Below are 114,697 nucleotides of genomic sequence, written 5' to 3' on the forward strand. Positions count from 1 at the left end.
ATCCTCTTCTGCCATCACTGCCTCGGACAAGTGGATCTGAAGGCCATGAAGTAAGCTGATCAACCTGTTACCCATGTTCCCGTACACCTGTTACCTATGTCCCCGGTCCGTACACTGCGCCGCCTTGGGGCGGCCCGGCGGCGGCGCGGCTATTCTTGCGTGAGCGTCCACGCTGCGCGCATTGTGTGCGTTCGCTGCTCCCTGAGGGGGGCGCGCTGCTTTGGGGCGGTTTGGCGGCGGGCCCGTTATTTTTGTGGAGGGCGGCGCTAGCTTTCCGCGCTGCGCGTTTGCCGATCACGCAAAAAATAAATGGGGACGAGCTTTGCGGAAGGAAACTTTGACGCGCCGCAATAGTCGAATTAGCACTCCCTTTACTAGAGTGCTAACATCGAATCCATGTCGTTACCCCTTCGCCTTCCGGAGACTCCCGCTATGAAGCAACCCAGTACCTCGTTGGCCACTTCCGGCAACGCCCTGGCGTTGGCCATTGCCAATCCGGGCGCACTTGGCACGATCGACGCATACATTTCCGCGGTGAACCGCCTGCCGGTCCTGTCGGCCGAACGCGAAACCGAGCTTGGCCGCCGTCTGCGCGATCAGGAAGACCTGGGCGCCGCGCGCGAACTGATCCTGTCGCACCTGCGGCTGGTGGTGTCGGTGGCCCGTCAGTACCTGGGTTATGGCTTGCCCCATGCCGACCTCATCCAGGAAGGCAACGTCGGCCTGATGAAGGCCGTGAAGCGCTTCGACCCGGAGCGCGGCGTGCGCCTGGTGTCGTTTGCCGTGCATTGGATCAAGGCCGAAATCCACGAATACATCATCCGCAACTGGCGCCTGGTGAAGGTCGCAACCACCAAGGCCCAACGCAAGCTGTTCTTCAACCTGCGCAGCATGCGCCCCGACGGCCAGACGCTGGATCCCGACCAGGTCGACCACATCGCGCGCGAGCTGAACGTGCGCCGCGAAGACGTGAGCGAAATGGAAGTCCGCCTGTCCGGCCGCGACATGTCGCTGGAAAACCAGGATGACGACGATGACAGCTACGCGCCCATCGCCTATCTGTCCGACGAAGGCCGCCAGGAACCCACGCGGGTGCTGGAACGCGCCGCGCGCGACCAACTGCAAGGCAGCGGTCTGAGCGATGCGCTGGAAGCGCTGGATCCGCGTTCGCGCCGCATCGTCGAAGCGCGCTGGCTGCAGGACGACGGCGGCGCCACGCTGCACGAACTGGCGCAGGAATTCGGCGTGTCGGCCGAGCGCATCCGCCAGATCGAGGCTGCTGCCCTGAAGAAGATGCGGGGCAACCTCGCGGCTTAAACCGCCGCTTCAAGCATACAAAAGGGCCGCTTTCGCGGCCCTTTGCCTGTCTACCGTGTCTTGGTGCGCGTCGCGCATAATTTGATACAAATTCGCCCGAAATTTTTGCACCGCGCCAGAAACTTAATGCGGATCGCGTCGCCTAACTTCATGTAGACCGCGAACTTCGGTTGGCCGTCTTGTCGTCCGTCTCGGCTTCTCCTCTTTCCCCTCCCCTATGAGACGGATGTTTGCGGGGCACCATGCATATCGGTGCCCCGTTTTTTATGCCCCCACGTTTTATGCCCCCACGCTGCGCGCACGGGTGCGCTTGCTGCCCCCCAAGGGGGCTGCGCCGCCTTGGGGCGGCCCTGCCGTATTCGTTGTCTGTGGCGCGCCCTGCGCTTTTCCCTTATGCGGCCCGCGCTTTGTCGGCGGCGGCCAAGGTTGGCTGCCACAGCGCGTCCTGCACGCGCCGCACGCCGGTCGCCATCGATCCGTCCTGGTACAGCTTGAGCCAGCGGTAGCCGGGCGCCATGTTGTCCACCACATGCTTGCCGTCCCGGATGCTGAACTGGAAGCAGGTCGACGGTGTGGCCAGCATGCGCAGGTTGTGGCGGCGGCGGTCGAATTCGTGATGGACGTGGCCCCATAGCAGCACGCGGGCCTGCGGCCAGTGGGCCAGCAGCTTGAACAGCGCCTGGGGATTGTCGATCATCATCGTGTCGTGCCAGTGGCTGTCGATCTGCATGGGATTGTGATGCATCGCCACCAGCGTATGGCGGCCAGGCGCTTCGGCCAGCGCCGCCTCCAGCATATCGAGCTGGCTGGCGGGCAAATGGCCCGCGTTGGAGCCGGGCACCGTGGTGTCGAGCGTGACGACACGCCAGGCGCCCACGTCGGTGACCGGCGCCGACCATTGCGCCAGTTCCTGGCGCATCACGGCCGGCAGATCATGGTTGCCCGGCAGGCAGCGCACGCAGGCGCGGTCCAGCGCCGGCGCTTCGGACAGGATAGAGGCAAAGCGCTGGTAGGACGCCGCCTCGCCGTCCTGCGACAGATCGCCCGTGGCCAGCAGCAGGTCGGGATGGCGGCCGTCGGCCTCGATCTGGCGCAGCACGGCGCGCAGGCTGGCGTCGGTATCGACGCCCAGCATCGCGGTGCCGGCTTCGCCGAACAGATGGCTGTCGGTCACCTGGACCAGCATGGCGGGCGCGTCGTCGCGCCGGGTCAGGGAATGGATGCGGGCCAAATGCCGCTCCTGAAAAGTTGGTGCGATTCCACATTACCCAAAAAACATGGCGCGACGCGTATCGCATGCCTGTATTGGGGTAACGAAACGTGCATTCTCTACGATTCTCTACAGTTGCCGGCCCGGGCGGGAGGAAAAAAGCCGCTATTCTTGTGAAACTTCACTCAAGCTTCAAGATCGGACGCAGCGCTACCCATGGATGTCGGTTTTCTCGTATTCGGCCTGGCCGGCTTGCTCACGCTGGTCTGTTTTATGCCGCCCCTGGCCGGCCGCCTCAAGCTGCCCTATTCGGTGCTGCTGGCCATCGTCGGCTGCCTGCTCGGCATCATCGTGCACGTCCATGGCTGGGCGCCCAGCTGGATCGGCGACTTCCTCGACTCCCTGGAACGCTTCGAAATTTCGTCCGAGACCTTCCTGATGGTGTTCCTGCCGGTATTGCTGTTCGAAACCGCGCTGTCCATGAACGTGCGGCGCCTGATGGACGATATCGGCCCCATTCTCATGATGGCCATCGTGGCCGTGGTGGTCTGCACCGTCGTGGTCGGCGTCACTCTGGACGCCATCTCGCCCTACGGCCTGGTGGTCTGCCTGCTGCTGGGCGCCATCGTGGCGACGACTGACCCGGTGGCCGTGGTGGGCATCTTCCGCGAAGTGGGCGCGCCCAAGCGCCTGACCACCCTGGTCGAAGGCGAAAGCCTGTTCAACGACGCTGCGTCCATCGCCTTGTATTCGGTGCTGCTGGCCGTGCTGGGCGGCCACGGCGAATTGACCGCAAGCGGCATCTTCAACGACTTCATCGTGCACTTCATCGGCGGCGGCGTGGCCGGCTTCGCGATGGGGCGCCTGGCCTGCTTCCTGTTCGCCTGGCTGCGCGGCTTCCCCACGGCGGAAATCACGCTGACGCTGACGCTGGCCTATCTGTCCTTCTTCATTTCCGAGCACTACCTGAGTGTTTCCGGCGTCGTTGCCACCGTGATCGCCGGTCTGGTGGTCGGGTCCACCGGCCGCACGCGCATGTCGCCCACCACCTTCGAATACCTGTCCAGCGCCTGGGAGCAGTTCGGGTTCTGGGCCAATTCGCTGATCTTCCTGTTCGCGGCCATGCTGATCCCGAAGCTGATGGCGGCGGCCGACTGGCAGGAACTGGCGCTGGTAGCGGTGGTGTTCGTCGCCACGCTGGTGGCGCGAGCCATCGTGGTTTTCGGCCTGCTGCCCTTGCTGGGGCTGACCCGGCTGGGGACCAAGGTCAGCAACCCCTACAAAGTGGTGATGCTGTGGGGTGGCCTGCGCGGCGCCGTGTCGCTGGCGCTGGCGCTGGCCGTGACGGAGCAGACCGGCGTGGCCGAAGAGGCGCGCCAGTTCATCGCGGTGGCCACCACCAGCTATGTGCTGCTGACCTTGTTCATCAACGGTATCAGCCTGCGGCCGCTGATCCGCATGCTGGGCCTGAACCAGCTGTCGCCGGTGGAGCGTACCATCCGCAACCAGGCCCTGGCCGTGGCGCTGGAAGACCTGCAAGGCAAGACCGAAGAGGTCGCCAAGACCGAGCATATCGGCACCGAAGTCCGCGACCGCATCCGCGCCGTGTTCGACGCCAGCCTGACCAGCGTGCACGACGGCCAGGTCGGCCAGATGACCGACGATCAGCGCGTAGCGGTGGGGCTGGCCATCGTGGCGCAGCGCGAAGAGGAAATGTTCTTCGACATTCTCAAGGCGCAGATCGTGGACTGGCGTATGGCGGAAGCCCTGCTGGCGCGCGCGGAACGGCTGGAGGACGCGATCCGGCTGGGCGGCATCCCGGGCTTCGAGCGCGCCATCGCCGCCGACGTGCGCTATTCCACCGGCTTTCGCCTCGCCCTGCGGCTGCACTACCTGTTCGGATTCCAGGGCTGGCTGGCGCGCGAGCTGGGCCAGCGCTTCGCCAACCTGATGAGCAAGCGGTCGGTCGCGCAGCGCCTGATCGTATTCGCGCGCGAACAGATCACGCCCCTGCTGGGCGAAGAGGCGACGCAGCGCATCGTGTCGCTGCATCAGCGCCGCCTGGACCTGATCGAGAACGCCATGCAGGCCCTCAACCTGCAATACCCGTCCTACGCGCAGTGGCTTCAGGAAAGCTATCTGGGCCGGGTGGCGCGCGAGATGGAGCGCATCCGCTACCGCGATATGCTCGAACAATTCCTGATCAGCGGCGAGGTGTACGCGGACCTGATGGCGCAATTGAAAAGCCGTTGGGCCCACATCGACACGCACCCGCCGCTGGACATCGAAATGAGCGCGGCGGAGCTGATCAAGCGCGTGCCCTTGTTCGAAGGCCTGTCGGCCGATTCGCTGCGCGCCATCAGCAAACTGCTCAAGCCGCGGCTGTCGCTGCCGGACCAGCGCGTGCTCACCAAGGGCCGGCACGGCGAAGAGATGTGTTTCGTGGCGTCCGGGGCCGTGGCCGTGCATCTGCCCGACAACACGATGATCGAACTGGGCAGCGGCGAATTCTTCGGCGAACTCGGGCTGCTGGGCGAACAGCAGATTGCGCCGGACGTCACCTCGCTGGGCTACAGCAAGCTTTTGATGTTGTCTTCGCGCGATTTCCACGCCCTGCTGGCACGCGACGAGCATTTGCGCGAACGCATCCAGCTGGTGGCCAAGCAGCGCCTGCGCGCGATCGAGGTGTGGAAACAGTTCTCGCAGGCCAATGCCGCGTCTGCTGCGGCGCCTGCCCCGGCGCCCAGCCCGGCCCAGGCGGCCGAAGCCGCAGAAGCCGCGAGCGAAAATCCGCCTTCCACCGCCGGCGGGAACGGTATGCCTGCCGCCCTCCAGGATTCCGCCGCGGACTCGCCAAACGAAGGCGCGGAAGGCGCGCCGCCGCCGGGCGAAGTGCTGGGCGAGCCGGGGATCGTACCCCGCTAGGCTGGAATTTCGCCCAAGCGGCGGCGCTGCATGATGTCTTCGACGATCACCAGCGCGGCTTCCAGCGTGAATTCGCCGTCCGTGATCCGGCGCACGGCCGTGGCCACGTCCAGGGTGGCGATCTCCATGACTTCGCCGTCCCGGTTGGCGGGGCGGGCGTCGGGCGCCAGGATGCAGGTGCTGGTCAGGACGTCTTCGACCTGATAGCCCTCGGGCAGGCGGCGGTGGATGCGCAGGATCGTGCGCAGCGGCGAGCGCCGCGCCAGGTCGGGTTCGTCCAGCCCGGCTTCTTCGCCGCATTCGCGCACCAGCGCCAATTCCAGGTCTTCGCGGCTGCCGGCCAGGCCGCCCACCAGTGTGTCCCACATACCGGGATCGGTGGATTTGCTGAGCGCGCGCCGCGCGACCCACAAGCGGCCGTCCGGCGTCCATGCGTTCAAGTGCACGGCCTTGGTGAGCAGGCCCAGGGGGCGGACCGCCGCGCGTTCGATCACGCCCAAGGGCTCGTCGCCGTCCATGACGTCCAGCAATTCGTCGCGCCAGCCGCGCAGGCAGTTGGCTTGGCGCAACAGTTCCGCGACCTGTTCGAGCACGCCGTCCAGGCCCGGGCCCGGTTCCATGCCCGTGCCGATGCGCAAGGTTTCACCGTCCGCATCGATGCCCGCGGCGCCGCGCAGGGCGTCGCAAGCTGCATGCGTAGCCCAGCCACAGCGACGCCCCGCTATATATAAAGCGCGCGCGCCGTCGGGAGCGGGCTCCTGGGCACGTGTGCAAAGGGCGGCATACAAGTCGGACAACTGCTGTGGCATCGTGGGATCGAGGTAGTGATGTTGCCGACGATTTTATGCCAGCTGGTTTACGGCGCGCGGTCAAGAGGGCGCGGGCAGATGGGGGCGCCGCCGATGAATTCAAGGGCACTAACTTACATCTGTTTGCGCGTCCGCTATAATCCGCCAGTTTCTTTGTGATTTCGAGTGGGAACGACAGGGGCCGCTCTATCTCCCTGCCTCGCCCTGCCATCTAATAATTGCGCGTTGCCCGTTTCCGGTGACTTCCGCCACTAGAGAACGGACCTACGCGCCGTGTTTCGAGGTAAGCATGAAGAAGTGGAGAGGGATACTGGGGGCTTGTGCGATGCTGATTGGCAGCGTGGCGGGTGCTCAGGTGCAAGACATGCCCGGCGGCCCGAAGGTCAATCAGCTCAACCTGCATGAGGGCGTGACGGCAATTTCGCGCGACATCATGTGGTTGCATTGGATGCTGCTCACGATCTGTATCGTGATCTTCATCGGCGTCTTCGGGGTGATGTTCTACTCCATCTGGGCGCATCGCAAATCCCGTGGCCACAAGGCCGCGACCTTCCACGAACACCTGGGTGTCGAAGTCGCATGGACGGTCATTCCGTTCATCATCGTCATTGCCATGGCGCTGCCGGCCACCAAGACCGTGGTCGCCATGAAAGACACTTCCAGCGCCGACGTCACCGTGAAGGTCACGGGCTACCAATGGAAGTGGGGCTACGAGTACCTCGACGGCTCGGCCGCCGGCATCAAGTTCCTTTCCACGCTGTCGACCCCGCGCGCGCAGATCGAGAATCGCGAGCCCAAGGGCGAGTTCTACCTGATGGAAGTGGACAACCACCTGGTCGTCCCCGTGAACAAGAAGGTCCGCGTCGTCCTGACCGCCGCCGACGTCATCCACTCCTGGATGATTCCGGATTTCGGCGTGAAACAGGACGCCATCCCCGGATTCCTGCGCGACGCCTGGTTCAATGCCGACAAACCCGGCATCTACCGTGGCCAGTGCGCGGAACTTTGCGGCAAGGATCACGCATTCATGCCCATCGTCGTGGAAGTTCTGGCGCAAGCCGACTACGATAAGTGGGTTGAAGACCAAAAGAAGAAGATGGCGGCGAATGCCGACGATCCCAATAAAGAGTGGACGGAAGCCGAACTGGTTGCCCGCGGCGAGAAGGTTTTCGCGGCGAATTGCGTTGCCTGTCACCAGGCTAACGGCAAGGGCATCCCGGGCAGCTTCCCACCGCTTGACGGAGACAAGGTTGTTCTGGGCCCCAAGGCCGAACAGATCAACACCGTGCTGAAGGGCAAGCCCGGCACCGCGATGGCGGCATTCGGCGGGCAGCTCAACGATGTCGAAATCGCAGCGGTCATCAGCTATACGCGCCATGCCTGGAGCAATGCAGGCAAGGGGCAGGACCCGACGGTTCTACCGAAGGACGTGGTGGCCGGGCGCTGATCGCGCGCGCGCCCAGTTCCTCCACCGTTAGAACCGGTTCCGTTTAGTTAGAGATACCCTGCCGGCCCCGTGGATCGGGGGCGGCACTCAGCAGGAAGGAGTCCATCATGAGCAGCGTCACTGTAGACCACGTGTCGCCGGGCCACGGCCACGGTCACGATGACCACCACCACGCCATCCCCACCGGCTGGCGCCGCTGGCTTTTCGCCACGAACCACAAAGACATCGGGACGATGTATCTCATCTTCTCGTTCGTCATGCTGCTGGAAGGCGGCACCCTGGCCTTGCTGCTGCGCACCGAGCTGTTCGAGCCGGGCCTGCAGTTCTTCCGCCCCGAGCTTTTCAACCAGTTCACCACCATGCACGGCCTGGTGATGGTGTTCGGCGCGGTCATGCCGGCCTTCGTCGGCTTCGCGAACTGGATGATCCCGATGCAGATCGGCGCATCCGACATGGCGTTCGCCCGCATGAACAACTTCAGCTTCTGGCTGCTGCCCGTGGCCGCCATCATGCTGACGGTGTCGTTCTTCGTGCCCGGCGGCGCCACCGCGGCCGGCTGGACCCTGTACGCGCCGCTGTCGCTGCAGATGGGCCCCGGCATGGACCTGGCGATCTTCGCGCTGCACATCATGGGCGCATCGTCCATCATGGGCGCGATCAACATCATCGTGACCGTGCTGAACATGCGCGCGCCCGGCCTGACGCTGATGAAGATGCCGCTGTTCTGCTGGACCTGGCTGATCACCGCCTTCCTGCTGCTGGCCGTGATGCCGGTGCTGGCCGCCGCCATCACCATGGTGCTGACCGACCGTCATTTCGGCACGGGCTTCTTCAACGCCGCCGCCGGCGGGGATCCGGTCCTGTACCAGCACGTGTTCTGGTTCTTCGGGCACCCCGAGGTCTACATCATGATCTTGCCGGCGTTCGGCATCGTGTCGGCCATCGTGCCCGCGTTCGCCCGCAAGAAGCTGTTCGGCTACGCCTCGATGGTCTACGCCACCGCCTCCATCGCGGTGCTGTCGTTCATTGTGTGGGCGCACCACATGTTCACGACGGGCATGCCGGTGACCGGCCAGCTCTACTTCATGTACGCCACCATGCTCATCTCCATCCCCACCGGGGTGAAGGTGTTCAACTGGGTCGCCACCATGTGGCGCGGCTCCATGACGTTCGAGACGCCGATGCTGTTCTCGATCGGCTTCATCTTCGTGTTCACCATGGGCGGCTTTACCGGGCTGATCCTGTCGGTGGCGCCGATCGACATCCAGGTGCACGACACGTACTACGTGGTCGCCCACTTCCACTACGTGTTGGTGGCGGGTTCCCTGTTCGCCCTGTTCGCCGGCGCTTATTACTGGGTGCCCAAGTGGACGGGCCGCATGTACAGCGAAAAGCTGGGCAAGCTGCACTTCTGGTCCACGCTGATTTCGTTCAACGTGACCTTCTTCCCGATGCACTTCCTGGGCCTGGCCGGCATGCCGCGCCGCTATGCCGACTACGCCGGGCAGTTCACGACCTTCCATCAGATGGCCACCATCGGCGCCTTCTGGTTCGGCCTGTCGCAGTTGATCTTCCTGTGGGCGATGCTGCGCTGCTATGCCGGCAAGGGCGAGCCTGCCTCGGCCAAACCGTGGGAAGGTGCGGAAGGCCTGGAATGGACGGTGCCTTCGCCCGCGCCCTTCCATACCTTCGAAACCCCGCCCGAAGTGAAGTAAACACGCTTTCATGATCCAGGTAGCACAGCAATGACACCCGAGCAGCGCCGTCGCAACAAGATCGCAGGACTGGTCCTGCTGGCATTCGTCATTGCCGTGTTCGCCTGGACCGTGCTGCGCGGGTCGTCCATGCTGGCCGGCTCCGCCATCAACTAGGCCGCGGCCATGAGCGATGACCTGCGCCAGACTTCCCAGCGCAAGCTGAGTTTTCTTCAGACGATGAAGGCGGTCGCGTGGGGGTTTTTCGGCGTCCGTAAAGGGGCGGGCCACCGGGAAGACATCGCCAGGCTCAATCCGGTCCACGTGATCGTGGCCGGGCTGCTGGCAGCGGCGCTCTTCGTTACTGTGCTGGTATTAATTGTGCGTTGGGCCGTTTCCAGCCTGACTTGAATCACTTAATCTATAAATCTGTACCAGGGAGAAAGCCATGAGTGCAAGCCACTCGGTTCAAGGTAAAGAGGCACCGTACTACTTTGTGCCCGCCGACTCGGGTCATCCCGTGCGTACGGCTGTGGCGCTGCTGTTCATGGGCCTGAGCGCCGCGGGCTGGATCAACGGCGTCAGCTGGGCCAAGTGGTCCCTGCTGGCGGGTTTCATCGGCTTGATCGTGGTGCTGTATTTCTGGTTCGGCGACGCCATCCAGGAATCCGAGGCCGGCCTGAACAGCAAGCGCATCGACGGTTCCTACCGCTGGGGCATGAGCTGGTTCATCTTCTCGGAGGTCATGTTCTTCGCGGCGTTCTTCGGCGCCCTCTGGTACACGCGCACCATCACCACGCCGTGGCTGGGCGACATGGACCACCGCCTGATGCTGTGGCCCGACTTCCAGGCTGTGTGGCCGAACTTCGGCCCCGCCGGCGTGGTCGAGCACTTTCAGACCGTCGGCCCCTTCTGGCTGCCCACCATCAACACCGCGCTGCTGCTGAGCTCCGGCGTCACGCTCACCATCGCCCACCATGCGCTGCGTGAAAACCATCGTGGCAAGACCATTTTCTGGCTGCTGGCCACCGTGGTCCTGGGCTTTGTCTTCGTGGCCTGCCAGGCCTACGAATACCACCACGCCTATACCGAACTGAACCTGAAGTTCAATTCGGGCGCCTACGGCTCGCTGTTCTACATGCTGACCGGCTTCCACGGCTTCCACGTGCTGCTGGGCGCCACCATGCTGACTGTCATCCTGGTCCGCCTGATTCGCGGGCATTTCACGGCCGACCATCATTTCGGCTTTGAAGGCGCCGCCTGGTACTGGCACTTCGTGGACGTGGTGTGGCTGGGCCTGTATCTGTTCGTCTACTGGTTCTGAGGTAACGCCAGCCCAAGGGGGCGCCGGCGGACCGGCAAAGCCGGATCCGCGGTGCCCTGGTTTTGGGAAGAACCTGCTGTGCGCGGGGAACGCCATGCCTCGCGGCGGGCAAAGCGCGATCGGACGCCCGGAGAGAAGTCCGGCGTCCATCGCGCTTTCACATTCTTGCCTGGCGTAGCGGGAACCCGCGCCCCGGATGCCTATCTAAGGCCTGTGCTCTCGATCCAGCCCATGTGGTGAGCGAACAGCACGAACAGGAACAAGGCGACCGATAGTCCGATGCGTACCGTCAGCGCGTTGACTGTGCGGCTGGTGGTGCCCTTGTCCCGCATCAGGTAGACCAGGGCGGATGCCAGGCTGGCCAGAATACCGATAAAGGCCAGGACGACAAAAACGCGCATGGTGGTCTCCGGACAAATCAGAATTATTGAAGAAAGATGGCCCGACCGCATTCAACCCGCTACACGGTAGCCGCCCTGCTGCTGCTTGGTGCCGCCGTGATCATCCTGGCGTCGCTGGGGCAGTGGCAATTGCGCCGCGGCGACGAGCGACGCGCCATTCTGGCGGCTATCGAGGCGGGCCGCAAGCAAGCGCCGCTGAAATTGACGCCGGATACCGACCTCGCCGGCATGACGGCATGGCGTGCCGCCCAGGCCACAGGCGTGTGGCAGCCGCAATTCAGTGTACTGCTGGATAACCGCAACCAGGATGGCAAGCCTGGCTACTGGCTGGCTACGCCGCTGGTGCTGGACGCCGATGCGAAGCGCGCAGTGCTGGTGCTGCGCGGCTGGCTGCCGCGCGCCCTGCCGGCGCCGGGGCAGGCGCCCGGCCCGGGGGGCGCGCAGCCTGTGTTGCCCGGCGCGCCCGGGGGCACGCAGACCGTGACGGGAGAGCTCTCCCTGCGGGTGCCGCGGCTATTTGAGATCTGGTCGCTGGGCGGGTCGGAGCAGTCTGCGCTGCCGGCGGCGTTGCCGGCACCCGGCGGCGTGCCGCAGGTGCAGAACCTGCCGCTGGACGCCTATGCCAAGGCTACCGGGCTGACCCTGCTGCCCACGGTGCTGATGCAGTCCGATGGCGGCGCGAACGACGGTCTGGTGCGGGATTGGCCGCAGCCGTCCGTGGACTTCCAGCAGAACACGTCTTATGCCGTACAGTGGTTCGCTTTCGCCTCGATTGCCGCCGCGGCATGGCTGGTGGTGCTGGGGGGCGCCGTCCGGCGCATGCGGCGCCGCGCGTCCGACGGGCCCCAGGCCTGATCCGGCGCCCACCCCCAACCCGTAAAACGACAGGATACAAAGTGGCTCGCGACATCTCTTCTACCCGGCCCAAAGGCAAGCGCTCCCTGACGCCCATGCTGCTGGTGTTCCTGTGCACCCTGGCGCCGATCGTCGGCGCCTTCGTGGTCTACATGAATCCGCAATGGTGGCCTGACGAATCCAGCAATTACGGCGCGCTGGTGAGCCCGCAGCGGCCCATGCCGGCGGCCGGCGACCTGCGCCTGACCACGCTCGACGGCAAGCCTTTCGACCTGCAGAGCCTGAAGGGCAAGTGGCTGCTGGTGGCCGCCGATGGCGGGGCCTGCCCGGAAAGCTGCGCCCGCAAGCTCTTCATCGCCCGCAATAGCCACGCCAGCCAGGGCAAGAACGTGGACCGGCTGGCCCGCGTCTGGTTCATCACCGACGACGCGCCGGTGCCGGACAAGGTGCTGGAGGCCTACAAGGGCACGATCATGGTGCGTGTGAACCCGGACCAGCTGGCGCATTTCCTGCTGGCGCGCGACACTGCCGCTGGCCAGCCCGGCCTCCAGGATCCGATCTGGGTGATCGATCCGCTGGGCAATCTCATGATGCAGTACCCTGCCGAAGCCGACGGGGTGAAGGTGCGCAAGGACATCAGCAAGCTGGTCTATAACTCAAGGATTGGGTGAGCCCCCCCGGAGCGCCTGCGGCGCTTCCCCCCAGGGGGGCGCCGCAGCAGACCGGCGGAGCCGGATCTGCGCGGCCCTGATTGTGGACGACGTTTGCATGCGGGGGGCATGTTGCGAAGGAAATAGCGGGATGGCTTGTCAGCGGAGGCGGCGGGGGGGCTGCCGGTTTTACGTGTCGCGGGGGAGTGCGCGGCGCGGCACAGTAATGGTTTATGGAAATGGAACGCATCAAAGCGCGGTATCGCAAACTGGTTTTCTTCACTTGGTTCCTCACGCTGGACCTGATCATGTTCGGCGCATTCGTGCGCTTGACGGACTCCGGCCTGGGCTGTCCCGACTGGCCGGGCTGCTACGGCAGTGTGACGCCGCTGGGCGCCATGGGCGATATCCACGAAGCGTCCCAGGCCATGCCCTTCGGGCCCGTCACGCTCTCCAAGGCCTGGATCGAGATGATCCACCGCTATGTCGGCTCCATCCTGGGCATGCTGATCATCGGCATCGTGTACATGGCATGGCGCTACCGCCGCGAACTGGGCCGCTCGCCGGCCCTGGCCGTGGCCACCCTGGTGGCCGTCTGCGTGCAGGGCGCGTTCGGCGCCTGGACCGTGACGCACAGGCTCATGCCCGCCGTCGTGACCGCGCACCTGGTGTTCGGCCTGTCGGTGCTGGCCCTGATGACCTGGCTGTCCGCGCGCGAACGCCCGCACCTGCCCGTGCCCGACTCGGCCGCGCGCTGGAAACCGTGGGTGGCCGTGGGCTTCGGCCTGTTGTTGGTGCAAGTGACGCTAGGCGGCTGGGTCAGCACCAACTACGCCGCGCTGGCCTGCATGGATTTCCCGATGTGCCACGGCCAGTGGGTGCCTGAAATGGACTTCCACGGCGGGTATTCCGTCATCCGCGGGCTGGGCGAGCTGCCATCGGGCGAGATGATTTCCCAGCCGGCGCTGACGGCGATTCATTGGGTCCACCGCAATTTCGCTTTCGTGGTGTTCCTGTACCTGGGCACGCTGGCCTGGCGCTTGCGGGCCGAGCCCGGGCTGCGCGGCCCAGCCACCCTGATGCTGGCGTTGCTGGCGGCGCAGCTCGTGACCGGCCTGACCACGATCTTCTTCCAGTGGCCGCTGCTGATCGCGGTGCTGCACAATGGGGGCGCCGCCGGCCTGACGCTGGCCGCGGTGGTCTTGATGGTGCGTTTGTCCACCGCGCGGCGCTTGCCCGCGCGCGACTACGGCCCCAATTCGGTGCGCGTTTAAAATAGGGCTCATTATGACCAGTATTGCCGCTCCCCAAACCGGATTGTTCCGCCAGTATTTCGTTCTCACCAAGCCGCGCGTGACGCAATTGGCGGTGTTTTGCGCCGTGATCGGCATGTTCCTGGCCGCACCCGGCATTCCGGACATGCGGCGGGTGGTGTTCGGCACCATCGGCATCTGGCTGCTGGCCGCAGCGGCCTTCGCTATCAACTGCCTGATCGAACAGGAAGTCGACGCCCGCATGCTGCGCACCGCGCGCCGGGCCACGGCGCGCGGCACCATCTCGGCCTTCCAGGTGCTGACCCTGTCGGGCCTGCTGGGCGGCGCGGGCATGTTCGTGCTCTATCACCTGGTCAATCCGCTGACCATGTGGCTGACCTTCGCCACCTTCGTGGGCTACGCGGTCATCTACACCGTCATCCTCAAGCCGCGCACCCCGCAGAACATCGTCATCGGCGGCCTGTCGGGCGCCATGCCGCCGGCCCTGGGCTGGGCCACTGTGGCGGACTCGGTGCCGGCCGAAGCCTGGATCCTGGTCCTGATCATCTTCATCTGGACGCCGCCGCACTTCTGGGCGCTGGCGCTCTACCGCAATCACGATTACGCCAAGGCCGGGCTGCCCATGCTGCCGGTGACGCACGGCAACCAGTTCACGCGCCTGCACATCCTGCTCTACAGCGTGGCGCTGGTCGCCACGACGTTGCTGCCCTACGCCATCCGCATGAGCGGCGAGCTCTACCTGGCGTCCGCGCTGGTGCTGGGTGGCATGTTCGTCTCGTACGCGTGGCGGCTGTACCGCGCCTACAGCGACGAGCTCGCGCGCAGCATGTTCCGGTTTTCCATTCTTTATCTGGCGCTGCTCTTCGGCGCCCTGCTGGCGGACCACTGGGTCGGCCTATTGCGCTGATTTCCTGGAGGTTGTAGATGTCCGTGTTTTCCACCAGCCGCCGGTTGGCCTTGCGCCTGGGCGCAGCCGCCACTATCGCCGTCGCCCTGGCGGCGTGCGGCGAGAGCGCGCCCGTGTTCAAGGGCAGCGACATCAGCGGAACCCAGCTGGGCCGCGGCCTGGAATTGTCCGACTACAACGGCAAGATGCGGCAGCTGTCCGACTTCGCCGGCAAGGTGGTCGTGGTGTTCTTCGGTTTCACGCAGTGCCCGGACGTGTGCCCCACGTCGCTGGCCGAATTGACCGAGGTCATGAAGAAGCTGGGGCCGGACGCCGACCGCGTCCAGGTGCTTCTGATTACGGTGGATCCCGAACGCGATACGCCTGAGGTTCTCAAACAATACGTTACGGCGTTCGACCCGCGTTTCCTGGGCTTGACGGGCACGCCGGACCAGGTCAAGAAGGCCGCCGCGTCGTTCAAGGCCTACTACGCCAAGTCGCCCACCAAGGACGGCAGCTACACCATGGACCATACGGCCGCCTTCTACCTGCTGGACGGCAAGGGCGAATCGCGCGTGCTGGCCAACAACAATATCGGCGTCGATGCGCTGACGCACGACATCCAGGCCCTGCTCAAGCAATAGGGGCGGCGCTATCTGCCCGCTGCGGCGGCCCAGCCGTCCAGCGCGGCGCGCGCCTTGTCGCCGAGTTCGGCGGCGGGGATTTCCCGCCGGTGGGCCATGATCATGAGCGCGTACGGGGTCGCCAGCGCGGCCGCCTCGGGGCACAGGCGGCATTCGTCGCCGACGGAAGGCGAGACGTTGCGCCAGTAATTGATTGCCTGTTCGAGCAGGGGCAGGGTGACGGAATCCATGCCCTATTGTCCACGATTGGCCATCGCTGTCCACCGGCCCCCCAGCAAAGAAGCGTCACCATCGCAACATGCCGAAACCGCGGGCGGGTGCTATACCACTGCCGGTTAGTTACGATGGAGCATCGTTATGAGTACCCCTACCCGAATCGAAGCCTCGCGCCGCGGGCTGCATCCGCTGGTTGCGGCCGCGGCGGTGGCCGTCATCGTCATGTGTTCGGTCGGCGTGGCCGCCGTCCTGGGATGGCTGCCCACGCCTTCGGCCAATCCGCACGCAGACGAACCCGTGGCCGAGGCCGGCCCGGAAGGCGCCAACCTGGCGCCCATGCCTGCCCCGTCCGCCCAGGGCGTGCCGGCCCAGCAGGGCGGCCAGGCATCCGCGCAGACGGTGCATCCCGCGCCGGCGCCCGCCCCGGCCAAGCAGCAGGCTTGCGTCAGCTGCGGCGTCGTGGAATCCATCCGCCAGGTCCAGGTGCCGGTGAAAGACAATAGCGACCACCTGGTCGGCACCATCGCCGGCGGCGTGGCGGGCGGCGTCGTGGGCAACCAGTTCGGCGGCGGCAGCGGCAAGACCGCGCTGACGGTGCTGGGCGCGGTCGGCGGCGCTTTGGCAGGCCGTGAAGTTGAGCGTAATATCAGACAGCAACAAACGGTGACGCACTATGAGCTCACCGTGCGCATGAGCGACGGCAGCGCGCGCCAGTTCCGCAGCGCCCAGCCGTTCGCGTTTGCGTCCGGCGACCATGTGCGCGTGGAAAACAACCAGCTGCTGCCGGGGTGAGCCCGGCGCGGATGGCAACAATCTGTCTTTGGGGAGACCAGGAATGAGCGACCAACAATCGAACCCGTTCGTCCTACCCGGCATGGGCCAGCATTCCGACTTGTCGGGCAACCCGCTTCTGGCCAGCATGGAAATGATGCGTCAGGCCTGGGCCGGCCTGACCGGGCCGGGCGGCCTGGCCAGCAGCCTGCCGATGGCTCCCCCGATGAACCTGGAAGACCTGGACCGCCGCATCGCGGAACTGCGGTCGGTGGAGAACTGGCTGCGCATGAACCTGAGCATGCTGTCCAGCACGATCCAGGGCATGGAAGTGCAGCGTTCCACCATCAGCACGCTGCGCGCGTTCGTGGACAGCGCGGCCAATATGGACATGGCCGCCGTGCGCGAAAGCGGCGCGGCGTCGCCGCTGGAAGTCGTGCTGGGGCTGAAGCCCGCGCCGAAATCCGCGGCCCCCAGGGCCGCCGAGAACGGCAATGCCAAGGGCCAGGAGGGGGCAGGCGCGGCGGGCGAACCGCCTTCCGCCCCGCCGGGCATGAGCGAACAAATGGGCGCCGCGGCGCAATCCGCTTCCAAGGCGTGGTGGGACCTGCTGCAGCAACAGTTCAACCAGATCGCCGCAGCGACGGCGGCTTCCATGCCGGCCGCGCCCGGCGCCGACACATCGGCCAAGGCGAAGCCCGACGATGCCAAGGCCGCGCCCGAGGCCCGGGCGTCCAAGCCGGCGGCCCGCAAGCCTGCCGCTTCCCGAAGCGCCGCCAAGGCCGGCAAGAAAACGGGGCCGGCCGCGAGCTAGCCCTCCTATTCAATCGATGCCCAGGATGGCCGCAAGGCCGCCGGGCTGTCTTCAACATTGTGGAACTTATGCTTAATGTAGTGATTCTTGCCGCCGGACTGGGTAAACGCATGCAGTCCGATCTTCCCAAAGTGCTGCACACGCTGGCGGGCAAACCCATGCTGTCCCATGTGCTCGACAGCGCGCGCCAGCTCGAGCCGGCGCGCATCATCGTCGTAGTGGGCCATGGCGCCGATCGCGTCAAGCAGGCTTTCGAAGGCCAGGCCGACCTGCACTTCGCGCTGCAGCAGCCCCAGCATGGCACCGGCCATGCGGTGCAGCAGGCCGTGCCGCTGCTGCTCGAAGGCGACGGCAAGGACGACGTGACGCTGGTGCTGTATGGCGACGTGCCGCTGGTGCAGCCCGAAACCCTGCGGCGCCTGCTGGAGGCCCGCGGCGCCGGCGCCGCCGTGCTGACCGAAGTGCTGGCGGATTCCTCCGGCTATGGCCGCATCGTGCGCGACGAGCGCGGCAACGTGTGCCGCATCGTCGAACACAAGGACGCCACCGACGCCGAGCGTGAAATCAAGGAAGTGAACACCGGCATCCTCAGCGCGCCCACCGCGAAGCTGAAGGACTGGCTCTCCCGTATCGACAACAACAACGCCCAGGGCGAGTACTACCTGACCGATACCGTCGGCCTCGCCGTGGCCGACGGCGTGCCGGTGGGCGCGGCGCAGCCCGGCGCCAACTGGGAAACGCTGGGCGTGAACAGCCGAGTGCAGCAGGCCGAACTGGAACGCCGCTGGCAGAGCGAGCAGGCCCGCCGCCAGCTGGAAGCCGGCGTGACGCTGGCCGACCCGGCGCGCTTCGACGTGCGCGGCTCGCTCACCTGCGGGCGCGACGTCTTCATCGACGTGGGCTGCGTGTTCGAAGGCCAGGTGACGCTGGCCGACGGGGTGCGCGTGGGCCCGCATTGCGTGCTGCGCGACGTCAGCGTCGGCCCGGGCACGCAGATCGAGGCCTTCAGCCATCTGCAGCAGGCCCAGGTCGGGCGCGACGCGCGCGTCGGTCCGTATGCGCGCCTGCGTCCGGGCGCCGAACTGGGCGACCGCAGCCATGTGGGCAACTTCGTCGAGATCAAGAAGAGCGTGCTGGGCGAGGACAGCAAGGCCAACCACCTGGCCTACATCGGCGACGCCGACATCGGCGCCCGCGTGAACGTGGGCGCGGGCACCATCACCTGCAACTACGACGGCGTGAACAAGCACCGCACCGTCATCGAGGACGACGCCTTCATCGGCTCCGACACGCAGCTGGTGGCACCGGTGCGCGTGGGCCGCGGCGCCACGCTGGGCGCCGGCACCACGCTGACCCGGGACGCGCCGGCCGACAAGCTGACCGTCTCGCGTCCCAAGCAACTCACCATCGACGGTTGGCAGCGCCCGGTCAAGAAATCGTGACGGGCGAGAAAGACCCCGCGCAAGGCGGGAGGGGCAAGCCCGCCCCGCCCGATGGACTGCCCACACCCCGTCGGTATTGGGCGGCGGCAACCGTGATGACGGGCATCAGCCTGTCGGTGCTGGACACCACGATCGCCAACGTCGCGCTGCCCACCATCGCGGTCGACCTCAACGCTTCGCCGGCCCAGGCGGTCTGGATCGTCAACGCCTACAACCTGGCGGTGGTGACGATGCTGCTGCCGCTGTCGGCGCTGGCCGAACGCATCGGCTTTCGCCGCATGTTCTCCTTCGGCCTGGTGCTGTTCACGCTGGCGTCGCTGGGATGCGCCCTGGCGGGCTCGCTCTGGCAGCTGACGGCGGCGCGGGTGTTCCAGGGCATAGGCGCGGCCACGCTGATGTGCATGTTCGGCGGGCTGGTGCGCAACATCTATCCGCTGAAGCTGCTGGGCCGCGGGATCAGCATCAACGCCACCACTGTGGCGGTCATGTCGGTGCTGGGGCCGACCATCGGTTCGGCCATCCTGTCGGTGGCGCCCTGGCCGTGGATCTTCGCGGTCAACCTGCCGATCTGCGTGCTGGCGATGCTGGGCCTGCGCCATCTGCCGGAAGTGCCCCGCAACAACGTCAAGCTTGATTGGATCAGCGCCCTGCTGTGTATGCTTACGCTGGGCGTGTTCATCTCCGGCGTGGACATGATGGGCATGGACCTGTTGCGCGGGATCGGCCTGGCGGCGATCGCCACGGTGGCCGGCCTGGTGCTGGTGCGCCGGGCCAGCCGGCAGCCGATGCCGCTGGTGCCCGTGGACCTGCTGCGCATCCGTCCGCTGGCCTTCGCCGTGGCAGCGTCGGCCTGTACGTTCGCGGCGCAGATGGCGTCCTACGTGTCCCTGCCGTTCTATTTCCAGCAGGTCCTGGGCCGGCCCTACCTCGAGGTGGGCATGCTGATGGGCGCATGGCCCGTGGGCACTGCGATCATCGCCCCGCTGGCGGGGCGGCTGTCCGACCGCTACTCGGCCGCCACCCTGAGCGGGGCCGGAGCGGCCACGATGGTTGCCGGCATGCTGTGGCTGGCGGCGCTGCCTGCCACGGTGTCCAACTGGCCGATCATCGCGGGCATGTTCGTGGCGGGCACGGGGTTCGGGTTCTTCCAGACGCCGAACAACCGGGCCATGCTTTCGGCCGCGCCCCGTTCGCGCAGCGGCGCGGCGGGCGGCCTGCAGGCCACGACCCGGGTGTTCGGCCAGAGCTTCGGCACGGCGCTGGTCGCGATCGCGTTCAGCATCAGCCTGGCCCATGGCCCGGGCCTGGCCCTGGTGCTGGGGACGGTCTGTGCCGCGCTCGCCGTGGTGGTCAACACCGTTCGCTTCACCAAGCTGAAACCCTAGCGGCCCAGTGTCTGACACCCTTACGACCCGGGCTTGGCGTTGAAGCAGGGCTTCCCGGGTGTCAGACACCCGCGGGGCGTTGCAGCAGGCCGAAGGTCATCCCATAAGGGTGTCAGACACTTCGCGCTGCCTGCGTCCTGGCCACCAGTGTCTGACACCCTTACGACCCGGGCTTGGCGTTGAAGCAGCGCTTCCCGGGTGTCAGACACCCGTGGAGCACCGCCGCAGGCCGAAGGTCATCCCATAGGGGTGTCAGACACTTCGCGCTGCCTGCGTCCTGGCCACCAGTGTCTGACCCTTACGACCCGGGCTTGGCGTTGAGGCAGCGCTTCCCGGGTGTCAGACACCCGCGGGGCGTCGCAGCAGGCCGAAGGTCATCCCATAAGGGTGTCAGACACTTGCTGGTGTCAGGCACCTGGTACCGGAGGCCTGTCCGGCAGGTGCTTGCCCCGGCTGCCGCCTCCGCCTTCGGCGGCTTCTATAATGGCGGCCAGCGCCCGGTTATGGATACCGGGCGCGAGGCTTACCAATTTTTAAGGCGTTCAGGCATGAAGATCACGGTCGTGGGTACCGGTTACGTGGGGTTGGTGTCGGGGGCGTGCCTGGCCGACATGGGCAACGACGTCATGTGCCTGGACGTGGACGCGGCGAAGATCGCCCTGCTGCGCCAGGGCGGCATTCCCATCTACGAGCCGGGCCTGGAAGACCTGGTGCGGCGCAACGTGCAGGCCGGCCGCCTGCATTTCACCGACGATATCGCGCAGAGCGTCGCCTTTGGCGACGTGCAGTTCATCGCCGTGGGTACCCCGCCCGGTGAAGATGGCTCCGCCGACCTGAAGTATGTGCTGGCTGCCGCGCAGAACATCGCGCGCCACATGACGGCGCGCAAGCTGATCGTGGACAAGTCCACCGTGCCGGTGGGCACGGCCGACAAGGTGCGCGACGTCGTCGCCCGCGAACTGGCCGCGCGCGGCGTGGAGATCCCTTTCAGCGTGGCGTCCAACCCCGAATTCCTGAAGGAAGGGGCCGCCATCAACGATTTCATGAGCCCGGACCGGGTCGTGGTCGGCGCGGACGACGAATACACCGTCGGCGTCATGCGCCGCATTTACGAGCCCTTCCAGCGCACGCACGACCGCCTGATGGTGATGGACGTGCGTTCGGCCGAACTGACCAAGTACGCCGCCAACGCCATGCTGGCCACCCGCATTTCGTTCATGAACGAAATGGCGAACCTGGCCGAGGCGCTCGGCGCCGACATCGAGCAGGTGCGCCGCGGCATCGGCGCCGATCCGCGCATCGGCTACCACTTCCTATATCCCGGCGCGGGCTACGGTGGCTCCTGCTTTCCCAAGGACGTGCAGGCGCTGGTCAATACCGCCGCGGAGAATTCCCTGCCGATGCGGGTCATTGAAGCCGCGGAAGCCGCCAACCACGCCCAGAAATTCCGCTTGTCCGAAAAGCTGGTCGAACGCTTCGGCGAAGACCTGAGCGGCCGCAAGATCGCGCTGTGGGGCCTGTCTTTCAAGCCCAATACGGACGATATGCGCGAAGCGCCCAGCCTGACGGCCATCGCCGAGCTGACGCGCCGCGGCGCCGAGGTGCGCGCCTACGATCCCGTGGCCATGCACGAGGCCGGCCGCGTGCTGGCCGGCAAGCCCGGCATCAGCTTCGCCGCCGATATGTACGACGCGCTGGATGGCGCGGATGCGCTGCTGATCGCCACCGAGTGGAAAGTGTTCCGCGCGCCGGACTTCGACCGCGTCAAGGCCTTGCTCAAGACGCCCCTGATCATCGACGGCCGCAACCTTTACACGCCGGCCGATGTGCGAGCCCTGGGTTTCGAATACTCGGGCATCGGGCGCGCATGAAAATCCTGCAGCTGAACTTCGAGAAAGGCTGGCGCGGCGGCGAACGGCAGACTCTGTACTGCATGCGCGCCTTCCGCAAGGCCGGCCACGACGTCGAAGTGATGTGCCGCGAGGGCGCGCCGCTGGCCGAGCGCGCCCGCCAGGAGGGTTTCGTGGCCCACACCTGCCGCAACGTGCCCGGGCAACTGGCCTTCCTGGCTGGCGCCGGCCGTTACGACATCATCCACGCCCAGACCGCCAACACCATCACCTGGGCGGTCCTGACCAAATGGCTGCACCGCCGGCCGGTGGCCTTCTCCCGCCGTACCTCCTTCGTGGTGAAGCCCGGCGACGAATGGAAAACCGGCTTCAAGTGGCGCCACGCGGACCTGTTCGTGGCGATCAGCGAGATGGCTGCCGGCGAACCGCGCCGCTTGGGGCTGGAGCCCGTCATCATCCGCAGCGCGGTCGAGCCGCACGAGATCAATGCGGAGAACGTCGCCAACCTGGTGCGCGAATTCGGCCTCGCCGGCAAGAAGGTCATGGCTACGTCCGCCGCGCTGATCCGCGACAAGGACCCGGTGACGCTGGTGCGCGCCATCGGCGAACTGGCCGGGACGCGCCGCGATTTCGTGTTCCTGCACTTCGGCGCAGGAGGCGACCGCGAGGAACAGGCCAAGGACGAGGCGCGCAAGCTCGGCATCGAGGACGTCTACCGCTTTGCCGGTTTTCGCAAGGGCGTGGAAGACTTCTACAGCATCCTCGACGTGTTCGTCATGAGCTCCGAGGAAGAGGCCCTGGGCAGCAGCGTGCTGGACGCCTTCCTGCAGCGGGTGCCGGTGGTGTCCACCGACGCCGGGGGGCTCAAGGAAAGCCTGGCCGATGGGCGGGGCGTGCTGTGCGCCGTGGGCGATTCCCACGCCATGGCGCAAGGCATGGCGCGTTGCCTGGACGACGCGGCGTTTCGCCAGGAAATCACCGAGCGCGCCTACGAATACGTCCGCAACGAGCACGACGTGCAGAAAATGGGCAACCGCTACCTGGCGCAGTTCGAGCGCCTGCTCGCCCGTCGCTGACGCGGCGGCATGGCGGTTTCAGGCCCGGACGTCGATCCGGGTTTCGAACTTGGCGCGATGCACCGAAAAGAACGTGCGCACGTTGCGCACGTTGGCCTGGGCCGTGAACGCCCGATGCACCAGCGCGTGATAGGCCGGCATGTCCTTCACCTGCGCGATCACCACGAAATCGGGCCCCGGCGACACCCGGTAGCATTGCAGCACCGCGCGCTCGGCCAGCAGGCTGCGTTCGAATTCGTCCAGGCGTTCCGCCGCCTGCACGTCCAGCGTGATTTCCACGATCGCGGTCAGCGTGCTGCCCAGTTTCTCGGCCGATAGGATCGCCACCTGCCGATCGATCACACCTTCGTCCACTAGCCGGCGGACCCGCCGCAGGCAGGTGGGGGGCGATGCATGCACGCGCTGGGCGAGGTCCTGATTGGTCAGCGAGCTGTCTTCTTGTAACTGTTCAAGAATGCGCCGGTCCAGATCATCCAATTCTGGCAAGTGAATCGGTGGATTCTGCATGGTTAATTTCAAAAAAACGTATTTGAAGAAAGATTATTTAATCACATTTATGTAAGGGAATTAATTTACATAATTGACCAGATAAAGAAATCAAATTTCTTCGCTGCGCGAGCACAATGCGTCGGTACACGAACTTCCCGGAGCACTTCCTATGTGCGGCATTGTTGGCGCCGTCGCCCAGCGCGACATCACCCCCATTCTTGTTGAAGGCCTCAAGCGCCTGGAATACCGCGGCTATGATTCCTGCGGCGTCGCCGTCTATGCCGACGGCCATCTGCGCCGTACGCGCAGCACGCAGCGAGTGGCCGAACTGGCCGAACAGGTTGCCCAGGACAAGGTCAGCGGCTTCACCGGCATCGCCCACACCCGCTGGGCCACCCACGGCGTGCCGGCCACGCACAATGCCCACCCGCATTTCTCGCACCTGGGCAACGACGAGCCGCGCATCGCCCTGGTCCACAACGGCATCATCGAAAACCACGACGAACTGCGCGCCGAGCTCCAGGCCGTGGGTTACGTCTTCGAAAGCCAGACCGATACCGAAGTCATCGCGCACCTGGTCAACCATCTGTATGCCGGCGATCTGTTCGAAGCCGTGCAGAACGCCGTGCGCCGCCTGCATGGCGCCTATGCCATCGCCGTCTTCTGCCGCGACGAGCCGCACCGCGTCGTGGGCGCCCGCCAGGGTTCGCCGCTGGTCGTGGGCGTAGGCCAGAACGAGAACTTCCTGGCGTCGGACGCGCTGGCCCTGGCCGGCACGACCGACCAGATTATCTACCTGGAAGACGGCGACGTCGTCGACCTGCAGCTGTCGCGCGTCTGGATCGTGGACGCCAGCGGCAAGAACGTGGACCGCGAAGTGCACACCGTGCACGTGCACACCGGCGCGGCCGAGCTCGGCCCCTACCGCCACTACATGCAGAAGGAAATCTTCGAACAGCCGCGCGCTGTCGGCGACACGCTGCAGGACATCGAATCCATCACGCCCGAACTGTTCGGCGACGATGCCTACAAGATCTTCAAGGACATTGATTCCCTGCTGATCCTGGCCTGCGGCACCAGCTACTACGCGGGCCTGACCGCCAAGTACTGGATCGAGTCGATCGCCAAGATCCCGGTGGCGGTGGAAATCGCCAGCGAATACCGCTATCGCGACAGCGTGCCCAATCCGCGTTCGCTGGTGGTCACCATCTCGCAGTCCGGTGAAACCGCCGACACGCTGGCCGCGCTGAAGCATGCCCGTTCGCTCGGCATGGAAAACACGCTGACCATCTGCAACGTGTCCACCAGCGCCATGGTCCGCGAGTGCAAGCTGTCGTACATCACGCGCGCCGGTGTCGAGATCGGCGTGGCGTCCACCAAGGCCTTCACCACGCAGTTGACGGCCTTGTTCCTGCTGACGCTGACGCTGGCGCAGGTGCGCGGCTGCCTGAGCGACGAGCAGGAAGCCGAGCACTTGAAGGCGCTGCGCCATCTGCCCGTGGCCATCGGCTCGGTACTGGCCCTGGAGCCCCAGATCATGGCGTGGGCCGATCGCTTCGCCTCCAAGGAAAATGCCCTGTTCCTGGGCCGCGGTATGCATTACCCGATCGCCCTGGAAGGCGCGCTCAAGCTCAAGGAAATCAGCTACATCCACGCCGAAGCCTATCCGGCGGGCGAACTCAAGCACGGCCCGCTGGCCCTGGTGACGGAACATATGCCCGTCGTCACCATCGCGCCCAAGGACGAATTGCTGGAGAAGCTGAAGTCCAACATGCAGGAAGTCCGCGCCCGCGGCGGCGAGCTCTATGTGTTCGCCGACGCCGACAGCAAGATCCAGAGCGCCGAAGGCATGCACGTCATCCGCATGCCCGAGAACTACGGCAAGCTGTCGCCCATCCTGCACACGGTGCCGCTGCAGCTGCTGTCTTATCACACGGCCTGCGCCCGCGGCACGGACGTGGACAAGCCGCGCAACCTCGCCAAGAGCGTGACGGTGGAATAAGGCCCGCTTCCGCTCCGGATTGCAGGCGGGGCATGGCGTCGGCTTGATGCTTGGCGCGGATGTCCCCGGATAAGCCGCCATTGGCGGCTTATTTGCATTCTGCGAATCCCATATTCAGGGATTTTGACTTTCAAATGGAAGGGCGCCGATCCGCATGCCAGGGGGGTGCGGCGATTCTCGGCTTCTCAAAATCCCAGGCAGTATCGGATATCGGCCCACCGCATGCGGTGGGCTTTTTCCTGTTTATCCGTTGCCGCGAGCCGAACCCCTAGCACGATATCCCTTCCGAATTATGGCTGCATTCATGACTTGGATTTTTAAACAGTGACATTTTCCCTGGATATTAATAAATAACCCTGGGATTGGTATTATGTTTTTTCAGTTTCGTGAAGCCGGACCAAGAAAAACTCTTTTTAATATTTATTAACAACCTCGCAGGCGAGTTTTGTTGCGGTTTGTGTAATGAATGTAATTATTTGAGGGATTTCCCGGGGTTATTACGACCGCTCTGACGTATTTCCACAGCAACAAAAATTTTTAGAAAAATAATTGCTGTCTGGTCCATCTACGATTCGTTGGCTCGTCGCTGAACACGTTTTAGCGCGTATCGAGCTGTAATCAATCTTTAGCAATACGTCCGCCCAGATAGGACAAGCGTATTCGATTTCACGTCGATTACTTGTCTCTGGGCGTCGATTTCTAGTGTTCCCAACACGACGAAAACAGTGAGGTCCCCCGTGGTAAAGAGAATCGCAGTGTGTGGCCTTGGATATGTCGGCCTGCCCGTAGCCGTCGCATTTTCCAAGCGCTTTGATGTCATCGGCTTTGATGTGGACAAGCGGAGAATCGCACGGCTGAAAGAGGGAGATGACTGGACAGGCGAAATCGAACGCGATGTATTGCTTGCCTCTCCCATGCAGTTTACCGACCAGGTGACGGAGCTGGAAGGCTGCGACTTTTTCGTCGTTGCCGTTCCGACGCCCGTCGATGAGAAGAACAATCCCGATTTTTCCCTGCTGGTCCGGGCTTGCCGCTCGATCGGCCCCGTCCTGCGCCCCGGCTGCATCGTCGTTTTCGAGTCCACCGTGCATCCCGGCGCAACCGAGGAAATCTGCGGACCGGAGCTGGAAAAGGCGTCGGGCCTGCGTTGCGGTGTCGATTTCAAGCTGGGCTACAGCCCCGAACGTATTAATCCGGGCGATCGCGAGCATCCGCTCGAGAAAATCGTCAAAATCGTGTCCGGCCAGGACGAGGCATCGCTGGAAATCATCGCGGGCGTCTACGAGAAAATCATCGACGCGGGCGTGCATCGCGCCTCCTCGATCAAAGTCGCCGAGGCCGCCAAGGTGCTCGAAAATACGCAGCGCGACATCAATATCGCGCTGATGAACGAAATGTCGAAGATCTGCGATCTGGTCGGCATTCGCACCTCGGACGTCCTGAATGCCGCGGGAACCAAGTGGAACTTCCTTAAGTTCTCGCCCGGCCTGGTCGGCGGCCACTGCATCGGGGTCGATCCGTACTACCTGACGTCCAAAGCCCAGGAACTGGGCTATCACCCCGAGGTCATCCTGTCGGGCCGCCGGATCAACGATGGCATGGCCACGCACGTTGCCTCGCGCGTGGTCCAGACCCTGGCCCGCAACGGCCGGCTCAATGCCTCGACCCGCGTCGGCATCCTGGGGATGACGTTCAAGGAGAACGTCCCCGATATCCGCAATTCGAAGGTGGTCGATCTCTACAACGCCCTGGGCGCCTATGGCATCACGCCGGTCGCGTGCGACCCGATGGTCGACCCGGAGCAGATGGAACACGAGTACGGCATCAAGCTCGTGGAGCGCGACGAGTTCCGCGACATGGACGTGCTGATTCTCGCGGTTCCGCACCGTGAAACCATGGAAACCATCTGGGACGACATGCCGAGCCTCGTGAAGAGCGGGGGCATGGTGTGCGATCTGAAATCCGTGCTCGACAGCAACCGGCTTCAATCCGGTCTTTTGTACTGGACCCTTTAAGTTCGGGCTCGCTGTCCATCACTACAGGAGAGACCCTGAATGACCGCTTTTACTATCGCTCCCATTGGAACCTGCCGCATCCATACGCCGCTGCGCGATGCCGTGGGCCGCTACCCGATCAAGCTGCAACTCGGGCGCAACTACGGCTTCGTGCACACCAGCGGCGAGGCGGTGCAGCAGGCCCGGTTCATGTTCGGCGAGGGTGACATCCCCGCCGACGTCCAGCGCGTGGTCTTCCGACCGTCGAACGGCGAGCAGGCCCGCCGCGGGACGCATAAGCCGGCCGACCTGTACATGGTCGAACTGTCGTCGCGCAAGCTGCTGACCATCGACGGCTATCCCATCCAGTCCAACTATCTGGTGCGCTACTTCAGTGAATTTTTCGCCGATCGCACGCGTACCCGGATGTTCTGGTCCCTGGCCAGCACTGAACGGCTTGCCGAGCGGCGCGCGCTGCTGGAGCAGGACCCGGTCTTCAATAGTCTCTCCGCGGATGACCGCGCGCTGCTCTCCCGTATCGTCAAGCGCGACCTGTCGGACGAAGAGATCGAGCAGGAAATGCGCCTGCTCGTCGACCTGCTCGGCAGGGACAAGGTGGTGTTCGTCACGCACGTCAACGCCTTCACCCCGGACAATGCGCCGATCGAACAGCGCGAGCAGTTGATCGCCGCGGTGACCGCGAGCGCGCTGCGCATCGGCGTGCCTTGCTACGACCCGACGCCGCTGATGAACAAGATCGGTCAAGCCGATGCGATGGAAAATGGCGGGCTCGACCTGACCCACTACACGCCGGCCTTTGCGGAGCGCCTGTGCTCCGACTGGTTCAAGAATTTCATGCGTCCCAGAATGGGCGCGTCCACGCCGCAGGCCGCTGTGCCCAAGCTGGGCGCCGACGAAAGCGCCGACCGCATTGAAAAGGCCTGGGATTCGGGTGACTTGCGCGAAGCGTCGCGGCGCGTGCGCGACGTGCTGCGCCGCTATCCCGGGCTGCCCGACCACGTGCTGCTGTTCGCGAAGATCCAGGAAGAGTTGGGCGATTACGAAGGATCGCTTGCGCTGCTGAGCAATGCGGATGGCACGCTGGCAGCCGGCAGTAAGGCCGAGCAGATCCTGATGCGCAATCAGTTCAAGCTGGGGCGCCATGACGTGGCGTACTCGCTTGCGGCGGGCCTGCTGGGCGATGAAAAGGAAACCCCCGAAATCGTGCGGATCGCGGCGGTGTCCGCCGGTCAGCTGGGCTACGTGGACGAAGCCCTGGGCAACTGGAAGCAGCTGTTCCGCATTTCGTCTCCGGACGACGCGGTGGCGGTGGAAGCGGCCGACACGGTGCTCTCGCTGCTGCAGGCAAGCGGCGACATGGAAGCCGCCATCCGGTGGGTCCACGAGGTCCGCGCGACAATGCCCGCGTATGGCCGCGGCTTTGCGGTGCTGTGGCGCGACCGGCTGATCGCCGGGGATCGCGCGGGGCTGCGCGCGCTGGCGTCGGAGTCGCCCGCGCTTGCTGATGCCGATGCCCTGGAACTCGTCAAGGAAGCCTCGTGGCGGGGCAGCATCATGGCCGCGGCGGCGCTGGCGGTGTCTTGCGGCCTGGCGAAAAGCGAACAAGAGGATATTTCCGCGTGGCTGCTGTCGCAGTCGTCGGCGTGGGCCGAGGAAGGCTCCCGTGCGTTGGAAGAGGGACGCCTGCGCGACGCGGCCGAACGAATCTGCGCACACCGCCTGCTCAATCCCGACGCCCTGGCCGGCGTGCGCGCGCAGCGCGCGTTCGAGCGCGCGATGCGCCTTGGCGTGCGGGCCGCGCTCCTGGCGGGCAACCACAAGGAAGTGATCGACCTGACGGATATCGCGCTGGATACCCAGGTCGATTTTCCCGAACTGGACGCAATGCGCGGCCGGGCGGCCGATGCGCTCGGCGACAAGCAGACCGCCATGCGGCATCTGGAGCGGGCCGCCGCCGGCGAATCCGCCCCGTTCAGCACGCAGCTGTACTTCGCGCGGGTAGCGTTCAACGGCGGCTGGTTCGGCGAAGCCATCGACGCCTACAAGGCGGTCCTGGCCCATTCGTCGGCCGACGAGAGCGCTAAGGAAGAAGCGGAGCGCCAGCTCGGCAGGCTTGGCCCTCGCGCGATCCGCGGCGCCCGCGAAATCCTGGCCGCGGGCGATCACCGCGGGGCGTGGAACCTGCTGGAGCGCGTGGCGCAGTCGTGGCCGCAGATGACGGAAGTCGACCACGAAAAGCGGCGCATCATCGCCGTCCTGTATGCCGAGGCCCGTGCGCTGGAGCCGTCGAGCACCACCGAGCGCCTGGCGCTCGGCGAGAGGATCCTGCAACTCGTTCCCCACGATCCCATCGGCCTGCGCTTGGCCGCGGTCGGCGCCATGCGCCTGCACCGCTTCGAGCAGGCCTTGCCCTATTGGCGGGCGCTCAAGGAACGTTCCGAGAATCCGGCGCAGTTCGATCACTACATCCAGCGTTGCCTGGTCTGGATCGAAAAGGCCAATCGTAGGAAGGCAGCATGAACCCACCTTTAAGCGCCGAGCAGGAGGACGTTACGTCCGATCTTCAGTGGGTCCATGCCCAGCTGGAAGAGATTGTCACGGAGTCGAGCCGGGTTCAGGTCGCACAGGAAAACCTGGCGCGCGCGGAAGCGCTGGCGCGCGACCATATGGCCGATTCGAAAGTCCGCTTTCTTCTCCTGCGTCTGCAGGAGTCGGCGGGCCTGAACGAGGGCCTGGCCGAGCAGTGGTCGACGCTCCTGGAAGAATGCCCTGACGATCTCCAGATCGTCCGCTATTGCGCGACCCGTCTCGTGAAGGAGCGGCATGTCGACGAGGCCTTGTCCCTGGTCGAACGCCATCTGCCCGAGTCGATGGAAAGTCCGGACCGCTTGTTCGCCCGGGCAAAACTGCTTAGCGACATCCGTGCGCACGAGCAGTCCGACGAGCTCTTCCGCCGGCTGATCTCGCAGAATACGGATCGCAATATGCGCGTCGAGTTCGCCAAGCGCTTGCGCAAGCGCGGCTTGCTGGCCGAAGCGTTCGAGGCGATCGCGCCCGTTATGAAACACCTTGCGCCGGGCAGCAAGGCGGCGGAACTCGCCAACGGCCTCGCGAGCGACTATGCCTTTTATCAGCGTTTCGAGCCCGAAGGGCTAGCCGGCAAGGACGTCCGGATCGTGTCGATGAAACATGCGATCCTGCACTTCCGCGACCGGCCCATCGCGGAGCCGTCGCCGGGCAAGTCCGTCTCGGTGGCGCTCGTGACGGGCAGCCTTGGGCCCGGCGGCGCTGAGCGGCAGCTGACGCGTCTTGCGGGGGAACTGACCCGCATGGCGGAATCTCCCGATTGCCGGCAGGCCGACGTGCCCATGAAGCCGAAAAAGGTCGAAGTGCTGGTGAAGCAGCACACCGAACCGTCGGGCTCGACCAAGAAGCAAGGCCTGGATTTCTTCCTGCCCGTTCTGGCCAAGGCGCAGATCCCGGTCACGGAAATCAACCGGTTGCCTGCCGTCTCCGTGTCCCATCAGCCGGTTCCCGAGGGCAGCCTGGGCCGTCTGCTGGAACAACTGCCGCCGCCCGTCCACTACGGCGTGACGCGGCTTACGCCAGTCCTGCGGGCGAACCCGTTCGACGTGGTGAGCCTGTGGCAGGACGGAACCTGCCTGTTCGGCGCGCTGGCGGCGTTGCTGGCCGGCGCTCGTACCATACATCTCGTGTTCCGCGGACTGCCGCCGAATATCCGCAAGGACCGCTTCCGCGAAGAGTATCCCGAGCTGTACCAGGCCCTGGCCCAGGTGCCCGGGGTGTACTTCGTCAGCAACAGCTGCAAGGCGGCGGAGGCCTATTCCGAGTGGCTGGGCATCCCGATCACGCGCTTTCACATCCTGTACAACGGCGTGCCGGACCTGGCGACCGACGCGGCGGCCGTGGACGAGGAAAAGTGGAAGGCCTTCCAGGAAAGCACGACCGATGCCACGGAGACGATCGGCGGCGTGTTCCGCCTGGAGCCGGACAAGCGGCCGCAACTCTGGATCAAGCTCGCGGCGCTATACCTGAAGGAGCGTCCGCAAGCGCGCTTTGTCATCGTGGGCGACGGCCGCCTGCACGAGAACATCGTGGCGCTTGCGCAAGAGCTTCGCGTGACGGACCGGCTGTTGCTTGTCGGCCTGTCGAACCACGTCGGCTATTGGTATTCCCAGATGGACGCCAGTGTTTTGCTGTCGCGCTACGAGGGCCTGCCGAACGTGCTGATCGAAGCGCAGCTCCTGGGTGTGCCGGTGATCTCCACTCCCGCCGGTGGCGCGGGGGAATGCTTTGTGGAGAACGAGACCGGCCACCTGCTCAGCGATGTCGATCACCCGGACCTGCACGAGGCGTGCGAGAAAGTCGCCTCGATGGTGGACCAGGTGCGCGGCAATGAGCAGTTGAGAGCGCATAGCCGTCACCGCGCGCAGAAGCTGTTTTCGCTCGATGCGATGCTGGCGAAGTTCCTGGCCCTGTGCGTGCCCGCCATGCCCGTGTCCGAGAACGACGAACGCATGGACATTCCGCCTATGCGTCTGATGCAAGCCTGATTGGCCGCTTGTCTTTTTGAGCTGCTGAAGCTAAAGGAACTTATGCAAATGAATGTCCCGGTTTCGGGTCCGCGGCGCAATGCGGCCCTGGCCATGGTGCTGTTTGCCGCACTTTCACTGACGGGATGCCAGCTTCCGCGTTCCGGTCCGATGTTGAGCGAGATGACGGGCGCGCACGATGACAAGGATGTCATCGTGATGCCCGTGTCGCGCGAACTCGTGCAGGAGAGCCGCGTGCCCGAGGTCGCCGATTTTCCCGTGCACTATCGCGACCTTACGCAGGCGGGATTCGACCGGCTGGTGCCGGGCGACGGCATTAACGTGAAGGTATGGGAGCGCGATGGGCTGGGTGTTTTCGCGGTGGACCCGTCCGGTGTCAGCGACCTGGGAAACCAGGAGATAGACCGGATGGGGAATGTCCATTTCCCCATTCTTGGAAAATTCCAGGCCGCGGGCCTGACGCTGGCGCAGCTGCATGACGCCGTCGTGGCGCGCTTGAGCCAGCTGGTCGTCGCTTCCGACGTCAGCGTGACGCGCGCCGCCGATGCGCGCGGCCAGATGGTGACCGTGCAGGGCAATCTGACCAAGCCCGGCATGTATCCCATCACGCAGACGTCTCAGCGGCTGAGCAGCGCGCTGGCGCAGGCCGCGCCGGTACAGACGAATCCCGAACAGCTCGTCATCAGCCTGCGCCGCGACAATCAGGTGGCGTCGGTGCGGCTGTCGGATATCTATCGCAATCAGAACAACGACATTCTGCTGCGGGCGGGCGACGTCATTACCGCCTATGACTCGCGTGAGTACCTGACCGTGCTGGGCGCGGCCGGGAACCAGGGGCGCGTGGCCATCAGCAAGCGCAACTACAGCGTACTGGACGCCCTGGCGGATTCCAGAGGTCTCGATGACAAGCTGGCGGATCCGCGTTCCGTGTTCCTGTTCACGCCCGCCAAGGCCGGCGTCGACGGCAAGCCCGACATGCTGCCGGTGGTCTATCAGTTCGACCTTACCCGTCCGGAACAGGTGGCACTGGCCCGCGAGTTCACCGTGCACGAAGGCCAGGCCATTTACATCTCCGATGCGCCGTTCACCCAGGTGCAGAAGGTTCTCTCGGCATTCCGCGTCACCATGAGCGCAGGCTTCAGCGCCACGCGGGCAATCGATAGCGATTCGGGCTCCAGTTCGTCCGGCGTCAATCAATAGCGTGTCGATGAGCAACGAGGATCGGATCAAGGGTTGGCGCTCGCGCCGAAAGGACAGCAACTACGCAGTAGGGTCCGGGGTGGCGGCCTGGCGCCTGGACCCCGCCGCATTGTTTGAAGCAAAGGCCACGCCGGCCGTCTTGCTCAAGCCATTACTCGCGCGCCTTCAGGGCGAGCCGCACGATTCCGTGGCCGCCCGGCGGGCGGTGTACGAAGCCGTGCAGGCCGAGCTGGATGCGGAGATCGCGCGCAGCGGGGTCGACGAGACGCTGGCCGATTTTTCGCGGCGGCGCCTGCGGGTCATCGTGCGCCTGCTCGAGCTGGACATCCGCGCGGGCGCCGAAGTGTTCGCGCCGGGATACATGCCGGCCAAGCTGGTGGCGGAGGATGAGCGCCTGGCCGCGGCGCACGAACGGCGCGTGCAGCGGCGCAAGCAGGACGAGGCGCGCGACGCCCGCCGGCATGCTTCCCGCAACGATATCGCGCTGGAGATCGAGCTGTCCCAGGACGAGGCCGGCGACATCGCGATTCTGCGGGAGCGCTTGCGCGCCCTGCATGAAGGGCATGACCCGGGCAACGCCGTCAAAGGCCGGTCGGTCGGACGCACGCTGTTGGCGATGTTCATCTACCAATTGCGGGTGATGCATGGCGAGAGCCGGATTGCGCTGGTGTGGGCCTTGGTAGGCCCCGTCGTGCTGCTTACGTTGATTTCGTCGCTGTACATCCTGATGGGCACGCATTACATCCTGGGCATGGATGTGCAGACCTTCTCGCTGCTGGGGGCGACCACCTGGATCATGTTCCGGCAGATCGTCTTCAGAAGCAGTACGGCGTACATATCGGCCCGGGGCCTGTTGAATTTCCAGGGCGTTACGCCATTGATGTGCGCGCTGGTGCAGGCGCTGATCTATGTATCGGTGTATCTCGTGGTGTTCCTTGTCCTGATCAGCGCCGGCCATGCCTTGGGCCTCATCACGCTGCCGCAAAGCTGGGCGGGGTTCCTGTTGTACGTGGTGCTGATGGGCGTCGGCGGCGTCGCGATGGGGGTGCTGTTCGGCTCGATCGCGACTTTCTGGCATTTCTTTCTCAGGCTGGCGCCGATCATCGAGCGGTTTCTCCAGATTTTCGCGGCCGTCTTCTTCGTATCGGAGCAGCTGCCGGAGACCCTGCGCCCCTGGATGCTCTGGTTGCCGTTCGCGCACGGCATGCAGCTTTTGCGCTCTGCCTACTTCGAGGCCTATGAATCGCAGGATGCGAGTGTGGGGTATTTCCTGACGGCGTTGGTTTTCCTGATGGTGGCAGCCCTGGCGGCCGAGCGCCTTGCCCGTCCCAATGTCCAGCCGATGTGAGGGAAGAAGATGATCCATCTCAATGGCGTCACTGACGAGCCTTATGCATTCGGAAGCCGGCAACCGCTGCTCTCCAACGTCGATCTCGACATTCCGGTCGGGCGCTATGCCTTGCTGTCGCCGACGCCGGAACTGCATCGCCAGATCGTCGATGTGTTGTGCAACCTGCGTCCGCCCCGCCAAGGCTTCGTCAAGCATGACGGAAATGTGTCGTGGGCCATCGGCCGGCAAGGCTTCATCCGCGGCAAGGCAAATGGCCTGAGCATGATCGACTTCGTCAGCGAGATGTACGAAATCGACGCGGATGCCGCGCATGAACTGGTCGCGGACCTGATCAGCGACCCCAACATCCTGGCCAAGCCCATGGAACATTGGCCGCTCTACGCACGGCAGGAGTTTTCGTTCGCACTGGCGCTGGCGCCCGCGTTCGATGTCTACGTGATCGAAGGGGCCATCCCTTTCGAGCCTTGCCGTTTCACCCGTCTCTGGCTGGCGCTTTTCGAAGAGCGGCTGGTTGGCCGGACACTAATTCTCTCCAGTTATCGCCAGAATCAGTTGGCGGACTATTGCTTCAAGGGTTTGATTTATGAACGAAGCGCACTCAGCATCGAAGACGACCTCGACCAGTGCATCAGCAGGTTCCCCCCGAGACGATCAAGGAGTGAATCCGGCAGCGCAGGCGACGACGTCTTCGGAGGCGGCTTCGACGAAGGCCAGCTCGGCCTCTGAGGTCCGGTCTGAAATCGAACGCCGCCGCCGCGAGCGGCAGTCGGCGCTGAGCGAACGGCGCCGCCACCGCTGGATCAATACGCTCATCGTGCTGGCGCCGGTAGCGATTGCCCTGCTCTATGCGCTCGTCGTCGCCACGCCGCGCTATGAAGCGGAGTCGCGGTTTTTCGTGCAGTCGGCCTCCGGCCAGCAAGGCGGGGCGGGCGCGGCGGCGAGCCTGCTGACCACGGGAAACTCGGGCGGCATGCTGGGCGGCTTCGTGGACGGATGGGCGGTGGCCGACTTCCTCAAGTCGCGCGACGCCATGCAGCAGCTCGACAAGAAAGTCGGCCTGCGCCAGTACCTGATTCGCGGAGGCCTGGACCCGGTGAACCATCTTGCCGAGGATTCCAGCGAGGACGACCTCTTTCGCGCCTACCAGGCTTCGGTCAAGGTCTCCTTCAACGCGCTGGAGCAGATCGACGTGCTGCGCGTGAGCGCGTTCTCTTCGGAGGACGCGGGGATCCTCTCCAAGGCGCTCATCGACCTGGCGGAGGAATTCGTGAGCACCATGAACGAGAAGGGCGTCGCCGACAAACTGAAGGTGAGCGAGGAGGCGGTCAAGCTCGCGGAGCAGAAGGCGCTTGCCGCCAGAGAGACCCTGACTGCCTGGCGGACCACCCACGGCAACATCGACCCCACGGCTACGGTGACCATGCTGCTTAACCTTTCCAGCCAGCTCGAAGGAGAGCTCAACACGGCGCAGATCAATCTCGACAAGATCCGGGCGCTGGGCAACAAGGACCATTTCATGCTGCGGCCCGCCGAGCAGCAGGTGGCGTCCCTGAAGAAGCGGATCGCGGCCGTGCGCCAACGCTTGAGCGGCGCGGGCAATACGGAAGCGAAACAGCTCAAATCCTACGAGGCGCTGCGCAACGCCCAGGCGTTCGCGGATTCGAACTTGACCCTGGCGCAGCAGACCTACCAGCAGGCCATGACGGATACCCTGCGCCTGCAGCGCTACCTGTCCATCATTGCCCAGCCGGTTCCCACGGACCGTCCAAGCAGCCCGCGCACCGGCATCCTGTTGCTGCAGGCATTGGCGCTGGGTTTCGTGCTGATGTTCATCGCTCGCGTGGCGATGGCTTTGTTGAGGGGGTTGCGCCATGGTTGATACGGCAACTGCGAATCGTCTCGCCGGGGCCGACGCCACGGCCCGGCTGCGCGAAGTGATCAAGCAAATCCACGCTTCGGCCGATCCCCTGCGCGAGATGCCAATGCTGGAGCCGGTGCTGCGGCAGGCCGCCGACGGCTGGCGCGATGCGCGCCGCCTGCTGGTGTCTCCGTTCGTGCGGGAAGGCAAGACCGGGCCGGCGATCGCCGCGCTGGAGATAATGGTCGCCGTTTATCCTGCACGCGCCGATGAGCGCCGCCTGCTTGCCAGCCTCTTCGGGCGCATTGAGCAGTGGGAACGCGCCATCGCCGAGGCGGATGCGGCCGCCGGTATTGAACCCGGCGCCGCGGCGCTGCATGCCGCGCGCATCCAGTTGCGCGTGCAGGCCGGGCGGGTGGGCGAAGCCGCCGAAGTCGCTCGCGCGACCCGTAGCATGGCGGAAAGCGAATCCGGCGAAGCTTATGCCTGGCTAATGGCCTTCGTGCGCAACGGCGACGCGGCCGAAGCCGCGGGCGTTGCGGCGGCCCTCGATCCGCTCGAACTTCCGAACGAGCGAGTGGCGACGATGGCGGTGCGGGCTTTGCTGGAAGATGCGAGGGTGGAGGCGGCCATTCGGTTTGGCGCTGCGGCGTTGAGCGCGGGCCACGACTGCGCCGCCTTGCGCTCGTCCCTGGGCCTCGCACATCTGCGGCGCGGCACCGAGGAGGACCGCAAGACGCATGCCGTGGCGCATTTCGAGGCTGGCTTGAACGCGGCGCCGGCGGACGTCAGGCTGTTGACGCTGCATGGTGAGACCCTGCTGCGCGCCGGGCGGTACAAGGAGGCCTTGGCGCCTCTGGCGCAGGCCATCGAATTGGCGCCGGACCTGGAGCAGACGCGGGCGTTCTATGCGCGCGCGCTGCGTTACACGCTGCAGTACGATGCCGCGGCCGACCAGATGATGCATCTGTTGGAAAAGTCCCCGGAGAAGCCGCTCTGGCAGCGCGGGGCCATCAGCGCGCTCTCCCAGGCAGGGCGCAAGCAGGAAGCCGAAGCGCTGTTCGGGCAATACGTCGCGCAGCGCGGCCAGCGGCTGCCAGCGACCTTCAAGGAGGCCATGGCGCAGCTGGAGGAACGGCTGGATACCGCCCCGATTCCGCAGGCGCGCATGGACTGGGCCTGGTCTATGCGCGGCGACACAGGCATCGACCGCGCGCAATGGGAACGCCGCGCGCGCTGGGGGCATCTGGTGGACCATCTGCTGTTCGATTGGCTCGAATGCCGCGAAGAGAGCGTCGAAGAGGCCATGCAAGTGCTGGGCGAGCTTGACACCGGCGAGCGCTTTTTTGCGCCGTTGCTGGCGGCCGGCAAGGGTGTCGTGGTCGCCACGGCGCATGTCGGCCCCATGTATGCCGGGCTCATGGCGCTGGAACTGGTCGGCATTCCATCGCGCTGGCTCGCCACGGCGCCCAACATCGCCCAGAGCAGCTACGCCGCGGCCTTGATTTCCACCGCGGACCAGACGGAGGCGCAGGTCGCCAAGGCCTGCATGCGCGCGCTGGGATCGGGCTACGTGCTGTGCCTGGCCATCGACGGCGCGGCGAATCCGGCAGCGCCGCGAACGACCTTCGAAGGGCAGGAAGTGACCTACTCCAGTTTCGCCTCCCACCTGGCCCATCGCATGGGCGTGCCTTCGGTGTTCTACGCGCCCCGCTGGGAGAACGGCCGCGTGGCCTACACGCTGGAGATGCTGCCCGCGGCCAACCCCGGCGAGGACGCGGAGGCGTACGCGCAGCGATGGCAGCAGGCCTATTTCGAGCGGCTCAGGGAACATCTGGCTGGCCCCCCGGAAAACCTGCGCCTGAGCGGCGGAATCTGGCGCCATGTAAAGGCCGCGGATCGGTCCGCGCTGCAATAGGGAGTGAGCCACGATGAAGCCGGGAATGACTACGATGCGCTGGCTGCTTGCCCTGGCCATGTTGTATGGCGGCGCGGCCGCCGCGGATGACGCGTGCAAAAGCCCCGACGAACACTGTCCGTCCATTGCTTCGCTGCTTCAGCAGCGCGAAGGCTACGGCGCCAAGGCGACGGGCGGGCTGGGAGGCAGGTTCATCGAGGTCACTTCCGACGAGGACTCGGGGCCGGGGACGCTGCGCGCCGCGCTGGCGCAGGCCAAGAAAGGACCCGCGTGGATCCGCTTCGCGTCCGACATGACGATCGTTCTGGACTCGCAGCTTCGCGTGCCGTCGAACGTAACGATCGACGGGCGCGGCAAGCGCGTCACCCTGATCGACGACGGGCTGGGCGTGTACGGCAGCAAGAACGTCATCCTCACGCATCTCACGATAGACGGGCGCCTGAACCGGCTTACGCAAGCGGTGAATGTGGCTAACGGCAGCCGCGATGTGTGGGTCGACCACCTTGATCTCTCGCGGATGTCGGACCGGCTGCTCAACGTGAAGAACGGCTCGACCGACGTCACGATTTCATGGACGAAATTCCATAATTCGAACAAGGTCATGCTGCTCAACAACATCACCTCGAAGAACCTTTTCCAGAACTACGACCGCGATTCGATCGCGCGAGTGACGCTGCACCACAATTACTTCTTCAATACCGTGCAGCGCAATCCCCGCGGGCAATTCGGCACTTTCCACCTGTTCAACAACCTGTTGGAGAACTGGGATTTCTACGGCATGAGCTTCAGCCTGGAGGCCAAGGCGTTTGTCGAAGGAAACATATTCAACAACGAAACGCAGCGCAAGTGCGTGGAGCCCGAGTTCTTCCCCACGGTGGAAGGCATCAATGTGAACTACTGCCGCTATATCCCCATTGCGCCGGAACGCAGCGCGCTGGGCAACGGCGAATCCGACCGCGGCGCCTACGAGAAGCGGAAGGCGCTGCACGGCTACACGCGTGATTACAAGGCCTTCCTGCGTTTGAAAGACAATCTGTACCTGGGCGACGCGAAGCCGGTGTTGGAGGACTACCGCCCCGAGTCGGCGCCGACCCCGCCGTACTGCTACGGCTACGAACGGCCGACGCCGGAACTGGCGGAGAAGATCCGCCGGTTCGCCGGTAACACGGCCGGCGATACGCCGTTGCCCGCGTCACGGATCGGGTCGGGCTGCCCGGGGTGAATGGCTGAGGCCGGGCCGTGTCCGATTCCGGACCCGGCCCCGGCCGCTACTGGACCAGCGGCGTGCTGGCCGCGTCCAGGTCCACGCCTGCCAGGTGCGCGTCGCTGGCCAGGAGACGCAGGTATTGCGACAGGGCGGTGGCGAAGCTCTGCTGGTGAAGCCGCTGGAAAACCGCGGCGCGCACCTGCTCGTAGGGCGGCACGATGCCCTGCTCGCGCTCTAGCACTTCCACCACATGCAATCCGAAGCGGCTGTGAACCAGGCGCGGGAGCACGCCGATCTCCAGATGCCCGAATAGCTCCTTGGCAAACTCGGGGGCGCAGTCTTCGGGCTGGAGCCAGCCCAGCGTTCCGCCTTCCGCGCCGCTCGGGCAGTTGCTCAGGGCCGCGGCGGCTTTGGCGAAGCCATCGCCGGCGGCCAGTTCCTGCGAGGTATTGCTGCGCACGTCCAGCAGGCAGGCTTCCGCCCGTTGCCGCAGCGCATTCAGATCCACGCCGGGCGTGACGGCAAACAGCACGTGACGGGCCAGGACGCGCTCTCCTCTGGCGTAGCGCGAGGCATGGGCGGCGTAATGGCGGCGGCCGGCCTCATCGTCGAACTCAGGCAGCTGCAGCGCGGTTTCCAGCAGGTCTTCGATGGCCGCGCTGGCGGCTTCGCTGATTGCGCCTTGCCGAGGAATGGGGTCGTCCGCCGCGAGCAGGCCGCGGGCGATCGCGGCCTGCCGCAGCAGCTCGGTGCAGGCGCGCTGGCTCAGCTCGGAGGCGCTCAGAACTTCTTCCGGGTCTGCCAGGAGGACGCCGTTGATGTGAGCCGGTTCGGCGGGTTCGCGCCCATAAGCCGGTTCGATCCGCTCTTGCGTCTGTTGCGGTTGCGGTGCCTGCTGACAGGAGCAATTGCCGCTGCCGCATCCTTCCTGCTGGGTTTCCATGACGCTGCTCATGCCTTTTCTCCATCGCGGGGGGCCGATGCGTGCGTGGACAGATCCATGCGGCGCGAACGCACCAGCTGGTAGGGCCTGACCAGGTAAGCAAGCGAGGCGAAGCCGCTCCATACGTGCACCAGCCGGCTGAAGGGGAACAGCAGGAAGATGGTCATGCCCAGCACCATGTGGACCTTGAACTGCCAGCCCACGGTCAAGAGCCCGGCGGCGTCGGGGCGGAAGGTGAAGATGCCCTGGGCCCAATCGGCGAGTATCAGCATCGCGCTGGCATCGACGCGGTGGCTCCAGGAGACCGGCAGGGTCACCAGGCCCAGCACCAGTTGCACCCACAGGATGCATAGAATGGCCAGGTCGGTGCGGTGGCTGGTGCGGCGTATGCGCGGATCGGCAATGCGCCGATGCAGAAGCATGGTCAGCCCGACGAAACAGATGAGGCCGGCAATGCCGCCGGACACGATGGCCAGCAACTGCTTCTGCGGCGCGGTGATGAGCCAGGCATACAGGAAGTGCGGGGTCAGCAGGCCGACAGTGTGGCCGAACAGCAGGAACAGGATCCCTATGTGGAACAGATTGCTGCCCCATCGCAGCTGGCGCGCGCGCAGCAACTGCGAGGAATCGCTTTTCCAGGTGTACTGGTCCCGGTCGAAGCGGGCCAGGCTGCCCATCAGGAACACGGCGAGGCAGATGTAGGGATAGACGACGAAAAGAAAATTGTGGAGCCCGAGCGGCATGGCGATCTCCTCAAATTTAACGCGCCTCGGCCGATGGCGGCCGACGGTGGATATGTACGGGTTGAGGGGTGTTGGGCGCCGCCTGGCCTTGCGTGCTGCAGCCGTCGAAGGCCGCCGGTTCCGCCCAGCTGATGTCCAGCGGCTCTTCCTCCGCCACGGCTCCGGCGCTGGCGCCGGCTGGCACGAGCTGCTTCACGCCGGCGAGTTCCAGCACCGCCGCGATCACGGAAAAATAATCGCTGTCGCGTTGCCGCAAGGTCTGCGCGATGGCCTGCAGGATGTGCGCGAATTCCCCGATGAAGGCGCAGGCTTCCTGCCGCGGCTGGGTGGACGCGAATTCCAGCAGCACGGGCAGGTAGTCCGGCAATTCGGAGGGGTCGAGCAGCAGGCCGGCCTGCTCGTAGGTCTTGACCAGGTCCACCATGGCCGGGCCCCGGTCGCGGGAATCGCCGTGCACGTGCTCGAACAGGTAGAGCGAGGTTCCGCGGCCACGGTCGAACAGATCCACATAGACGGCCTCCGCGCGCATGCCGCCGGCCAGCAGCCGGTCTGCCAGCGCCGCGAGCTCGGCGCGGCGCGCCTTGCCCAATGCCGGGTCGGCTTCCAACGTGGAGCGCACCTCGGGCAAGGGATTGCGCATTGCGGCGTCGGGGTAACGCAGCAAATGGGCCAGGGCGCGCAAAGGAAGGGAAATTCCGTGCTTCATGACGCGCTCCTCACAGGGTGACCTTGAGCGGGATGGTCCGCTTCTTCTCGCTGCCGAACAGACTGGTCTCGGTCACGCCCTCGCTGCAGCCGTTGCCGAACGAAAAGCCGCAGCCGCCGCGCACGTTGAACGCGTTTTCAGCGTATTCGCGATGCGTGGTCGGGATGACGAAGCGATCTTCGTAGTTGGCGATGGCCATGATGTGATACATGTCCTCGACCTCGGCGATGCTCAGGTTCGTCTGCTCCAGCACCGCGTTGTTGACCTCGCCATCGACGTGCTTGCTGCGATGGTAGGCGCGCATGGCCAGCATGCGTTCCAGTGCGCGGACCACGGGCTGGGTGTCGCCGGCCGTCAGCAGGTTGGCCAGGTACTTGACCGGAATGCGCAGCTGGTTGACGTCGGGCAGCACGCCGTTGACGGTGCCCACATGGCCAGCCTGCGCGGCGGCGGTGATCGGCGACAGTGGCGGCACGTACCATACCATCGGCAGCGTGCGGTATTCGGGGTGCAGCGGCAGCGCCACTTTCCAGTCCACGGCCATCTTGTAGACGGGGCTGTTGCGGGCCGCGACCAGCCAGGCGTCGGGAACGCCGTCCGCGCGGGCCTGGGCGATGACGGCCGGGTCGTTGGGATCCAGGAAGATATCGAGCTGCGCCTGATACAGGTCTTTGTCCTTTTCCACGCTGGCGGCCTGCTCGATGCGATCGGCGTCATACAGCAGCACGCCCAGGTAACGTATGCGTCCGACACAGGTCTCCGAACAAACCGTGGGCTGGCCGGCCTCGATGCGCGGATAGCAGAAGATGCACTTCTCGGCCTTTCCGCTCTTCCAGTTGTAGTAGATCTTCTTGTAGGGACAGCCCGACACGCACATGCGCCATCCGCGGCACTTGTCCTGGTCGATGAGCACGATGCCGTCCTCTTCGCGCTTGTAGATGGAACCGCTGGGACAGCTCGCCACGCATGCCGGGTTCAGGCAGTGCTCGCACAGCCGCGGCAGGTACATCATGAAGGTGTTTTCATACTGCCCGTAGATTTCCTTCTGGACGTCGTCGAAGTTCTTGTCCCTGGAGCGCTTGCTGAATTCGCCGCCGAGGATTTCTTCCCAGTTCGGTCCCCATTCGATCTTGTCCATGCGCTGGCCCGTGATCAGGCTGCGCGGCCGCGCGGTGGGCGCGTGCTTCATCTCGGGCGCCGACTGCAGGTGGTCGTAGTCGAAGGTGAAGGGTTCGTAGTAGTCGTCGATCTCCGGCATGTTGGGGTTGGCGAAGATTTTCATCAGCAACTGCCACTTGCCGCCCTGGCGCGGCACGATGGAGCCGTTCGCCTTGCGTATCCATCCGCCGTTCCAGCGGTCCTGGTTCTCCCATTCCTTGGGGTAGCCGATGCCGGGCTTGGTTTCCACATTGTTGAACCAGGCGTATTCGACGCCGGGACGGCTCGTCCAGACGTTCTTGCACGTCACACTACAGGTGTGGCAGCCGATGCACTTGTCCAGGTTCAACACCATGCCTATTTGCGCGCGCACCTTCATGTGTGGTCCTCCGAGGAGATGTCTTGGGCGCACAGGCAAGCCCGCGCCGTGGCGGGTTTCCGTGCCTGTGCCGAATACGGTTCATAGCGGGCGGTCATTGCCATTTCGCGGATCCCGTTGCGTGCGTTCAAGGGTTTTCGCCTTGCGCCTGGTAGGCCGCGGCAAGATGCTCGCCACGGGGCGTGTCCAGCCAGTCCACTTTGTCCATCTTGCGCACCACCACGAACTCGTCCCGGTTGGTGCCGATGGTTCCGTAATAGTTGAACCCGTAGCTGTATTGGGCGTAGCCGCCGATCATGTGCGTGGGCTTGAGGACGACCCGCGTGACGGAGTTGTGGATGCCGCCGCGCACGCCCGTGATCTCGCTTCCCGGCGTGTTGATGATTTTTTCCTGCGCGTGGTACATCATCACCATGCCCGGCTTGACGCGCTGGCTCACCACCGCGCGCACGGCGACGGCGCCGTTCACGTTGTACATCTCCATCCAGTCGTTATCGACAATGCCGGCGCGTCTGGCGTCCTCTTCGCTGATCCAGGCCACGGGGCCGCCGCGATTGAGCGTCAGCATCAACAGGTTGTCGGTGTAGGTGCTGTGTATGCCCCATTTCTGGTGCGGCGTGATGAAGTTGAGCTGTATCTCCGGATTGCCGTTGGGCCGGATGCCATGCATGGCCGTCGTCGTCTTCGTGTCGATCGGCGGGCGGTAGCTGGAAAAGCCTTCGCCGAAGGCGATCATCCACGGGTGGTCCTGGTAGAACTGCTGGCGGCCGGTCAGCGTGCGCCAGGGAATCAGCTCGTGCACGTTGGTGTAGCCGGCGTTGTAGCTGACGGTCTCGCTTTCGATGCCGCTCCATGTCGGCGAACTGATGATCTTGCGCGGTTGCGCCTGGATGTCCCGGTAGCGGATCTTCTCGTCTTCGCGATACAGCGCCAGATGCCGGTGTTCGCGCCCGGTTATCTTGGAGAGCGCATCCCAGGCTTTAACGGCCACATGTCCGTTGGTTTCCGGCGCCAGGTGAAGAATGACTTCGCATGCGTCGATGTCGCTGACGATGCGCGGGCGGCCTTGTGTGATTCCGGTTTCGGGGGTTATGCCATTGAGCTGGCCAAGCTGCTCCACCTCGGTGCCGGTTTTCCAGGCGATGCCCTTGCCGCCGTTGCCGACCTGGTCCATCAAGGGACCCAGCGCCGTGTACTGCTTGTAGATGTTGGGATAGTCCCGATTCACCACGGTTACCTGTGGCGCCGTCTTGCCGGGGATAAGGTCGCATTCCCCCTTCTTCCATTCCGCGACGCCGTAAGGCTGCGCCAGCTCGGCCGGCGTGTCGTGCATGAGCGGGGTCAGGACCGTATCGCGTTCCACGCCCAGGTGGCCCACGCAGAGCTCGCTGAAGGTCTTGGCGAAGCCCTTGTAGATCTCCCAGTCGGAGCGCGATTCCCAGACTGGGTCCACCGCCGCGGAAAGCGGGTGTATGAATGGGTGCATGTCGCTGGTGTTGAGGTCGTTCTTTTCGTACCAGCTTGCCGTGGGCAGAACGATGTCCGAATACAGACAGGTCGTGCTCATGCGGAAATCCAGCGTGACCAGCAGGTCGAGCTTGCCTTGCGGCGCCTGCTCGTGCCACTTCACTTCGGACGGCTTGGCGTCGTCGGCGCCCAGGTCCTGGCCCTGCACGCCGTTGTTGGTGCCCAGCAGGTGCTTGCAGAAGTACTCGTGCCCCTTGCCGCTGGAGCCGAGCAGATTGCTGCGCCATACGAACAGGTTGCGCGGCCAATTCTCCGGGGCATCGGGGTCCTCGCAGCTCATCGATAACGTGCCGTTCTGGATCGATTGGGCCACAAAGTCGCGCGGGGAAAGGCCCGCGGCGTCGGCCATGCCGGCGATTTTCAAAGGGTTCGTGCCGAGCTGCGGCGCGCTGGGCAGCCAGCCCATGCGTTCGGCGCGCACGTTGTAATCGATCATGCTACCGCCGTACTGGCCAGGGTCGGCCAGCGGGCTGACGATCTCCTCGATGCCCAGCTTCTCGTAGCGCCACTGGTCCGTGTGCGCGTAGAAGAAGCTGGTGGAGTTCTGCTGGCGCGGGGGCCGCGCCCAGTCCAGCGCGAAGGCCAGGGCCGTCCAGCCGGTCTGCGGCCGCAGCTTTTCCTGGCCCACATAGTGCGACCATCCGCCGCCGCTCTTGCCGATACAGCCGCAAAGCATCAGCAGGTTGATGACGCCGCGGTAGTTCATGTCGCAGTGATACCAGTGGTTCATCCCCGCGCCGATGATGACCATGGAGCGGCCTTGCGTCTTGTCGGCATTGGAGGCGAACTCGCGCGCGACCGTGACGATCTGCTGGCGCGGCACGCCCGTTATCTGCTCGGCCCAGGCCGGGGTATAGGGCGCGTTGTCGTCGTAGCTCGTCGCGCCGCTGCCCAGGCCGCGGTCGATGCCGTACTGCGCGGCCTGCAGATCGAAGACGGAGGCCACCAGCGAATCCCCGCCCTCGCCGCTTGCAGCCAGGCGCAGGCGGACCGCCGGCACGCGGGTGCAATTCACGTCGCCTTGCTGCGCATTGCTCGGAAAATGGGGCGTTTCGATGCCGCCGAAATACGGAAAGCCTACATCGACGACGTCGTGTGTATGCTGGCCGTCCTCCAGGAGGGACAGCTTGAGCCGGACCTCGGCGCCGTCCTTGGCGTTCCTGTTTTCCAGATTCCATTTGCCGGTGTCGCTTCGGCCCTCCGCGCCCCAGCGGAAACCGATGGAGCCATGCGGCACAACGGCGCGGCCTTCGGCATCGAAAGCAATGGTTTTCCATTCCGGGTTGTTGTCCTGGCCCAGGCTCGCGTCGAAGTCGCTGGCGCGCAGGTAGCGGTCGGGAACGTGCACGGTGCGGCCGTCGGCCAGGCGATGCTCCTTGAGCAGCACCAGCATGGGCAGGTCGGTGTAGCGGCGCGCGTAGTTGTCGAAGTACTCGCTGCGTTGGTCGAAATAGAATTCCTTGAAGGCGACATGGCCCATGGCCATCGCCAGCGCGGCGTCCGTTCCCTGCTTGGGATGCAGCCAGGTGTCGGCGAGCTTGGCGACTTCGCTGTAATCCGGCGAGATGGCGACCGTCTTCGTGCCCTTGTAGCGCACCTCGGTGAAAAAGTGCGCGTCGGGCGTGCGCGTCTGGGGCACGTTGGATCCCCAGGCAATGATGTAGCTGGAGTTGTACCAGTCGGCCGACTCGGGAACGTCGGTCTGTTCGCCCCAGACCTGCGGGCTGGACGGCGGCAGGTCGCAGTACCAGTCATAGAAGCTCATGCACACGCCGCCGATCAGGCTCAGGTAGCGGCTGCCGGCGGCGTAGCTGACCATGCTCATCGCGGGGATCGGAGAAAAGCCGATGATGCGGTCGGGGCCGTGCTGCTTGATGGTGTAGATATTGGCGGCGGCGATCAGCTGGTTGACTTCATCCCAATGGCTGCGCACGAAGCCGCCCATGCCGCGCTCGCCCTGGTAATCCTTTCTGGCCGCATCGTCTTCGGCGATCAGGGCCCAGGCATCCACGGGTGTCTTTGCCGTTTTCAGCGCGGCGCGCCAGCGCTTGAGCAGCCTGCCGCGCACCATCGGATACTTGACGCGATTCGCGCTATACAGGTACCAGGAATAGCTCGCGCCGCGCGCGCAGCCGCGCGGCTCGTGGTTCGGCATGTCCCAGCGGGTGCGTGGGTAGTCGGTCTGCTGGGTTTCCCAGGTAACGATGCCGCCCTTGACGTAGATTTTCCAGGAACAGGAGCCCGTACAGTTCACGCCGTGCGTGCTGCGCACGATTTTGTCGTGTGCCCAGCGCAGCCGGTATGCATCTTCCCAGGTGCGGTCTTCGACGGTGGTGCGGCCGTGGCCATCCGCAAAGCTCTCCTTGGGCAGTCGGAAATGAACGAGGCGATCGAGGAAGTGGCTCATAGTGACTCTTTCTCAGCAAGGCATGGCCGCGTTGCGGCGGGCATAGCACCACCAGGTGATAGCGGCGCACACTAGATAGAAAATCGCGAAGATCCACAGTGCGGCTTCGGGCCCCCCGGTGGAGGCGATCGAGCTGCCGTAGCTCTTGGGGATGAAGAAGCCGCCGTAGGCGCCCAGCGCGCCGGCAAATCCCACCGCGGCGGCGCCTCGCACGTTGCCTTCCTTGAGCGCCGCGGCCTGCGATGGCGGGTCGGACGCCGCGTTGCGCATGGCCAGCTGATTGAAGATGATCGGGATCATGCGGAAGGTCGAGCCGTTGCCGATGCCGGTGGTGACGAACAGCACCAGGAACATCAGGAAGAAGCCGGCAAAACTGCCTTCCTGCGGGCCGAAGGGCAGCGTCAGCGATCCGGTTCCCTTGGGCAGGAACCACAATACGCCGATCACGCCGACCGTCATGATCAGGAAATTCCAGAATGTGACGACGCCGCCGCCGATCTTGTCGGCCAGCCAGCCGCCGAACGGGCGGATCGCGGCCCCGACCAGCGGGCCCAGCCAGGCGTAGGCCAATGGGTTCACCGACGGGAACAGGCCCTTGACCAGCAGCGGGAATCCGGCGGCGAAGCCGATGAACGAGCCGAACGTGCCCAGATACAGCAGGCACATGATCCAGTTGTGCCGTTGCCCGAAAATGGCGGCCTGGGCGGCTACCGACGCCTTCGCGTCCGCGACGTCGTTCATCGCGAAATAGGCCACCACCGCCGTCAGGGCGATCCAGGGCACCCAGATAAAGGCGGCGTTCTGCATCCAGACTTTGGTTTGCACGCCGCCTTGCGTGACGATCTGGGGCTCGCCGCCGAATATGCCCAGCACGCCGACCGTGACGACGATGGGGCTGAGGAATTGCACTACCGAGACGCCCAGATTGCCCAGGCCGGCATTGACGCCCAGTGCGGAACCTTTGCGGTCATTGGGAAAGAAATAGCTGATGTTGGCCATGCTCGAGCTGAAATTGCCTCCCCCCAGGCCGCAAAGCAGGGCCAGGATCAGCATGGTCGGATAGGGCGTGGTCGGATCCTGCACGGCGACGCCGATGCCGATCGCGGGGATGAGCAGGCTGGCGGTGGAAATCGCCGTCCAGCGCCGTCCGCCTACCAATGGCACCATGAACGAATAGAAAATCCGCAATGTGGCGCCGGATAATGCGGGCGCAGCGGCCAGCCAGAATAATTGGTTGGTCGAATACTCGAATCCGATTCCGGGCAGGCTCACCGCCACCACGCTCCAGACCTGCCAGACCGCAAAGGCCAGAAACAGGGCGGGAACCGAAATCCAGAGATTGATTTTTGCGATGGCCTCGCCTTCCCTGGCCCAGAAAGCCTTGTCCTCGGGCGTCCAGATTTTCAGGGTTTTGCCTGGACGGGCCATATTGCGCGGATGGGTGTCGTTCATGTCTAGCCTTTGCGTGAAGCTGCATTCGCGGTCGAACCCCGATCACGTCGGCGTTTCGCACCCCGGCCCTGGTACGTCCGGATCAGAAGACCCGGGCGACCCGGTAAACACCCATGGCCATGCTCCGGAGGCCGCGCGGAAACCGGCGCGGAGACACGGACAGGACGGGTGTCGCCGTCAATAAACGGAATTTGGTGGTATTCGGGCCCGATGGCTGTTGCAGCGGGGCGCCGATGAAGCCAAACATCATCCACACCTCGGAACACACTGGGAAGGCCAGCATGCGGACGGCCAGGATTATCCGGGCGCCGGAGGGAATATTGTTTGACTGGATTTGATCAGGCATAGGCGAACAAAAAGAGATGCTGTTGACGTCATCACAAATGTCGCGCGCCGATAGCGGCGGCCTTTCCATTGAACAAATGGCGCGGCGCCTTTTCGTATTGTTTCGCAAAGGCTGCCATTTGTTGCTAGCACCATATGGTCGTTATATGAACGAGATATGGCTATTCCATTAAATTAATGAATATCGATCTATTCATAGGGTTTGCTTATTCGTCCTGGCCAACGGAGCGAGACGTTCCGCCATGAAGTCGATGAATAGCTTCGCCCGGATGGGCAGGTTGCGGCCGAACCCGTGCATCACCTGCACCGGCACCGGCATAAGCGGCAAGTGCGGCAGCACGCAGCGCAATTTTCCGGAATCGAGTTCGTCCTGCACGGTCGTCATCAGGATTTGCGCGATGCCCAGCCCATTGACCGCGGCGATTTTCATTGCCTGGCCGCTGTCTGCGTCGAACATGCCTTCGATCGGCAAGCGCGTGCCGTCAGCCAGCAGGATCGGCAATACCTGGCCGTCGAGCCGATACCGCACGTGGCGGTGCGCGCCAAGCTCGGCGGCCGTCTGAGGCTCGCCGTGCCGGGCCAGATATTGCGGGGACGCGACCAACACCAACGGCAGGTCGATGAGCGCCCGGGCGTGCAGCCCGCTGTCCGCGACCTTGCCGACTCTCAATGCCAGGTCGAAACCCTCCTGGATCAGATCGACATACCGGTCGCTGAGGCTGACATCGAGCGCCAGGGCAGGATGGCGCGGCATGAGCTGCGAGGTGATGGGGTCTAGCAGCTGGCGCCCAAGATCCACAGGCAGGCTCACCCGCAGCTTCCCGGCCGCCGTGGTGGGCGCCTTCAGCGCTTCGTCCGCCTCTTCCAGGCCGCGTACCAGCGGCGCGATGCGCTCGTAATAGGCCTGTCCGTCGCCGGTCAGGACAAAAGCGCGGGTGGATCGCTGGAACAGCCTGACGCCCAGCCGCCGTTCCAGCCTTGCAATGCTCTTGGAGACGGCGGATGGCGTGGTGCCCAGCAGCCGGGCGGCGCCGGTAAACGATCCCGCCTCGACCGACCGCACGAATACGGACAGGCCATGTAAATGTTCGACCGTCATTGATGACTATTTGGAACAAATAATAGGTTTATTGTAGGACTGGCACGCCATTCGGGTCCAAATTAAATTGCTGCTATCCAACACTGCGGGTGCGCGAAAGGAGAGCGGCAAATGAACAGACTTATGGACAAAGTAGCGGTCATTACCGGCGGCAACAGCGGTATCGGCTTTGCGACGGCGAAGCTATTCGTCGAGGAGGGGGCGCGCGTGGCGATCGTCGGGCGCCGCCGCGAGGCCGTCGACGCCGCCGTGGCGGAACTGGGCCCCCGGGCTTTGGGCATCACCGGCGACCTGGCCGACCTGGCGACACACGATCGCGTCGCATCGCTCGTGGCCGAGCGTTTCGGCGGCGCGGATATCTATGCGGCCAACGCTGGCGTCAACACGATCACGCCTTCGAGCGCGGTCGGGGTCGAGGAGTACGACGCCCAGTTCGACACCAATACCCGCGCGGTCTTCTTCGGCGTCCAGAAGATGGCGCCGCTGCTGCGCAACGGCGGTGCGATTCTGTTGACCAGCTCGATCGCGAGCGGCAAGGTCCTGGAAGGACACGCGGTCTATGCTGGCACGAAGGCGGCGATCGAGGCCTTTGCGCGCAGCTGGGCGCTCGAATTCAAGGATCGCGGCATCAGGGTGAACGTCATCAGTCCCGGCCCGGTCGATACGCCGATTCTCTCGAAGCTGGGCATCACCGCCGTCGACCGGCCGGCCTTCGAAACGGGCATGGCCGGCGCCATTCCGCTCGGCCGCCTGGGCCGCCCGGAAGAGCTGGCGCGCGCTGCGCTGTTCCTGGCGAGCGACGAAGGCAGCTTCATTACCGGCGTGGCGCTGAATGTCGACGGCGGCATTTCGCTGGCCTGACGGGGAATCGCCGCCGCGCGCCGGCCGGTTGCGGCCCATCAGGCCGGCGTTGCGGCAGCCCTGTCGAAGTCTGCCTCACGAATCAGGCTCAAGGTATTCAGGAACAGATCCAGGCTCAGGATGCCGAGGCCGATCGTGGACAGCACGATGTTGCCGGACGCATCCTTGATGACGACCTTCTCCGTCCAGGTGTTCAGGTCGACGCTGCGCAAGCTGGACAGGGGGATCTTGTGCCCCTGCACTTCAAGCGCGTCCCGGGTCAGGACGATGGGCAGGGTGGATATGTTCAGGAACTTCCCGCTGACACGCTTGCGCCAGACCTGTCCGGTGCTGATGTAGTTGAACGTGACGGCCCCCCCGGATGCCAGGGTCTCGAGAATGGCGGGCTGGCGCTCGTTCAGATACCGTTCGCGGACGAGCTGCTGGAAATCCATGAAGCCCCACAGGTGCTCGCTGATCCAGCGAAACGGCTCGCTCGCATTGCGGCGATAGGCCAGATTGGTTGCCATGCCGCTAAGAATGGTCTGCCCGGAACTGAACAGGTAGAGGTCTTCGATCTCGGTGTAGGGCGTGTATGCGGTCTGGTTGCCGATGATCTGGGCAATGCCTTTCTCATAAACGTCGTAGCTTGCCCGGCGCAGCTTTTTCTGCCACGCGGCCGCCCAGAACGCGCCGAGTCCGAAGCAGAGCAAGAGGCCGAAGGTGCCGTAGAAAAGCGCCGGATTCATCTTGGGTGCGATGGTGCTCAGATACATCACGAATCCCGCCATGCCCAGGCATACGAATCCCAATATCACAAGAAAATAGACAAAGACCTTGCCATGACGAAAGGTCTTGATCAGTTCGCCTGCGGAGAATGACTGAGAGTGCTGCATAGCAAGTATGACTTCCTGTTGAAAAGCGGATTGCGCCAATGCCCGGACGAACGAAGGGCGACTCGATAAGTCGCCCTTCGGTATGCAACGGGGAACTGGCCCGCCCGGATTGTAAAGGAGCGGGCATCTGCCCGCCGCGCCGCTCTCATTCCAGGTCGGGATGGCGATCCGCCAGTCGCTGGCGGCGCTGCCGCAATGCCTCCAGCTTTTCTTCCAGTTCCGCGATTTCGGCCTCCACATCGAGCACGCTCTGCTCGATATGTTCATGGGCTTGCTGCAGCAGGGCGTGCGCTTCGCGCCGGTTCGAGGCGGTTGGGGTGTCGCCCCGCAGCGGGCGGTTCGCGGTCTCGGGCAGGAAGAAGGACGTGACGATGCCGATCACCGACGCCGCCATCAGGTAGTAGGCGGGCATCATCAGGTTGCCGCTTTCCTCGACCAGCCAGGCGGCCACGGTTGGCGTCAGGCCTGCGGCGATGATCGCCACGTTGAAGGAACTGGCCAGCGCGCTGTACCGGATCCGGGTCGGAAACAGCGCGGGCAGCGTCGATGCCATGACGCCGGTCAGGCAGTTCAGGAACACGGCGATGAACAGCAGCCCCAGGAAAATCAGGCCGGTGTTGTCGCTGCCCACGAACTTGAAAGCCGGTAGCGCGATCACCAGCAGGCCGATGCTGCCGACCCGCAGGAAGGGCTTGCGGCCGATCTTGTCGCTGAAGAAACCGACGACCGGCTGCACGAAGAGCATGCCGATCATGACCACCACGATGATGAGCACGCCGTGCTCCTCGGAATAGCCGAGGCTGCTCGACAGGTAGGTAGGCATGTAGGTCAGCAGCATGTAGTAGGTGATGTTCGTCACCAGCACCATGCCGATGCAGACGAGCAGCGCCTTGCGGTACTTGGAGAAGATCTCCCGGAAGGAGACGGTGGGCCGTTCCTGCACGGCGTCGCGGTCCTCCTGCTCCATTTTTTCCAGCTGCTGCGTGAACGCGGGGGTTTCCTCGGCGGCGTGGCGCAGGTATAGGCCGAGCAGCCCGAGGGGGCCGGCGACGAAGAAAGGCGCCCGCCAGCCCCATTCCAGGAAGGCCCGCTCTCCGAGCGTCGCCTGCAGCAGCACGACCAGGCCCGCGCCCAGCACGAAACCGGCGATGGAGCCGAAATCCAGCCAGCTGCCGAGGAAGCCGCGGCGGCGGTCGGGCGCGTATTCGGCCACGAACACGGCGGCTCCCGTATATTCGCCGCCTACCGAAAAGCCCTGGGCGAGCTTGCACAGCAGTAGCAGGATCGGCGCCCACAGGCCGATGGACGCGTAGGAGGGAATCAAGCCGATGCAGAAGGTGCTGATCGCCATGATGATGATGGTCAGCGAAAGCACCTTCTGGCGGCCGAAGCGGTCGCCCATCACGCCGAAGAAGACGCCGCCCAGCGGACGCACCAGAAAGGGCACCGAGAAAGTGCCCAGCGCGGCGATGGTTTGAACGGCGGGCGAAGCGTCTGGAAAGAACACCTTGCCCAGCGCGAAGGCAACGAAGCCGTAGACGCCGAAGTCGAACCACTCCATCGCATTGCCGAGCGCGGCGGCCGTTACGGCCTTCTTGAGCTTGGTGTTGTCGATGACGGTGATGTCGCCGATCTCCAACGGCCGGACCTGCTGTGACGCTGGGGATATCTCTGCCATGAGTCAGCCTCCCATTGTGTGCAAGGTGTGCCGCGGCGCTCGCGGCGCGCTGCAATGCAAAAATTCTACTCTGCCGGCGGATTTCGGGAATTACTGACTATCAATTCGTCATATCCGAATTGTTCCGCGAGCCACGCTGCTCTAGACTGGATTCGTACATTTGCCGCTTGCCGCCGGCCGTCGCGCGCGGGGCGCGCGGCGATGGCGGGAGGCCCCTGATGAGCCAGGTCGAGACCTTTGCCACCCTGCCGATGTGGGTGGGCTTCGTCGGGTTCGTGCTGGTCGTGCTGGCGCTGGATCTCTATGTGCTGGGCGGCAGGCACGCGCACCGCGTTTCGTCGCGGGAAGCGCTTTTCTGGGTGCTTGCCTGGATGGCCCTCGCCATGCTGTTCGGCGCCTTGCTGTGGTGGTACCTGGACGCCACGCTGGGCCGCGCCGTGGCGCATCGGAAGGCGCTGGAGTTCTTCACCGGGTACCTGATCGAACTGTCCCTGTCGGTGGACAATATGTTCGTGTTCTCGCTGATCTTCGGGTACTTCGCCGTGCCGCTCGAACTGCAGCGCCGCGTGCTGCTGTATGGCGTGCTCGGCGCCATCGTGATGCGGGTTTCCATGATTCTCGCAGGCGTGTGGCTGCTGTCCCAGTTCTCTTGGCTGTTCTACGTGCTGGGCGCGCTCCTGGTCGTGACCGGGGCCAGGATGCTGGCCAAGGCGGACCACGAACCCGACATCGCCCGCAACCCGCTGGTCCGGTTCCTGCGGTCGTCCATGCGGATCACCAAGGACTATCACGGGGAGTCGTTCTTCGTGCGCATCGGCGGGCTGCGGTACGCCACGCCGATGTTCGTGGTGCTGCTGATGATCGAGGCCAGCGACGCGGTTTTCGCGGTGGACAGCATTCCCGCGATCTTCGCGGTGACCACCGACCCCTTCCTGGTGTTCACCTCCAATATCTTTGCCATCATGGGCCTGCGGGCGATGTACTTCCTGCTGGCCGACATGCGGGCGCGCTTTCGCTATCTCAAGCACGGCCTGGCCGCCGTGCTCATCATCATCGGCGGCAAGATGCTGGCCGAGCCATGGTTCCACGTGCCCGTACAGTGGTCGCTCGGGGCAGTTGGCCTTATCCTGTTGGCGTCCGTGGGCGCCAGCCTGATCCTGCCCGGACGGACTGCGGCAACTGCCGCGCGCCCCAAGGCCAAAGCGTCAAAAACCGGAGATTCGCCATGAACACGATCATTTTTGCCACCGATGGGTCGAGCTACAGCGATGCCGCAGCGCGCTACCTGGTCGGAAGTTCCCTGCTCAACCGGGATTTCATCGTGCACGTGGTGCACTGCGAGCCCGACGTGACCGGCGAGGTGCAGGCTTTCATCGGCAAAGCGGGCATCGATGCCTGGCATCACGAAGAAAGCGGCAAGGCGATGAAGTCGGCGGTCGACATCCTGACCGAAGGCGGCGTGGCGTTCGAATGCCATGAGCTGACGGGCCATGCGGCCGAGAAAATCATCGAATACGCGGGCAAGGTCGACGCCGCGGCGATCGTGATGGGTTCGCACCACCGGGGGCAGTTCGTCGACGCCGTATTGAGGTCGGTGTGCGGGCGGATCGTCGCGAACGCGCCCTGCCCGGTCCTGCTGATCTAGGGCCGCGCCATGCCGGAGACGGGCTGTGCGCGCGCCAGTTCCGGTGGCCGGCCTCGGCCTGGCGGGTTGCATTGCAGGGCGCGGCGCGGGCCTCGCCCTGCCTGGAGTGGTATCTTCTTCCCATTTTCCAGCAATCCGCTTCGCCTCATGTCCGACGTCCGCATTCCCGCCGATCCCCCGCCGCCCGCCGCTGGCGACGGCAGCCCCAGGCCTTTTTTCCTTGATTCCGGCACGAAGCGGACCCTGCATTTCACCGAGAAGGAAATCCAGAGCAGCATGTCCCTGCTCAATCCCGATGCACTCGACCTCGAGTACACGCGGATGATGATGGGCTTCGTGCTGTTCAATCCCGCGCCGGAACGCATTCTGATGGTCGGCCTGGGAGGCGGGTCGCTGCCCAAGTTCTGCCACCGCTACCTGGCGCGCACCGAGATCGAGGTGATCGAGATCGATCCCGGCGTCATCGCCCTGCGCGACGCGTTCATGGTGCCGGCGGACGACGCCCGGTTGCGGGTGATCCAGGCCGACGCCGCCGAATACCTGCGCGATGCCGAAGATCACGCCGACGTGATCTTCCTGGATGGCTTTGGCGTGGGCGGCATTCCCGACGCCCTGTGTTCGGCGGACTTCTACGCCGACTGCTTTCATGCCCTGCGCGATGACGGCATCCTGGTGATCAACTTCCACGTGAACCACCCGAACCATCACGAATACATGGACCGGGTGCGCGCGTCGTTCGGGCCGTCGATGTTCGAAGTGGTGGACGACGACATGACCAACAGCATCGTATTCGCCTGCAAGGGCGACCTGCTGGATGATCCGGACGCCACCACGCTTACGCGGCCGGCCGCCATCTCCAAGGATGCCTGGCGCCAGTTGATGCCGACCCTGCGCGTCATCGGCGCGACCCTGGTGCTCCGGTAGCGCAAGAGCGGGCCGCCCGGCCTGGCGGGTTGGCGATGGCCTCAAGCGCAGTCCGGTTCAGCGCTTGATGAACGCGATGACGTGCTGCTGGGTGCCTTTGTCGTTGTCGAAGCCGCCGTGCGTGCTGGAGGCGACGGGGGGCAGCCCCCCGCCCGACGGCTGGCTGCCGGTCGGCGAAACGTGCACGGCGTCGCAGGGGATGCCGGCATCGCGGAAATACCGTTCCATGCCGAGCAGCGGCGTGGTGGTGCCGCCTTCGAAGGACTCGCTGACCAGGTAGAGCAGCGAGCGGCGGTACGGGCCGCAGGTGGGGTCGTCTTCCTCGGCACGGTCCGACAGGTGGAACTGCTGGTAGCGCTTCACCCTGGTTTTCAGGTTCGGCACGACCAGCCTGCGGAACGTGTCCATCGTAACCGCCGGTGCCATGAGGCTCAGCGATTCGAGTTCGCCGCCATCGGCCGCAAGCCGTTGCACGAAGTGGCTGGCGACGATCGCGCCCGCCGAATGGCCCACGATGTGCAGGCGGACGCGGCCCTGGCTGACCTGCGATTTGAAATGCTTGTACAGCATGACCATGGCGGCCTCTTCCTGGACGCTGCCCTTGGGATTCGGTTCGCTCATGGCCTGGGCATTCTGCTTCATCTCGCCCCAGACGACCGTGCCGGGCCGCGCCAGCCAGCGTTCCAGGCGTTGGTTCCACCAACGCTCCAGCCGCTCGCCGAGGCCGCCCGTGGTCCTGGGCACGCTGTTGGCGGCGTCCTGGATAATGTTCTTCACCGTGGTGATGAAGTCGGTCTCCCACATCAGGAAAACCGGGAAGATCTGTTTTTCGTAAAGCAGGGGGATCCATTGCGCTGCTGCCTGGGCCGCATCTTCTTCCCCCACCAGCCCGCCGTGCGCGTAGACGCACACGTCCATCGGCTTTTCCTTCAAGCTCCATTTCTCGCGCGCGGCGTTCATGTGCACGTCCACGATGGCGCGAAGGTCGTCGGGGGTTGTCCTGAAGGTGCCGCTGTTGCTGAGCTTCCCGTTGTTGCCGATGTTGACGATGAATGGAGAGATTTCGCGGTTGCGCAAGACCGTGCCGGCGGCAAGCGTGACCTTCTTCCCGTCCGTGCGCAGGCTGATGCTGTTGGAGATTTTTTCGTGTTCGTGGGTGACAACGCCCAACTGGACCACCCAGCAGTCCATGGCGTTGCGCATCCAGTCGTCGTAGGTCAGCACGGCCATGCCGTGCGTGCCCCACTCCTCGCCCCACGAATTCTGGATCAGGAAGCCGTCCTGGGTGTATCCCACGATGACGAAGGCGTGGCCGTCCATCGCGGATTCCTGGTCATTGGCAGGGATGATCCAGAATGGCTGGGCCACAGGCGTGGCGGGCGCGGTGCGGGGCGTGATGCCGTGGCCGGCGTCCCATCCGGAATGGCATCCGGCGCTGGCATAGAGGATGCCGACCTCGTTGAGCGCCGCGTGCATTTCGACAATGCTGCGCGTATCGACGCGGTAGTAGGCCCCCAGCGGCCGCTTGACCGCGTCCAGCCACCAGTCGTCGGCGGTTTCGCTGGCGGCCGCGGGCATCTCCAATTCCGGAAACAGGGCCTGGGCGCAGGCACCGTGCTTGAACCAGCCCTTGAGCGCGCCGCGCAAGCTCGATCCGTTGTCGTCGACCGAGCCGGGGAATTCGTCGTAGCGCCTGGCCATGGAGTACAGCATGAACGGCGAGATGGCCGGACGCGGCTCGCGCTCGGAGCGGCGCAATAGATATTCGACGATGGTCGACAGGGCGAATCCGGTGCACGCGGAGGTTTCCCCCTGGTGCTTTACCGTAAGCCCCATGGCCGGAATCATTTCCGTCTTGGGCGTGACCGAGATATTGGGATGGAACGCGATGTCGCGGGCATCGAAGGCGTCGGGCTTCGCCGAGCGGCGGAAAGGCAGTTCCGGCGGGAGCTTGCGAGGCTTGCGCGGGCGCGGCGTCTTGCGCGCGGAGGCCTTTGCGGCCGGCTTTTTCTGGGCAGCGCGCCCCGCTTGCTTCCTGGCAGCCATGGCGGCCTCCCTTGTTGTCGGCCTGGTTCTGAGGTCTGTGTTAACGGCAAGACCACATGGCGGCGCGGTGCCGCGCGGCCGTAGCAGGGATATATAGGCGGAGCCTGGCGGGCCTGCCAGTATCCGAAAGGATGGCTCCGTAAATCTATACCCGTACTTTTAGACTGCCTGCAACACCGCCGGCTGCCGGGATCGTCAGGCGATGGGCCATTTCGGCAGCCTGGCCTTGCGGTACGGCAGGCTGCGCCAATCCGGGCTGGCCGAGCCGGGGGCGGCCACGTACAGCACCGCCTTGGCCAGCGGTGCGTACATGGCATGGAAGTGGTGCGCGGACTTCACCACGATCAGGCGCTGCGCGGTCAGGTCGCAGCCCAACTGGGTGAACAGATCCGTATGGTAGGCCTGGGTGCGCAAGGAGACGAGCGCGACCAGGATGCCGTCCACGTCGACCAGCGCGCAGTCGCCCAACGCGATGCGGGTGTTGGAGTTGCCGGTCATGAACATCCCGGCGCGGGTCGACACGACGCGGCAGCGGGCATCCACGGGATTGCCGGACAGGGAGCCGACCTTGCCGCCGATGCGCAAGTCCAGCACCGCGCCGGGGCCAGCGTCGAACGCGATGCGCGCCGCGACAGGGTCCCACATGGGGCCGATGGCCGCGCCGCGGATGCCGCGCTCGCGCATGCGGGCCAGCAGATAGGTGGAGTCGCCCGCGGCACCGCTGCCGGGGTTGTCGGAGCGGTCGGCCAGGACGATAGGGCCGTCGCCGAACGCCAGCGCTTCGTCGAGCGCCTCGTCCACGCCGCGATACGGCACCATGAGCTCTTCGCGCATGGCGATGAGTTCGTCGGCCAGCTGCCGGGCCAGCGCCTGCGCGCGGCCGGCGTCGCCGTCGGCATAGACGAGCACCTTGGTGCCCATCTCCGGCACGTCGCCCGTGGCGAAGCCCTGCGCCACGGAGATCGACAGAATGCCGCCGCGGCCTTCCAGCGCCTTGATGCGGCTGACGAAGCCGCGCGCGGGTTCGCGCGTGGTGTGCATGGGCACGATCATCTCGCAGTCCACCAGCGCCGGCACGGGATGCTGCTCGCCCAGATAGGCCGCATGGCTCAGTTCCACCACATCCTGCGCCCGTTCCAGAACGTCGGTGTGGGGATACTCCTTGAACAGCACCAGCACGGTGGCCTGCTCCACCATCAACGGGGAGAGGTGCGCATGCGGATCCAGTTCCGCGCCGACCACGACGTCCGGCCCCACGATCTCGCGCACGCGGCGCAGGATGTCGCCTTCGCAATCATCGTAGCCGTCGGCCACCATTGCGCCGTGCAGCCCTAGCAGCACCATATCCACCGGCATCGCCGCGCGCAGGTCCGCCAGCAGTTCGTCGCGCAGCGTTTCGTAGGCCGCGCGCGTCGTCGTGCCTCCCGGCTGCGCGGAGGCCACCAGGCCCTCGATGAGCGTCCATCCCTTCTCCTGGGCGCGCTGGCGCGCGACCCATAGCGGCCCCGCATAGAACGTCATATGGTCGGGGTGTGTGCCGCCGGGCAGGTACTCGCGCGATTTGAACGCGGCAAGCCCGGTGGGCAGGGGCGAGAACGTGTTGGTTTCCGTGGCGAGGGCGCCGGTGAAGACACGCATGGGACGACTCCAGGGCGCGGCGCGCCGGTCAGGGTTGGAAGGGAGCGGGGTCGATAGGCGGCCGCAGGCCGCTCAGTTGCGCCGTCAGCAGGGCGGCGCTGCCGCAGGCCAGGGTGAAGCCCAGGGCGCCCTGGCCGATGTTGAGCCACAGATTGCCGGCGGCGCGGCTTCTGCCGATCAGCGGCTTGCTGGTCGGCGTGGCGGGACGCACGCCCGCCCAGGCTTGCGCCTGCGACAGGTCCAGACGCGGAAAGGCCTCGGACACCTGGCGCCGCAGCGTGGCCATCCGGGACGCGTCGATCTCTTCCGGCGGGGCGCCGATGTCCACCATGGCGGCGATGCGCAACACGTCGCCCAGCCGGGCGTAAACGATACGGCGTTCGTAGTCGGTGACGCTGATGGCGGGGACGCCGGCGCTGTCGGCCGCGAGCGGAACGCTCAGGCTGTAGCCCTTGAGCGGATAGAGTGGCACGCGCTGGCCGAGGGCCGCAAGCAGCGGGCGGCTGCCGATTCCGGAGGCCACGACGAACGCATCGGCCTGCAGGTCGCCCTCGGACGTCTGCGCGGCCACGATGCGCCCGCGTTCGCGCCGCAGGCGTTGTACACGAGTGTTCATATGCACGGCGACGTTGGACGCGCGCTGCAGGCGCTGGAAGAGCGCGTCGGTGAAGCGGTGGCAGTCGCCCGCCTCTTCGCCCGGCGTGAAAACGGCGCCCGCGATCTTCCCGCCCAGGCCGGCCAGCGCGGGTTCCGCGGCAATCGCTTCGTTGGAAGACAGCACGCGCTGTTGCGCGCCATGCGCGGCTTGATAGCGCACCAGCGCGGCGGCCTTTTCCAGCAGGGCGGCGCTGCGGTACACGATAAGCTTGCCGGTGCGCGTCAGCCCGAAATCCATCGGCGCTTCATCCAGCATGGCGTGGAGGGTGTCGCGGCTGAGATAGGACAGCGACAGCAGCTGCGCCGTGGACGCGCGCGCGACCGACGCGCGGCAGGCGCTCAGAAAACCCGCCAGCCATCGCCATTGCGCCGGATCGCAGCGATAGCGCAGGCGCAGCGGCGAGTCCCGCCGGAACAGCCAACGCGGCATTTCGGCCAAGGTGCCCGGGCCGGCGAGCGGCGCGACGTAGCTATAGCTGAGCTGGCCGCCGTTGGCGAAGCTGCTGCCCAATGCGGGGCCGGCCCGCTCGTCGACCAGCGCAACCTCGTGCCCTGCCCGCGCCAGCAGGTGCGCCGTGGTGACGCCGACCACGCCTGCTCCAATTACGCATACCCGCATGACTTGCCCCGTAGGTCCAGAACAGGCCACGATTCTGGGCCGACCTTCGGGGCCCGGCAAATTCCAAATCATGGACTATCCATAACCTTGCGGCATGTGCGCGGCGCGTTTCCGCCGTCCTATCGTTTTCCCTTAAAAAAGCCCGTTTCATGCGCCTTTTGCGGCAATTTCACCCGAAAAATCGCACGCCATAACCTTGGGTTATCCATACGCGCACGTTAGCTATTTGTGCCGCGCTTGTGTGCCGCCGATGATCCGCGTTACGGAACGCAGTGCCGCTTTCCATGTAGCGGTAATGACGGATATCCGGTCCATACAAGGGGAAGAATATGTCGTCGTACTGGAACGCCGCGCGTGCCGCGGCGCTTGCTCCAGCTTGTCCGGGAGCGCGGCCATGAAGATCTTCAGCGCCGGCCTGGGCACGGAAACCAACACCTTCGCACCCATGCCCACCAGTCTCGCCGCCTTCCGGGAGCGGGACTACTACCCGGCGGGCAAGCATCCGGATTCGGTGACTTTCGCGGGCGCGCCGCTGTACGTGGCGCGACTGCGCGGCCGCGAAGCGGGCTGGACGCTGGCCGAAGGCCTTGTCACTTCGGCCCAGCCTGGCGGCACGACGACGCGCGCGGCCTACGAAACGCTGCGCGACGAACTGCTGGGGGACCTGCGCGCGGCGATGCCGGTGGACATGGTGCTGCTGGGCCTGCATGGCGCGATGGTGGCCGACGGCTACGACGATTGCGAAGGCGACATCCTGCGCCGCGTGCGCGAGATCGTGGGGCCGGATGTCGTGGTGGGCGCGGAACTGGATCCGCATGCGCACCTCTCCCCGTTGATGGTGGAGCAGGCCACCGTGCTGGTGCTGTTCAAGGAATATCCCCACACCGACATCCGCGAGCGCGCGGAGGATTTGCTGGCGCTGTGCCTGGATGCGCAGGCGGGCCGTAGCCGGCCTGTGGCGGCGCTGGTGGACTGCGAGATGATCGTACCCATGCACACCACGCGCGAACCCGCGCGCGGCTTCGTCAGCCGCATCAAGGCGCTGGAAGGCCGCGACGGCATTCTGTCGGTGTCGGCGGCGCAGGGCTTCGCCACGGGCGACGTGCCGGAGATGGGCACCAAGGTGCTCGTCTACGCCGACGGCGACGCCGGCCGCGCGCAGGCGCTGGCCCGGCAGCTGGCCGACGAACTCATCGCCATGCGCGAACAGCTCATGGTGCCGTACCGCAGCGTAGACCAGGCCCTGGACGAGGCGCTGGCGTTCGGCGAAGGTCCTGTGGTGCTGGCCGACAGGCCGGACAACCCCGGCAGCGGGGCGCCGGGCGACGCGACTTTCGTGCTGCGCCGCATGCTGGAGCGCGGCGTGACGAACGCCGCGCTCGGCCCCATGTGGGATCCGGTGGCGGCGCGTATCGCATTCGACGCGGGTCCCGGCGCGGTGCTGGACCTGCGCATCGGCGGCAAGGTCGGCCCGTTGTCCGGCGATCCGGTCGACCTGCGCTGCACGGTCAAGGCCATTAAGGCGGAAATGGTGATGACAGGCCTGTCGGGCGCACCCGCGCCGATGGGGGATTGCGCCCTGGTCGAAGCCCAGGGCATCGAGATCGCGCTGACTTCGGTGCGCAACCAGGCCATCAACATAGATCTCTTCACGCAGTTGGGCTGCGATCTGGCCGCCAAGCGGATCGTGGCGGTCAAGTCCGCCCAGCACTTCCATGCCTCGTTCTCGAAGGTCGCCCGCCACATCATCTATGTCGGCGGAAAGGGCGTCGCGACGCCCGATTGGAAGACGCTGACTTATCGCAACATCCGGCTGCCCAAGTGGCCGCTCTGAGACCCTGCCGGCGCATGCGCGCCGGCGAATCCACCATCAAGATGGGAGCCTAGCGCGATGAAGAAACGCCTGTTTTGCCTGTTCTCGACGGCCACGCTCGGCCTGGCCTTCACCTTTGGCGCCGTGCCCGCGCACGCGCAAGCCAAGACCCTGCGGATCGTGCCGCATGCCGACCTGAAGGTGCTGGATCCGACCTTCACGACCGCCTACATCACGCGCAACTTCGGCTACATGGTGTACGACACGCTGTTCGCGATGGACTCGAACAGCAAGCCGCAGCCGCAGATGGTCGAGAAGTACGAGGCCAGCGACGACAAGAAGACCTGGACCTTCACGCTGCTGCCCGGCCTGAAATTCAGCGACGGCCAGCCGCTGACGACGGCCGACGTGATCGCGTCGCTGGAGCGTTGGTCCGCCCGCGACAATATCGGCCAGGCGATCACGCGCGCCGGCGGCAAGTGGGAGGCGCTGGACGACAGCCGCTTCAAGCTGACGCTGGCGCAGCCCTTCGATCTGGTGCTCGATGGCCTGGCGAAGGTGTCGAGCTATCCGGCGTTCATCCTGCCCAAGCGGCTGGCTTCCCAGCCCGCCAATCGCCCGCTGACCGAGGTCATGGGCTCGGGCCCCTATGTCTTCAAGCGCGACGAATGGGTGCCCGGCAGCAAGATCGTGTTCGAACAGAACGCGAACTACATCGGCCCCAAGGCGCAAGCCGATGGCCTGGCGGGCAACAAGACGCCGCACATTCCTCGCGTGGAGTGGCGCGTGCTGCCGGACTCCAATAGCGCCACGGCCGCGCTGACCAATGGCGAAGTCGACATGATCGAGCAGGCGCCGGCCGACTATATCGACGCCTTGCGCGGGAACAAGAACGTCAAGATCGGCGTGATGGAGCGTGCCCAGGGCTACATCATCCTCAACCAGTCCATGCCGCCTTTCGACAACCCGAAGGCGCGACAGGCCGTCGCGCACCTGGTCGACCAGGACAAGTTCACCGCGGCCATGGGCTATCCCGACGACCTGCGCATGAAGTACTGCGCCACGGTCTTCATCTGCGGCGGGCCCAACGACACGGCCGCCGGCGCGGCGCCCTATGCCAAGGCCGATCCGGCGCTGGCAAAGAAGATGCTGGCCGAGGCTGGATACAAGGGTGAGAAGGTCGTGATCCTGCTGCCCACCGACCTGGCCTATCTGAATTCCGCCACGCTGGTCGCCATCCAGACACTGCAGGATATCGGCGTCAATCTCGACATCCAGTCCATGGACTGGGCGACGCTGACCGCCCGCCGCGCCCGCAAGGAGCCCATCGACAAGGGCGGCTGGAACATCTTCCTGTCGGCCGCTTCCGAGTTCAACGTCGACTCGCCCATCAGCAACACCTATCTGGGCGCGGTGTGCGGCAATAGCCTGCCGGGCTGGCCGTGCGACAAGAAGCTGGACGAGCTGCGCGCCCAATGGATCGCGGCCACCAGCTCGGACGAGCGCAAGAAGGTCCTCGACCTGTTCCAGGAGCGCGCCTATGAAGCCTTCCCCGTGATCTCGGTGGGACAGTATTCGCGGGCATTCGCCTCGCACAATAGCCTGAAGAACGCGGACAAGATCTGGAGCCTGCCGAACGTCTGGGTGCTGGACAAGTAATCCGCCGCCGGCCTTATCGATACGCGAGACAACTATGGGTTACATCATTCGGCGGGTGCTCGCCATCGTGCCTGTCATGGCGGTGGTGGCGGTGATCGTCTTCCTGTTGATCCACCTGTCGCCCGGAGACCCGGCGGCGCTGATCGCCGGGGATTTCGCTTCCGCGGACGACATCGCCAAGCTGCGCGTGGCGCTGGGCCTGGACGATCCACTGTGGCGGCAGTTCGGGCTGTGGGCCGGCAAGTTGCTGCAGGGCGACCTCGGCACGTCCATCTTCACCCAAGTGCCGGTGACGCAACTGCTGGCGCAGCGCGTCGAGCCCACGTTGTCGATTGCCGCGCTCACGATGCTGGTGTCGATCCTGGTGGCGGTGCCGCTGGGCGTGCTGGCCGCCTATCGGGCCGGCACCTGGATCGACCGCCTGGTCATGCTGTTCGCGGTCCTGGCGTTTTCTGTGCCGGTGTTCCTGGTCGGCTACCTGCTCATCTACGGCTTCGCCATCAAGCTGCAATGGCTGCCGGTGCAGGGCTACGTCAGCCTGTCCGAGGGCGTCGGCCCCTGGCTGCGCAACCTGACCCTGCCCTGCATCAACCTGGCGCTGGTGTACATCGCGCTGATCACGCGCATGACGCGCGCCACGGTGGTGGAAGTGCTGCACGAGGACTACATCCGCACGGCGCGCGCCAAGGGCCTGGCGGTGCTGCCCGTGCTCGAACATGCGCTGCGCAACGCCGCCATCCCCATCGCCACCACGGTGGGCGTCGGCATTGCACTTTTGATCGGCGGCGTGGTCGTGACCGAGACGGTATTCGCCATCCCCGGCATCGGCCGGCTGGTCATCGATGCGGTCCAGCACCACGACTATCCGGTGATCCAGAGCGTGCTGCTGCTATCGGCCGGCACTTACGTGCTGATCAATCTGCTGATCGACCTCAGCTACCGGCTGTTCGATCCGCGTATCCGCTACTGAGCCGCCGCAGGGAACCATCATGTCCGAAAGCTCGATTTCCACCAACGCGTCCGGCGCGCCCATCGTGCTGCACGAGGCGCTGAGCGCCAGCGGCCGCCGCTGGCGCTGGATGCGCAAGCACCCCACCCTTATCCTCGGTCTGTTGCTGCTGTTGATCGTGGCGGGCCTGGCGATCGCCGCGCCCTGGATCGCCACGCACAACCCCATCAGCATCAACCCCCTGCAGCGCATGAAGCCGCCATCGGCCGAGCATTACTTCGGCACGGACGCGCTGGGCCGCGACGTGTTCAGCCGCGTGGTCTGGGGCGGCCGCGTGTCTCTCGTGGTCGCCATCGTGGTGGCGCTGATCGCCACGGCGATGGGCGTGGTGCTCGGCCTGATGGCGGGTTTCGTGCGCTGGGCCGACGCGATCATCATGCGCATCATGGACGGCATGATGGCCATCCCCGACATCCTGCTGGCGATCGCCCTGATGGCCGTGATCCGCGCCAGCCTGACCACGGTGATCATCGCCATCGCGATTCCGCAGGTGCCGCGCGTGGTGCGGCTGGTGCGTTCCCTGGCGCTGACGCTGCGCGAGCAGCTGTACGTCGAGGCTGCCCATGCCGTGGGCACGCGCCTGCCCGTGATCCTGCGCCGTCACGTGCTGCCCAACATGGTCACGCCGCTGGTGGTGCAGGCTACCTTCATCGCGGCCACCGCCGTGCTGACCGAGGCCGTGCTGTCGTTCCTGGGCGTCGGCGTGCCGGCCCAGGTGCCCAGCTGGGGCAACATGATGGCCGACGCCCGCAACTACGTGGCGGTGGCGTTCTACACCATCCTGTATCCCGGCATCCTGCTAGCCATCACCGTGCTGGCGATCAACCTAATGGGCGATGGCCTGCGCGATGCGCTCGACCCCCGCCTGACCAATCAACGCTAGGACCTGCGTACAGGCCCTAGGAGGACGCCATGGCATCATTTCCCGCCGCCGCCGTCGCCCCTGGCGACGTGCTGCTAGAAGTCGACAACCTGCGCACTTACTTCGATACCGTGTCGGGCACCGTGCGTTCGGTGGACGGCGTTTCCTATCAGGTTCGGGCCGGCCGCACGCTGGGCATCGTGGGCGAATCCGGCTGTGGAAAAAGCGTCACCGCGCTGTCTATCCTGCGGCTGGTTCCCACGCCGCCCGGACGCTACGCCGGCGGCCAGATCCGCTATCGCGGCACGGACCTGCTGGGCCTGACCGAAAAGCAGATGCGCCAGATCCGGGGGAACCGGATATCGATGATCTTCCAGGAGCCGATGACGTCGCTGAATCCCGTGCTGACAGTAGGCCGCCAGATCGCCGAGACGGTCATGCTGCACCAGAAGCTGGGGCGCCGAGACGCCTACCGGCGCGCCGAGGAAATGCTGCGCCTGGTGCAGATCGCCGAGCCGGAACGGCGCGTGCATGAATATCCCTACCAGCTATCGGGCGGCATGCGGCAGCGCGTGATGATCGCGCTGGCCCTGGCGTGCAATCCCGAAGTGCTGATCGCCGACGAGCCCACCACCGCGCTGGACGTGACCATCCAGGCGCAGATCGTCGATCTGTTGCGCAGCCTGCAGAAGAGCCTGGGCATGGGCATTGTGTTGATCACCCATGACCTGGGTGTGGTCGCGGAATGCTGCGACCGTGTGGCGGTGATGTATGCCGGCCGCAAGGTCGAAGAAGCGCCGGTGACCGAGCTGTTCGACCGGCCTTCGCATCCGTACACGCGCGCGCTGATGGCCTCGATGCCCTCGATGAACGCGTCCACGCAGCGGCTGGCCGAGATTCCCGGGATGGTGCCCGCGCCCAGCGAGCTCGGCAAAGGCTGCAGCTTCGCGCCGCGCTGCGCCTTCGCCACCGAGCGCTGCCGCGTCGAGGCGCCGGCGCTGGCCGAGCATGGCGTCGACCATGTGGTGGCCTGCCACGAAGCGGCGCGCGTCGCCGCGCAACCCGGCCCCCACGCGGCGGCCACCGCGGCGTCCGACGCCGCCCTGACTGGAGCCCAAGCATGAGCGCCCGCAACGAGCCCGCCTCCGTCCCGGCCTCCACCCCCTTGCTGGACGTCCGCGACCTGAAGATGCATTACCCCGGCGCAGGCGGGTGGTTCAAGCCCCGCCGCAAGGTCATCCAGGCCGTGGACGGCGTGTCGTTCTCCGTGGCGAAGGGCGAAACCCTGGCGCTGGTGGGCGAGTCCGGCTGCGGCAAGACCACGACTGGCAAATCGGTACTGCGGCTGATCCAGCCGACCTCGGGATCGGTCCGCCTGGAAGGCGAAGAGATCCTGGCGCTGACGCCCGAGCAGATGCGCAGCCGCCGGCGCGACATGCAGATCATTTTCCAGGACCCGTACGCGTCGCTGAATCCGCGCATGACGGCGGGCGATATCGTCGGCGAGCCCTTGCAGAACTTTCCGGGCTCGGGCGGGCGATCCCGGCAGGACGAGATCGCCTGGCTATTCGGCAAGGTCGGCCTGCGTCCGGAGGCGATGAAAAAGTTTCCCCATGAATTCTCCGGCGGCCAGCGCCAGCGGCTGGGCATTGCGCGCGCGCTGGCCCTGCGGCCCAAGCTGATCGTTTGCGACGAGCCGGTATCCGCACTGGACGTGTCGGTGCAGGCGCAGGTGATCAACCTGCTGATGGACCTGCAGCAGGAGATGGGCATCGCGTACCTGTTCGTCGCGCATGACCTGGCGGTGGTGCGGCACATCAGCCACCGCGTCGCCGTGATGTATTTGGGCCGCATCGTCGAGATCGCCGACCGTGACACGCTGTTCTCGCGGCCCCTGCACCCCTATACCGAAATCCTGCTTTCGGCGGTTCCGGTGCCGGATCCGCACAAGCCTGCGCAGCGCAAGCTGCTGCAGGGCGATCCGCCCAGCCCGGCGAACCCGCCCAGCGGCTGCCGCTTCCACACGCGCTGCCCGCTGGCGCAGCCCGTCTGCAGGGAGAAGCAGCCGGCGCTGGCCGACCGGGCTACAGGTTCCGCCACCGGGCAGCACTGGGTGGCGTGCCACTTCCGATGAGCCGGCCGAGCCTGCTGGCGGGCCCGTTGCCGGGAGACCCGGTCTTCGGCCGGTCGATGGCCGAGTTGCAGGCGGCCATGGCGGCCGGAAGCCTGAGCGCCGAGGACCTGGTCCGCGGCTACCTGGCGCGGATCGCCGCCCATGATCAGTCGGGGCCGGCGCTCAATGCCGTGCTGGCCCTGAACGGGCGGGCGCTGGATGAGGCGGCCGCGCGGGATGCTCAGAGGAAGCGGGGCGCCGTGCTCGGCCCCTTGCACGGCATCCCCATCCTGTTCAAGGACAACATCGATACGGCTGGCATGCCGACGACGGCGGGTTCGCTCGCTCTGGCGCAACGCCGGCCGCCGCGCGACGCCGATGTCGTGCGGCGCCTGCGCGAGGCCGGCGCCATCGTGCTGGGCAAAACCACGCTGCATGAGCTGGCTTGCGGCATCACCAATGTGTCGTCATTGTCCGGCCGCACGCGCAATGCCTACGATGCCGAGCGCGTGCCCGGGGGCTCGAGCGGAGGCAGCGCCGTGGCGGTGGCCTCGAGCTTCGCCGCGGCGGCCATCGGCTCGGATACCAGCGGCTCGATCCGCATCCCGGCGGCCTTCAACCAGGTCTGGGGGCTCCGGCCCACGGCAGGACGGTGCAGCACCGCGGGGGTGGTGCCCCTGTCGCCAACGCTGGATACGGTCGGTCCCATGGCGCGCAGCCTCGTGGACCTCGCCGTGCTGTGGGCGGCCATGACGGGGCCGGCCGGCGCGGAAGAAAGCGCCCGCCGGGCAGGCGGCGCCTGGCGCGTCGGCACGCTCGATGCCTTGTTCGGAGCGGGGGATGCGGAGCGCGAGGTGTCCGGTCACGCACGGGCCGCGCTGGCGCGCTGGCAAGCGCACGGCGCACGGATCCAGCCGGCGGCGCTTGCCCTGGACGATGCGCAACTGGCCGCGGCGAACATCACGGGCTACGAGTTCCGCGATGCGCTGGCGCATTGCCTGCGCGATGCCGGGTTGCCGGTGCGCAGCCTGGCCGACATCCTGGAGGGCGCCCATCCGCACCCGGAAGTCGCGGCCCTATTGCGCGAGCGTGACGCGCTGCGCGATCCGGACGGCAGCGGGCGCGAGGCCGTGCTCGGACGCATGCAGGCAATCCGCGGCCAGGTGCTTGCCGCCCTGGAGCACGGCGCGCTGGACCTGCTGGCTTATCCCAGTGTGCGCGGTGCGCCGGTCTTGCTGGGCGAGCCGCAGCGCGGCGGCAACGGGCTGCTCGCGGCGGTGACCGGCCTGCCCGCCTTGAGCGTTCCCATCGGTTTTACGAACAGCGGCATTCCGGTAGGGCTGGAATTGCTGGGGCCAGCGGGCAGCGAGGAGCTGCTGTTGCGCGCCGCGCAGCGCTTCGAGTTGTGCGCGGCGGGTTGATCAATCAGCCGTGTTGGCGCCAAGCTGCGCATGCCAGCGGGCGGCCCACGCCAGCAGGGCGTGGTCTTCGTCAGGCCGCGCGACCCACTGCACGCCGACCGGCAAACCGATCTCCGTGCGTCCGGTCGGCAGGTGCAGCGCGGGCCAGCCCAGCAGCGACCAGACGCGATTGAAGACGGACGAGCCGGTGGATTGCAGGCCTTCGGGGGCGGGGCCGGGCGCGCTTGGCGTGATGATGAAATCGACATCACCGAAGCGCTGCAGCCATTCCCGGGAAAGCCGGTCGCGCGCGTGCTGCAGCCGCACGTAGTCGGCATGGGAAATTTCAAGGCCGCGCTTTACCGCAGCCCGCGATGCGGACGACATCAGGGCGGCCTGCGGGCTGAGCGCAAGTGGCAGCAGGCCGCGGGCGAGTTCGGCATGCATGGTCTGCGTGTGGATGTGTAGCAGGGTCTGCAGATCCGCGTCCGCATCGGGGGTGGCCACGCTTGCGCCATGCTCCCGCAGGCGCGCCGCGCAATCGTCCAGCGCCTGCCGCGAGGCGGTATCGAGCGGGCCGATCGCGCCGCAGGCCAGCAGGGCGACGCGCGGGGCGCGCGCCGGTTCGGCGTGCAGCCGTTCCTGCGGCAGCAGCACCGATGCCACCGCCCGCGACTGCTCCACCGTGCGGCTGAACCAGCCGATGGTATCCAGCGAATCGCACAGCACGCTCATGCCCTGCCGGTGGACACGGCCGAACGTGGGCTTGAAACCCACGACGCCGCAGAATGCGGCCGGCCGGATCATGGAGCCGCCCGTCTGCGTGCCTAGGGCGATATCGATCATGCCCGCCGCCACCGCCGCCGCCGAGCCGCTGGAGGAGCCGCCTGGGGTATGCGTGGCAAGAAGGGGATTGCGGGTGGGGCCGGGCGAGGCGTAGGCGAATTCCGCGGTGACGGTCTTGCCGATCGGGACCGCGCCCGCCGCGCGCAGCTGCGCCACGCAGGCGGCGTCCCACCGCGCCGGCTCGGGCGAGGTGGCGGGCGAGCCCGACCGCGTGGGCATGCCCGCGACATCGATCACGTCCTTGACCCCGATCCCCACGCCTGCCAGCGCGCCCTGCGCGGCGGAGAGCGGCGGGAAGTCCGCCGACTCGGGCAGCCATGCCCAGGCCTTGATGTCCGCGTCCCCGTCTTTGCTGCGGGTCCACGCTGCGCGCGCATCCAGCATTATTGGACCTTGATCTGTTTCTGTTGGATCAGCTGCGTCCAGCGCGCGCTTTCGCTGGCGATGAAGGCCTGGAACTGTTCGGGCGTGCCGCCCGCGACCTCGCCGCCCTGCGACTCGACGATCTCGCGGTACTGCCGGTCCTGTAGCGCGCGGTTGATGTGCTCATTCAAGATCTTGATCACTTCGGGCGGCGTGCCGGCGGGCGCAATGACGCCGAACCAGTTCGAGACCACCATGTCCGGCAAGCCAAGCTCCTTGAACGTGGGAACGCCGGGCAGCCCGGGAACGCGCTTGTCGGCGGCCACAGCCAGCATCCTGATGCGGGGCGCCGGGCCCGTCGCGTGCGGCAGGAACAGGCTGGGCAGTTCGATGTAGAAGTCCACGTTGCCGGCGATCAGGTCGTTGACCGCGGGCGCCCCGCCCCGGTACGGCACGTGGGTGGCGTTCATGCCGGCCTGTTCCTTGAATAGCTCGGTGCTCAGGTGCGAGGCGCTGCCCGCTCCGGTGGAGGCGTAGTTCAGCTTTTCGGGGTTGCGCTTGGCGTCTTCGATCAGCGCGGCGGGGTTCGCATAGGGCGACTTGTCGTTCACGCCCAGCGCCATGGGGCCTCGCTCGATGAGCGCGACCGGCGCCAGATCGCGCGCCGGGTCGAAAGGCATGGTGTACAGGGCCTTGTTGACGGCGAGCGGCGCGAAGTTGCCGAGGCCGATGGTATAGCCATCGGCCTTGGCGGTGGCGATCTGGCCGGTGCCGATGTTGCCGCTCGCGCCTGGCTTGTTGTCCACCACGACCGGAACGCCCAGCGAATCGCTCAGCTTCTGCGCCAGTTGGCGCGAGCGCGTATCGGAACTGCCGCCCGCCGCGTACGGCACGATGAACTTGATCGCTTGCGCGGGATAGGCGGTTTGCGCGGAGGCGCCGGCCGAGGCCAGGGACAGCCCGACGGCGAAGGCGCCGGCCAGCAGTCTGATTGTTGCGGTAGTCATGGGCATTGCATTCCCCCTGTTAGGCAGGGGAATCCATCCCCGGCGTTGATTGTCAGCGCATAGTAGGAAAGACCCTATTAGGTTGTCTAATACCTTATTATCCCGTTATTGATTCAATGGAAAAATAAATGCTGCTCGACAGCCGATTGCTCCAGGTATTTGCCGTGGTCGCCGAAGAACTGCATTTCGGCCGCGCCGCGCAGCGCCTGCACCTGAGCCAGCCGCCATTGAGCCAGAGCGTGCGCAAGCTGGAAGAGGAACTGGGCGTGCAATTGCTGGAGCGCACTACGCGCACCGTTCGCCTGACGTCCGCGGGCGCCGAACTGCAGCGCCGCATCCGCCGGATGGCGGCCGAGCACGAGGCGACCATCCGCCACGTACGGCAGGCAGCCAGCGGCGACGCCGGCCAGTTGACGATCGGCTTGACGCCCAGCGCGGCATACTCGAACGTGCCGCAGGCCCTGTTCGCATTTCGCCAGCGCTATCCCGGGGTCATGCTGGACCTGCAGGAGATGAACTCGAGCGAGATGCCGGACGCGCTGCACAAGCGCAGGCTGGATCTGGCCCTGCTGCGGCCGCCGTTCGCGGACGCCGATCTGGCGCCGGTGCCGTTGTATTCCGAACCGATGGTGCTGGCCTTGCGGGCCGACCATCCGTTGGCGGTAAAGCGCTGGGTGACGATGGCGCAGGTGCTGGCTCTGCCGCTGGTGGGCTATGCGCGGGACCGCTCGCGCTATTTCAGCCAGGTGTTGCGGCAGATGATCGAGGCGGCGGGAAAGCCCGCCAACATCGTGCAGGAAAGCATGATCCCGACGATCCTGACCTTGGTCGAAGCGGGCTTCGGCGCAGCGGTGGTGCCGGCCTCGCTGGCGCGGATGCGCATGGATATCCTGGCCTATGTCGGCATCCGCGGGCCGGGCGCGTTCCGGGCGGAGCTGGCCGCCGCGCGCCATCCCGACAACCCCAATCCGTCGATAGACGCGTTCGTGGCGATCATGCGGGAGTTTTCCGACAGGTCTGGCGGGGAACGGCGCGGCCGGCAGGAAGCCTGGCGCGCGCCGCCCCGGCCAAGTCCTGTCAGTCCCAGGCGGCGGCCAGGCCTTCCGGGCTGACTTCGCGGCCGTTGCGTTCCAGCGCCGCGATTTGGGCCATGTCGTCGTCCGTCAGGCGCAGTTGCTGCGCGAGCAGATTGCTGGCCAGGTTTTCGCGCTTGGTCGACGACGGGATCACCGCATAGCCCAGCTGGAGCGCCCATGCCAGCGTCACCTGCGCGGGCGTCGCATTGTGGCGCTGCGCGATCTGGCCGATGACCGGGTCCTTCAGCACCTTGCCGTAGGCCAGCGTCATGTACGAGGTGACCTGGATGCCCTGCTCCTTCAGGAACGCGGTGAGCTTGGCGTTCTGCAGATAGGGGCTGAGCTCGATCTGGTTGGTCGCGATCTGGTCCTTGCCCACCGCGGCGATGGCGGCCTGGGTCTCGGCAATGGGGAAGTTGGATATGCCGATCTGGCGGGTTAGGCCTTGCGCCTTGGCGTCGGCCAGTGCCGTCATGTATTCATCGACCGACACGCCATTGCCCGGAGCGGGCCAGTGGATCAGGGTGAGGTCGACGTAGTCGGTGCGCAGCTTGGCCAGGCTGTCCTTCAGGCTGGGGACGAGCTTGCCGCGGCCATAATTGGGGACCCAGATCTTGGTCGTGACGAACAGGTCTTCGCGGGCCACGCCGGACTCGGCGATGGCCTGGCCGACCTCGGCTTCGTTCTCATAGATCTGCGCCGTGTCGATGGCGCGGTAACCGACGTCCAGCGCGTTGCGCACGGAATCGATAACGACCTGGCCCTGCAGGCGGAAAGTGCCGACACCGAAAGCGGGAATGCTCATGTAAACCTCCTGGTGGTTCGTGTGGTCAGGCGGAGGTGCCTGGGAATGCGCTCAGTGTGCCCGTCTAATACTTGCTAAAAAAGTCCGATATAAGCGAAATACTTTTGATATAAATGCAAATATGAAGACGACGCTCGACGAAATGCAGGTCTTTATCGCCGTCGTGGACAGCGGTTCCATTACCGCTGCCGCGGACGTGCTGGGCCAGACCATCTCCGCCTCCAGCCGCACCATGAGCCGGCTGGAGGAAAAACTGCAGACCACGCTGATGCGCCGGACCACCCGCCGGCTGGCGCTGACCGAGGAAGGCCGGGCGTACCTGGAGCAGGCCCGCAAGATCGTTGCCGCGGTAGAAGAGACCGAGGAACTGATGAGCCTGCGCCGCAACCAGCCGGCCGGGCTGCTGCGGGTGGATGCGGCGTCGCCGTTCATGCTGCACGTTGTCGTTCCGCTGGTGCCGGGCTATTGCAGCCGGTATCCGCAGGTGGAGCTGGAGCTCAACAGCAATGAGGGCAATATCGACCTGCTGGAGCGGCGCACGGACCTGGCCATCCGAATCGGGCGCTTGAAGGACTCATCGCTGCACGCGGTGCCGCTGGGCAGCAGCAAGCTGCGCGTGCTGGCCAGCCCCGCCTATCTCAACAAGCACGGCATGCCCAAGAGCGTGGCGGACCTGGCCTCGCATACCCTGCTGGGCTTCAGCCAGCTGGAGTCGCTGAACGAATGGCCGTTGCTGGACGCTTCCGGCCAGCCGCTGCATGTTGCGCCCGCGGTGCGTTCGTTCAACGGGGAAACCCTGAGGCAGCTGGCGCTGAACGGCGCGGGCATCGTCTGCCTGTCCGATTTCATGACGCGCGCAGACCGCGAGACGGGCGCCTTGCAGCAGCTTTTCGCCAAGCAGACGCTGGAGGTCAGGCAGCCGATCAACGCGGTGTATTACCGCAATACGGCGGTCTCTTCCCGCATCAAATCCTTTATCGACTACATGACCGGGGCACTGGGGCCGCGCGGGTTCGAATAGCGGGGGTTCGTCGCATGCGCAATCTGGATTTCACTTCCTGGCAGGGCCTGCTGTCGACATTGCTGGGGCTGGCATTGATCACCCTGATCGGTGTCGGCATCCGCCTGCTGGTCATGCAGACGATCCAGCAGCGCCGCGCCCGCGAGAACCGGCAGATCAATGAACGCCTGCGCACGCTGATCGCGGCCTACAAGACGCTGGGCGGGTCGTTCACGGGCAATCTGGCGGTAGACCCCCGGCATCTGCGAGACTTGCGGCGCGAGGAGGAAAGCGCCGCGGAAGGCGGGCCGCTCGTGGCGCTGCGGCCCAGCGGCGACCGCGCGCGCCGCATGCGCGACGCGACCGAAGCCGCCCTGTCCGACGTCATTCTGCTGGGTACCGAGGAACAGGTGCGGATGGCGGCCAGCGCGGCATCGGACCTGGTGGCCGGACGCCCCGTGCATACCGCCGAGCTGGTGGTGTCCTTGCGTGAATTCATCCGCCGGGTGCTGGATCTGGAGCCCGTCCCCGCGCAACTGGCCATTCCCAGGCAAGGCCCTGCTAGGCCGTCCTCTGCGGGGCGCGGCAAAGGCGACGGGGGCGCCAAGCCAGGCGCGGGCGGCGGCCAGGGCGGTGGAACCGGCGGAGGGGGCGGCGGCCTGATGATGGGCCTGAACCTGGACCGGGACCCGGACCGCCATTCGTAGGCCGGCCGGCGCGCGGGCCTTGCGGCGCCACGGCCGGTTTTACCGGCCCGGCATCACGGACGGCCGACGGATTCGTACACCAGCGTTGCCAGCGTCAGGTCTTCCAGCGCGCTGCCCACCGCCTTGAACACAGTGATTTCCTGGTCGTCGCGGCGGCCTTGCCGTTGCCCGCCGGCAAGCTGGTGCAGGTTGCCGCGGATGTCTTCCTGCGTGAGCACGCCAGCGTCGAAGGCCGACAACAGGTCGCCGGACTTGGTGGGCGCCTCGTCGGTATCCACATAGACCGAGGTACCGTCGAAGCAGGCTGTGTCGGTTTCGCGCATTTCGGGCTTGAAGCTGCCGATCAGGTCCAGGTGCACGCCCGGACGCAGCCAGGCGCCCTGGATCAGTGGAACGGTGGACAGCGTGGCGCAGCTGATGATGTCAGCCTGGCGCGCCGCGCCTTCCAGGTTTTCAGTGGCCTGGGCGTCGAAACCCTGTTCGCGCAACTGTTCCGCCAGCCGTTCGGCACCGGCCGCGCGGACGTTCCAGACCAGCACGCGCTGGATGGGCCGCACGACGCGCATGGCCTGGGCGACCAGCCCGGCGATGCGGCCGGATCCCACGATCAGCAGGGTGCTGGCGTTGGCGCGGGCCAGATAGTCCGCACCCAGCGCGGCCGCGCCCGCCGTGCGGTAGACCGTGACGATGTCGCCGTCCACCTGGGCGATCGGCACGCCGGTTGTGGCGCTGTACAGGTTGTACGTGGCGTGCAGGCCCGGCAGGCCCTGGTGGGTGTTCTCGGGAAAGATGTTGATGATCTTCACGCCGAAATAGCCGCGGTCGTTCCAGGCCGGCATGATCAGCGAGGTGCCGTGGGCATTGCCCGACTGGATGGCGTGGACATGGCGCGGCGGCACCGTGGCCCCGTCGCGGAAAGCATCGCGCAAGGCGGGAATGACGGCGTCGAAGGACAGGGCGCCGCGGGTCTGTTCGGTATCGATGAAGTGCATGGGATCCGGATCGGTCGGTCTGAGGGCTAGGGCAGTCTAGCAGCGCGGCCGGCGCGGCGCGCTGGGAGGGGTCGGGGGCGGCCCCCGCGGTCTATCAATCTTTGCGCAGGCGTCATAACACCCCGTTATCGGGTACGCATTCCGAGCGCTGCTTGAGTTCTGAATAGTCCTTTTCTTTCAAATGCTTGCGTGGTTTGCAGCATGGGGCTGCCAAATCGCTCCGTAGTGGATTTCCCTGGGTCCACGGCGCCAGATGGCGCTGGCATCCTTCGACCACCGTAGCGCCTGGACGCACAGACAAGAGGTTGTTTCATGCCGAGTTCAGTTCTCCCCGCCATAGGACGGCCCTTGCCGGCTTGGCCTGCCCGCGGACAGCGCCGTGCGACCGGAGCGGGCTGCGCATGATCCGGCAACTTCTCAACCGCCTTACGATCTCGCTGCCCGTCCTGTTGGGTGTGGTGGTCGTGTGCTTCGTGCTGTTGCAGGTGGCGCCCGCGGATCCCGCGGCGGTGATCGCCGGTCCGACGGCGACGGCCGACGAGCTGGCGCAGGTACGCCAAGAGCTGGGCCTGGACAAACCGATGGCCTATCAGCTGTCGTTGTACATGTGGCGCCTGCTGCACCTGGACCTGGGCCGGTCAATGATCTCCAATGTGCCGGTGATCGACGAGATCGGCGGCACCATAGGCGCAACCGTGGAGTTGATGCTGGCAAGCGTGGCCTGGTCGATTCCGCTGGCAATCCTGCTGGGCACGCTGGCCGCCTATCGACGCGGCAAACTGATTGACCGCTTCGTGATGACGCTCTCCGTCGTGGGCGTGTCGCTGCCGGTGTTCTGGGTGGGACTGCTGTTGGTGCAGCACGTCGGGGGCGCGGGAATCCTGCCCTATATCGGGCGCAATGGCCCGATATGGACACTCGCCGGGCTGGAGTCCATCGCATTGCCCGCGCTTACGCTGGGTTCGGTGCTGATCGGTCCCGTGGCGCGCATTACCCGGACCGCCGTGATCGAAACGCTCAGTGGCGACTACGTGCGCACGGCGCGTGCCAAGGGTGCGGGCGAGCGCCGCGTGGTGATGCGCCATGCCCTGCGCAACGCGCTCCTGCCTATCGTGACGCTTGTGGGCCTGCAGGTGGGGAACCTGCTTGGAGGCGCCGTGGTCACCGAGCAGATCTATTCCTGGCCGGGCGTAGGCCGCATGGCCGTAGGCGCGATCTTCGCCGGCGACTTCCCGCTTGCCCAGGGTGCGATCCTGGTGACCGCCCTGGGTTTCATCGTCATCAATCTGATCGTGGATCTGCTCTACGGCTATCTGGATCCGCGAGGGAACAAATCATGAGCGCAGGAACGACCTCTTCCCTGAGCGGCCTGCCGCCCCAGGCCATGGCCACGCCGCTCTCGCGCATCGCGTCTCGCCTGCGCCGGGACCCTATCCTGCTGCTGTCGCTACTGGCTGTGATCGCCATCGTGCTGATCGCGGTGTTCGCGCCCTGGCTCGCGCCTCACGATCCCTACTCGACCAACATGTCCATCGCCCGCAAACTGCCGGGCTGGACTTCGGCGGATGGGGTGAGCTATCTGCTCGGCACTGATGTGCAAGGCCGGGACATCCTGTCGCGCATTATCTATGGCATCCGCGCCACGCTAATGCTGAGCGTGCTGGCTGTGATCGGCGGGTCGGGCATTGGCGCGGCCTTGGGCATCCTGGCCGCGTACTATCGTCCGCTGGAAGGCGTGATCATGCGCGTCGTGGACGTGCTGCTGTCATTCCCCGCCATTCTCTTCGGCCTGAGTCTGTCGGCCCTGCTGGGTCCCGGTACCTTGAGCATGGTGTTGGCGCTGGGCGTGTCCGCCATTCCGGGCATGGCGCGTATCGCGCGCGGTTCGGCCATGGTCGTCATGAAGCAGGAATACATGGAAGCGGGCCACGCCATGGGTTTCGGCAATTTCTATCTCATTACGCGCTACCTGCTGCCCAACTGCTCGTCGATGTTGATGATCTACGCCACGTTGCAGCTTGGCCACACGATTCTGCTGGGTTCCGTGCTGTCGTTCCTCGGGCTCGGCCCGCAGCCGCCGTTCGCGGAGCTGGGCAGCATGGCCGCCGACGGCCGCAAATTCCTGCAGATATTCCCGCACATCTCGACCATTCCCACGATGACGATCTTCTTCATCGTGCTGGCGTTCAATCTGCTGGGCGACAGCCTGCGCGACGCGCTGGATCCAAAGCTGCGGTTCTGAACCGCAACGAGCCTGACCACACAACAGACCAACTCGGGGAACCAAAACCATGAAGATCACAAAGGGCCTGGCCCTTGCGCCGTTCGCGTTGACCTGCCTGCTGGCCATGCCGGCGCCCGCGCTCGCGCAGTCCGGCACGACTGTCCTGATCCTGCGGGAGCTGGATACCGACAAGTACGACCCCCATCGCACCACAGCGCGCGGCGCGGCCGAAGTGCTGTTCATGGCTGCCGACACCATGGTGGGCCTGGACTACGACATGAAGACGCCGGTTCCCGCGCTGGCCAAGAGCTGGACCGTCTCGCCGGACGGCCTTACCTACACGTTCAGCCTGCGCGACGACGTGACGTTCTGCAGCGGCCGGAAAATGACGGCCAAGGATGTGGTGGCCAGCTACGAGCGCTGGTTGAACCCCGAAACCAAGGGGCTGGAACGCTGGCGCGCGGGGCCGGTCGACACCATCACGGCGCCCGACGACGTGACCGTGGTCTACAAGCTGAAGAAGCCTTACAACGAGCTGCTTCAGCAAATGGCCCACTACATGCATTCGGTCATCAATATCGATCAGGTCAAAGAGCTGGGCCAGGACTACGGCGTCAAGGCTTTTGACGGCACCGGGCCGTATTGCTTTCAGAGCTGGTCTCCGCGCAACGAGGTCGTGCTGACCAAGCATACCGGATACAACTGGGGCCCGGCCATCTACAAGGATCCGACACCCAAGGTGGACAGGATCGTCTGGAAAATCGTTCCTGAGGAGAGCACCCGCCTGACGGCTCTGCAGAGCGGCCAGGCCGACCTTTCGCGCTACCTGCCGCAATGGGCCGTCAAGGATCTGAAGGCCGACAAGCGCCTGTTCGTCAGCAAGGCGGATCCGTTCTACTGGACGTTCTTCCTGGGGTTCAAGATCGACAAGCCCATGTTGACGGACGTGAATGTACGCCGCGCCATCAACCTGGCCATCAACCGCAAGGCGCTGACCGAGGCCATTACCTTTGGCGAGGCCGTGCCGGCGACGGGCATGCTGGCCACCAGCACTCCCTCAGGCAAGAACGAAGCCTACCGCTACGATCCGGCCGCGGCCAATAAGCTGCTGGATGAGGCCGGTTGGAAGAAACAGTCCGATGGCTACCGCTATAAGGACGGCCAGAAATTGTCCCTGTTGCACTATGGCATTACGGGCTACTGGAAAGACATCATGGAGGCCGTGCAGGGCGACATGAAGAAAGTAGGCGTCGACCTGCGGGTGCAACTGTTCGACTCGACCTCGGCTTGGGGCAAGCTGGCCACGCAGGAATTCGACGAATTCAGCATGAGCTTCGGCTACATGAGCACGGGAGAAGCGCTCAATAGCTACTTCCTTTCCAACAGCATTCCCACGCCGAACCGCATGAACTGGAAGGATGCGGAGACCGATCGCTGGCTGGCCGAAGGCAGCGAGGCGCTGAACGCCAAGGACGGCGATGCCATCCTGTCCAAGGCGCTGACCAAGATATCCGATGGCGCCGCGTGGATCCCGCTGTACCACGACTCCCTGTATCTGGTGGGCGGTCCGCGCATGAAACCGATGCGTGCGCATGGCGTTTTCGGAGCCGCGGCCTACAAGGGCCTGGACATCGAGTTCAAGTAAACAGAGCTCGGCGGCGCGGCAAAGACCGCGCCGCCGCTTTTCCATTTCAGCTGCACAGAGAGTCTCCCGTGAGCGATACCAATCAAGCCCGTATCACCCATATCCAGAATCTCGCCACCCTGGTGGCGTGGGACGCGGAGTTGGGTTCGCACGTCTATATCGAAAACGCCGACCTGGTGATGCGCGGCAACACCGTCATCCACGCCGGGACCGGCTACTCGGGCCCGGCCGATGTCGTTGTGGCTGGCAGCGGCCTGATGGCGATGCCGGGCTTGGTCAATATCCATACTCATCCGTCCTCCGAACCGGGCAACCGCGGCCTGCTTGAAGAGCTGGGCAGCGATAAGCTGGGACAGAGCTCCCTGTACGAATACATGCCCGTGTTTCGCATGGGCATCGAAACCGCGCAGTACGCCAATCAGGTGGCGGTGGCCGAAATGCTGCTGAGTGGCGTGACCACTTACGTGGATATGTCGTTGCCTCGCCCGGGCTGGGCGGACGTGGTTGCCGCCACCGGCATTCGCGGTGTGCTGGGCCCTATGTTCCGTTCCGCCGCCTGGCGGACTCCCGATGGCCATTCAGTAGAGTACGCCTGGGACGAGGCCGCGGCAGTCAAATCCTTCGAAGCCGCACTGGCCGTCGTCGACAGTGCCGTCAATCATCCTAGCGGCCGCCTGGGCGCGATGTTGTGCCCGTCGCAGGTGGATACCTGTTCGTCTGAACTGCTCAAGCAGGCGCAGGCCGCCGCCCGCCGCCTGGGTATCCCGATGCAGATCCATGCGGCGCAGAGCGTGGTGGAGTTCTCGGAGATGACACGCCGCCATGGACGCACGCCGATCGAATGGCTGGATGATCAGGAATTGCTGGATGGCGATCTGATCATCGGCCACGGCATCTTTCTGAACGATCATCGAACGCTGTACTGGCCGCATGCGGACGACTTCGGCCTGCTGCAGCGCTCGGGCGCGCATGTGGCGCATTGTCCCACCGTCTTCGCCCGCCGCGGCATTGCGCTCAGTTTCCTGGGGCGCTATTTGCGGGCGGGGATCAACGTCGGCATCGGCACGGACACTTTCCCGCACAACATGCTCGATGAAATGCGGCTGGCCTGCTACGTGGCCCGTCTGCAGGCCGGCCATTTCCGCGCGGCCTCCACTGAGGAGGTGTTCAACGCCGCCACGGTAAATGGCGCCCGGATGCTGGGTCGTGAGGATATCGGCCGTATTACCGTAGGCGGCAAAGCCGATTTTTCGCTTGTCGATCTGTCGCACCCTTACATGCGGCCCGGCCGCGAGCCGTTGCGCAGCCTGATCTATTCGGCGGGCGACCGCGCCATCCGTGATGTCTACGTGGATGGAGAGCAGGTCGTGCAGAACGGCAAACTGCTGACCATCGATCTCGAAGAGGCCATGCAGCAAGTGGAGCGCGCCCAGGCGCAGACGATTGCGACCGTGTCGCAGCGCGACTATGCCGGCCGTGGCATCGACGCGATGTCGCCGCGTGTCTTTCCCTGCCGCGCCTGACGGAGAATTCCCATGAGCGAGACCTTACTGGCGGTTGAAGGCCTGAGCGTAGAGTTCGGTTCGCGAGCACAGCCGTACCGCGCCGTGAAATCGCTGGACTTCACCATCGGGCGTGGGGAAACGGTGGCGCTGGTGGGCGAGTCCGGCTCGGGAAAGTCGGTCACGGCGCTTTCCATTCTGCGTTTGATCGAGCGCGCCGGCGGGCGCATCGCCGCGGGCGTGGCCCGCTTCGTGCCGCGAGACGGCCGGGAGGTGGATCTGTTTGGACTGGAGGAATCCGCCCTGCGTCGCATTCGCGGCAATGAGATCTCGATGATCTTCCAGGAGCCGATGACGTCGCTGAATCCCGTGATGACCGTGGGCGACCAGCTGGCCGAGGTCTATCTGTTGCATCAGGACATCTCGCGCGAGCAAGCCTGGACCCGCGCCCAAGCTATGCTGGCGGCGGTGAAAATGTCGGAACCTGAGCGCCGTATGACGCAATATCCGGGCGATTTGTCCGGCGGCATGCGCCAGCGTGTGATGATTGCAATGGCCCTGGCTTGCCGGCCGCAGCTGCTTATCGCCGACGAGCCGACGACAGCGCTGGACGTAACGGTACAGGCCGAGATCATCGATCTGATCCGCGATCTGCAGCGCGAAGTGGGTATGGCGGTTCTGTTCATTACGCACGACATGGGCGTAGTGGCCGAGATCGCGGACCGCGTGGTGGTCATGCGGCATGGCGACAAAGTGGAAGAGAATCCGACCGTCGAGCTCTTCGGCGCGCCGGGGCAGCCTTACACGCGAGATCTGCTGGCCGCGGTGCCCAAGTTGGGTGACGGCTCGCCGGACGAAGCTGCCGTGCAAGGCCGTCCGACCGTGCTAGAGGTTTCGGGCTTGGCAAAGCGATTTCCAGTGAAAGCAGGCGCGTTCGGCAAAGTAGTGGCCAATGTGCATGCGGTAGAGGGCGTTTCCTTCGATTTGCGGGCAGGCGAGACGCTGGCTCTGGTGGGCGAGTCCGGATCGGGAAAGTCGACCACGGGCCGCCTGCTGATGAAGCTGGTGGCGCCCACGGAAGGGTCGATCCGCCTCGCCGGCCAGGATGTCACGCATATGTCGCCCGACCAGATGCGCGAAATGCGGCGCCATATCCAGATGATTTTCCAGGATCCCTACGCTTCGCTGAATCCGAGGCTGCACGCCTGGGATCTCGTCAGCGAGCCGCTGAAGGTGCACGGCGGCTTCACCCGCGAACAGCGCCGGGAGCGAGCTGCGCAGCTACTGGAGCGTGTCAACCTGCCACGAGAGTTCCTGGATCGCTACGCACACCAGTTCTCCGGTGGTCAGCGCCAGCGTCTGTGCATCGCGCGCGCGCTGAGCGTGAATCCCAAGATCATCGTGGCCGACGAACCGGTGTCGGCGTTGGACGTGTCGGTGCAGGCGCGGGTGATCGAACTGATGAAGGAGTTGCAGACCGAGATGGGGCTGTCCTACCTGTTCATCTCGCACGATATGGCGGTCGTGGAGAAGGTCAGCCACCGCGTGGCGGTCATGTACATGGGCCAGATCGTCGAGATCGGGCCGACGCAGGAAGTACTGCATCGGCCGCGCCATGCATATACACAGCGCCTACTTTCAGCGGTCCCCGTCCCCGACCCGGCGCGCCGCCACCAGCGCACGGTGAGAGCGGCGCGCGAGATTCCCAGCCCCATCCGCAAAGTGGGCGACAACCCGCAAGTGGCGCAGTTGGTGCAGGTGGCCGCCGGCCACTACGTGCAGCAGGCGGCCTGACGCCCCGGGTGGAGGCTGCGCGGTTCAAAAACGGCCGAAGACCCGTCCCGCAGCCATCGCCACGGCGGCCTGCGTGGGCTCCACCACCGGCAGCCTGCAGGTCTCCTGGAGCCGGTCGCGCAGGTCCGCCATGCCGGCGCATCCCATGATCAGCACGTCGGCGCCGTGCGTGTCGCGCAAAGCCGTTCCCACTGCCGCCATGCGTTGGAACGCCAGTTCGGCGTCGGCCAGTTCGCTCACCTTCATGTCCAGCGCCAGTTCGCCGCAGATGCGATCGGCTACGCCTATTGCCCGGAAGTAGCGCAAGTGGCGGGGGACGGCTGCGCTTGCGATGGCGATCGCGCCTATGCGCGTGGCCATGCTCATCGCAGTCAGCACCGAGCATTCGCCGATGCCCAGCATGGGCACCCTTATCAGGTCGCGCAGCCCGTGCAGACCCGGATCGCTGAAGCAGGCCACGATGAAGGCATCAGTGGTGGCTGCCTCCTGCTGAATCAGTGAGGCCATGGGCGCGATGCTGGCATCGGCTTCGGCCTGGGTCTGGATGCCGGCGGGGCCGCCGGTCGAGGTCAGGCAACGGAATTCCAGCGGCAAGCGGCGGAAAGGTTCGACCGCGCGGTCGATCGCCTCAGTGACCCTGGCCAGGGAGTTCGGGTTGACAAGGGTTATGCGAGGGTTGGACATGATTGAGTAGAATTCCTGCAAAAGAGGCGGGTTGGCGCCATGCGCGTCCCGCCCGGATCAATAGGGAAGAAAGCAGCATGTCGGAATTACCCGGAAAGGTCCGGTCTGGACCGCTTAACCTGCGGCAGATCGAGGTGTTCCACGCCATTATGATCACGGGCTCGCTCAGCGCGGCCGGGCGGCTGTTGCATGTGACGCAGCCCGCCATCAGCCGGGTGCTGGCGTCGATAGAGCTGCGTCTGGGCTACGCGCTGTTCGAGCGCTTCAAGGGCAGACTGCATCCCACTAAGGAGGCACGCAAGCTCTTCCAGGAGGTGGAGTCCATTCAGGCGGGGGTCAATCGCCTGAATGACATGGCCGCCGGTCTTGCGGGGCATGGCGGCGGCCTGGTGAGCGTAGTGTCCAGCCCCAGTTTCGGGGAATGGCTGATTCCGGCGGCCACAGCGAAGTTCTGCGCCCGCAACCCTGGCGTGCGCATCCGCTATCGGCCTCTGGGCATGGATGCGCTGCTGCCGCAGTTGCTGCTCGGCCATGCGGACATCGCGATTTCCACCTTCAAGCCCGAGCATCCCAACCTGATCACCAGCGAACTGGCGCAAGGCGAGATCGTCTGCGTGCTGCCCGTCGGCCATCGTCTGGCGCGCGAAAGCGTGATCGAGCCGGCGATGCTGGCGGGCGAAATGTTGGTGGGCTATGGACGCGACACCCCGCTGGGCGAGACCTTGTGTGATTATCTGGGTCCGCTGGGCCAGGCCTTCGTTCCGGCAATCGAGGTGCGCTCGTCCCAGACGGCGTGTTCGTTCGTGCGGCAAGGTGTCGGCGTGGCCCTGGTGGACTCCTATGGGCTTACGGACGCCTTGATGCACGGCCTGGTGGTACGCCGGATCGAACCGGCGATCTCGCTTTCGGTGCATGTTTCCCATTCCCGAATCGAACCTCCGCCTTCCATCGCCAAGGCGTTCCTGGCCCAGTTTTCCCAGATCGTGAAGAAAGAATTACCTGCGATGACGCAGGCGATCGTCAAGCGGGCCTAGCCGACTTCGGGCACGGGCAGCGGCTCGCCCGCGCCCGTGCGCTCGACGATCAAGCGGTAGTGGTGCGGGCTGCGATGCTTTGCGAAATTGAAGACGTGATCGCGGAACGTCTGGCCCATGCCGAGGTCGATGCTTGCGGTGATCACTTCGTCCTCTTCGCCGCTTGCGCGCGCCACGATCTCGCCCGACGGCGCGACGATCATCGAGCTGCCGATCATGTGGTGGCCGTCTTCGTGGCCGCACTTGGCGGCGGCGCCGACCCACACCGCGTTCTGGTAGGCGCTGGCTTGCAGCACGATTTCGTGCGTCGTGGTGCGCAGGTGCGCGGGTTCGTTCCAGTGGATATTCAGGGACGGCGTGTTGTAGCCCAGCACGATAAGTTCGGCGCTTTGCAGCGACATCACACGGTACGTTTCGGGCCAGCGGCGGTCATTGCACAGGCACATACCGATCTTGACGTCGTTGGTTTCCCAGACGCCGAAGCCCAGATCGCCCACTTCGAAGAACTTCTTTTCCAGGTGCTGGAACGGCGCGCTGACCTTGTGGTCGGAATGGCCGGGCAGGTGGATCTTGCGGTACTTGCCGATAATCTTCGCGTTGCGGTCGACCAGGATGGCCGTGTTGAACTGGCGGCCCTCCGGCGTCAGCTCGGCATAGCCCAGGTAGAAACCGATGCCGAGCTCGCGCGCGGTGTCGAACAGCGGCTGCACGTCGGCATTGGGCATGCTTTTCTCGAAGTAGCGTTCCACCGCCTCGGCGTCTTCCATCCAGTAGCGCGGAAAGAACGTCGTCAGCGCCAGCTCGGGAAAGACGACGAACTCCGCCTTGCGGGCGGCGGCCTCGCGCATCATTTCGACCAGGCGGCGGACGACCGCCGCGCGCGTGTCGGCGAGATTGACGGCGCCCATCTGGGCGACTGCCAGGCCCATTTTGCGGGAGGAAGTTGTGTTGCTCACGATGTAAATCTCCAGATGCGCTTATCGCTGTGGATTGGGTGCCATGAGCCGGTCTAGGGCTCGATCACGGCCGGGAAAATCTTGCGCAGCAAGGCGGCGCGCGGACTGATTTCGCGCGTTTTCTGCAGCGGGGCGGGCAGCCCGCGAGCAATGAAGCGGCCGCGGCCGCGTTCGGCATGCAGCGCGCCGTCGTCGATGATGACCTCGCCGCGGCTGATGACGGTCGTGGGCCATCCAGTGATCTCGAGGCCCTCGTACGGCGTGTAGCCGACCGCGTCGTGCAGATCGGCGGCGCGCAGGGTCACGGCTTTCTCCGGATCCCAGACCGCGATGTCGGCATCGGCGCCGACGGACAGCGTGCCTTTCTTCGGATGCAGGCCGTACATGCGGGCGTGGTTGGTCGAGGTCAGAGCGACGAATTGCTGCAGGCTCAGGCGGCCCGTGCGCACGCCTTCGGAGAACAGCAGCGGCATGCGTACCTCCAGGCCCGGCAGGCCGTTGGCGATCTGCTTGAATGTCGTTGCGTCGCCGGCCGGAAGTTTGCCGGATTCGTCATAACGGTACGGCGCATGATCGGACGACAGCAGCGCCAGCGTGCCGCTGTTCAGGCTTTGCCACAGGGCCTGTTGCGATGCCGGGTCGCGAGGGGGTGGGCTGCAGCAGAACTTGGCGCCTTCGACGCCCGGGATGTCGATGTCTTCGGCCGTGAGCAGCAGATAATGGGGGCAGGTTTCACCGTACACGGGCGCGCCCAGGGTCTGAGCGGCATGGATGGCCTGCGCGCCTCCCTGGGTCGAAACGTGCACGATCAGCACTGGTACTTCCAGAACGGCCGCAAGGCTGATGGCGCGTTGCGTGGCTTCGCTTTCCGCGATGGGATCGTGGCTGACAGCGTGGTACTTGGGAGCGGTGTGGCCGGCCGCCAGCAGGTGGCGCGCGATCCAGCTGATTACGTCATTGTTTTCGGCGTGAACCATCGGCAATGCGCCTTCGCGGGCAGCGATGGCGAATACATCCAGCAACTGCCTGTCGTCCAGTTTCAGCTTGTCGTAGGTCATGAAGACCTTGAACGAGGTAATGCCGGCGCGGATCAATTCCGGAAGATCGCGGTTCAAGGTCTCGGGCGTGGGATCCGAGATGATCAGGTGATAGCTGTAGTCGATGACGGACTTCTCGGCGGCAGAGGCTGCGTAGGCGTCGGCCACCTGGCGCAGGGACTGGCCGCGGTGCTGCGCGGCGAAGGGCACGATGGTGGTATTGCCGCCGTAGGCCGCGGAGATCGACGCGCTGTGCCAGTCGTCGGCACACAGCACGCCCATGCTGGAGAGCTGTTCCACATGGCAATGGCTGTCGATTCCGCCCGGCATCGCCAGCCGGCCGGTTGCGTCAATGGCGCGCCGGCCTGCCGGAAGCGTTGTGGAAATCGCGGTAATCACACCGTCCGCAATGCCGATGTCGCCGATGAAGTCGGCCTCGGCCGTTACGATGCGGCCATTGTGCAGGGTCAGATCGAAGTCTGTCATGGAAAGTCCGAACGCATGAAGAAGCGCGCCGCGGCGCGCATCGCGGCACGCCCGGCAGAAGACGCAAGCATGCATGCGTACGGGGAAATCCGAAACCACGGCGCGGCCCGGCGCCGCACCGCGGAAGCACGACCGGACTTTTTACTAAGGCACTGATTCGATGGACTATTTGAAAGAACGCGGCAGCCCTGTCTAGCGCCACGCATAACGCTGGAGCATGGGGGCTATGCAAAGTTTTATATCGGGTTTCCCCGCGCTGCTACGGCTCAGAGCGCCTTGAAGGTCTTGAGATGGATGCTGGTTTCGGTGGCCGAGATGCCCTTGAGCGTGCGCAGGCGGTCGAGTACTTCGGATAGCTGATCGATGGTCGGAACGCGCAGCTCGGCCAGCAGGTCCCAGCGGCCATTGGTGTCGTGCAGGCCGGCCACGCTGGGCTCGCCCATCAGCAGGTTCACGATCTTGCGCGTTTCGTGGCCTTCCACGGCGATGCTCATCCACGCGACGATGTCCTCGGTCTCCACGTCCGGGCGCAGCCGTACCGTGTAGCCGAGGATGAGGCCCCGCTCTTCCAGTTTCTGGATGCGGTTGTCGATGGTGCCGCGCGAGACGTCCAGTTTTTTCGCCAGCGTGGCGACGGACGTGCGGGCATTGGCGCGCAATAGGCCGAGCAGGTTCTGATCGAGCGTGTCCATTGTGAAAAGTGCTATTTTTCGCTATCAGAATGGCAGGATCTTAGCGTTTTGTGTGGATTGTTGTCACTAGGAATTGGTTTGCCCATCCCCCAGAATTTCTGTTCCATAACTCGGGGAGAACCAAATGACGACGCTGCTTTCCACTTCCGACGTCGCGAAGATCGTGGCCTTGCAAGGCCCGGAACAGGTCTTTTCCAGCCTGCTGGACTATGTGCTGTCGGACTTTCTTCGATGGCAGGAATTCGACAAGAGCGCGCGGGTGGCCAGCCATTCCGCGACCGGGGTGATCGAGCTGATGCCCACCGCCGACAGCGAGTTCTACAGCTTCAAATATGTGAACGGGCATCCCGGCAATCCGCAAGCCGGCCTGTCTACCGTGATGGCGTTCGGCGCGCTGGCGCGGGTCGCCACGGGAGAGCCGCTGTTGATCAGCGAGCTGACGCTCACCACTGCGCTGCGCACGGCCGTGACATCCGCGCTGGCGGCGCGCGCGCTGGCAAGGCCCGGCTCGCGCAAGATGGCCCTGATCGGCAACGGCGCGCAGAGCGAGTTCCAGGCGCTCGCCTTCCACTACATCCTGGGCATTGATACGCTGCACGTCTATGACGTGGACGCAGGCGCCACACGCAAGCTTGAAAGCAATCTGGCATCGGTGCCCGGCTTGCGCGTGGTGCGCTTCGACAGTACGGCCGCGGCCGTCAAGGGCACGGACATCGTCACCACGGTGACGGCGGACAAGGCCTACGCCACCATCCTGACGCCCGACATGGTCGAGCCCGGCATGCACATCAATGCCGTGGGCGGGGATTGCCCGGGCAAGACCGAGCTGCATGCCGACGTGCTGCGCGCGGGCCCGGTGTTCGTGGAGTACGAGCCGCAGACGCGCATCGAGGGCGACCTGCAGCAGATGCCGGCCGATTTCGCCGTGACGGAATTGTGGCGGGTGCTGACGGGCCAGGGTAGCGGCCGCCAGCGTGCCGACGACGTGACCATTTTCGATTCCGTGGGCTTCGCGCTGGAGGACTTCTCCGCGCTGCGCTGGCTGCGCGACGCCGCCATGCGGCACGGTATCGGCACCCGTATCGAAGTGGCGCCGCGGATGGCGGATCCGAAGAACTTGTTTGGCGCCGTGTCTGCGGCCCGGGCCGCCCAGCCCGTCCTCGCCCGCGGCTAGCACGCCGGCTCGGCGGGCCAAGGCTCGAAACGTATACTGGCCCCCTTATCCATGCAGAGGAAGGGGCCAGATGACGTCCGTTTTTCGTCCGCTGCGCGCCGGCCGCGCCCTGGCGGCGGCAGCGTTCCTGTCGATGATGGCCGTGCCGGCCGCCGCGCAGGAGACAGCGGCCGCTGCTCAAGCGCAGGCGCCGCTGTCACCCTTCATGCGGCACATGGAGGCGGCCCGCGGCCAGATCCGCGACGCCTCCTGGTCCGCCGCCACCGACTCGGCGCGGGCGGCGCTGGAGGCGGCGCGCCTCAATCGCAACCGCTACGAGATTTTCGACGCCGCGGTGCTGCTGCTCAACCTGCTGCAAAAGCAAGGCCGCCACGCCGACGCCCGCAACGTCGCGGAGGCGCAGGTCGAAGACTTCGGCCGGCTCGGCGACGACGACGGGATGGCAATCATGCTGTCGCGGGCGATCGAAGCCGGCGTGGCGGCGGGGGAAGCGTCCGACGTTACCCGCCTGCAGGCCAGGCTCATCGAGCTGGCCAAGCCCTATCCCGCGCTGTGGGACGCAGGATCCGGCCAGCGCCTGCGCTATGCGCCGGCGGGCCTGTCGCTGCCGCTGGCTCAGGACGGTTGGGCGCTGCTGCGTTTCGAACCGGCGGATGCGCGTAATGGCACGGCGCGGCTGGATTACGCGCGGCGGCTGGACGAGCGCGGGCGCGTCGTCCTGCAGCTGGGCATCGGCTACCTGGAAGCGTTGCGCGGCCTGGACGGCGCGCAGCGCCAGGCGCTGCTGAAAGGCATGCAGGGCGAGCCGTACGGCGAGCAAACCGCGGCGCCCGCCGTGGCGGCGGCACTGCCGGACCTTCCCTTCAAGGGCCTGGTGCAGGCCAAGGCCGCGCTGCGTTCCGGGGGCAAGGGCAACGGCGTGATCGACGCCGAGTGGGTGGCCGCGCGCGGCGATTGGCGTTTGAAGGTGCAGGCGTCGTACCCCGAAGCAGCGCAGGCCGAGGCGCTCAAGCAGGTGCAGGCGTTGCTTGGCGCCATGTCCTGGGATCAGGAACGGCGCCTGTTCCGCGAGCAGACCATGGCCGCCCAGGCCGAGGCCATCAACGCCGAATGGGCGATGGCGGGCGACTGGGCCGCGGCTGCGAAGCTGGCGCAGGCGGCGCTGCCCGATGCGACGTTTCCGCTGGAGATTGCGCGCATGAACACCGTGATGGCCAGCGCCGCCTACGAACGCGGCGCGCTGGACGAGGCCCGCAGCCAGTACGACGCCGGGTTGGCGGCCTGGGCCTATGCCGGCAAGGCCTATCACGACGAGACCCTGTACGAGACGGCGTTGGACCGCGCCGCCGACACCGCATACCGCCAGGGCCGCGAGAGCGAGGCGGTTGCGCTGAACAAGCGCTTCATCGACTGGGTAGGCGACCGGGACCAAGCTTGGACCCTGCCGGAAGGCCGGGCCCAGCTTGAGAGCGGACGGACCGGGCAGGTCCTGCCCTTGCGCGTCGGAGACTTCCGCTTGAAGCCGATCGGCGAAAAGCGCTTTCAGTACGAGGACCTGAAAACCGGCGAGCTGCTGGGGCTTTCCGTCGAGCAGCGGGCCGGCATCGATGACGACGCGCTGGAGCGCTCCATGCGCGCCTTCATGCGGGATAAGCTGGGCCTGGAGGCCGGCGCCATGCAGGCATCCGCTTTCGTCCCGCGCGCGCGGGAAGGGGGGACGGGGCCGCTGCAGGGCAGGAAATGGGCGTTCGAGGTTGCCGCGGGCCAGGACGACGGGCGCACGCTGCGCCTGGATGGCCGGAGCCGTGGCGGCGCGCCTGCGCGCATGGTGTTCTGGATCGTGGACCGAGGCGACAGCCGGTCCATTCTGCGCGCGCCGCTGACGGCGGACAGCGACGGTAACGCCCGCATCGAACAGGTGGCGCAAGCGCTGGCCTGGTGAGCCGCGCCCGCGCTTGCGCCGGGAGGTCAGGCGCGGGGTGGCGTTTCAACTGGCGGCGTGCCGTCGTGGAACAGCGATTTCAGCTGCGTCCGCAGCGCTGGCGTGTCCGCATGCTTGTGCACCGTGGTTGCGTGCTGCACGGCGGCTTCCAGCAGTTCGCTTTCGGAGTCCGCGGCCAGCGCCACCGAGCAATTCATTTCGCTGGGATATTCGCGGCAATCGATGTATTTGCGTGTCATGAGCGTCTCCCTGCGCGCAGGCTCGCTGGGGCCTGCGCAATAGAGGATCCGACGCGCGGCGCGGGACGCCCTGGCCGATGGCGCGTCGCATCGACCGGGACGATGGGAAAAGTATAGATCCGGCGGACGCCGCTCAGAAGCTGACGCGCTGCTTCAGGGCCGCCGCGATCATGGCGATGTCGATGTCCTTGCCAGGGTGCTTCAGGCAGAAGTCGTACAGCACCGCCACATAGGCATTGCCCAGCAGTTTGGTGATGGCGCCGGCGGTGGTGGCGGCGATGGTTCCGCCCACGGCGCTGCCTGCGCCGGGGATGAATTTCAGGAGGCCGGAGACGACCGAACGCCCGATCAGCGTGGCGGCGGACGCGCCCAGCGTGGAGGTCACCAGCGTGGTGATCGCGGCGGTGTCCAGTTCCATGCCGAAGGTGATGCCGATCTTGGCGATCATGCCGACCTGGATGGGCACCAGCGCAAACGCGTCCGAGAACGGAATGGGGGCGGCGGCAGCCGACGCGGCCAGCCCGGCGGCTACGTTGACTTCTATCTCAGCCCGCTTTTTTTTTACTTCCAGGGCCTTTTTGTTGCGGGTGGACAGGGCGTTGGCGTACGCCCGCTGCTGCGACTCGGGGATATGCAGCGCCGTGACTTCGATGAGCTTGTCCAGGCCCATGGGCGGCAGTTCGGCGTCCAGTTCCTCGATCCATTCCGGCAGCGCGCGCACCGCCACCACCTGTTTGGCGCGCGGCAGTAGCTTGCGCGCCTCGTCCGCGAAGGCGCTGTTCTTGCGCGCCTTGGTCAGCACCGCCACCACCGGGATGCCGGCGTTGGACAGCATGTCGCACAGTTCGATCTCCGCGTCTTCGACGCGATGGCTGCTGTCCTGGATGCAGAGCCAAGCCACGTGCAGATGCCTGTCCTGGTCGTCGGACGCGGAACGTTCCTGGATCAGGTCGGCCAGCTGCCGGCGCGAGCGCTCGTAGTCGCCGACTTCAAGGCCGCGGGTATCGATGATGGTGAGCGGGTGTCCGGCTTTGGTGAATTCCTGGGTGGACTGCGTGACCGGCTTGCCCGCGCCGGTCTTGGCCAGGTCGCCGCGGAACACGGCGTTGATCAGCGTGCTTTTACCCACGCCGGTCTTGCCCGCGACCAGGATGTTCACGCGGCCCGCACCGCGCGTCGCGGTGCTGATGGCGTCCGCGATCGCGTCCTGCAACTGCAGAGGGTCGTTGCGGGGCGTGCTCATGAGATGTGTGCGTAGGAGGGCATGGGGACGATTCTAGCCAGAAATGCGCGGGGCAAAGGCACGGCCGCGAGGGTCAGGCCCCGCCGGGCACGCCGTAGAGATGGGCGGAATCGGGAAACGTCCGCGCCTTCACTTCCGTGGCATAGCCCTGCGCTGCCTGCTGGATGCGGCCGGCAAGGTCGTCGTAGCGTTTCACGAAGCGCGCTGTGCGGTCGAACATGCCCAGCATGTCGTCCACTACCAGCACCTGGCCGTCGCAGCGGGCGGATGCGCCGATGCCGATGGTCGGGCAGGCGACGGCGTCCGTGATCGACGCGGCCAGGGGCTCGACGACGCCTTCGATAACCAGCGAGAACGCGCCGGCGTCCGCCACCGCGGCCGCGTCGGCGGCGATGCGGGCGTATTCCGCCTCGCCCCGGCCGCGCGCGCCGTACCCGCCAAGGATATTGACGGCCTGCGGGGTCAGGCCCACATGGCCCATGACCGGGATGCCGCGGGCCGACAGGTAGGCGACCGTCGGCGCCATGCTTTGCCCGCCTTCCAGTTTGACCGCGCCCGCGCCGGTTTCCTTCATGACGCGCGCGGCCGAGCGGAAGGCCTGTTCGGGGCTTTCCTCGTAGCTGCCGAAGGGCATGTCCACGACGATCAGCGCGCGCCGCGAGCCGCGCACCACGGCGGCGCCGTGCGCGATCATCATGTCCAGCGTGACCGGCACGGTGGACGGCAGGCCGTAGATGGTCTGCGCCAGGCTGTCGCCCACGAGCAAGGCGTCGCAGTGCGGGTCCAGCAGTTCTGCCATGCGCGCCGTGTAGGCGGTGAGCATCACCAGCGGCTCCTGGCGCTTGCGGGCCCGGAACGCGGGGACGCTCGTCCGGGGCGTGCTGGCGGTAGCCGCGGCAGCGGCCAGGGTGGCGGTCGTAGACATCGAATTCCTCTTCTATCCAGGGTTCCAGGGCTTGCGCCGGAGCCGGGGCGCGCATGCGCGCCGGACCCGTGCCCCTCCAGGTGCGCGCCCCTCGGGGCCGCCTCGCCGGTACCCGCATCGTAGCGGAACGCCGGCGGCCCCAGGCCGCCGTCAAAGCGTGCCAGGGTGGGAAACGAAAGCTAATCTTTGCGGCAAAACGTAATCGAAGGTGTTGCGGCAGCCATGCCGGGGTGGCGCCTTGATGGTGTATCTGGGCCGGTATGCAGGCACCCCATCGGGCATGCCGTGCGCTATGGGAAGGGTTGCCCGCAAGGCGCGCCCGCCAACGGCGCCGCGATTTTCCACACAATTTGGGGACACGTTATTGCGGGCGTGAAAGCGTTACATCTCAATGGTTTCATTCGCGTTTGCGCGGGGCTGGCTGCGTAGAATTTGCCGCTCGTCAAGTTCTTTGCGGCATACACGCAACATTGTTCATGCCTAATTTTGGGCTCATTCCCCGCTTGCTGCGTTCGCGCCCGTTGACCAAGGGCCTGCGCTATTTTTATCGCTACACGCGGCCCCAGGCGTATCGGCACAATGAAACGCTGTGGCCTTTCGTGAAGGTGCGGCGCGATGCGGGCGGGCGGCTGGCCGGATGCGAACTCCGCGGCGTGCGTGGCCCGGCCACGACGCCGCTCGAGCAGCTGGCGCGCGCCATTGACGGCGATGCGCACCTGATCCTCAGCGGCCCCTCGGTGGCCCAGATCGATTACGCGCGCTGCCGGCTGGGCGCGGTGATGGGCGTCAACGGCTCTATCGCGTTGCGGCGCCAGCGGCCCTCGCTGTGTTTCGATTACTACGCGATGCTGGACGCCGGCTTCGTCAAGCGTCGCCGCGACCTGGTGGCGGAGGTGCTGGCGCAGGACCTGACGCTGTTCGTCACGCCCGAGGTCTACCGCTGGATCGCGTTCCTGTTCGACAGCCAGGCCGTGCGCTGCCGTATCGCCTTGTTCGAAGAAGTGCACCAGCGCGCCTTACGGCCGCGGGCGCGCCCTGAAGAGTTGGAGGCCCAATTGGCCACGGACCCCGGGCTGGTGCTGTTCGACGCGCGCCACCCCGTGCACGCGCACGGCTTCAGCCTGGATCCGCCGCGTGGCCTGTTCGGCGGCGGGACCGTGGCCTACACGTCCTTGCAACTGCTGGCGTGGCTGGGCGCGAAAACCGTTTACCTGCACGGCCTGGACCTGACGGCCGCCGCGGGGCCCCGATTCTATGAAAGCGCGGCGTCGCAATTGCCGACCGCGCTGGACAGGCAGTTTTCGGGACACATCGAACCCGCATTCCGGCAAGCCGGGAGGCTGCTTAGCGCACGCGGGGTCAAGGTCTACAACCTGTCTCCCGCCAGCCGGCTGGGCGGCGACGTGTTCGAAAAACGCCATTGGAGCTGCCTGCTGTCGCGGGAGGCGGATCCGCAAACGATTGTGGAAGTGAACCCATGAAAATTCTTTACACCAATTTCCATCAAGGCGATGGCGGCGGCCACACGACCTATGTGATGTCGCTGGCGCGCATTCTCTGCCACAAGTCGCAGGTGACCGTCGCCGCGCCCGCGAGCAGCCGTCTCCTGGCGGAAGCGGGCGCTCTGCCAGGCGTGCGCACGATCCCGCTGGAGTTCAAGGGCCGGCCGCTGGAACAGCTCCGCGCGCTGCGCCGCCTGCGGGCCCTGCTGCGCGACGAGCAGTTCGACGTGGTCCACGTCAATGGTTCGGCGGATCACCGGTTGTGCATGCTGGCGACCATGGGCATGGGCGCCCGGCGCCCGTTCATCGTCTATACGCAGCATACGGACCGCAGCGCGACGAGCCTGGGCGCGCGCGTGCGCGCCAAGTGGGGCACGAATCGCGTCATCTGCGTGTGCAGCCACACGTTTCGCCGCATGAAGCAATCCGTGTTCCGCAACGAAGACCTGCGGGTGGTGCACAACGGCGTCGATACGGAAAAATGCCGCCCCGCCACGCGCGGCCAGGCGGCCCTGGCGCGCGACAGCCTGCTGCCCGAGGGCATGCAGGGCAGGCTCGTCATCGGCAGCAACGCCGGGACCGCGGTGTACAAGAACTGGCTGGACATGGTGGCGGCCGTGGCGCAGTTGCCGGCGCAGCAGCGCCGGCAGGTGGTGATCCTGATCGCCGGCAAGCTGCCGGATGCCGAACAGATGCAGCGCGTCGCCGAGCTGGGCATGTCCGACCAGGTGGTGTTCACGGGTCTGCTGGGCGATGTGCGGCCATTCCTGTCCGCGCTGGACGTGGGCTTCGTGCTGTCGTCGAAACTGGAGACGATTTCGTTCGCGTGCCGCGAAATGATGGCCGCCGGCAAGCCGGTGATCGTCAGCGAGGTGGGCGGGCTGACCGAGAACGTCACCGACGGCCGCGATGGCTGGGTGGTGCCCCCGGCGTCGGTGGACAGCGTGGTCCAGGCCCTGTCGAAGATCCTGGCGAACCCGGACGTCCTGGGCAGGATGGGCGAAGAGGCGCGCAGCACGGCGTTGAAGGAGTTCTCGCTGGCGGCGTTCGTCGGCAAGACCGAAAGCGTCTACCGCGAAGGACACGCGCAGCAGCCCTACCGCCTGCGGCTGACGTCCTGACGCGGCGGCGGGGCCTCTCCGACCCGGCGCCGCCGCTTCGGGCCGCTACTCGCTGTACGTCTTCGTGCTGTACAGGCTGACAGGCAGCAGGTTCAGCACCGGCAGGCCGCTGACGGCGTCCTTGGCCTGCTTGTCGATGTAGGCCTGCAGGACGTCGGCGTCCAGCACCCCGATGTCCTGCCGGCGGTCGGCGGGAACATTGGCCAGGGTCTTGTAGCCGTCGCCGCCGGTGGCATTGAAGCTCAGGACGAAGAGCCGGTAGCGGCGGCTGGCATCCAGTGGCAGCCAGTTGCCGCTGGCCTGGTCCAGCACCTCGATGCCCGACACGCGGCTACCTTGCGGCTGGGCGGCGTTCACGTCCCAGCGCAACCCGCCCGCGTAGGGATACGGGCCGGTCGAACCGCCGGGTCCGTAGACGGCCTGCATGCCATCCTCCAGCATGTCCTTGACCTCGGCGCCGGTGACTTCCAGGCGCCAGAGCATGTTGCCGAAGGGAACCACTTCGATCACGTTGGCCGCGGTCACGTTGCCCAGCAGCGGCACACGCACGCCGCCGCCGCTTTGCAGGGAGATGTCCGCGCCGCCGTAATTGGCGTTGGCCACGTCCAGGTAGGCCTGGGCGACGAGCTGCTGGATGTCGCCGCCGTGCAGGCTGACATTGCCCGGGGTGTTGCAGGCGGCGCTGGAGCGGCTGTAGTCGCGAGATCCGGGGCCGCCCGGCACGCGGCGGGAGCACAGTTCCTGCGGGACGGACGCAACCACGCTGGCGCTGAAGGTGTCGACCTTGGCCTTGAACGGCTGCAGCACGGCCGTGGCCTGGGCGTTGGGCTCCTGCACGCGCAGGAAGCCGCTGGCCTGAACGTCCGCCAGGATCGCTGCTTCATCGGCGGCGGCCGGCGGGGCGCCCGCGACGCTGAGCGCTCCGCCCATCAGCACGTGCGGCGTGCCGGCGCAGGCCGTGACGTCGCCATTCGCGTCGAAGCTCACTTTCAGTTCGCCGACCACCTGCGAGTACTCCCAGGCCTGCACCAGGCAGACGCGCTTGCCGTCCTTGTCCTGGAGCACGGTGGGGTAGGCGCCGGCGGGCGAACCCACGCCATAGTCCGCCATGGCGTCGGGACCCAGCAGGGTGTGGGAATCCCCGCCCACGACCACGTCCACGCCGCTCAGGCGCGCGATGACCTGCCTGTCGTAGTCATAGCCGATGTGGCTCATCACGACGATCTTGTTCACGCCCTGCGCGCGCAGGGCGTCGATCTGCTGTTGCGCGGCGGCGGTCTCGTCCGAGAACAGCGTGCCGGGGTCCGGGCTGGAGGACTGCTGGGTCTTGTTGGCGATGGTCAGGCCGACGAGCCCGATCGGCTGGCCGTCCCGCTGCAGCACCACGGAAGGCTGGACCATGCCGGGCGCGCGCGAGGGGTTCAGCGGCGAGTCGGCGCCGAAAGCGACGTTGGCGCTTAGCACGGGCGTCTGGCAAGTGCCCGAATGTAGCAGCTCGATGAACCGTTTCAGGCCGCCGTCGCCTTTATCGAACTCGTGGTTGCCCAGCGTCATCGCGTCGAAGCACACGGTGTTCATCAGCGCGGCGTCGGCTTCGCCGGGCTCGCCCGCGCGGTTGAAGTAGAGGGTGCCGGTGGTAGCGTCGCCCGCGTGCAGCTTGAGCACGTTGGCCGATTGCGCGGCCAGGGCGCCGATCGCGCCGGTCACGCGGGGAAAGCCGCCGGCGTCCACGCTCACGGCCAACGGCGCGCCACTGGCGGCCTTGAGCGTCAGGGTTTTCTTCTTGCTGTCCAGGTTGGAGTGATGATCGTTGATGTGCAGGATCGTCAGTTCCATCGGACGGGCCGGCGCCGGCTGTTCCGGCGCCGGCTGCTGGGGCTGCTCGGGCGCGGGGCTGACCGGTGTGTCGTCGTCATCGCTGCCGCCGCAGCCGGCCAACAGCGCCAGCGCGCTCAGCATCGCCGCGCCTGCGTTCCTCTTCCACGTGCTCATTCGCGTGTATCCCTCTGTTATTGGAGGACGAATGGTCGCGGGTCAAGATGACGCGGAAATGAATGACAGGATTGTCATTCGCGCGGAAGACGGGTCGCGCGATTGTCATGAAACGCCAGGGGCCCGGCGCGATGCGCGCCGGGCCCCTGGACTCGCCCGCGTTCAGCGGGGGGCTGCGGCTCAGTAGTGGATCACCGTGCGGATCGACTTGCCGTCATGCATCAGGTCGAAGGCTTCGTTGATGCGCTCCAGCGGCAGGGTGTGCGTCACGAACGGGTCGAGGTCGATCTTGCCGCTCATGGCGTCTTCCACCATGCCCGGCAATTGCGTGCGGCCCTTGACGCCGCCGAAGGCGGAACCGCGCCAGACGCGGCCCGTGACCAGCTGGAACGGCCGGGTGCTGATCTCCTGCCCCGCGCCCGCCACGCCGATGATGACGCTTTCGCCCCAACCCTTGTGGCAGCATTCCAGCGCGGCGCGCATGACGTGCACATTGCCGATGCATTCGAACGAGAAGTCCACGCCGCCGTCGGTCATTTCGACGATGACGTCCTGGATCGGCTTGTCGTGGTCCTTGGGGTTGATGCAGTCGGTGGCGCCCATGGCGCTGGCCAGCACGAACTTGTTGGGGTTGGTGTCCACGGCGATGATGCGGCCGGCCTTGGCTTGCACGGCGCCCTGGATCACGGCCAGGCCGATGCCGCCCAGGCCGAACACGGCGACGGTATCGCCTTCCTTGACCTTGGCGGTGTTGTGCACGGCACCCAGGCCCGTGGTGACGCCGCAGCCCAGCAGGCACACCTTTTCGTGGGGGGCGGCCGGGTTGATCTTGGCCAGCGAGATTTCGTTGACGACGGTGTACTCGCTGAACGTCGAGCAGCCCATGTAGTGGTACAGCGGCTTGCCTTCGTAGCTGAAGCGCGAGGTGCCGTCCGGCATGACGCCCTTGCCCTGCGTGGCGCGCACCTTCTGGCACAGGTTGGTCTTGCCGGACAGGCAGAACTTGCACTCGCGACATTCCGCGGTGTAGAGCGGAATGACGTGGTCGCCCGGCTTCAGCGACGTCACGCCTTCGCCGACCTCGACCACGACGCCGGCGCCTTCATGGCCCAGCACGGCCGGGAACAGGCCTTCCGGATCGTCGCCGCTGAGGGTGAAGGCATCCGTGTGGCAGACACCGGTGTGCGTGATCTGTACCAGCACTTCGCCGCGCTGCGGGGGCGCGACGTCGATTTCAACGATTTCCAGCGGCTTGCCGGGTCCGAATGCGACTGCTGCGCGTGATTTCATAGCTTTGCTCCACGAGTGTCAGGTGGCGTTACTTCAAATAGGAACGGACGATGCGCATCAGCTGTTCAACCTCGGCTTCCGGGTTGATGCTGGCGGCTTGCGGCCCGCCCTGGGCGGATTGCAGAAAGGTTTCCCGGAGATGGCTCTCGAGCACTTCGGCCATCAGGCCGGTGGCGGCGCCGCGCAAGGCGGCCAGCTGTTGCAGCAGCGCGCCGCACTCGGTGCCTTCATTGACCGCGCGCTCCAATGCTAACGCCTGCCCCTGGATACGGCGCAGGCGGGTAACCACCCTTTTTTTCTCTTCCGGCGAGTGCGGCACGGCAGGCTCCGAAAAACATACAGGGGGGGAGTATAAGAAATCCGGCGCGCGCCGTCCACTTTCCTGCAAAAATCCACGCCTTATCTGTACCTGTCTATACTTAAAATTCTTCGTTTCCGCCGACTCGCGGCCAATTACAGGATCTCCCGTGGCCTCTTCCCCTCCGAAATTGCCCGTTCAGACCAATGCCTTGCCCGCTCCGCTCTATGCCCAGGTCAAGCAGATGATCGCGCAGCAGATCCGCACCGGTGCCTGGCCGGCGCACTATCGCGTGCCGTCGGAAAGCGAACTGGTCGATGAGCTGGGTTTCAGCCGCATGACGATCAACCGCGCGCTGCGCGAGCTGACCGCCGAAGGGCTGCTGGTGCGCATGCAGGGCGTGGGCACGTTTGTCGCACAGCCCAAGGCGCGGTCGGCGCTGTTTGCCGTCAACAACATCGCGGACGAGATCGCGGCCCGCAATCACCGCCACCACAGCCGCGTTGTGCGCCTGGCCGAAGAGCCGGCCGGCGCGGAGCAGGCGCAGGCGCTGGAGATCCGCGCCGGGCAGCCGGTGTTCCACTCGGTCATCGTCCACTTCGAGGACGACGTGCCGATCCAACTGGAAGACCGCTATGTCAACGTGAAACTGGCGCCCGACTATCTCCAGCAGGATTTTGCGCGCAGCACGCCGTACGAGTACCTGACGCGCGTCGCGCCGCTGAGCGAGGGCGAACACGTCGTCGAGGCCATTCTGGCCAAACCGCGCGAATGCCAGCTGTTGCAGATCGAGCGCGAGGAGCCTTGCCTGCTGATCCGCCGCCGCACGTGGTCGGGGGAACGTGTCGTTACGCTGGCCCGCTTGATCCACCCCGGCTCGCGCCACCGTCTGGAAGGGAAATTCACCACATGATTCACCGCGACGTCCGGCTGTACCGTGCGGCCGATTATCCCCGCATGCCGTGGCGCAACGGCGGAGGCACCACACAGGAAGTCGCCTGCAATCCTGGCGGCAGCAGCGCCGCGTTCGACTGGCGGCTGTCCATCGCGGAGGTGGCCCAGGATGGCGGATTCTCCACGTTTTCGGGGTATCAGCGCATCATCACCGTGCTGGAAGGGCAAGGTATCCAGCTCACCGTGGACGGACGCGAGCAGCCACCGCTGGCCCCGCGCCAGGCGTATGCGTTTTCCGGCGATGCGCCGGTCCATTGCCGCCTGGCGGGCGGCCCGATCCGGGACTTCAACCTGATCTACGCGCCGGCACGCTATGCGGCCCGATTTCAATGGGCGGCCGGGGCCGGCCCGTGGGCCTTCCACAGCGCCGCGCGCACGGTGCTGGTCCTGAACGCGGGCAGCGCCCTGACGGTATGGGCGAATGGCGTGGCGCATGACCTGCCCGGGCAGTACGACTGCCTGCATCTCGAAGAACGGGGCGGCCTCGCCGAGTACCGCCTGGATGGCGCGGGCGCGCTGGACGCCTGCGTGATCGAGCTCTCTCCCCGCGCGGGCTAACCCGCCCGCCGCGGCCCTCCGGCCGCGGCAATCCCCTGCATTCCCTTGCGGCCCGCGATCACCGGGCCGTCTGCCGTTGCGGCGCCATTCTTGAGGGAAATCCCTTAGCGAAATTTGGTTTTACTATCTTGTATATACAAGCATAGGAGACCTATGATTCGGACAAGCGCCGCGCATTTCGCATGCCCGCGGAAGAACCGATCAAGGAGACTGTCTTGGACCAACCGACCCGATATCGTGATGTCGTCATCCGCGCGCCGCGCGGCAACCAACTGACCGCCAAGAACTGGCTGACGGAAGCCCCCTTGCGCATGCTGATGAACAATCTGGATCCGGACGTGGCGGAGAACCCCAAGGAACTGGTGGTGTACGGCGGCATCGGCCGCGCCGCCCGCAACTGGGAGTGCTACGAGAAGATCGTCGAGACCCTCAAGGAACTGAACAGCGACGAAACCCTGCTGGTGCAATCGGGCAAGCCGGTAGGCGTATTCAAGACCCACGCCAACGCGCCGCGCGTGCTGATCGCGAACTCCAACCTGGTGCCCAACTGGGCCAACTGGGAACACTTCAACGAATTGGACGCCAAGGGCCTGGCGATGTACGGCCAGATGACTGCCGGCAGCTGGATCTACATCGGCAGCCAGGGCATCGTGCAAGGCACCTACGAGACCTTTGTCGAGGCGGGGCGTCAGCACTATGGCGGCGACCTCAAGGGCCGCTGGGTGCTGACGGCCGGCCTGGGGGGCATGGGCGGAGCCCAGCCGCTGGCGGCCACGATGGCGGGCGCCTCGTCCCTGAATATCGAATGCCAGCAAAGCCGGATCGACTTCCGCCTGCGCACCCGCTACGTCGATGAGCAGGCCGCGGACCTGGACGACGCGCTGGCGCGCATCGCCAAGTACACGGGGGAAGGCCGCGCGGTCTCCATCGCGCTGTGCGCCAACGCGGCCGACATCCTGCCCGAACTGGTGCGCCGGGGTGTCAAACCGGACATGGTCACCGACCAGACCAGCGCGCACGATCCGCTGAACGGATACCTGCCTGCCGGCTGGACCTGGGACGACTATCGCGCCCGCGCGCAGCGCGAGCCCGCCGCCGTCGTCAAGGCCGCCAAGCAGTCGATGGCGGTCCATGTGCGGGCCATGCTGGCCTTCAAGCGCCAGGGCATCCCCACGTTCGACTACGGCAACAACATCCGCCAGATGGCCAAGGAAGAAGGAGTGAGCGACGCCTTCGATTTCCCGGGCTTCGTGCCGGCCTACATCCGGCCGCTGTTCTGCCGCGGCGTAGGGCCGTTCCGTTGGGCCGCGCTGTCCGGCGACCCGCAAGACATCTACAAGACGGACGCCAAGGTCAAGGAGCTGATCCCCGGCGATGCGCACCTGCATCACTGGCTGAGCATGGCGCGCGAACGCATCAGTTTCCAGGGCCTGCCGGCGCGCATCTGCTGGGTGGGCCTGGGTGAGCGCGCCAAGCTGGGCCTGGCCTTCAACGAAATGGTGCGCACGGGCGAACTGTCGGCCCCGATCGTCATCGGGCGCGACCACCTGGATTCCGGTTCGGTCGCCAGTCCCAACCGCGAAACCGAATCCATGCGCGACGGCTCGGACGCGGTCTCCGATTGGCCTCTGCTCAATGCATTGCTGAATACCGCCAGCGGCGCGACCTGGGTTTCGCTGCATCACGGGGGCGGGGTCGGCATGGGTTTTTCGCAGCACTCGGGGATGGTGATCGTGTGCGACGGCACGGACGAGGCCGCCGAGCGCATCGCCCGCGTGCTGACCAATGATCCGGGCACGGGCGTCATGCGCCATGCGGATGCCGGATACGACATCGCAATCGAATGCGCCAAGGAACAAGGCCTGAATCTTCCCATGGTCACGGGTTCGCGCTGAGCGGGCGCGCAACACCATTTCGCTAACCGGGGCGGGGGCGGCCGCAAGCCGCGATCCCCGCGCCAATTTCGGGGCAATGCAATGGCTTTGGGCAACGAGACGGGGTCCGCGCCGCTTCTGGAGCGGCGTTCCATTGACCACATTCCTGAATCTGAACGGCACGGCAAGCTCTACAGCCAGTTCACGCTGTGGATGGGCGCCAATCTGCAAATCACCGCCATCGTTACCGGTGCGCTCGCAGTGGTGCTGGGCGGCGACGTGTTCTGGTCGCTGATCGGCCTGTTCATCGGCCAGGTGCTGGGCGGCGCCGTGATGGCGCTGCACGCGGTGCAAGGCCCCAGGCTGGGGCTGCCGCAGATGATATCCAGCCGCGTGCAGTTCGGCGTGTACGGGGCGGCGATTCCCATCGTGCTCGTGTGCCTGATGTACCTGGGCTTCACCGCCACGGGCACGGTGCTGTCGGGGCAGGCGCTGGGCCAGCTGTTCGGCGTCAGCGACACCGCCGGCATCCTGATTTTCGCGGCCGTCATCATCCTGGCCACGCTGTTCGGCTACCGGGTGATCCACATCATCGGCCGGGCCGCGACGGTGCTGGGAATTATCGCGTTCGTCTATCTGTTCAGCCGCGTGATCGCGGTGGGCGACGTCGCCCAGCTCCTGCAGATCCGGCATTTCAGCTGGAGCTCGTTCCTGCTGGCGGTGTCGCTGGCGGCTTCGTGGCAGATCGCCTATGGCCCCTATGTGGCCGACTACTCGCGCTACCTGCCCAGTTCGACGTCGCCGGTGAAGACGTTCCTGGCGGTGGGGCTGGGATCGGTCATCGGCGCGCAGATCGCGATGGTGCTGGGCGTGCTGGCCGCCGCGATGTCCGCCGGCCAGTTCGCGGGCCGCGAGGTGGCGTACATCGTCGGCCTGGGCGGCACGGGGACGATGGCGGCGCTGCTGTACTTCAGCATCGCGTTCGGCAAGGTCACGATCTCCACGCTGAACTCCTACGGCAGCTTCATGTGCATCGCAACCGTCATCAGCGGTTTTCGCGGTTCGGTCGAGATCACGCGCTGGCAGCGCGCGGCGGCCGTGGTGCTGATCGTGGGCGTGGCGACGGCCGTGGCCTTGGTGGGCCAGCATTCCTTCCTGAACGCCTTCAAGTCCTTCATCCTGTTCCTGCTCGCATTCTTCACTCCGTGGAGCGCGGTCAATCTGGTGGATTACTACTTCGTCAGCCGTGAACGCTACGACGTGCCCGCGCTGTCGGACCCGGACGGGCGTTATGGCCGCTGGAACCTGCCCGGCATCCTGGTCTATACGTTCGGCGTGCTGGTGCAGATGCCCTTCATTTCGACCAAGCTTTACACGGGACCGATGGTGGAGCGCCTGGGCGGCGTGGATATTTCATGGATCATCGGATTGATCGTTCCGAGCATCCTCTACTACCTGTTTGCCCGCCGCGACGCTAGGCCCGGGGTCCGCAAGCCTGCGCACAAGACCGCTTGAAAAAGAATGGCATGACGCCGGAGAACCGGCATGGGAGATACAGAATGGATCTGCACTTGAAGCCCGGACACATGACACTGTCCGACCTGCGGCGCGTATATCAACAGCCCGTGCGCCTGGCCCTGGACGCCAGTGCCGCCGGCGCCATCGATGACAGCGTGGCGACCGTCGAACGCATCATCGCCGAGGGCCGCACGGTGTACGGCATCAATACCGGCTTCGGCCTGCTGGCCTCGACGAAGATCGCGCGCGAAGACCTGGAGGCCCTGCAGACCTCGCTGGTGCGGTCCCACGCCGCCGGCGTGGGCGAGGCGCTGGACGACGCCATGGTCCGGCTGATCATGGTGCTGAAGATCAACAGCCTGGCGCGTGGCTGCTCCGGTATCCGCCGCCGCGTGATTGACCATCTGATCGCGCTGGTGAACGCGGGCGTGTATCCGCACATCCCCTTGAAGGGTTCTGTGGGCGCGTCAGGAGACCTGGCGCCCCTGGCGCATATGTCGCTGGTGCTTCTGGGCGAAAGCCGCGCCCGTTTCCAGGGCGAATGGCTGCCCGCCGGAGAGGCGCTGGCGCGCGCGGGGCTGGCGCCGTTGACGTTGGAGGCCAAGGAAGGCCTGGCCCTGCTCAACGGCACGCAGGTTTCCACGGCATACGCCTTGCGCGGCCTGTTCGAGGCCGAAGACATGATGGCGGCCGGCCTGGTCTGCGGCAGCCTGAGCGTCGAGGCCATGCTGGGGTCGCGCGTGCCTTTCGATGCGCGCATTCATGACGCGCGCGGCCAGCCGGGCCAGATCGCCGTGGCGGCGGTATTCCGCGACCTGCTGGGCGAAGACAGCGAAGTCGGCCATTCGCACATGGATTGCGGAAAAGTGCAGGACCCGTATTCCTTGCGCTGCCAGCCCCAGGTGATGGGCGCCTGCCTCACGCAGATCCGCCACGTGGCCGAGGTGCTGCGGATCGAGTCGAACGCGGTGTCGGACAACCCCCTGGTGTTCGTGGAGCAGGGCGACGTGATTTCGGGCGGCAACTTCCATGCCGAACCCGTGGCGCTGGCCGCGGACAACCTGGCGCTGGCGCTGGCCGAGATCGGCGCGCTGTCCGAACGCCGCATCGCATTGATGATGGACAAGCACATGTCGCAGTTGCCGCCGTTCCTGGTCAGCCGGGGAGGCGTCAATTCCGGGTTCATGATCGCGCAGGTCACGGCGGCGGCGCTTGCGAGCGACAACAAGGCGCTGGCCCATCCGGCCAGCGTGGACAGCATGCCGACGTCCGCCAACCAGGAAGACCATGTGTCGATGGCGCCCAATGCCGGCAAGCGGCTATGGGCCATGGCAGAGAATGTGCGCGACATCCTGGCGATCGAATGGCTGGGCGCCTGCCAGGGCCTGGATTTCCGCGTAGGCTTGAAGACATCGCCTCGGCTCGAGAAGGCGCGCAGCATTCTGCGCGAGCAAGTGCCGCACTACGAGGAAGACCGCTTCTTCGCTCCCGACATCGCGGCGGCCAGCGGCCTGATCGCCGAGCAGGCCTTGAATGGCCTGATGCCCGCCGGCCTGCTGCCCAGCCTTTGACCGGCTTGACGCGAGGCGCGCCTTCAAGGAGACGACATGAGACAGCTATGGCGTAATTTCCACGCCGCAACGATGACGCGGGGCGCCTATTCGGCGATCGAGCGCGCCGCCATCGTGACCCTGGACGATCGCATCGAATGGATCGGCCCGGAGGCGGCATTGCCGGCGGTAGAGGCGGCGCGGGAGCACGATCTTGGCGGGGCGTGGGTCACGCCCGGGCTGATCGATTGCCATACGCATCTGGTGTTTGGCGGCAACCGCAGCCTGGAGTTCGAGCAGCGGCTGCAGGGCGTGGACTACGCCACGATCGCGGCGCAGGGCGGCGGCATCGCCAGCACGGTGCGCGCTACGCGCGCCGCGTCGGAAAACGAGCTTTACGCCAGCGCGCGCGAACGAGCCTTGCACCTGCTTCGCGACGGCGTGACCACGCTGGAAGTGAAGTCGGGTTACGGGCTGGACCTGCCGAACGAGCGCAAAATGCTGCGGGTGGCCAGGCGGCTGGGGCAGACCTTGCCCGTGACGGTCCGGGCCACCTGCCTGGCTGCGCACGCGCTGCCGCCCGAGTTCGCCGGGCGCGCGGACGACTATATCCACGAGGTGGCGCAGCGCATGTTGCCGGTGCTGGCGGCCGAAGGCCTGATCGACGCCGTCGATGCCTTCTGCGAGCACCTCGCGTTCTCCCCCGAGCAGGTCGAACGCGTGTTCCAGGCCGCCCGGCAACTCGGCCTGCCGGTCAAGCTGCATGCCGAACAGTTGTCTTCGCTGCATGGCGCCACGCTGGCGACGCGCTATGGCGCGCTGTCGGCGGACCACCTGGAATACCTGACCGAAAGCGACGTGCTGGCGATGGCCAGGGCAGGCACTGTCGCGGTATTGCTGCCGGGCGCGTTCTATGCCCTGCGCGAAACGCAACCGCCTCCGATCGAGCTCTTGCGCCGGCACGGCGTGCCCATCGCCATTTCCACTGACCTGAATCCGGGAACCTCGCCCGTGCTGTCCTTGCGGTTGATGCTGAGCATGGCCTGCACCCTGTTCAGGATGACGCCTGAAGAGGCGTTGGCCGGCGCGACCGTGCATGCGGCGCGGGCGCTGGGGCTGCAAGGTACGCACGGGGAACTGGCGCCCGGGCGGGCCGCGGACTTCGTGGCATGGGAAATCGGCCACCCGTCGGAACTGGCTTATTGGATAGGCGGGGACCTGCCCAAGCGCGTCATCCGGCACGCGGAAGATGCGGGCGCGCCGCGACGGGATTGATTGCGGCGGATTCGGACCAATGTGCGTCCAAAAAGGACCAGGTGGCGTCCGGGCGCGCCCGGGCCGGGCGAGGCGTTCTACGATGTGGCTCCAATGCGCCCGCTGCCGGGCGAGCACATCGTCCAAGGAGAACGCATGCGTGTCTGCATGATGGAAAGCCCTGTAGACCTGACGCCGGAAGGCGCCGCGTGGGAAGGCATGGCCGAGCGCATCGGCGAACTGGCGCCCGACCTGCTGGTCACCAGCGAGATGCCTTTCGGCTCCTGGCTGGCGGCTTCGTCCACTTATGACGCCGCGCGGGCCGCCGAGTCGTTGCGGATCCACGAGGCGGGGCTGGAGGCCCTGGCGGCGCTGAACGTGCCGGCCATCGTGTCTTCCCGCCCGGTGCCGGCGGGCAAGCGTCTGGCCAACGAGGCCTACGCCCTCGAGGGCGGGCGCTACACCAGGCTGCACCACAAGCAGTACTTTCCGCAGGAGCCCGGCTATTTCGAGGCGACCTGGTTCGAGCCCGCCATGGAGGGCTTCGAGGTGTTCGAGGTGGGGGGCATCCGCCTGGGCGTGCAGCTATGCACTGAGCTGATGTTCAACGAACGCTCGCGGCGCTACGGGCGGGACGGGGCGGAATTGATCGTGGTGCCGCGCGCCAGTGGGCCGTCGACCGGGCGCTGGCTGACGGCCGGCGCCATGGCGGCGCTGGTGTCCGGCTGTTATGTGGTCAGCTCGAACCGAGCCGGACGCACGGCGGACGGGCAGGTGTTCGGCGGCTATGCGTTCGCCTTCCAGCCTGGCGGCGAGCCGCTGGCGGCATCCACGGATGCCGAGGCGATCGTCGTGGTCGACGTGGACCCCGCGCGTGCGCGGGCGCAGCAATCGCAGTACCCCTGCTACGTGCGCGAGTAGCGGCCCTTAGCGCACGCACCGCGCCTGCACGGGCTCCGAGGCGTCGAAGCGCAGCCTTGAAAAGCTGGCGGCACAGGCCAGCGCGGCGCACAGGCCGCCGAGCCACAGCGCGGCGACCGCGCCCTGCGTGCTGGACACATTGAAACAGGCGGCCACCAGGGCCGCGCCCGACGCCTGTCCGAGCAGGCGCACGGTGCCGATCATGCCGCTGGCGCCGCCCGCCCGCGAGGCCGGCGCCGACATCATGATGGCGCGCAGATTGGGCGATTGAAAGAAGCCGAATCCGGCGCCGCAGACGGCCATGCGCCAGCAGATGTCCCAGATGGGCGGGTCGGCGGGCATCATCGCCAGCAGCGCCATGCCCAGGGCCATCAGCGCCAGCCCCACGCCGCCCAGCATGCCCGCGGGATAATGGTCGGACAGGCGCCCGGCGATCGGCGCCATGAAAGCCACCACCACCGGCCAGGGCGTGATCAGAAAGCCTGTTTCCACCTGGGTGTAGCCCAGCGTGGTCTGCAACAGGAAGGGCAAGGACACGAATGCCAGCGCCTGGGCCGCGAAGGCGCAAATCGCGGTGGCGGCGGACAGAGCGAACAAGGGCCGGCGCAGCAGGTCGACGGCCAGGATGGGCGCGGGATGCCCGGCCTGCCTGCGCATCAGCAGGAACAGGCTGGCCGCGGCGACGCCCCATTCCAGCGTCACGCGCGGCAGGGGGGCGCCGTGCGCCAGCTCATTGGTTCCCAGCACGAACAGGCCCAGCGTCAGGGCGCACAGCGCCGCGGCCAGGCCGTCGAAACCATGCGGCGCGCGCGTCGTTTTGGGCAGGCCGCGCAGGGCCAAGACCGCGCACATGACGCCGACGGGCACATTCATCAGGAACAGCCAGTGCCAGTTCCCCAGCAGGAGGATGGCCGACGCGACGGTGGGGCCAGCCGCGAAGGACAGGCCCACCACCATGGCGTTCAGGCCCAGTCCGCGGCCCAGCAGGTGGGAAGGATAGATGAAGCGCAGCAGCGCGCCGTTGACGCTCATGACGCCGGCCGCGCCCAGGCCCTGCAGGATCCGCGACGCCACCAGGGTGGGCAGCGAGGGGGCCAGGCCGCTGGTCAGCGACGTCATGGTGTACAGGACCAGGCCCACGATATAGACGCGGCGATGGCCCAGGATCTCGCCCAGCGCCGCGGCGGGCAGCAGGCCCGCCACCATGGCCAGCTGGTAGCCGCTGATGACCCAGATGGATTCCGCGTCGTTGGCTCCGAGGTCCCGCGCAATGGTGGGCAGCGCCGTGTTGGCGATGGCGGTGTCCAGGCTGGCCATGCACAGCGCCAGCATGACGGCCAGGAGCGCGCCCAGGCGTTCCGATGCCGGCAGGCCGACGCCGGCCGGATAAACGGTATTGTGGGAGAACGTGAACATGTGACAGGCTGCGCCGCGAGGCGTCCGCGTTGCGGACCGAGAATCGTGACCGTCGATTCTACGGCACGGGAGACGGGCCCCGCGGACGCCGTCCGCTTATTCCACGTTGTGGACGCGCAGCCGCTCGGCCAGTTCGGCGTAGCAGCGCCGCACTGCCGCGCGCGCCTGCTGTTCCGGCGCGCGCGCCATCAGGCAGATGCGCCGCGTGAGCCGCGGGCGCTGCAAGGGCACAATGGCCAGGCCGTCCTGGCGCTGGCCTTGCGTGTACAGCCGCGAGATCAGCCCTACGCGCAGGCCGGCCCGCACCAGGCTGTACAGCGTGTCGGTGTAGTTCAGGGTGTCGGTCGCGGCCAGGTCCGAGCCCTGCTGGCGCAGCGTGGACACGATCATTTCGTAGGTGCTGCCGCGCGACAGCACGGCCAGCGGTTCGGACTTCAGTTCCTGCCAGGTCAGCGCCTGGCGCCGCGCAAGGCGGTGGGTGCCGGCCAGCACGGCCACCAGATCGTCTTCCGCCACGAAGGCGGCGGCCAGGCCGGGCGTGAGGCCGAAGTCCAGGCCCAGCCCGATATCCAGTTCGCCATTGCCCAGCGCGGCCATCAGCTCGTCGTTGAGATGGTCGCTGAGGATCAGCGCGATGTCCGGATGGCGCTGGCGCCATTGGGCCACTACCGGAGCGAGCAGGTGCATGGTGGACGGGATGCAACCGATGCGTACGGTTGCTGACTGGGTGTCCAGTAGGCGCCGCAGGTCTTCGGCGCCCTGGGTGTAGCTGTTGAGCAGCCATTCGATCTGGGCGCGGGCGGCAAGGCCCGCGGGCGTCAGCCGCACGTGGTGGGTGCTGCGTTCGAACAGCGCCACGCCCATCAGCGCCTCCAGCTCGCGGATGGCGGCGGAGAGGGCGGGCTGGCTCAGCGCCAGCGCCTGGGCGGCGCGGCTGAAGCTGGCGTGGCGGGCCACTTCCTTGAAGCCGCGCAACTGCCGCAGCGTGGGCTGGCGCGCCGGGACGGACACGCTGTCGGGCAGAGGAGGCTTGGTCATAGATTTACCTGATGAATCTATAAAAATATAACATTTCAGTTATTACCAGGATCTGCGTAGGATGGCGCCGTCGCCCTTCTTCGCGCCCGCTGCGCGCGCGCATTCGACCGTTCCCGCCATGTTCAAACGTTTGTTCCTGTCCGTCTCCGCGCTGGCGGCTGCGCTGTGCGCCGCTCCGGCCATGGCCGCCGAAGCCGCCTGGCCCGAAGCCCGGCCCTTGACCCTGATCGTGCCGTTCAGCCCCGGCGGCAACGTCGATACCACCGCCCGGCTGGTGGCGCAGAAACTGGCGGACCGGCTCAAGCAATCCGTCATCGTGGATAACGTGGCGGGCGCGGGCGGAGTGCTGGGCGTGGCGAAGGCCGCGCATGCCAGGCCCGATGGCTACACGCTGGTGATGGGCTTCGACGGCCCCATCAGCGTGGCCCGCCTGATCAATTCCGCCGTGAAGTACGACGCCGAAACGGATCTGGAGCCGGTCGCCCTGGTGACCACCGCGCCCGTCGTGCTGCTGGCCCGCCCCGGCTTGCCCGCGCGGGACATGGGCGAGCTCATCGCGCTGGCGCGGGCGAAGCCCGACACGCTGACCTACGCCTCGTCGGGCGTGGGCACCGTGCTGCATCTGGCGATGGAGGTGATGCAGGACCAGGCCAAGGTCAAGCTGGTGCACGTGCCCTATCGCGGGGGCGCGCAGATCACCAACGACGTCATGGGCGGTCAGGTGGACCTGGGCCTGCTGGTGACCACCAGCGCCACGCCGTTGGTGCAGCAGAAGAAGCTGCATGCGCTGGGAGTCACCTCGGCCAAGCGCGTCGACACGCTGCCGGACGTGCAGGCGTTCGGCGAGACGCCCGAGCTCAAGGGTTTTGAACTGAATACCTGGACGGGCGTCTTCGCGCCGGCGGGCACGGATCCCGCCGTGGTGGGGCGGCTCAACCAGGAATTGAACGCCGTGCTGAAGCTGGAGGATGTGCAGAAGCGCCTGGCCGAAGGCGGCGCCATCCCCGGCCGGGGCACGCCCCAGGAATTCGCGGAGTTCCTGAAGAAGGAAAAAGCCCTGTACGGCCACATCGTGAAGAGCGCCGACATCCAGCAGGAATGAGCCCGAGGACGCCAACGCCATGAACATTCCCGCAAGCAGCCCCGTGCTGCCCGAAATCCAGGCCATCCAGGACGAAATGGTGGCCCTGCGCCGCCGCATCCACGCCAACCCCGAGTTGGCCTACGAAGAGGTCGATACCGGCGACCTGGTGGCGCAACAGCTGGCGGAGTGGGGCTACGAGGTGCACCGGGGCCTGGGCGTGACCGGCGTAGTGGGCACCTTGCGGCTGGGCAGCGGCCAGCGCCGGCTGGGCTTGCGGGCCGACATGGACGCCCTGCCCATCCACGAGACCACCGGCCTGCCGTACGCCAGCCGGAACCCGGGGAAGATGCATGCCTGCGGCCATGACGGCCATACCGCCACCTTGCTTGCCGCCGCCCGCGCCCTGGCCGAGCGCGGCCGCTTCGATGGTACGCTGCACCTGATTTTTCAGCCGGCCGAGGAGGGCCATGGGGGCGCGCAGAAGATGATCGCCGACGGCCTGTTCGAGCGCTTTCCCTGCGATGCCGTCTACAGCTTCCACAACGAGCCGGGCTATCCGGTGGGCCATTTCGGTTTCCGTTCCGGCGTGATGTACAGCTCGTCCGATACTGTGGTGCTGACGGTCAGCGGCGTGGGCGGCCACGGCGCAATGCCGCACGTGGCGGTGGACCCCATCGTGGCCGCGGCCAGCATCGTGCTGGCCCTGCAGACCATCGTCTCGCGCGAGGTCGACCCCAACGACATGGCGGTGGTGACCATCGGCGCCATCCATGGGGGCGACGCGCCCAACGTGATTCCCAAGACGGTGGAGCTGCGGCTGACGGTGCGCGCGCGCCGGCCGGAGACGCGCGCGCTGCTGCGCGAGCGCATCACGGCGATCGCCACCGCGCAGGCGGCGGTGCACCGCGCCACCGTCGAGGTCGACTACCGCTGGCGCTATCCGCCCGTGGTCAACGACCGCGGCGCCACGCAGTTCGCGGCGGACGTGGCACGCGGCTGGCTCGGTGAGGGCCTGCTGATTCCCGACCTCGAGCCCCTGCAGGCCAGCGACGATTTCGCCTTCATGCTGGAGGCGGTGCCGGGCAGCTACTTCATCGTCGGCAACGGCGAGGGCGAAGGCGGCTGCATGGTGCACAACCCCGACTACGATTTCAACGATGGCATCCTGCCGGTCACGGCCAGCTACTGGGTGACGCTGGCGGAAGCCTACCTGGCCGCCGGCGCGCGCTGATCCGCCGCTTTTCGCCGTTCCATCCGCAACGCATGACTGTTCCTCAACACTCGACATCCGCCGGCGCGCCGGCGTTCGACGCCACCACAGGCTACTGGCAGGAGATCGTCGGCGCCGACGCGCTATCCGTGCCGCTGAATCCGCCCTATGCCCGCGGCTATCCCGCGAGGCTGCCGGACGGCCGCTACCTGGTGCTGCCGCTGCGCGGCGTGCCTGGCGATCCGGAGCGCTGCGTGGCCTCGCTGATCGCCAACCATGCGGGGCTGGACGTGGTCGATGCGCTGGCGGGCTTCATGGCCGAGCGGGCGCGCGCCTTCGGTGCCGAAATGGTGGTGGGCCTGCCCACGCTGGGCCTGGCTTTCGCGCCCATGGTGGCGCGCGGGCTCGGATTCACGCGTTATGTGCCCTTCGGCTACTCGCGCAAGTATTGGTACGACGAGCGCCTGGCGGTGCCGGTGCGTTCGCTGACGACGCCGGACGCCGGCAAGCTGCTGTACGTGGACCCGAACCTCGCGGAGAGCTTGGCCGGCCGCCGGGTGCTGGTGGTGGACGACGCCGTCA

General features: G+C 65.9%; 95 protein-coding genes (1 of these 95 cut by a window edge). 62 read left to right on the forward strand and 33 right to left on the reverse strand.

What is annotated here, in order from left to right; genetic code table 11:
- The first annotated feature begins 432 nt into the window (after positions 1-432).
- A complete protein-coding gene (rpoH, locus tag AGI3411_RS21000; RefSeq protein WP_129529270.1) occupies positions 433-1,317 on the forward strand; it encodes an RNA polymerase sigma factor RpoH in 885 nt (294 codons plus the stop codon).
- Positions 1,318-1,708: 391 nt separating this feature from the next.
- Here rpoH and cpdA read toward each other — a convergent pair whose 3' ends face one another.
- Positions 1,709-2,548, reverse strand: a complete 840-nt coding sequence (gene cpdA, locus AGI3411_RS21005) for a 3',5'-cyclic-AMP phosphodiesterase (RefSeq protein ID WP_129529271.1) — start codon at positions 2,546-2,548, stop codon at positions 1,709-1,711.
- Between the two features lie 195 nt (positions 2,549-2,743).
- Between cpdA and AGI3411_RS21010 the strand changes: the two genes are divergently transcribed.
- Entirely contained in the window at positions 2,744-5,452 is a 2,709-nt protein-coding gene (locus AGI3411_RS21010; protein ID WP_244240412.1) for a cation:proton antiporter, read from the forward strand.
- Here AGI3411_RS21010 and AGI3411_RS21015 read toward each other — a convergent pair.
- Positions 5,449-6,261 (reverse strand): NUDIX hydrolase, encoded by an 813-nt coding sequence (locus AGI3411_RS21015; protein ID WP_129529272.1) that lies wholly within the window; start codon positions 6,259-6,261, stop codon positions 5,449-5,451. The genes AGI3411_RS21010 and AGI3411_RS21015 overlap by 4 nt on opposite strands.
- Positions 6,262-6,550: 289 nt before the next feature.
- Between AGI3411_RS21015 and coxB the strand changes: the two genes are divergently transcribed.
- From coxB to AGI3411_RS21035, 5 genes are all read left to right on the forward strand, one after another.
- Positions 6,551-7,708: a cytochrome c oxidase subunit II gene (gene coxB, locus AGI3411_RS21020; protein WP_129529273.1), complete on the forward strand. Its 1,158-nt coding sequence runs from the start codon at positions 6,551-6,553 to the stop codon at positions 7,706-7,708.
- Between the two features lie 107 nt (positions 7,709-7,815).
- Positions 7,816-9,423, forward strand: coding sequence for a cytochrome c oxidase subunit I (ctaD, locus tag AGI3411_RS21025; RefSeq protein ID WP_129529274.1), 1,608 nt, complete (start codon positions 7,816-7,818; stop codon positions 9,421-9,423).
- Between the two features lie 30 nt (positions 9,424-9,453).
- Positions 9,454-9,579 (forward strand): cytochrome oxidase small assembly protein, encoded by a 126-nt coding sequence (locus AGI3411_RS30430; protein WP_244240413.1) that lies wholly within the window; start codon positions 9,454-9,456, stop codon positions 9,577-9,579.
- Positions 9,580-9,588: 9 nt separating this feature from the next.
- Complete coding sequence (locus AGI3411_RS21030) at positions 9,589-9,813, forward strand: DUF2970 domain-containing protein (RefSeq protein ID WP_129529275.1); 225 nt, start codon at positions 9,589-9,591, stop codon at positions 9,811-9,813.
- A 37-nt stretch (positions 9,814-9,850) separates the two neighbouring features.
- Positions 9,851-10,726 (forward strand): cytochrome c oxidase subunit 3, encoded by an 876-nt coding sequence (locus AGI3411_RS21035; RefSeq protein WP_129529276.1) that lies wholly within the window; start codon positions 9,851-9,853, stop codon positions 10,724-10,726.
- Positions 10,727-10,926: 200 nt separating this feature from the next.
- Here AGI3411_RS21035 and AGI3411_RS21040 read toward each other — a convergent pair whose 3' ends face one another.
- Positions 10,927-11,127, reverse strand: a complete 201-nt coding sequence (locus tag AGI3411_RS21040; protein WP_006224570.1) for a twin transmembrane helix small protein — start codon at positions 11,125-11,127, stop codon at positions 10,927-10,929.
- Between the two features lie 36 nt (positions 11,128-11,163).
- Between AGI3411_RS21040 and AGI3411_RS21045 the strand changes: the two genes are divergently transcribed.
- The 5 genes from AGI3411_RS21045 to AGI3411_RS21065 all read left to right on the forward strand — a co-directional run bounded on the left by AGI3411_RS21045 (position 11,164) and on the right by AGI3411_RS21065 (position 15,436).
- Positions 11,164-11,982 (forward strand): SURF1 family protein, encoded by an 819-nt coding sequence (locus AGI3411_RS21045; RefSeq protein ID WP_129529277.1) that lies wholly within the window; start codon positions 11,164-11,166, stop codon positions 11,980-11,982.
- A 95-nt stretch (positions 11,983-12,077) separates the two neighbouring features.
- Positions 12,078-12,653: an SCO family protein gene (locus AGI3411_RS21050; RefSeq protein WP_129529369.1), complete on the forward strand. Its 576-nt coding sequence runs from the start codon at positions 12,078-12,080 to the stop codon at positions 12,651-12,653.
- Positions 12,654-12,871: 218 nt separating this feature from the next.
- A complete protein-coding gene (locus AGI3411_RS21055; protein WP_129529278.1) occupies positions 12,872-13,906 on the forward strand; it encodes a COX15/CtaA family protein in 1,035 nt (344 codons plus the stop codon).
- A gap of 13 nt (positions 13,907-13,919) precedes the next feature.
- The gene (gene cyoE, locus AGI3411_RS21060; protein ID WP_129529279.1) at positions 13,920-14,813 is read left to right on the forward strand and encodes a heme o synthase; all 894 of its coding nucleotides are present in this window, start codon (positions 13,920-13,922) and stop codon (positions 14,811-14,813) included.
- 17 nt (positions 14,814-14,830) lie between these two features.
- A complete protein-coding gene (locus AGI3411_RS21065; protein ID WP_129529280.1) occupies positions 14,831-15,436 on the forward strand; it encodes an SCO family protein in 606 nt (201 codons plus the stop codon).
- A gap of 8 nt (positions 15,437-15,444) precedes the next feature.
- On the opposite strand, the gene AGI3411_RS21070 is transcribed toward AGI3411_RS21065, so the two are convergent.
- Complete coding sequence (locus AGI3411_RS21070; RefSeq protein ID WP_129529281.1) at positions 15,445-15,666, reverse strand: DUF3717 domain-containing protein; 222 nt, start codon at positions 15,664-15,666, stop codon at positions 15,445-15,447.
- Between the two features lie 127 nt (positions 15,667-15,793).
- On the opposite strand from AGI3411_RS21070, the gene AGI3411_RS21075 reads away from it, so the two are divergent.
- The 6 genes from AGI3411_RS21075 (at position 15,794) to AGI3411_RS21100 (ending at position 22,990) form a co-directional block, all read left to right on the forward strand.
- A complete protein-coding gene (locus tag AGI3411_RS21075; RefSeq protein WP_129529282.1) occupies positions 15,794-16,444 on the forward strand; it encodes an outer membrane lipoprotein in 651 nt (216 codons plus the stop codon).
- A 43-nt stretch (positions 16,445-16,487) separates the two neighbouring features.
- Positions 16,488-17,237, forward strand: coding sequence for a PhaM family polyhydroxyalkanoate granule multifunctional regulatory protein (locus AGI3411_RS21080; protein WP_129529283.1), 750 nt, complete (start codon positions 16,488-16,490; stop codon positions 17,235-17,237).
- A 68-nt stretch (positions 17,238-17,305) separates the two neighbouring features.
- Positions 17,306-18,679: a bifunctional UDP-N-acetylglucosamine diphosphorylase/glucosamine-1-phosphate N-acetyltransferase GlmU gene (gene glmU, locus AGI3411_RS21085; protein WP_129529284.1), complete on the forward strand. Its 1,374-nt coding sequence runs from the start codon at positions 17,306-17,308 to the stop codon at positions 18,677-18,679.
- Positions 18,676-20,064 carry an MFS transporter gene (locus tag AGI3411_RS21090; protein ID WP_129529285.1) on the forward strand — a complete coding sequence of 463 codons (1,389 nt, stop codon included), beginning with the start codon at positions 18,676-18,678 and terminating at the stop codon, positions 20,062-20,064. Before glmU ends, AGI3411_RS21090 begins: the two co-directional genes overlap by 4 nt.
- Positions 20,065-20,612: 548 nt before the next feature.
- Complete coding sequence (locus tag AGI3411_RS21095) at positions 20,613-21,935, forward strand: UDP-glucose dehydrogenase family protein (RefSeq protein ID WP_129529286.1); 1,323 nt, start codon at positions 20,613-20,615, stop codon at positions 21,933-21,935.
- Positions 21,932-22,990 (forward strand): glycosyltransferase family 4 protein, encoded by a 1,059-nt coding sequence (locus AGI3411_RS21100; RefSeq protein WP_129529287.1) that lies wholly within the window; start codon positions 21,932-21,934, stop codon positions 22,988-22,990. Before AGI3411_RS21095 ends, AGI3411_RS21100 begins: the two co-directional genes overlap by 4 nt.
- 18 nt (positions 22,991-23,008) lie before the next feature.
- Here the strand turns inward: AGI3411_RS21100 and AGI3411_RS21105 are convergent, their stop codons facing one another.
- Complete coding sequence (locus tag AGI3411_RS21105) at positions 23,009-23,497, reverse strand: Lrp/AsnC family transcriptional regulator (protein WP_129529288.1); 489 nt, start codon at positions 23,495-23,497, stop codon at positions 23,009-23,011.
- Positions 23,498-23,648: 151 nt separating this feature from the next.
- On the opposite strand from AGI3411_RS21105, the gene glmS reads away from it, so the two are divergent.
- The 10 genes from glmS (at position 23,649) to AGI3411_RS21155 (ending at position 39,619) form a co-directional block, all read left to right on the forward strand.
- A complete protein-coding gene (gene glmS, locus AGI3411_RS21110) occupies positions 23,649-25,481 on the forward strand; it encodes a glutamine--fructose-6-phosphate transaminase (isomerizing) (RefSeq protein WP_129529289.1) in 1,833 nt (610 codons plus the stop codon).
- Between the two features lie 755 nt (positions 25,482-26,236).
- Complete coding sequence (locus tag AGI3411_RS21115) at positions 26,237-27,496, forward strand: nucleotide sugar dehydrogenase (protein ID WP_129529290.1); 1,260 nt, start codon at positions 26,237-26,239, stop codon at positions 27,494-27,496.
- A 39-nt stretch (positions 27,497-27,535) separates the two neighbouring features.
- A complete protein-coding gene (locus tag AGI3411_RS21120; protein ID WP_129529291.1) occupies positions 27,536-30,016 on the forward strand; it encodes a hypothetical protein in 2,481 nt (826 codons plus the stop codon).
- Positions 30,013-32,070, forward strand: coding sequence for a glycosyltransferase (locus AGI3411_RS21125; protein WP_129529292.1), 2,058 nt, complete (start codon positions 30,013-30,015; stop codon positions 32,068-32,070). The genes AGI3411_RS21120 and AGI3411_RS21125 overlap by 4 nt, the downstream gene beginning before the upstream one ends.
- A 42-nt stretch (positions 32,071-32,112) precedes the next feature.
- Positions 32,113-33,270, forward strand: coding sequence for a polysaccharide biosynthesis/export family protein (locus AGI3411_RS21130; protein ID WP_129529293.1), 1,158 nt, complete (start codon positions 32,113-32,115; stop codon positions 33,268-33,270).
- 7 nt (positions 33,271-33,277) lie between these two features.
- Complete coding sequence (locus AGI3411_RS21135; protein WP_129529294.1) at positions 33,278-34,618, forward strand: ABC transporter permease; 1,341 nt, start codon at positions 33,278-33,280, stop codon at positions 34,616-34,618.
- A 9-nt stretch (positions 34,619-34,627) separates the two neighbouring features.
- Positions 34,628-35,347, forward strand: coding sequence for a P-loop NTPase family protein (locus AGI3411_RS21140; RefSeq protein WP_129529295.1), 720 nt, complete (start codon positions 34,628-34,630; stop codon positions 35,345-35,347).
- Positions 35,280-36,500, forward strand: a complete 1,221-nt coding sequence (locus AGI3411_RS21145) for a KpsE/RkpR family capsule polysaccharide export protein (RefSeq protein ID WP_244240415.1) — start codon at positions 35,280-35,282, stop codon at positions 36,498-36,500. The genes AGI3411_RS21140 and AGI3411_RS21145 overlap by 68 nt, the downstream gene beginning before the upstream one ends.
- Entirely contained in the window at positions 36,493-38,397 is a 1,905-nt protein-coding gene (locus AGI3411_RS21150; RefSeq protein ID WP_129529296.1) for a Vi polysaccharide transport protein VexE, read from the forward strand. Before AGI3411_RS21145 ends, AGI3411_RS21150 begins: the two co-directional genes overlap by 8 nt.
- A 25-nt stretch (positions 38,398-38,422) precedes the next feature.
- Entirely contained in the window at positions 38,423-39,619 is a 1,197-nt protein-coding gene (locus AGI3411_RS21155) for a pectate lyase family protein (protein ID WP_244240416.1), read from the forward strand.
- Between the two features lie 46 nt (positions 39,620-39,665).
- Here AGI3411_RS21155 and AGI3411_RS21160 read toward each other — a convergent pair whose 3' ends face one another.
- From AGI3411_RS21160 to AGI3411_RS21190, 7 genes are all read right to left on the reverse strand, one after another.
- On the reverse strand, positions 39,666-40,559 hold the full coding sequence (locus tag AGI3411_RS21160) for a peptidylprolyl isomerase (RefSeq protein WP_244240417.1): 894 nt from the start codon (positions 40,557-40,559) through the stop codon (positions 39,666-39,668).
- Positions 40,556-41,290, reverse strand: a complete 735-nt coding sequence (narI, locus tag AGI3411_RS21165; protein WP_129529298.1) for a respiratory nitrate reductase subunit gamma — start codon at positions 41,288-41,290, stop codon at positions 40,556-40,558. Before narI ends, AGI3411_RS21160 begins: the two co-directional genes overlap by 4 nt.
- Positions 41,291-41,306: 16 nt before the next feature.
- A complete protein-coding gene (gene narJ / locus AGI3411_RS21170; RefSeq protein ID WP_129529299.1) occupies positions 41,307-41,996 on the reverse strand; it encodes a nitrate reductase molybdenum cofactor assembly chaperone in 690 nt (229 codons plus the stop codon).
- A 10-nt stretch (positions 41,997-42,006) separates the two neighbouring features.
- Positions 42,007-43,533 (reverse strand): nitrate reductase subunit beta, encoded by a 1,527-nt coding sequence (gene narH / locus AGI3411_RS21175; RefSeq protein WP_129529300.1) that lies wholly within the window; start codon positions 43,531-43,533, stop codon positions 42,007-42,009.
- A 127-nt stretch (positions 43,534-43,660) separates the two neighbouring features.
- A complete protein-coding gene (locus AGI3411_RS21180) occupies positions 43,661-47,467 on the reverse strand; it encodes a nitrate reductase subunit alpha (protein WP_129529301.1) in 3,807 nt (1,268 codons plus the stop codon).
- 12 nt (positions 47,468-47,479) lie between these two features.
- Entirely contained in the window at positions 47,480-48,919 is a 1,440-nt protein-coding gene (locus tag AGI3411_RS21185; RefSeq protein ID WP_129529302.1) for an MFS transporter, read from the reverse strand.
- Positions 48,920-49,457: 538 nt separating this feature from the next.
- The gene (locus AGI3411_RS21190) at positions 49,458-50,363 is read right to left on the reverse strand and encodes a LysR family transcriptional regulator (protein ID WP_129529303.1); all 906 of its coding nucleotides are present in this window, start codon (positions 50,361-50,363) and stop codon (positions 49,458-49,460) included.
- Positions 50,364-50,474: 111 nt separating this feature from the next.
- Here AGI3411_RS21190 and AGI3411_RS21195 point away from each other — a divergent pair, with 111 nt between their 5' ends.
- Entirely contained in the window at positions 50,475-51,224 is a 750-nt protein-coding gene (locus tag AGI3411_RS21195; protein ID WP_129529304.1) for an SDR family NAD(P)-dependent oxidoreductase, read from the forward strand.
- A gap of 38 nt (positions 51,225-51,262) precedes the next feature.
- On the opposite strand, the gene AGI3411_RS21200 is transcribed toward AGI3411_RS21195, so the two are convergent.
- Positions 51,263-52,099, reverse strand: coding sequence for a hypothetical protein (locus AGI3411_RS21200; protein ID WP_129529305.1), 837 nt, complete (start codon positions 52,097-52,099; stop codon positions 51,263-51,265).
- 145 nt (positions 52,100-52,244) lie between these two features.
- Positions 52,245-53,777: a glycine betaine/L-proline transporter ProP gene (gene proP, locus AGI3411_RS21205; protein WP_129529306.1), complete on the reverse strand. Its 1,533-nt coding sequence runs from the start codon at positions 53,775-53,777 to the stop codon at positions 52,245-52,247.
- Between the two features lie 218 nt (positions 53,778-53,995).
- Between proP and AGI3411_RS21210 the strand changes: the two genes are divergently transcribed.
- From AGI3411_RS21210 to AGI3411_RS21220, 3 genes are all read left to right on the forward strand, one after another.
- Entirely contained in the window at positions 53,996-55,006 is a 1,011-nt protein-coding gene (locus AGI3411_RS21210; RefSeq protein WP_129529307.1) for a TerC family protein, read from the forward strand.
- A complete protein-coding gene (locus tag AGI3411_RS21215) occupies positions 55,003-55,422 on the forward strand; it encodes a universal stress protein (RefSeq protein ID WP_129529308.1) in 420 nt (139 codons plus the stop codon). The genes AGI3411_RS21210 and AGI3411_RS21215 overlap by 4 nt, the downstream gene beginning before the upstream one ends.
- Before the next feature lie 147 nt (positions 55,423-55,569).
- On the forward strand, positions 55,570-56,346 hold the full coding sequence (locus AGI3411_RS21220; protein ID WP_129529309.1) for a fused MFS/spermidine synthase: 777 nt from the start codon (positions 55,570-55,572) through the stop codon (positions 56,344-56,346).
- Between the two features lie 57 nt (positions 56,347-56,403).
- On the opposite strand, the gene AGI3411_RS21225 is transcribed toward AGI3411_RS21220, so the two are convergent.
- From AGI3411_RS21225 to AGI3411_RS21235, 3 genes are all read right to left on the reverse strand, one after another.
- Positions 56,404-58,392 (reverse strand): hypothetical protein, encoded by a 1,989-nt coding sequence (locus tag AGI3411_RS21225; protein ID WP_129529310.1) that lies wholly within the window; start codon positions 58,390-58,392, stop codon positions 56,404-56,406.
- Between the two features lie 195 nt (positions 58,393-58,587).
- The gene (locus tag AGI3411_RS21230) at positions 58,588-60,030 is read right to left on the reverse strand and encodes a M81 family metallopeptidase (protein ID WP_129529311.1); all 1,443 of its coding nucleotides are present in this window, start codon (positions 60,028-60,030) and stop codon (positions 58,588-58,590) included.
- A gap of 28 nt (positions 60,031-60,058) precedes the next feature.
- Positions 60,059-61,306 carry a D-amino acid dehydrogenase gene (locus AGI3411_RS21235; protein WP_129529312.1) on the reverse strand — a complete coding sequence of 416 codons (1,248 nt, stop codon included), beginning with the start codon at positions 61,304-61,306 and terminating at the stop codon, positions 60,059-60,061.
- Between the two features lie 394 nt (positions 61,307-61,700).
- Between AGI3411_RS21235 and AGI3411_RS21240 the strand changes: the two genes are divergently transcribed.
- Genes AGI3411_RS21240 through AGI3411_RS21270 form a run of 7 tightly spaced genes read left to right on the forward strand, consistent with a single transcriptional unit; the run spans position 61,701 to position 70,183 of the window.
- Positions 61,701-63,140, forward strand: a complete 1,440-nt coding sequence (locus AGI3411_RS21240) for a M81 family metallopeptidase (protein ID WP_129529313.1) — start codon at positions 61,701-61,703, stop codon at positions 63,138-63,140.
- 57 nt (positions 63,141-63,197) lie between these two features.
- Complete coding sequence (locus AGI3411_RS21245) at positions 63,198-64,778, forward strand: ABC transporter substrate-binding protein (protein WP_129529314.1); 1,581 nt, start codon at positions 63,198-63,200, stop codon at positions 64,776-64,778.
- Between the two features lie 34 nt (positions 64,779-64,812).
- Entirely contained in the window at positions 64,813-65,748 is a 936-nt protein-coding gene (locus tag AGI3411_RS21250; protein ID WP_129529315.1) for an ABC transporter permease, read from the forward strand.
- Between the two features lie 19 nt (positions 65,749-65,767).
- Positions 65,768-66,670 carry an ABC transporter permease gene (locus tag AGI3411_RS21255; RefSeq protein WP_043541965.1) on the forward strand — a complete coding sequence of 301 codons (903 nt, stop codon included), beginning with the start codon at positions 65,768-65,770 and terminating at the stop codon, positions 66,668-66,670.
- A 29-nt stretch (positions 66,671-66,699) separates the two neighbouring features.
- Positions 66,700-67,773 carry an ABC transporter ATP-binding protein gene (locus AGI3411_RS21260; RefSeq protein ID WP_129529316.1) on the forward strand — a complete coding sequence of 358 codons (1,074 nt, stop codon included), beginning with the start codon at positions 66,700-66,702 and terminating at the stop codon, positions 67,771-67,773.
- A complete protein-coding gene (locus tag AGI3411_RS21265) occupies positions 67,770-68,783 on the forward strand; it encodes an ABC transporter ATP-binding protein (protein WP_129529317.1) in 1,014 nt (337 codons plus the stop codon). The genes AGI3411_RS21260 and AGI3411_RS21265 overlap by 4 nt, the downstream gene beginning before the upstream one ends.
- Positions 68,780-70,183 carry an amidase gene (locus tag AGI3411_RS21270; protein ID WP_129529318.1) on the forward strand — a complete coding sequence of 468 codons (1,404 nt, stop codon included), beginning with the start codon at positions 68,780-68,782 and terminating at the stop codon, positions 70,181-70,183. The genes AGI3411_RS21265 and AGI3411_RS21270 overlap by 4 nt, the downstream gene beginning before the upstream one ends.
- On the opposite strand, the gene AGI3411_RS21275 is transcribed toward AGI3411_RS21270, so the two are convergent.
- Entirely contained in the window at positions 70,184-71,392 is a 1,209-nt protein-coding gene (locus AGI3411_RS21275) for an amidase (protein WP_129529319.1), read from the reverse strand.
- Positions 71,392-72,378: a Bug family tripartite tricarboxylate transporter substrate binding protein gene (locus AGI3411_RS21280; protein ID WP_129529320.1), complete on the reverse strand. Its 987-nt coding sequence runs from the start codon at positions 72,376-72,378 to the stop codon at positions 71,392-71,394. The genes AGI3411_RS21275 and AGI3411_RS21280 overlap by 1 nt, the downstream gene beginning before the upstream one ends.
- A 128-nt stretch (positions 72,379-72,506) precedes the next feature.
- Between AGI3411_RS21280 and AGI3411_RS21285 the strand changes: the two genes are divergently transcribed.
- On the forward strand, positions 72,507-73,490 hold the full coding sequence (locus AGI3411_RS21285; RefSeq protein ID WP_244240418.1) for a LysR family transcriptional regulator: 984 nt from the start codon (positions 72,507-72,509) through the stop codon (positions 73,488-73,490).
- Here AGI3411_RS21285 and dkgB read toward each other — a convergent pair.
- Positions 73,456-74,259: a 2,5-didehydrogluconate reductase DkgB gene (dkgB, locus tag AGI3411_RS21290; protein WP_129529321.1), complete on the reverse strand. Its 804-nt coding sequence runs from the start codon at positions 74,257-74,259 to the stop codon at positions 73,456-73,458. The genes AGI3411_RS21285 and dkgB overlap by 35 nt on opposite strands.
- A 121-nt stretch (positions 74,260-74,380) precedes the next feature.
- Between dkgB and AGI3411_RS21295 the strand changes: the two genes are divergently transcribed.
- Together AGI3411_RS21295 and AGI3411_RS21300 are read left to right on the forward strand one after the other, a co-directional pair.
- On the forward strand, positions 74,381-75,280 hold the full coding sequence (locus tag AGI3411_RS21295) for a LysR family transcriptional regulator (protein WP_129529322.1): 900 nt from the start codon (positions 74,381-74,383) through the stop codon (positions 75,278-75,280).
- Positions 75,281-75,294: 14 nt separating this feature from the next.
- The gene (locus tag AGI3411_RS21300; RefSeq protein WP_129529323.1) at positions 75,295-75,966 is read left to right on the forward strand and encodes a hypothetical protein; all 672 of its coding nucleotides are present in this window, start codon (positions 75,295-75,297) and stop codon (positions 75,964-75,966) included.
- Between the two features lie 53 nt (positions 75,967-76,019).
- On the opposite strand, the gene lhpI is transcribed toward AGI3411_RS21300, so the two are convergent.
- Entirely contained in the window at positions 76,020-76,958 is a 939-nt protein-coding gene (gene lhpI, locus AGI3411_RS21305; protein WP_129529324.1) for a bifunctional Delta(1)-pyrroline-2-carboxylate/Delta(1)-piperideine-2-carboxylate reductase, read from the reverse strand.
- A gap of 401 nt (positions 76,959-77,359) precedes the next feature.
- On the opposite strand from lhpI, the gene AGI3411_RS21310 reads away from it, so the two are divergent.
- From AGI3411_RS21310 to AGI3411_RS21330, 5 genes are all read left to right on the forward strand, one after another.
- Complete coding sequence (locus AGI3411_RS21310; RefSeq protein ID WP_129529325.1) at positions 77,360-78,298, forward strand: ABC transporter permease; 939 nt, start codon at positions 77,360-77,362, stop codon at positions 78,296-78,298.
- Entirely contained in the window at positions 78,295-79,200 is a 906-nt protein-coding gene (locus AGI3411_RS21315) for an ABC transporter permease (RefSeq protein WP_244240419.1), read from the forward strand. Before AGI3411_RS21310 ends, AGI3411_RS21315 begins: the two co-directional genes overlap by 4 nt.
- Positions 79,201-79,249: 49 nt before the next feature.
- Entirely contained in the window at positions 79,250-80,827 is a 1,578-nt protein-coding gene (locus tag AGI3411_RS21320) for an ABC transporter substrate-binding protein (RefSeq protein WP_129529326.1), read from the forward strand.
- A 68-nt stretch (positions 80,828-80,895) separates the two neighbouring features.
- Positions 80,896-82,350 (forward strand): amidohydrolase family protein, encoded by a 1,455-nt coding sequence (locus AGI3411_RS21325; protein ID WP_129529327.1) that lies wholly within the window; start codon positions 80,896-80,898, stop codon positions 82,348-82,350.
- A 12-nt stretch (positions 82,351-82,362) separates the two neighbouring features.
- Entirely contained in the window at positions 82,363-84,123 is a 1,761-nt protein-coding gene (locus tag AGI3411_RS21330) for an ABC transporter ATP-binding protein (protein WP_129529328.1), read from the forward strand.
- 24 nt (positions 84,124-84,147) lie between these two features.
- On the opposite strand, the gene AGI3411_RS21335 is transcribed toward AGI3411_RS21330, so the two are convergent.
- On the reverse strand, positions 84,148-84,807 hold the full coding sequence (locus AGI3411_RS21335; RefSeq protein WP_129529329.1) for an aspartate/glutamate racemase family protein: 660 nt from the start codon (positions 84,805-84,807) through the stop codon (positions 84,148-84,150).
- Between the two features lie 77 nt (positions 84,808-84,884).
- Between AGI3411_RS21335 and AGI3411_RS21340 the strand changes: the two genes are divergently transcribed.
- Positions 84,885-85,841: a LysR family transcriptional regulator gene (locus AGI3411_RS21340; RefSeq protein WP_129529330.1), complete on the forward strand. Its 957-nt coding sequence runs from the start codon at positions 84,885-84,887 to the stop codon at positions 85,839-85,841.
- On the opposite strand, the gene AGI3411_RS21345 is transcribed toward AGI3411_RS21340, so the two are convergent.
- From AGI3411_RS21345 to AGI3411_RS21355, 3 genes are all read right to left on the reverse strand, one after another.
- Positions 85,838-86,770: an N-carbamoyl-D-amino-acid hydrolase gene (locus tag AGI3411_RS21345; RefSeq protein WP_129529374.1), complete on the reverse strand. Its 933-nt coding sequence runs from the start codon at positions 86,768-86,770 to the stop codon at positions 85,838-85,840. The genes AGI3411_RS21340 and AGI3411_RS21345 overlap by 4 nt on opposite strands.
- A gap of 80 nt (positions 86,771-86,850) precedes the next feature.
- On the reverse strand, positions 86,851-88,320 hold the full coding sequence (gene hydA, locus AGI3411_RS21350) for a dihydropyrimidinase (RefSeq protein WP_129529331.1): 1,470 nt from the start codon (positions 88,318-88,320) through the stop codon (positions 86,851-86,853).
- 266 nt (positions 88,321-88,586) lie between these two features.
- The gene (locus AGI3411_RS21355) at positions 88,587-89,012 is read right to left on the reverse strand and encodes an Lrp/AsnC family transcriptional regulator (RefSeq protein ID WP_129529332.1); all 426 of its coding nucleotides are present in this window, start codon (positions 89,010-89,012) and stop codon (positions 88,587-88,589) included.
- Positions 89,013-89,136: 124 nt separating this feature from the next.
- On the opposite strand from AGI3411_RS21355, the gene AGI3411_RS21360 reads away from it, so the two are divergent.
- Both AGI3411_RS21360 and AGI3411_RS21365 read left to right on the forward strand, forming a co-directional pair.
- Positions 89,137-90,186, forward strand: coding sequence for an ornithine cyclodeaminase (locus AGI3411_RS21360; RefSeq protein WP_129529333.1), 1,050 nt, complete (start codon positions 89,137-89,139; stop codon positions 90,184-90,186).
- A gap of 70 nt (positions 90,187-90,256) precedes the next feature.
- A complete protein-coding gene (locus tag AGI3411_RS21365; RefSeq protein ID WP_129529334.1) occupies positions 90,257-92,128 on the forward strand; it encodes a hypothetical protein in 1,872 nt (623 codons plus the stop codon).
- Between the two features lie 26 nt (positions 92,129-92,154).
- Here the strand turns inward: AGI3411_RS21365 and AGI3411_RS21370 are convergent, their stop codons facing one another.
- The 3 genes from AGI3411_RS21370 to panB all read right to left on the reverse strand — a co-directional run bounded on the left by AGI3411_RS21370 (position 92,155) and on the right by panB (position 94,535).
- Positions 92,155-92,367, reverse strand: a complete 213-nt coding sequence (locus AGI3411_RS21370) for a DUF1059 domain-containing protein (RefSeq protein ID WP_129529335.1) — start codon at positions 92,365-92,367, stop codon at positions 92,155-92,157.
- A gap of 133 nt (positions 92,368-92,500) precedes the next feature.
- Positions 92,501-93,610 (reverse strand): YcjF family protein, encoded by a 1,110-nt coding sequence (locus tag AGI3411_RS21375; RefSeq protein WP_129529336.1) that lies wholly within the window; start codon positions 93,608-93,610, stop codon positions 92,501-92,503.
- Between the two features lie 73 nt (positions 93,611-93,683).
- Positions 93,684-94,535, reverse strand: coding sequence for a 3-methyl-2-oxobutanoate hydroxymethyltransferase (panB, locus tag AGI3411_RS21380; RefSeq protein ID WP_129529337.1), 852 nt, complete (start codon positions 94,533-94,535; stop codon positions 93,684-93,686).
- Between the two features lie 476 nt (positions 94,536-95,011).
- Between panB and AGI3411_RS21385 the strand changes: the two genes are divergently transcribed.
- Both AGI3411_RS21385 and AGI3411_RS21390 read left to right on the forward strand, forming a co-directional pair.
- Positions 95,012-96,016, forward strand: coding sequence for a hypothetical protein (locus AGI3411_RS21385; RefSeq protein ID WP_129529338.1), 1,005 nt, complete (start codon positions 95,012-95,014; stop codon positions 96,014-96,016).
- Complete coding sequence (locus tag AGI3411_RS21390; protein ID WP_129529339.1) at positions 96,013-97,158, forward strand: glycosyltransferase family 4 protein; 1,146 nt, start codon at positions 96,013-96,015, stop codon at positions 97,156-97,158. The genes AGI3411_RS21385 and AGI3411_RS21390 overlap by 4 nt, the downstream gene beginning before the upstream one ends.
- A 45-nt stretch (positions 97,159-97,203) precedes the next feature.
- On the opposite strand, the gene AGI3411_RS21395 is transcribed toward AGI3411_RS21390, so the two are convergent.
- The 3 genes from AGI3411_RS21395 to AGI3411_RS21405 all read right to left on the reverse strand — a co-directional run bounded on the left by AGI3411_RS21395 (position 97,204) and on the right by AGI3411_RS21405 (position 100,759).
- On the reverse strand, positions 97,204-99,150 hold the full coding sequence (locus AGI3411_RS21395; RefSeq protein WP_129529340.1) for a bifunctional metallophosphatase/5'-nucleotidase: 1,947 nt from the start codon (positions 99,148-99,150) through the stop codon (positions 97,204-97,206).
- Positions 99,151-99,330: 180 nt separating this feature from the next.
- A complete protein-coding gene (locus tag AGI3411_RS21400; protein ID WP_129529341.1) occupies positions 99,331-100,440 on the reverse strand; it encodes an S-(hydroxymethyl)glutathione dehydrogenase/class III alcohol dehydrogenase in 1,110 nt (369 codons plus the stop codon).
- A gap of 28 nt (positions 100,441-100,468) precedes the next feature.
- Positions 100,469-100,759, reverse strand: coding sequence for a metal/formaldehyde-sensitive transcriptional repressor (locus AGI3411_RS21405; protein WP_129529342.1), 291 nt, complete (start codon positions 100,757-100,759; stop codon positions 100,469-100,471).
- A gap of 148 nt (positions 100,760-100,907) precedes the next feature.
- Between AGI3411_RS21405 and hutC the strand changes: the two genes are divergently transcribed.
- From hutC to AGI3411_RS21440, 7 genes are all read left to right on the forward strand, one after another.
- On the forward strand, positions 100,908-101,651 hold the full coding sequence (gene hutC, locus AGI3411_RS21410; RefSeq protein ID WP_279638353.1) for a histidine utilization repressor: 744 nt from the start codon (positions 100,908-100,910) through the stop codon (positions 101,649-101,651).
- On the forward strand, positions 101,648-102,250 hold the full coding sequence (locus AGI3411_RS21415; protein WP_129529343.1) for a HutD/Ves family protein: 603 nt from the start codon (positions 101,648-101,650) through the stop codon (positions 102,248-102,250). The genes hutC and AGI3411_RS21415 overlap by 4 nt, the downstream gene beginning before the upstream one ends.
- A 182-nt stretch (positions 102,251-102,432) precedes the next feature.
- Positions 102,433-104,145, forward strand: coding sequence for a urocanate hydratase (gene hutU / locus AGI3411_RS21420; RefSeq protein ID WP_425265363.1), 1,713 nt, complete (start codon positions 102,433-102,435; stop codon positions 104,143-104,145).
- A gap of 81 nt (positions 104,146-104,226) precedes the next feature.
- On the forward strand, positions 104,227-105,639 hold the full coding sequence (locus tag AGI3411_RS21425) for a purine-cytosine permease family protein (RefSeq protein WP_129529345.1): 1,413 nt from the start codon (positions 104,227-104,229) through the stop codon (positions 105,637-105,639).
- Between the two features lie 44 nt (positions 105,640-105,683).
- A complete protein-coding gene (hutH, locus tag AGI3411_RS21430) occupies positions 105,684-107,213 on the forward strand; it encodes a histidine ammonia-lyase (protein WP_129529346.1) in 1,530 nt (509 codons plus the stop codon).
- Between the two features lie 36 nt (positions 107,214-107,249).
- On the forward strand, positions 107,250-108,467 hold the full coding sequence (gene hutI / locus AGI3411_RS21435) for an imidazolonepropionase (protein ID WP_129529347.1): 1,218 nt from the start codon (positions 107,250-107,252) through the stop codon (positions 108,465-108,467).
- 135 nt (positions 108,468-108,602) lie between these two features.
- Positions 108,603-109,367, forward strand: coding sequence for a carbon-nitrogen hydrolase family protein (locus AGI3411_RS21440; protein ID WP_129529348.1), 765 nt, complete (start codon positions 108,603-108,605; stop codon positions 109,365-109,367).
- A 6-nt stretch (positions 109,368-109,373) separates the two neighbouring features.
- Here AGI3411_RS21440 and AGI3411_RS21445 read toward each other — a convergent pair whose 3' ends face one another.
- Positions 109,374-110,783, reverse strand: coding sequence for an MFS transporter (locus AGI3411_RS21445; protein WP_129529349.1), 1,410 nt, complete (start codon positions 110,781-110,783; stop codon positions 109,374-109,376).
- A gap of 96 nt (positions 110,784-110,879) precedes the next feature.
- Positions 110,880-111,821, reverse strand: coding sequence for a LysR family transcriptional regulator (locus AGI3411_RS21450; protein WP_129529350.1), 942 nt, complete (start codon positions 111,819-111,821; stop codon positions 110,880-110,882).
- Between the two features lie 118 nt (positions 111,822-111,939).
- Between AGI3411_RS21450 and AGI3411_RS21455 the strand changes: the two genes are divergently transcribed.
- The 3 genes in view from AGI3411_RS21455 to AGI3411_RS21465 are tightly spaced (at most 32 nt apart) and all read left to right on the forward strand, a layout consistent with a single transcriptional unit that may run on beyond the window.
- Positions 111,940-112,923 (forward strand): Bug family tripartite tricarboxylate transporter substrate binding protein, encoded by a 984-nt coding sequence (locus AGI3411_RS21455; RefSeq protein ID WP_129529376.1) that lies wholly within the window; start codon positions 111,940-111,942, stop codon positions 112,921-112,923.
- 19 nt (positions 112,924-112,942) lie between these two features.
- A complete protein-coding gene (locus tag AGI3411_RS21460) occupies positions 112,943-114,136 on the forward strand; it encodes a M20 aminoacylase family protein (RefSeq protein ID WP_129529351.1) in 1,194 nt (397 codons plus the stop codon).
- 32 nt (positions 114,137-114,168) lie between these two features.
- Positions 114,169-114,697, forward strand: the 5' portion of a protein-coding gene (locus AGI3411_RS21465; protein WP_129529352.1) for a phosphoribosyltransferase. Its footprint extends 206 nt past the window's final position; only the first 529 of its 735 coding nucleotides appear in the window; its start codon is at positions 114,169-114,171; the stop codon falls past the right edge of the window.

Source organism: Achromobacter agilis, assembly GCF_900496965.1.
Classification (GTDB): Bacteria; Pseudomonadota; Gammaproteobacteria; order Burkholderiales; family Burkholderiaceae_B; genus Achromobacter; species Achromobacter agilis.

Bases quoted from the DNA above. Each gene is read 5' to 3' on its own strand.
- rpoH (WP_129529270.1), top strand. From the start codon at position 433: ATGAAGCAACCCAGTACCTCGTTGGCCACTTCCGGCAACGCCCTGGCG.
- AGI3411_RS21010 (WP_244240412.1), top strand. From the start codon at position 2,744: ATGGATGTCGGTTTTCTCGTATTCGGCCTGGCCGGCTTGCTCACGCTG.
- AGI3411_RS21015 (WP_129529272.1), bottom strand. From the start codon at position 6,261: ATGCCACAGCAGTTGTCCGACTTGTATGCCGCCCTTTGCACACGTGCC.
- coxB (WP_129529273.1), top strand. From the start codon at position 6,551: ATGAAGAAGTGGAGAGGGATACTGGGGGCTTGTGCGATGCTGATTGGC.
- ctaD (WP_129529274.1), top strand. From the start codon at position 7,816: ATGAGCAGCGTCACTGTAGACCACGTGTCGCCGGGCCACGGCCACGGT.
- AGI3411_RS30430 (WP_244240413.1), top strand. From the start codon at position 9,454: ATGACACCCGAGCAGCGCCGTCGCAACAAGATCGCAGGACTGGTCCTG.
- AGI3411_RS21030 (WP_129529275.1), top strand. From the start codon at position 9,589: ATGAGCGATGACCTGCGCCAGACTTCCCAGCGCAAGCTGAGTTTTCTT.
- AGI3411_RS21035 (WP_129529276.1), top strand. From the start codon at position 9,851: ATGAGTGCAAGCCACTCGGTTCAAGGTAAAGAGGCACCGTACTACTTT.
- AGI3411_RS21040 (WP_006224570.1), bottom strand. From the start codon at position 11,127: ATGCGCGTTTTTGTCGTCCTGGCCTTTATCGGTATTCTGGCCAGCCTG.
- AGI3411_RS21045 (WP_129529277.1), top strand. From the start codon at position 11,164: ATGGCCCGACCGCATTCAACCCGCTACACGGTAGCCGCCCTGCTGCTG.
- AGI3411_RS21050 (WP_129529369.1), top strand. From the start codon at position 12,078: ATGCTGCTGGTGTTCCTGTGCACCCTGGCGCCGATCGTCGGCGCCTTC.
- AGI3411_RS21055 (WP_129529278.1), top strand. From the start codon at position 12,872: ATGGAACGCATCAAAGCGCGGTATCGCAAACTGGTTTTCTTCACTTGG.
- cyoE (WP_129529279.1), top strand. From the start codon at position 13,920: ATGACCAGTATTGCCGCTCCCCAAACCGGATTGTTCCGCCAGTATTTC.
- AGI3411_RS21065 (WP_129529280.1), top strand. From the start codon at position 14,831: ATGTCCGTGTTTTCCACCAGCCGCCGGTTGGCCTTGCGCCTGGGCGCA.
- AGI3411_RS21070 (WP_129529281.1), bottom strand. From the start codon at position 15,666: ATGGATTCCGTCACCCTGCCCCTGCTCGAACAGGCAATCAATTACTGG.
- AGI3411_RS21075 (WP_129529282.1), top strand. From the start codon at position 15,794: ATGAGTACCCCTACCCGAATCGAAGCCTCGCGCCGCGGGCTGCATCCG.
- AGI3411_RS21080 (WP_129529283.1), top strand. From the start codon at position 16,488: ATGAGCGACCAACAATCGAACCCGTTCGTCCTACCCGGCATGGGCCAG.
- glmU (WP_129529284.1), top strand. From the start codon at position 17,306: ATGCTTAATGTAGTGATTCTTGCCGCCGGACTGGGTAAACGCATGCAG.
- AGI3411_RS21095 (WP_129529286.1), top strand. From the start codon at position 20,613: ATGAAGATCACGGTCGTGGGTACCGGTTACGTGGGGTTGGTGTCGGGG.
- AGI3411_RS21100 (WP_129529287.1), top strand. From the start codon at position 21,932: ATGAAAATCCTGCAGCTGAACTTCGAGAAAGGCTGGCGCGGCGGCGAA.
- AGI3411_RS21105 (WP_129529288.1), bottom strand. From the start codon at position 23,497: ATGCAGAATCCACCGATTCACTTGCCAGAATTGGATGATCTGGACCGG.
- glmS (WP_129529289.1), top strand. From the start codon at position 23,649: ATGTGCGGCATTGTTGGCGCCGTCGCCCAGCGCGACATCACCCCCATT.
- AGI3411_RS21120 (WP_129529291.1), top strand. From the start codon at position 27,536: ATGACCGCTTTTACTATCGCTCCCATTGGAACCTGCCGCATCCATACG.
- AGI3411_RS21125 (WP_129529292.1), top strand. From the start codon at position 30,013: ATGAACCCACCTTTAAGCGCCGAGCAGGAGGACGTTACGTCCGATCTT.
- AGI3411_RS21130 (WP_129529293.1), top strand. From the start codon at position 32,113: ATGCAAATGAATGTCCCGGTTTCGGGTCCGCGGCGCAATGCGGCCCTG.
- AGI3411_RS21135 (WP_129529294.1), top strand. From the start codon at position 33,278: ATGAGCAACGAGGATCGGATCAAGGGTTGGCGCTCGCGCCGAAAGGAC.
- AGI3411_RS21140 (WP_129529295.1), top strand. From the start codon at position 34,628: ATGATCCATCTCAATGGCGTCACTGACGAGCCTTATGCATTCGGAAGC.
- AGI3411_RS21150 (WP_129529296.1), top strand. From the start codon at position 36,493: ATGGTTGATACGGCAACTGCGAATCGTCTCGCCGGGGCCGACGCCACG.
- AGI3411_RS21155 (WP_244240416.1), top strand. From the start codon at position 38,423: ATGACTACGATGCGCTGGCTGCTTGCCCTGGCCATGTTGTATGGCGGC.
- AGI3411_RS21160 (WP_244240417.1), bottom strand. From the start codon at position 40,559: ATGAGCAGCGTCATGGAAACCCAGCAGGAAGGATGCGGCAGCGGCAAT.
- narI (WP_129529298.1), bottom strand. From the start codon at position 41,290: ATGCCGCTCGGGCTCCACAATTTTCTTTTCGTCGTCTATCCCTACATC.
- narJ (WP_129529299.1), bottom strand. From the start codon at position 41,996: ATGAAGCACGGAATTTCCCTTCCTTTGCGCGCCCTGGCCCATTTGCTG.
- narH (WP_129529300.1), bottom strand. From the start codon at position 43,533: ATGAAGGTGCGCGCGCAAATAGGCATGGTGTTGAACCTGGACAAGTGC.
- AGI3411_RS21180 (WP_129529301.1), bottom strand. From the start codon at position 47,467: ATGAGCCACTTCCTCGATCGCCTCGTTCATTTCCGACTGCCCAAGGAG.
- AGI3411_RS21185 (WP_129529302.1), bottom strand. From the start codon at position 48,919: ATGAACGACACCCATCCGCGCAATATGGCCCGTCCAGGCAAAACCCTG.
- AGI3411_RS21190 (WP_129529303.1), bottom strand. From the start codon at position 50,363: ATGACGGTCGAACATTTACATGGCCTGTCCGTATTCGTGCGGTCGGTC.
- AGI3411_RS21195 (WP_129529304.1), top strand. From the start codon at position 50,475: ATGAACAGACTTATGGACAAAGTAGCGGTCATTACCGGCGGCAACAGC.
- AGI3411_RS21200 (WP_129529305.1), bottom strand. From the start codon at position 52,099: ATGCAGCACTCTCAGTCATTCTCCGCAGGCGAACTGATCAAGACCTTT.
- proP (WP_129529306.1), bottom strand. From the start codon at position 53,777: ATGGCAGAGATATCCCCAGCGTCACAGCAGGTCCGGCCGTTGGAGATC.
- AGI3411_RS21210 (WP_129529307.1), top strand. From the start codon at position 53,996: ATGAGCCAGGTCGAGACCTTTGCCACCCTGCCGATGTGGGTGGGCTTC.
- AGI3411_RS21215 (WP_129529308.1), top strand. From the start codon at position 55,003: ATGAACACGATCATTTTTGCCACCGATGGGTCGAGCTACAGCGATGCC.
- AGI3411_RS21220 (WP_129529309.1), top strand. From the start codon at position 55,570: ATGTCCGACGTCCGCATTCCCGCCGATCCCCCGCCGCCCGCCGCTGGC.
- AGI3411_RS21225 (WP_129529310.1), bottom strand. From the start codon at position 58,392: ATGGCTGCCAGGAAGCAAGCGGGGCGCGCTGCCCAGAAAAAGCCGGCC.
- AGI3411_RS21230 (WP_129529311.1), bottom strand. From the start codon at position 60,030: ATGCGTGTCTTCACCGGCGCCCTCGCCACGGAAACCAACACGTTCTCG.
- AGI3411_RS21235 (WP_129529312.1), bottom strand. From the start codon at position 61,306: ATGCGGGTATGCGTAATTGGAGCAGGCGTGGTCGGCGTCACCACGGCG.
- AGI3411_RS21240 (WP_129529313.1), top strand. From the start codon at position 61,701: ATGAAGATCTTCAGCGCCGGCCTGGGCACGGAAACCAACACCTTCGCA.
- AGI3411_RS21245 (WP_129529314.1), top strand. From the start codon at position 63,198: ATGAAGAAACGCCTGTTTTGCCTGTTCTCGACGGCCACGCTCGGCCTG.
- AGI3411_RS21250 (WP_129529315.1), top strand. From the start codon at position 64,813: ATGGGTTACATCATTCGGCGGGTGCTCGCCATCGTGCCTGTCATGGCG.
- AGI3411_RS21255 (WP_043541965.1), top strand. From the start codon at position 65,768: ATGTCCGAAAGCTCGATTTCCACCAACGCGTCCGGCGCGCCCATCGTG.
- AGI3411_RS21260 (WP_129529316.1), top strand. From the start codon at position 66,700: ATGGCATCATTTCCCGCCGCCGCCGTCGCCCCTGGCGACGTGCTGCTA.
- AGI3411_RS21265 (WP_129529317.1), top strand. From the start codon at position 67,770: ATGAGCGCCCGCAACGAGCCCGCCTCCGTCCCGGCCTCCACCCCCTTG.
- AGI3411_RS21270 (WP_129529318.1), top strand. From the start codon at position 68,780: ATGAGCCGGCCGAGCCTGCTGGCGGGCCCGTTGCCGGGAGACCCGGTC.
- AGI3411_RS21275 (WP_129529319.1), bottom strand. From the start codon at position 71,392: ATGCTGGATGCGCGCGCAGCGTGGACCCGCAGCAAAGACGGGGACGCG.
- AGI3411_RS21280 (WP_129529320.1), bottom strand. From the start codon at position 72,378: ATGACTACCGCAACAATCAGACTGCTGGCCGGCGCCTTCGCCGTCGGG.
- AGI3411_RS21285 (WP_244240418.1), top strand. From the start codon at position 72,507: ATGCTGCTCGACAGCCGATTGCTCCAGGTATTTGCCGTGGTCGCCGAA.
- dkgB (WP_129529321.1), bottom strand. From the start codon at position 74,259: ATGAGCATTCCCGCTTTCGGTGTCGGCACTTTCCGCCTGCAGGGCCAG.
- AGI3411_RS21295 (WP_129529322.1), top strand. From the start codon at position 74,381: ATGAAGACGACGCTCGACGAAATGCAGGTCTTTATCGCCGTCGTGGAC.
- AGI3411_RS21300 (WP_129529323.1), top strand. From the start codon at position 75,295: ATGCGCAATCTGGATTTCACTTCCTGGCAGGGCCTGCTGTCGACATTG.
- lhpI (WP_129529324.1), bottom strand. From the start codon at position 76,958: ATGCACTTCATCGATACCGAACAGACCCGCGGCGCCCTGTCCTTCGAC.
- AGI3411_RS21310 (WP_129529325.1), top strand. From the start codon at position 77,360: ATGATCCGGCAACTTCTCAACCGCCTTACGATCTCGCTGCCCGTCCTG.
- AGI3411_RS21315 (WP_244240419.1), top strand. From the start codon at position 78,295: ATGAGCGCAGGAACGACCTCTTCCCTGAGCGGCCTGCCGCCCCAGGCC.
- AGI3411_RS21320 (WP_129529326.1), top strand. From the start codon at position 79,250: ATGAAGATCACAAAGGGCCTGGCCCTTGCGCCGTTCGCGTTGACCTGC.
- AGI3411_RS21330 (WP_129529328.1), top strand. From the start codon at position 82,363: ATGAGCGAGACCTTACTGGCGGTTGAAGGCCTGAGCGTAGAGTTCGGT.
- AGI3411_RS21335 (WP_129529329.1), bottom strand. From the start codon at position 84,807: ATGTCCAACCCTCGCATAACCCTTGTCAACCCGAACTCCCTGGCCAGG.
- AGI3411_RS21340 (WP_129529330.1), top strand. From the start codon at position 84,885: ATGTCGGAATTACCCGGAAAGGTCCGGTCTGGACCGCTTAACCTGCGG.
- AGI3411_RS21345 (WP_129529374.1), bottom strand. From the start codon at position 86,770: ATGGGCCTGGCAGTCGCCCAGATGGGCGCCGTCAATCTCGCCGACACG.
- hydA (WP_129529331.1), bottom strand. From the start codon at position 88,320: ATGACAGACTTCGATCTGACCCTGCACAATGGCCGCATCGTAACGGCC.
- AGI3411_RS21355 (WP_129529332.1), bottom strand. From the start codon at position 89,012: ATGGACACGCTCGATCAGAACCTGCTCGGCCTATTGCGCGCCAATGCC.
- AGI3411_RS21360 (WP_129529333.1), top strand. From the start codon at position 89,137: ATGACGACGCTGCTTTCCACTTCCGACGTCGCGAAGATCGTGGCCTTG.
- AGI3411_RS21365 (WP_129529334.1), top strand. From the start codon at position 90,257: ATGACGTCCGTTTTTCGTCCGCTGCGCGCCGGCCGCGCCCTGGCGGCG.
- AGI3411_RS21370 (WP_129529335.1), bottom strand. From the start codon at position 92,367: ATGACACGCAAATACATCGATTGCCGCGAATATCCCAGCGAAATGAAT.
- AGI3411_RS21375 (WP_129529336.1), bottom strand. From the start codon at position 93,610: ATGAGCACGCCCCGCAACGACCCTCTGCAGTTGCAGGACGCGATCGCG.
- panB (WP_129529337.1), bottom strand. From the start codon at position 94,535: ATGTCTACGACCGCCACCCTGGCCGCTGCCGCGGCTACCGCCAGCACG.
- AGI3411_RS21385 (WP_129529338.1), top strand. From the start codon at position 95,012: ATGCCTAATTTTGGGCTCATTCCCCGCTTGCTGCGTTCGCGCCCGTTG.
- AGI3411_RS21390 (WP_129529339.1), top strand. From the start codon at position 96,013: ATGAAAATTCTTTACACCAATTTCCATCAAGGCGATGGCGGCGGCCAC.
- AGI3411_RS21395 (WP_129529340.1), bottom strand. From the start codon at position 99,150: ATGAGCACGTGGAAGAGGAACGCAGGCGCGGCGATGCTGAGCGCGCTG.
- AGI3411_RS21400 (WP_129529341.1), bottom strand. From the start codon at position 100,440: ATGAAATCACGCGCAGCAGTCGCATTCGGACCCGGCAAGCCGCTGGAA.
- AGI3411_RS21415 (WP_129529343.1), top strand. From the start codon at position 101,648: ATGATTCACCGCGACGTCCGGCTGTACCGTGCGGCCGATTATCCCCGC.
- hutU (WP_425265363.1), top strand. From the start codon at position 102,433: ATGCCCGCGGAAGAACCGATCAAGGAGACTGTCTTGGACCAACCGACC.
- AGI3411_RS21425 (WP_129529345.1), top strand. From the start codon at position 104,227: ATGGCTTTGGGCAACGAGACGGGGTCCGCGCCGCTTCTGGAGCGGCGT.
- hutH (WP_129529346.1), top strand. From the start codon at position 105,684: ATGGATCTGCACTTGAAGCCCGGACACATGACACTGTCCGACCTGCGG.
- hutI (WP_129529347.1), top strand. From the start codon at position 107,250: ATGAGACAGCTATGGCGTAATTTCCACGCCGCAACGATGACGCGGGGC.
- AGI3411_RS21440 (WP_129529348.1), top strand. From the start codon at position 108,603: ATGCGTGTCTGCATGATGGAAAGCCCTGTAGACCTGACGCCGGAAGGC.
- AGI3411_RS21445 (WP_129529349.1), bottom strand. From the start codon at position 110,783: ATGTTCACGTTCTCCCACAATACCGTTTATCCGGCCGGCGTCGGCCTG.
- AGI3411_RS21450 (WP_129529350.1), bottom strand. From the start codon at position 111,821: ATGACCAAGCCTCCTCTGCCCGACAGCGTGTCCGTCCCGGCGCGCCAG.
- AGI3411_RS21455 (WP_129529376.1), top strand. From the start codon at position 111,940: ATGTTCAAACGTTTGTTCCTGTCCGTCTCCGCGCTGGCGGCTGCGCTG.
- AGI3411_RS21460 (WP_129529351.1), top strand. From the start codon at position 112,943: ATGAACATTCCCGCAAGCAGCCCCGTGCTGCCCGAAATCCAGGCCATC.